The sequence below is a fragment of the Mesorhizobium sp. CNPSo 4670 genome, from assembly GCF_057784235.1.
The window spans coordinates 1-112,835 of the sequence record NZ_JBWJFQ010000011.1 but is presented as its reverse complement, the minus strand read 5'-3'; the positions used below and the strand labels follow the sequence as shown (position 1 = coordinate 112,835).

The following is a 112,835-nucleotide window of genomic DNA, read 5'->3' as shown; positions in this document are numbered from 1 at the left end:
ATGGAGACAGCCATGGAACCGCTCAGCTATCCACAGGATTGCACCGCCTACCTGCTGATCGACCCCTATAGCGACTACCTGGCGGAAGGAAAGGACACCTGCTCGACCCGTTCGGAGCCTTCTTTGCCGATCGCCGTAAGAGGACCGAAGCGGACACGGCAACGGTGGGGCGCTTAGCAGTCAGCCAAGCAGCATAGTATCACTTGACCTCAACTTGGCTTGAGGTTGTAGCGAGGACGTCGGCAGGACTTGAGGGGAAACGACAATGTCCGATGAGGCTCAGACTATTGCTGTGATTGGCGCTGGCCTAGGCGGTGCCGCTGCCGGGGCACTGCTGCAACTGGCGGGATTCGACGTCGAAGTCTATGAGCAGTCCAAGAGCTTCGCCCGTATTGGCGCCGGCATCCACGTGGGCCCGAATATGATGAAGGTTTTTCGTCGATTGGGGCTTGAAGAAAGGTTGGTCGCCATGGGCAGCAGGCCAGCATACTGGTTCAGCCGCGACAGCATCACGGGCGACTATCGTTCGCGCATTCGGCTCGGGGACTTCGCAGTCCGGGAATACGGAGCACCATACCTAACCATGCACCGTGGCGATCTCCACGCCTTAGAGGTTGCCGCGCTTGATCCGGCCAAGTTGCACTTCGGAAAGCGGCTGGTGGCGGTGGAGGACCGGGGAGGAGATGTCGACCTGAGGTTCAATGACGGCACGTCCGCCCAAGCCAACATCGTCATCGGCGCGGACGGCATCAACTCACGTGTCCGCGACGGGATGCTTGGTCCGGAAAAGCCGCACTACACTGGCTGGGTCGGCCACCGCGCAATCATATCAGCCGAGAAGCTAGCGAGGCTTGGATTCGATTTCGAGGACTGCGTCAAATGGTGGGGCCCGGACCGCCACATGATGGTATATTTCACAACCGGAGCCCGTGACGAATACTATTACGTGACCGGCGTTCCTCATCCCGCTTGGGCTATCGAAGGCCCTTTCGCCGATAGCAGTCAAGAAGAGGTGGCTGAGGCCTTTGCCGGGTTTCACCCGATTGTCCAGGCTCTCATAGAATCCACCGACAAAGTGACGAAATGGGCGTTCTTCAACCGCGATCCGCTACCTTTGTGGAGCCACGGTCGTCTCGTTCTGCTGGGCGACGCCTGCCATCCGATGAAGCCTCATATGGCGCAGGGTGCAGGTATGGCGATCGAGGACGCAGCAATGCTGGCCCGATGCCTGACCGAAACTGGGGTAACGGACTACGGGGATGCGTTCGCGCTCTATGAAGCGAATAGGCACGAGAGAGCTTCCCGCGTACAAGCCACCTCGAATGCAAACACGTTTCTGCGTGATCAAGAAGATCCAGGCTGGGTGTATGGCTATGACGTTTTCGCTGCCGATTTGAAGAACGTAGAGATGGTTTGACGTATCAGCCGCGAGGACTGACGTAGGGAGAACATGGCGGCATATGAAGAATGCGCAGACGCCAGCGCGGGAAGATGTCAGTTTATGACGCCAACACGACCTTCAGTGCGATCGCCTGCGACGTCGGCTTTCAGGAAACGGCAAAGCTGGCCTATACGGCCGGGATGAGGCGCTTTGCCGCCAGGCGGCAATTGGGGCCGATTGCGGACTGGCCGCTTTAGGCTGGGATACACGAGAGCGGACATTCAAATCGTCGCGAACATCATCGTGACCTGACCCCAAGCGGAACCTCGTTCGCGCTCGGCCGAAGCGCCAGAAGAATGATGTCGCAGAAGCCAAAGGAGTCTGCGAGGCAGTCACCTCCGAGCGCTATCGCGTATCGGCATCTATTTCCGCGAGTCAATTATCCGAGAAGGTTTACCAGTATTGTCCGAGGATGAGCCGAGGATGACGTCAGGTATGCGTCGACATGCGAGAGATGCATTCGACCTTGCGATGTGAGTAGTATGCTTCCGTAGCTCTCGGACCATCCGTGCGTAGGGAGGATGAGATGCAGATCAGTTTCGGATCATGCAATGGTAATATCACGCGCAGGTCATTGCTCGCGGTTTCCGTTGCCACAGTCGCGACACCGGCTGCGGCGCAGCGCTGCCAGATCGGACCACCATCCCACCAGAAGGGTCCGCTCGTTTTCAGGGACTATGACCAAGTCGAGCTCGACGCGGCGTACAGCCAAGGACATTACGAGCCGCTGCAAGACCGGACAACCAGTCGGATCTTCACGAACAGCGCAGCCGCCCTGGACCGGATTGGCTTGCCACTTCGCGTCGCTTACGGACCAAGCGAAGTCGAGAAGCTCGACATTTTCCGTACCGATCGCCCCAAGGCGCCAATCTTCCTGTTCGTTCACGGGGGCACCTGGCGCGGCGGCTCGGCGAAGGAATGCGTTCAGGCCCGGCACCGCCTCCAGGAAGGCGACGACCTCATCGGCGCTCAACACCACCGGCAGCGAGCGTGGCGAGCGAGCAAAGACGATACGCTCCGGAATCTCGGCATGGCCCAGCGTCACGCCATAGAAGAACCGCAGCGCGCACACCGTCTGGTTCAGCGCTGGCCACGAGATTTCGGTCGAGACCAGATGAACTTGGAAGGCGCGGAGACTGAGCCGGTCCGGCGAACGGCCAAAGTAGCGCGAAAACTTCGCCACGGCATGCACGTAGGATCGCTGCGTGGCCGGCGACAGATTGCGGATCGTCATATCCTCGATCATGCGCCGGCGAAGCGGGCTCAACTCGGCCATTTTATTACTCCTGTTCTCAAGATTGCGCTTCAACAGCCGCAATCCTCTAAAACAGAAGCTTCACCCGCAAACCGACCCGCCAAATGCCGCGTCAGCGGCTTCGTTCAATCCTGAATCCCTTAAATCGCGACACGCTTTAGCCAGGGGCGCAGGGGCGATCATGTCATCCAGGTTGAAACCAAGGATGGGCCGAAGATAGTCAGCGCTCGGGCAATCCCGCCAGCTTCAAGGCTTCGACCACCTGGTCCGCCCATTCCGGCGTGTTCCGGAAGATAGGCAGCGACCGGAATCGCTCGATCGTGAAACTCGGCTGGGCGGCCATGAGCTTTTGCGCGGCCCAGCGGGCGGTCTCCAGGTCGCCGCCCATCGCCGACCAGGCGGCGAGATAGCGATAGGACGTGATAATGTCGGGGTGGGCGGCGATGACCTCACGGGCGATCGCGACGGCCTGGGAAAGGGAGCCCGTCTTGGCCAAGGCGTAGCCCATTCCCAGTCTCACGGCGAACGCGAACGGATCCATTGGGCTCAGCGCCATCGCTCGCTGGAACCGGTCCGGGGCCAGGGCGGCTTCGCCTCTGTAGATTGCGATCCAGCCATGGCGTGCCCATGCCCAAGCATTGTTCGGATCAAGCGTGAGCGCCTTTTCGATGAAGGTGGCGGCGCGCTCCTGGTCACCGCCCATGCTCAATGCCGCGCCGGCGGCGGTCAACGCGGTTGGATCGTCGCCGATCGAGCCTGCTGCCTCGACCGCCGCGACCGCCTTTTCCAGCTCGCTTTCCGGCTGCTCGGCCCACAGAAACACGGCGTTCGAGGCGTGGCACCAGGCCAGAAGCGCATGCGCGCGGCCATAGGCCGGATCGACCGCGATCGCTTTCTTGAGCAGCTCTATTGCCAGATCGTTGGTGTCCTTGCGGCGGCCCCAAATGTTCGGATAGGCGCGCATGACGAAATCATATGCCCTTAGGCTGGTCGGCGGCTTGCGTCTGGCCAGCTCGATCTCGGCGCCGCGGATGGCCGGATGGATGGCGCCCGCCACCTGCGCCGCGATCCTGTCCTGGAACTCGAAAACGTCCTCGGTCGCACCCTCATAGCGCTCGGACCATAGTTGCGCCCGCGTCTCGGCATCGACCAGCTGCACGGAAATGCGCAGCCGATTGCCACCCCGCCGAACGGTGCCTTCGACCACGTAGGCGACGCTGAGTTCCCGGCCGACCTCGCGCACGTCGGCGAAGCGGCCCTTGTAGGTGAAGGCGGACTGGCGCGCGATGACGAAGAAGTTCCGGATGCGGGAAAGCGCGGCGGTGATCTCCTCGACAACGCCGTCGGCAAAATACTCGTCCTCCGCCCCGCCGAGATTGTCGAAAGGCATCACCGCCACCGACGGCTGGTCATGCGGTCTCGCCGGCGTGGCGATAGGGTGAGGCGGCTGGGCGGTGTCGTGCGCCGACGCGGTCTGGCGATTTCCGCCCCGCGTCTGCAGCGACGCCGCCAGTGACAGCGTCTGTGCCTCGGGTTCCACGCCCAGATGCTTCTTCAGCAGCGCGCGGCAGGTCTCGAACTGACGCAAGGCCGCGTTTTCGTGGCCCCTCGCGGCGTGGATGCGCATCAAGGCCCGATGCGCCGGCTCCGCGGTCGGATCCGAGGCAAGCAGCCTGTCTGCCAGTCCTTCGCAAGCCGCTTCAAACGCGGATCCGGATTCGGGCGGCGCGAGGCTCAGGCGTTCCACCAGCTGCAGCCCTTTCTGCCGGTACCTGGCCCGATGAGGGCTGAACCATTCATCCAGACCGTCGGGAATGACTTCGCCCGCAAGGACGTCGCCATGGTAAAGCGCGGCGGCGAACGCGAGGTCCGCCGTCCCACTTTCGGCGAGCTTGCGCTCGAAGAGCCAGATATCCGCTTCGTCCGGGCCGGCCGTCAGCGCGACCGCTTCCTGATCCCCGTCGATGGAAATGGCCGCATTGCCGTCGGCGGGAAACCATCGCCTGATGTCGGCCAGCGCCTGGCGCAGGCTGTTGCGCGACTGCGCATCGCCCCGTCCCGGCCAAAACCCTTCGGCAAGCAGTTCGCGATGGTGGCCCCGGCGGCCCGCCAGAACCAGGGCGGCAAAAAGCAGGGCGGACTTGCGCGTTGCGAAGCGGACGGGCTGACCCTCTGCGGAAGTCACTTCGAGACCGCCAAGCAACCTGATGCGCACGACACCCTCCCAATTTCGAACGAACCGGCAGAATAGCATCTTCGCCGGTCGATTTAACGCGGATTTAACGGCGGTCCGCGGGCCTTTCCTCGACGGTTCACGCCAGTCTGAACAACCGCAAATCACCCCCGTGGCAAGCTCCGGCAATAATCTGGAACGGGAGAGCAAAAATGGCTCACACGGAAACTCACGCGAAGGCCCACGCTTCGAACCCTGGGCCGCTTGGGATGGCGTCGAAAAGCGTGGCGGCAGCGGTTGCTGCCTTCACGTCCTGGCGGAGGGCAGTTGCAGGACGCAGGGCGTTAGCAGAACTGACACCCGATCAGTTGAAGGACATCGGCTGTCCGGAGGTCCCCAGACCTACGTTCTTCGTCGGGGTCGGGGTCGGAGTCATGACGGACCTGATGTCGATGAGATGAGGCGGAACCAGACGCCAAAGGCGCCGCGCGCCGCCGGTAGTCGGAGCAGAATTCAGCAAAAAATCAGCACCGTTCAGGATGAGAGGCAGCTTTGGCGGCCATGCTTTCGGAACAATCGGCGAGCAGTCGGCACTCTGCTGCCGTCGTCAACATTGGAGGTCGATCATGCATGTGAAAGCTTATGCTCCGGTTGCACCCACCACGCTGACGCGAGGGGAAGCACTTAGCATCCTTTCTGCGGGCATTGCCGGCCCCTGCTGCGGCGAGGCCCATGAGATGTTGGCCTGGCTCTACCTGCTGACACCTTGCGAGGCGGGCGCGGAACCGCCCGCCGAACGCCCCCGCCCATGGCTTCGCCTGCGCAGCCTCTTTCAGACTTGCCCTCGCCTATGGCTGCCGCTCCCATGGACGACGTGCAATTAGGCGTGTCGATGGGGCAAGGGTCTGGCGCTACGGATCGGCAGCGCGGTTCTCGAGCTTGACCGGGGTACGCTCCGGCGTGACGGCGAGATCGTGCCGGTCCGGCCAAAAACCCCTAGAGCTGCTTGCCTTCCTGACGCGCAATCCCGGCCGGGTGCTGAGCAAGGATGAGATGGTGTGGCTAATTAAACGGCACCTTCAGATCAGCATAGTGGTTAAAATCTAACGCTTGGTACTGAGCAGTAATTCCGCTCAGGGTCAGATGCGGACGACCTCATTCCCCGAGAAACTCTACGATCTCGGCGAACGCCGAGCTATCCTGCCAGAGGAATAGATGGCCACCTTCGTACATCTGCAACATCGCTCCTTGGATTCTACTTGCCATGCGTTCTTGAGACGACGGTAGAGCGATCCCGTCGTACCGACCGCCGCAGATGAAAACTGGGCACCTAATCCGACCGAGACGCTCCCAAGTATCGTGTTGACGACGTGCCTCAAGCAGGCGCGTCGTTCCGGTCTTGTGACCCGGTTCCTGCCCGAACCGATTATCGCCGAACCTTCTGATAAGTTCCTCGTATTTCTCGGGGTTCGCCTCAGCCCAGCCCGCATCACATCGTGTATCGGAAATCGATACCATGACCCGCGCCCGCTCATCCGGCGGGAGCCGCTGCAGGAGATGGACCGGGTAGGACGACCCTCCTTCTCCGCCAGGTGAAGTGCAACAGAGCGCGAGTCTGGTTATTCGATGTGGATACCTGAGTGCCAGTTCGAGCGCGACCATACCACCGAACGATACGCCAACGACCCGAACGCGCTCCCACCCGACAGCATCCAAAAGGCCCGCCGCGTCGTCCGCAAAATCAGCCATGAGGTAGGGCTTGTCGGGTTTTGACGTACGCCCGAGACCACGTTGGTCATATGCAAGCAGATCAAAGGAGTTCGCTAGTGGCGATTCCAAGAGGTTTGGGCTCCGACGTAGATCACCTCGTGAGCCAGAGATCGCCAGCAAAGGCGCTCCATCGCTGGCTCGTTCGAACCAGAGGTCGATATCGCTGATGCGGCAATAGGGCATAACCTATTTAGCGCAACGCTCGCTTGCTGTCTTCAAGTAAGCTTAGCCGCCAAACTGACTGACATCGGCGGCAACAGACTTACGTCCGCATTAGGGTCAGACGCTGCCGATCACCAACTTCGGCTTCGCGTCGGAAGGCGATATTCCGCGTCGGGTACCAAGCGTCGGATTTTCACCACTAGGAAATTCGCATTAAAGGCCCGATGCAGAACCACATGTCGTTGGCCGGCGATGGCACCGCATGAACAGTAGGGCAAGTCGGCCGCCGTCGAGGCAATGCGGGGCGGACGAAAAGCGGTCGCGAGCGAGATGCGTCGCCTAGGCTAAAATCAGGATCGAACGGATCACCCAAGACGCACGACGGCACTGTCAGCGACGTAGATACTGAGACGGAGCGATTGGCAGGCTTTGAGCGCGCCTCCCTCACGCTGTTCGGCGCGCCATCTAACGTTTGTGCGGGAAATCCCCAAGCTCAATATAAGCGACCTCCTCCGGGGTGGACGCGCGCCCGAGCACAGCATTGCGGTGCGGATGACGCCCAAAGCGAGCGATGACATCGCGGTTCTGATACGCCCGGGTCAAACCGGCTTCCCGAGCCGGGCGCAGATGCATGGGCCCCAGATCGAGCCGCGCCTTGGTCAGCGCAATCATCTGTTCCGCCCGCTCAAGTTGGTCCGGCCCCTCAGCATGTATCAGGGGCAGCGTAAAGAACACCTTCTCCCAAGGATACTCCAGCGCATCGTACTGCCCGTTCTGCAGCCCCTCTTTGGCGATCGCCAGCGCCTGGAGGTCGTATTCGAAGGCCCGACGGGTTCCCGCCCACAATCCGCGAGGAAACTGGTCGAGGACAAGGATAAGCGATAGTCGCCCCTGCGGGGATGCCAGCCATTGATCCAACCCGCCCCGCATCGCCGCCTCAACCAGCGGTTCAAATGGCAGCAGGCTGGCATTGGTGCTGCCGTCAAACCATCGGTCCGAAATCCGTCGGTAACCGTCAAGATCAATCGCGGCAAGTTCGGGCGGGAACCACAAATCATAGACCGGATGCCAACCGTCGGCCATGTTCGAGGCTTCCGTGAAGCCATAACCCTTGTATCCTGATGGCAGGGTCAAGTCGCTACTCCTAGTGGCGGCTCAGTGGCTGAAGCGATAAACCCGCGCCAATTGATTGGGCACGGTCATGAGTTCTTCCGCCCGCTCAAAGCCAGCTTTGCGCCCCATGTCGATCCATGTCGCGGCAGTCTCAGCGTAGTCGGACGCCCAATGATGGCTGTCGAACGCGGCAAACTCCTCATCGGAGATCAAATCCCACTGCGGCCGCATCTGGCGAAAACGCTGCATCCACCCTTCGCGATCCTCGCCTTCCAAACAAGTCGGTTCCCAGATCATGAAGAGACCGTCCAGAGGCAGAAGGGCTTGGACCTGTCGCATAAATGTCCTCTTTTCACCTGCCCGCAAGTGATGGAGCGATTGCCCAATCCAAACTACGTCGATGGGACCAACCCAAGTGTCGATGGCCTCCACGAAGTCCTGACAGCGTAATTCGACAGGACAGCGAAGAGATGCAAGCGCAGCCTTCGCGACCTCAAGCGAGGGTTGCGAAATGTCGATGCCTATGTAGCGCCCAACGGGGGGACCTGCGAGTGCGGCTGCGGAGCGGGGCGCTGTGCCACAAGCGAGATCGGCAAAAACAAAACCCTCTCTCGCTTCATTCAGCAGAACAGTCCGCAACCGCTCGTACACTTCGCGATGCGCCATGTAGTTAGCGCCGACGACTTTCTGATAGGTGGCGAGCCCTTTCGCGAACAACACCTGGTCGGATTTCATCGCCTTGGTTCCTTGCTACGATCTAACAAATCATGGAACGGGGCCGACGTCTAATCACCCATGACTTCGGCCGGTGGACGCCCCATGCTGACATTGTAGCTAATTAAACGGGGCGCCATGATCACCGGCAAAAGGTCCGCTAAGCGCGCCAATAACAGACGGCCTGGGCTTCAAGGTCCCGTGGGTAAAGCCTCACCTGTCGCGAGATGCACTCACACCGCGGGACTAGCGAGCGTGGTGGTGGTCTTCATGGTCGTCGGGATCGACAGCTAGACCAGTGGCCGCAGCGAGAGTTACGAGCTGGCCGTGCGGCTTTCCAGCGCCTTCACCCGCAGTTCTGGCGCGAACGGAAGATGGCTGTGCAGCTCGCGGTGTATCGCGCCGATCCGCCCGGAATGATCCTCAGACACTATAGCCTCCGACTTGCGACGATCAAATCCAGTGTTCTGTCGAAATTGGCCTGTCGTCAATAAGGATGCCTGCTAGCCATAGAAAGTCCGTCAAAAGCCGGCAATTGGCTGGCGGGCCGCTCGTGCTAACATTGTAGCTGATTAAACGGGCCGCTCGGCGCGGCGAAACTGCCCGATAAAGGGGTAAGCGGCTTCGTCCGAAGTTTGATCCGGAATGACGTCAATGGGGCCGGGAGCTGACCGACTGGTTTTAGGTCAAGGTGCCAAGAGGCGGACACTCCGCCTACGACCCCATCTCGGACGTATTCCCTATCTGCAATAGCTCCGAAAGCCGGCGATCAGGTGCATCACCAAAGCGGCCGCGCTGCGTCACAAACGGACGTTGCAGGTCACCAAACTTGACGCTGGGTTGGCCAAAGCCGACACTGAGCAGAGAAAAAACAGGAGCACCTCGGTGGGAGGGCCCGACTACGACTCTGAGATGACGATCAGCTCGCTCCGATCCGAGTTGACAGCGGCGCGCGAAGAAAATCAGGTACGCACCGCGGAGGTCGCCAATCTCCTTGAACAGCAGAATGCGACGAGTGCGATCCTTAGGGTGATCGCCGCATCGCCGACCGACATCGAACCCGTCCTGCAGGTCGTGGCGGAGAGTGCTGCGCGCTTTTGCGACACCTACGACGCCGGCATTTTCCTGGCGCGAGACGGGACACTATTCCCCAAAGCGCACTACGGCCCTATCGCCTTCGACTTTGAACCGATGCCGGTCGCACGCGATTGGGTCTGCGGTCGCGCCGTCGCCGACTGCAAGACTGTGCATGTCAACGACATAGCGGTTGCAGGTGCGGAGTTTCCTGTCAGCCAAACACTTGCCGAAAGGCTTGGCCACCGCACGATGCTCGCAATACCTCTCATGCGTGACACCGAGGCGATCGGCGCGCTCGTCATCAGGCGCATCGAGGTTAAGCCTTTCAGTGAGAAGCAGATCGAGCTGCTCAAGAGTTTCGCCGACCAGGCGGTCATCGCCATCGAGAACGTGCGCCTGTTCGACGAGGTGCAGGCGCGCACGCGCGATCTCGGTGAGGCGCTGGAGCAGCAGACCGCGACCGCCGATGTGCTCAAGGCAATCAGCCGGTCGGCCTTCGATCTCCAACCGGTACTACAGACGCTGGTCGACTCGGCAATACGCCTGGCCGGGGCGGACATGGGCGCAATCACGTTGCGCGTTGGCGATACGTTGCGGTTCATGGCAGGGGGCGGGCAGGCTGCTGAGCTGCATGCATACGAACGAGCCAACCCACATGTCGTGGGACGAGGGACGTTCCAGGGCCGCGCCGCGCTGGAGGGATTGACGATCCACGTGGCGGACGCGCTTGAAGACCCGGAATACGAAAGGCCGGAAGCGGCATTCATGGGCAGTTTCCGCGGAGTACTTTCTGTTCCGCTGAAGCGGGGTCAGGAGACCATCGGCGTATTCGGCTTGGCGCGGCGGGCGATCGGGCTATTTTCACCGCGTCAAGTCGAACTGGTCGAGAGCTTCGCCGACCAGGCGGTGATCGCCATCGAGAATGTCCGCCTGTTCGACGAGGTGCAGGCGCGCAACCGTGAGGTGACGGAAGCGCTGGAACAGCAAACGGCGACGGCCGAAGTGTTGAAGACGATCAGCAGTTCGGCGTTCGATCTCGATTCCGTGCTGCATACGCTTGTGAAGTCCGCGTCCGACCTCTGTCATTCCGGGATGGGCTACATCTATCTGCGCCAGGGCGACGTGCTGCAGCCGACGGTACAGATCGGATGGAGCCAAGAATTCCAGGACCACATGAACAACCTCCCGGTCACGCCGGGCCGGGGCAGCATCGCCGCCCGCGTTGCCCAGAGCGGGTCCGTGGAGCAGATTGCCGACGTTCTCGACGATCCGGAGTATACCAACATCGAAGGCCAGCGGCTCGGCGGCTTCCGCACCCTGCTGGGCGTTCCGCTGATGCGTGACGGCGCCGTGACCGGCGTCTTCGTCCTCGCCCGCTCGTCGGTCTCGCCGTTCAGTACGCGCGAAATCGAACTGGTGCAGACATTTTCGGATCAGGCGGTCATCGCGATCGAGAACGTGCGGCTCTTCGAAGAGGTCGAGTCCCGCAACCGCGACCTAGCAGAGTCGCTGGAACAGCAGATGGCCACCGGCGAGATATTGCGCGCAATCTCCGGATCCCCGACTGATGCGCAGCCGGTCTTCGACACGATCGCCCAGAGCGCCGCCAAGCTCTGCGGGGCGCAATTCTGCTTTGTCGACCGGTTCGATGGAACGCTCCTGCACTTCATGGCCCATTACGGGGTGCCGCCCGAAGCGATCGAGACGATCGATCGCAGCTTCCCAATGGCACCAGGACGTGGCAGCGCTGCAGCGCGGGCGGTGAGCAGCGGCACCGTAGTGCAAATCCCCGACATACAGGCCGATCCGGATTATCAGGCCGATCCGGATCATACGATGGGCGCGCTTGCCGATTTATTGCAATCGCGAAGCACCGTCGCGGTGCCGATGCTCAAGGATGGCGTTCCGATCGGCGTGATCACGGTCGACCGGCTTGAAGCCGGCGATTTTCCCGATCGGCAGGTCGAACTGCTCAAGACCTTCGCCGACCAGGCGGTCATAGCCATCGAGAACGTCCGGCTGTTCGAAGAGGTCGAGTCGCGTGGCCGTGATCTGACCGACGCGCTAGAGAAGCAGACAGCGACCGGCGCAATATTGCAAGTGATCGCCGGGTCTCCTACGGACATTCAGCCTGTGCTGGACGCCGTCGCTGAAAGTGCCGCTCGGCTCTGCGACGCCTATGACGCAACGATCTATCTGCTGCGCTCCGACAGGCTGGCTGTGGGAGCGCATCATGGACCGATTCCGATTGACAGTGCTGGCTTGCCGGTCGCGCGCGACATCGTTACCGGCCGCGCCGTATTGGATCGGGTGCCGGTCCACGTTCACGACTTGACCATCGCTGGAGAGGAGTTTGCAACTGCCCGAATGATGGCTCAACGTCTCGGTTTTCGTGCGATTCTCGCCACTCCGCTGTTGCAGGAAGGAAAAGCAATCGGAGCGCTTATGATCCGGCGCATCGAGGCGCGGCCCTTTAGCGACAGCCAAATTGGCCTTCTCAAAACTTTCGCCAACCAGGCCGTCATCGCGATCGGCAATGTGCGGCTCTTCGAAGAGGTGCAGGCCCGCACCGCCGAACTTGGCGAAGCATTGCAGCAGCAGACCGCGACCGCGGATGTGCTCAAGGTCATAAGCCGCTCCGCGTTCGACCTGCAGAGCGTCCTGCAGACACTTATCGATTCAGCTGTGAGGCTCTGCGGTGCGAAAACGTCTGGCATCTTTATGCGCGACGGCGATGTCTTCCGGCTTGCGGCAGGCTACGACCAAACACCGGAATATCGCGCGTATGAAGAGGCGAATCCAAGTCCGATCAGCCGACAGTCCTGGGTCGGCCGAACAGCACTCGACAAGGCAGTCGTCCATATTCCGGATGTTACCAAGGACACAGAACATGGCCTTCCCGAAGCTCCGCGACTCGGAGGTTATTCGGCTGTGCTCTGTGTACCGCTCATGCGCGAAGGATCGGTAATTGGCGTCTTCGCAATGACGCGACCTGAACCCGGGCCCTTCACCGATAGCCAGATCGAACTTGTCCAGACCTTTGCCGACCAGGCCGTAATTGCGATCGAGAACGTCCGCCTTTTCGAGGAGGTGCAGCAGCGGACACGGGAGGCCACAGAGGCGCTGGAGTACCAGACGGCGACCAGCGATGTGCTTAGCGTTATCAGCCGCTCGCCCACCGATGGGCAGCCAGTGTTTAATATGATCGCGCAAAGCGCCGCCCGTCTATGCGAAGCGCAGTTCTGCTTTGTCTATAGATTTGACGGCGAGCTTCTGCATTTCGTCGCGCATCACGGCATCACCGAAGAAAGCGTTGAGATCGTGCGCAACACCTTTCCCGTGGCACCTACTCGCGGCAGCGCTGCCGAACGGGCAATTCTATATCTTGACGTGGCGCAGATCCCGGACCTCACCTTGGATAGTGAATTCACGCATCGCGCCGCGGCGGCTTTTTCGGGCCTGCGCAGTGCTGTCGCCGTGCCGATGCTGCGTGACGGCCTGCCCATCGGTTGCATAGCAGTCGGGCGTGCTGAGACGGGCTTTCTTGCCGCTAAGCAAGTCGAACTTCTGAAGACCTTCGCCGACCAGGCGGTAATCGCCATCGAGAACGTCCGGCTGTTCGACGAAGTGCAGGCGCGTACCGCCGAACTCAGCGAATCGCTGCAGCAGCAGACGGCGACGGCCGACGTCCTGAAGGCGATCAGCCGCTCGACGTTCGACCTCCGGGCAGTGCTCGACGCTCTGGCCGAATCGGTGACCCGGCTGTGCGAAGCGGACAACGCCTCGATCGTGCGTGAGACGGACGGCAAATTCGTCGAGGCTGCGAGTTACGGCTATCCGGCCGAGCTCGAGGAATATTTCAGCGGCTTTGTGCACGTCCCGGGGCGCGGCACTGGAGTCGGCCGAGTCCTGCTCGACGGCAAGGCCGTCCAGATTCCGGATGTGCTGGCAGACGCCGACTACACGCTGTGGGAAGGACAGCGGCTCGGCGGATACCGCACGCTGCTGTGCGTGCCGCTGCTGCGCGAGGGGGTTCCAATCGGCGTTTTCTCGCTCACCCGCTCGACGGTGCGGCCCTTCGCCGAAAGGCAGATCGAACTCGTCGAAACCTTTGCCGACCAGGCAGTGATCGCCATCGAAAATGTCCGTCTGTTCGACGAGGTACAGGCCCGCACGGCGGAATTGAGCGAGTCGCTGCAGCAGCAGACGGCAACGGCGGATGTTCTGAAGGCGATCAGCCGTTCCACATTCGACCTGCAGACGGTTCTCGACACGCTGGTGGAATCAGCGGCCAAGCTGTGCGACGCGGACACGAGCGTCATCTTCAAACGCGACGGCGATCTCTATCGGTGGTCGGCCGAGTACGGCAATTTGCCTGAAGCCGCGGTTTTCGCCAAAGCCAATCCCTTCGCCGCCAGTCGCGACAGCGTCACCGGAAGGGTGGCCCTCGAAGCTCGCGCCGTCCACGTTTCGGACGTGCTCGCCGACCCGGACTACGGGGCAACGCAGCTTCAGAAGCTCGGCGGCTACCGAACCATTCTATGTGTTCCGATCTTGCGCGAAGGCGCGCCGGTCGGCGTGTTCGCGCTGACGCGGTCACAGGTGCGGGACTTCACGCCGAGGCAGATTGAGCTCGTCGAGACGTTTGCCGACCAGTCCGGCATAGCGATCGAGAACGTCCGGCTGTTCGACGAGGTGCAGGCGCGTACCCGCGAATTGTCACGCTCGCTCGAAGATCTGAGGACCGCGCAGGACCGCCTCGTGCAAACGGAGAAGCTCGCCTCACTCGGCCAGTTGACCGCCGGTATCGCCCACGAGATCAAGAACCCGCTCAACTTCGTCAACAACTTCTCAGCGCTCTCCGGCGAACTCATCGATGATTTGAGCAGTGTGCTGGCCGAAGCGCCTTTGGAGGCATCCGTGCGCGAAGAAGTCGCCGAACTGGCAGGCATGCTCAAGAGCAATCTCGACAAGGTGGTCGAGCACGGCAAGCGGGCCGATTCCATCGTCAGGAACATGCTGCTGCATTCGCGCGCGGGTTCAGGGGAGCATCGTCCGATCGACATCAATGCCGTCGTGGAGGAGAGCCTGAACCTTGCCTATCACGGGGCGCGCGCCGAAAAGCCGGGATTCAACGTCACGCTGACGCGGAATTTCGACCCGCAGGCGGGGGATGTCGATCTCCACCCGCAGGAGATCACGCGGGTGCTTCTCAACCTCATCTCCAACGGCTTTTATGCAACGGCCAAGCGTAGCGCCGCGGCGAATGGCGCGGGCTATGAGCCGACGCTCTCCGCCACCACCAGGAGTCTCGGCGACCGTGTCGAAATCAGGATCCGCGACAACGGCACCGGCATTCCGCCGGAGGTGAAGGAGAAGATGTTCAATCCATTCTTCACGACTAAGCCAGCCGGCGAGGGCACCGGGCTCGGCCTGTCGCTCAGCCACGACATCGTCGTCAAACAGCATGCCGGCACGATCGACGTCGACAGCCAGCCAGGCGAGTTCACCGAGTTCCGGATCGTGCTGCCGCGCGCTGCGGCCTCGCTCGCAAAATCGGGAGGTGAAGTATGAGCCTCCTCATCCTGGTCGTCGACGACGAGCCCGACGTCGAGCCGCTGTTTCGCCAGCAGTTCCGCCGCGACATCCGAGCCAGCCGCTTCACCATGGAGTTCGCGCAATCGGCGGTCGATGCGTTGGAGCAGATCGACCACGCCGAAGGGGTGACACTGATCCTGGTGCTGTCCGACATCAACATGCCCGGCATGAGCGGGCTCGAGCTACTGCCGAAGATCAAGGTGCTGCGGCCCGACGTCCCGGTCATCATGATCACCGCCTATGGCGACGCCGAAACCAAGAGCAAGGCGTTGGAGAACGGTGCCGAAGCGCTGCTGACCAAGCCGATCGACTTTTCGGCGCTCAGGCAACAGATCGAAACCCGGCTGGGAATGGTGGCGTGACGGCGCGCATCCTCGTGGTCGACGACGAGCCCGATCTTGAGGTCTTGATCGTCCAGAAGTTCCGGCGTCAGATCCGCGACGGCGCGGTCATTTTCCTGTTTGCCAGCGATGGTGTGGACGCCCTGTCCGTCATCGACGGCAACAGCGACATCGACATGGTGCTGTGCGACATCAACATGCCCCGTATGGACGGCCTGTCGCTGCTGGAAAAGCTGCAGCAGGCCGAGGGGCAGCAGCTTTCGACGGTCATCGTCTCCGCTTACGGTGACATGGCCAACATCCGCACGGCGATGAACCGCGGCGCCTTCGACTTCATCACTAAACCGATCGACTTTGCCGACCTGGAGACCACCATCGCCAAGACCTTGAAGCATCGCGAGGTGCTACACGAGGCGCATCGGCGGCAAGCGGTCGCGGAGCGCGCGCATGCATCGCTGTCGCGCTACTTCTCGCCCAATCTGGCCGAGCGGCTGGCCGGCGACGCCGAGGGGTTGGCGCTAGCCGGGCAGTGGCGCGAGGTCGCCTCGCTGTTCACCGACATTACCAGCTTCACCACGCTGGTGGAAACGATCGACCCTGCCACGCTAGGCGCGCTCCTCAACGACTATTTGGCCGGCATGACCGACGTCGTGTTCGCGCACGAAGGCACCGTCGCCAAGATCGTCGGCGATGCACTGCATGTGCTGTTCGGCGCGCCTGGCGAGCAGCAGGACCATGCGGCGCGCGCGGTTGCCTGCGCGCTCGAGCTCGACGCGCTGTCGCAATCGTTCCGCGATAGCTGGCGTGACAAGGGCGTCGCGGTCGGTACGACCCGCATCGGCGTCCATGCAGGTCCGGCGCTGGTCGGAAATTTCGGCGGAGGCCGCTTCTTCGACTACACGGCCTATGGCGACACCATCAATATCGCGGCGCGGCTGGAAAGCGCCAACAAGCAGCTGGGCACGCGTATCTGCGTCAGCGGGAGCGCGGCTGCAAGGGTCGACGGCTTCCGCGGACGGCCGGTCGGCGATCTGATGCTGCGCGGCAGGGCCGAGGCGCTGCGCGCGTTCGAGCCCTTGTCGTCAAAGCAGTATGATGATCCTTCGACGGCGAGCTATCTCGAAGCCTTCGGCAGATTGGAGGCCGGCGATGCAAACGCGCTTACGGCTTTCGCCGCGCAGATCGGCAAATGTCCGGACGACCAGCTCGCCAGCTTCCATCTCAAGCGGCTGCTCAACGGCGCCAAGGGAACGCGGATCAGCCTCGACTGATCTTTGCGCCTGTCGCGACCGCGACCGTCAAGCCTCGTCGCTAGCAATGTCTGCTTTCACAAGGTGGCAAAGGTGCCCTCAACGGCCGACAAGAGGCGCAAAGCCGCCCTTCACAGTAAGCGCTGTTCTGACAGCACCTTTCGCGCGTGACCGTGAGGAACGATGTTCGGAGCCTTTGAGGGCTTCGACACATGACGATTTCAGAGCTTACGCTTAAGTCCAACGATGAAGAGCCGGTTCGTCGGCTGGAGATCTTCACCGGCTCCGGTCGGCGGCGGGAATGGCTGCCGGAAGAGAAGGCGCGGATCGTGGCGGAAAGCTACGAGTTCGGCGAGACCGTGAGCGCGGTGGCCCGGCGATATGCCTTGTCCCCGCAGCAGCTGTTCGCGTGGCGTCGGGCTGCTCGTCGGCCGTTGGTGGCATCGCCGGCACCCGAACCGCTCTTTGTTCCGGCGGTGGTGACGGCGGCGCTTCCGGAACCCGCGCCGCCTCGTCCAGCACGGCCGCGCAAGCGCGAAGCAACCGGCGCGACCGGTGTCATCGAGCTTGAGATTGACGGCATCGCCGTGCGGGTCGGCCGGGGAGCCGACGCCAAGACGGTTGCGGCGGTGATCCGTGCGCTGAAGGCAACGTCGTGATCGGGCCGACGGGCGCCGTCAAGGTCATGGTCGGGACGAAGCCGGTGGACTTCCGCAAGGGCGCGGAGAGCTTGGCCGCCCTGGTGCGCGAGACGATGGGCGCCGATCCGTTCAGCGGCGCAGTCTATGTCTTCCGCGCGAAACGGACAGATCGGATCAAGCTGATCTTCTGGGACGGCACCGGGGTCTGCCTCTACGCGAAGCGTCTGGAGGATGGTGAGTTCCGCTGGCCAAAAGTGCAGGATGGTGTGATGCGTTTGACGGCCGCGCAGTTGTCGGCGCTGCTTGAAGGGCTTGATTGGCGGCGGGTTCATGAAGCCCGCCGGACACGCGCTCCGGCGCAGGCGGGTTGATCCGCGACCAAGTGAATCAGCCTGGATTCCGCTGTCGCTTGGCACCGACGAATATGGTCTCATCCGGCCATGGCGATGACGGCGGACCAGCTTCCCGACGATCCGGATGTGCTGAAGGCGATGGTCCTGGCGCGCGATGTCGAGAATGCCCGCCTGACCCAGATCATCAAGGAATTGCAGCGCCACCGCTTCGGCCGCCGCGCCGAGAGCCTGCCCGAAGATCAACTGCTCCTTGGCCTCGAGGAGGCCGAACAGATCGAGGCGACCGGCGAGGAAGAGGCCGAACGTGGCGATCCTGTTACGCGCAGGGAGCGCACCGCAAAGCGGCGGGCGAACCGGGGGGCGCTGCCGCCGCATCTGCCGCGCATCGAGATAGTCGTCGACATCGAGGACCATGCCTGTCCGTGCTGCCGCAACGGACTTCATCGGATCGGCGAAGAGGTCAGCGAGCGGCTCGATATCGTGCCGGCGCAACTGCGCGTGATCGTCGTGCGCCGGCCTAAATATGCGTGTCGTGCCTGCGAGGATGTTGTCGTGCAGGCTCCGGCGCCCGCCCGGCTGATCGAAGGCGGTCTGCCAACCGAGGCGACGGTCGCCCAGGTTCTGGTCTCCAAGTATGCCGATCACCTGCCGCTCTATCGCCAGGCGCAGATCTACGCCCGGCAGGGCATCAATCTGGACCGCTCCACGCTCGCCGACTGGGTCGGCCGCGCGGCCTGGCATCTGCGTCCGGTTCAGGAACGCTACTTGAGAAGCTGAAAGCCTCGCCGAAGCTCTTTGCGACGAGACCACGGCGCCGGTGCTGGATCCCGGCCGCGGCAAGACCAAGACCGGACAGCTCTGGGCTTACGCCCGCGATGACCGGCCCTGGAACGGGAGCGACCCGCCGGGCGTCGCCTATGTCTATGCGCCCGACCGCAAGGCCGAGCGACCGATCGCCCATCTGGCGGGCTTTGGCGGAATCCTGCAGGTCGATGGCTATGGCGGCTATCGGGTGCTCGCCGACAAGAGCGGCGCAATGCTCGCCTTCTGCTGGGCACACGTGCGCCGGCGCTTCTACGAACTTGCCGCGGCCGGCCCAGCGCCGATCGCGAGCGAGGCGCTCCGTCGCATTGCAGATCTCTATCAAGTCGAGGCTGACATCCGCGGCCAGCCGGCAGACGCACGTCTTGCCGTGCGCTAGGAAAGGAGCCGGCCGATCCTAGCTGAGCTCGAGCCGTGGCTGCGCGAAAAGCTCGGCCTGATCAGCCAGAAGACCAAGCTCGCCGAGGCGATCCGCTACACGCTCTCCCGATGGGAAGGACTCTCGCGCTTCCTCGACAACGGCCGCATCGAGCTCGACTCCAATACCGTCGAGCGGTCAATCCGCCCAATCGCCCTCAACCGCAAGAACGCCCTCTTTGCCGGCTCTGACGGCGGTGCCGAGCATTGGGCGGTGATCGCTTCGCTGTCGAAACCTGCAAGCTGAACAACGTCGAGCCGCTCGGTTACCTTGCCGACGTACTCACGAGAATCGTCAACGGCCACCCCAACAACCAAATCGACGATCTCCTGCCCTGGGCCTACATTCACGTCTCTGAACTCAGAGCCGTGGCCTGAGAGCATTACTACCCCAAGTCGACAATCTCTTGCCCCGGACATATGCTGAACATTCGGCCTAAAAACTTTGGCGTGATAATCCCTACTCAAGGATAGCATCAGCGACGGCGAAGTGAGCGATATGATGAAGCGACTTATTGGTTGGATATTAGTGGGACTAGCGCTCATAGGCGCCATGACTTATCTTGCTCTAACGGACTATTATGCAAATGCGCTGCCGCGTTCCGCTCAAGCTGGACAAGGAGCGACGGTTCCAATGAACTATCATGGAACCATTGTTTACCTGACTAATGGGCAAGCCACCCTTCTGTTCCTTCTCCAGACCGGCTGGATAGTCACCGCAGTCATCGGTGGGCTGTTGACGACGACCAAATCGAAGAGGGGCTGATTTGATCAACTCCGAATCGAGAGACCCGCAGCACGGCTGACGCTGTGCTGCAGCGAGATCGTCACCACCGCAAGGTGGGATCCAGACAGCGCTTACCCTTCACATCGTGGCAGACGTAAGTCGGCTTCGGGTCAGGAGCGGCGGACAGCTGGTGGGCGTTCCATGCTGAGAGTGTGTAATATTAAATGTTTTAATGCCACACATTATCCTGACGTTGTGGCTAATTAAACGGCGCCATGATCGAGGGTCAGAAGGCCCGTAAAACGACACCAGCGGTCATCCCTGACGCGGTGATGAAATGACGTGGATGGGGCCAATATCGGCAGTCTCTTCGCAAGCGGATAGTACGAGAAAGCTGGCCTGTCGAATTACCCAGGTTGCACATTCAGAAAGCTGACATCCCCGCTCGAACAGTCCATGTGTACCATGTCGCGCTGAGGATGCAGCACCTCCGCCGTGCCCTTGACGGGATTGGTCTTGCCGATCACTACGGTGAGGACGCCCGCGTCATCGATCGCCAAGCTGAAGGTGATCGCCCTCCCTACAGCTGCTTGCGCGATCAGCTCTGACTTGCCGTCAAATATCATGAAGAATTTCACTGTGTCTGGCTCGTCCGGATAGATCGACGCACGAACACCGTTGCAAAAACAGTCGGCGTTCGTCGGGAGCTTGGAGTCGGTGAACGCAATGTGCGCCACAGGACTCCAGTGGTCACCGAACTGTCCGCTGTGAAACTGGATTCGCCCGGTCAGAGAATGCACCCCAGGTGAAATCGATTGCCGATTTGCGGAATATCGGCCGTTTTCTACGTGGCATCGCCACGTCTCCTGTTCCTGCCCGAACGCAGGCGAGCAAACGGCGGCACCCACAATAACAGCGAAAGTGGCGGTGAGAAAAGCCCTAGTCTTCATGCATCGAAGATCGCATGAATGCCTTTCCCATGCGTTGCACTGACTACGAGAATTGGGCTTTAGCTGGATACGTTTCATTCACGGCGACTCATGCTGACATTGTGGCCAATTAAACGGCGCGTCATGATCGCGGCCCAGAACGGCGGGTAAAGCATCACAAGCTGACCCTCGACCTGTCGCTTGCGAATGGCATCTTCTGGCCAGAAACCGGTCCCCCGGACCTCGCCGTTCACAACCACACACCTGCGTCCTGCATACCGCTTGTTGCGGCTCGCCCAGGAGCATAGCCTGTGGGATTTCAAGGGAAGGGTCAGAGCGTCAAAAAGTCAGGATTTCGGCGATAACGGGCAAGATCGCTCTGCAAACCGAAACGGATCACTTAGCTTATATTCGAGCGATTAAATCAATTTGAAAGGTCGTGTCATGAGGCTTGGGTTTGTTGGCACAGGAACAATTTCGTCAGCTGTCATCGCAGGTTTGATGCAGTCAGACCTCAAGATCGAGCAGATCATTGTCTCTCCCCGCAATTCCGAAACTGCGGCCAAACTCGCCGAACGCTATTCGCGCGTCTCCATTGGACGTGACAACCAGGATGTCGTGGACACATCTCAAGTCGTGTTTTTGGCCGTCAGATCTCAGGTTGCGGAGGCGATCATCAAAGAAATCCGCTTCCGGCCAGAGCAACATATCGTCAGCTTCATCCCGGTGTTTTCCATCGAGACAATTTCCGGATGGATTGGGGTGCAGGCGAAGCTCACGCGAGCGGTGCCACTTCCTTTTGTGGCGCAGGGGATGGGCGCGACGGCATTCTATCCGTCGGACGAAACGATTTCCGCGGTCTTCGCCGAGCTTGGCACCGCTGTTGCCGTCACCGACCTGCAAGAATATGAGGTGCTGACAACCAGCGGTGCTCTCATGGGCACCTATTTTGGCATTCTTGAGAATGCTGAGTTGTGGCTGACCGGGAACGGCGTTCCATCCGCTCAGGCTCACGCATATCTACGGCAATTGTTTGCAGGCCTCGCCCATGCAACATTGTCGTCACCGCATTCCTCCTTTTCGGATCTGAGAACCGAGTTCTCAACAAAGGGCGGTTTGAATGAGCAGCTCTTCGCGGATTTTCAGAAGGCCGGCGGCACAACTGCGCTGACGAACGCGTTGACTGTCGCCCTCGAGCGCATGCAAGGAAGGGTGAAGCGAGAGCAGTGACTTGTCTGTAATCAGGCTGCGGATAGGGTAACCTGGAGCAGACTTTTGCGGCATCTCGGAATTCAGGATTCGCGACAGTTCGCTCCCGATCAATGTGGACGACTGTCGCTTTGTCAGGTTGTGATCCGCAGATGGGTGGTGGGCAACGCATCGACGATCTGAAACGATTCTACTCCGCCATTATCGGCCTCATCGAGGCGATTCCCGTCGCGGGAGCCGGCTGATCGATCCTGCTGATACTGTGGTCAATTAAACGGAGAGCCATCATTGCGGCACAGGAAGGTCCGCTGAGTGCCAAAGCAGTCATTCGCAGCCATCCTCGAACGACCGGAATTGGGCCGGGAGCTGACAGGCAGCTTCCAGGCTGAAGTCATCAGCAAGCGGACGCTCCAGTGGCGACCTCGTTGCGGTCCTAAACAGCACAAACAATCTCTATTGGCCGATGGCTCAAAGCCTAGCAAGGCTGGCATCGTATTGCTCGCCAACAGTGACGATCCGATGTCTTCGTCGAGCGCAAAACGCTCGCCGCGCTGGCCGTTGGACTCATCGATGAAGCTCGATATGTTCGAAGCGGAGCTTCCCGGTCCGCAGCTACGCGAAATTGCGCGCCGACGCCTCGGCCGTCACCTGTTCAAGCGTGAGAGCTACAAAGGCGTGGCGGAGGACTTCGCGCGCCGCCTCGCTACCCGGTCCGTGCCTCCAATGCTCACGCGCCTGCACAAATCCCAGTGCGGCTAACTTGGCGTCAGTGACGCCGAAGGACAAGATTATCGTCCCGATCGCGTCCAATACTCCTGCTTGGTCTATGCCCCACTGGATCGCCTTACCGTCAGCGAACCGCTGACGCGAACGGCCGAACCATTGCTCCTTGCGCTTATGTCGTCGGGAACGGGATCGGCGGCAATGGAGGCGGATTCGACATCCGTCGCGGGCGCAATCCCGTTCGTTCGGTGCCCGAAGCACAAGGATTGGTGTCGAGAGTTTCGAAAAACGGACTGCTTCGATGCGGCATTTCAATTCAAAGTCTGCGACACTGACCTGCCGAAATGTCTGATCGATGTAGCACCGGCCGCCGCGGCGGCCGGGCAATGGTTTTCGCTGGCGCGGAGCTTTCCACCATGCCCACAGGGTCATGTGGTCGGACGATGTCCTTGGCGCAGGTTTGGTTCAGCCGGCGGATAATGGTGGTGACGATCGGCACGTAGATTTCGACCGCCGGGCTGATCAGTCCCGTGCTCGACGTGATCGGCTACAGATCGCTGCGATCCGAAGTACGCCGCAGCGGTTCAAAGATCTCGACCCTTAGCTTGGCGGATTTCACCGCAATTTCCCGCAAGTTTCGTCGCCGCCTCACGATGGCAGGGAGACTTCTGGCTATGGTCGTCCTTGCTGTCACCGAGGACAGCTTTCAAGATGGAGACAAACGCCATGACGACGATCGATCACTTCATCGGAGCCGATTACAGTCGGCGGACTTCCTCCTCCCGGCTCGTCAAGCTCTGTGCCACTGCAAAATCGGTGCTACTGTGGCTGCCACGCTTCTGGAAGGCGCGCAGCGATCTCGCCGGTCTGGCCGCGATGAGCGAATGCGAGCGTCGCGACATCGGCCTTACCGTCTTCGACGTCGAGAACGCGCTCACGCTGCCCGTCGACCGCGACCCCACGAAGGCGCTGGCGCAAATCGTGGATGATCGCCGCCACCGCCGCGAACTTTGATCACGGCGCAGTCGGGCATGCCCGGTCGGGATTGGCGCTGCCGAACGGGCCGACCGCAACGCTCAGAACCGCAGTCCGGCCTTCTGATAGCCATAGACGAAACGCTCGACCCTCACCGGACCGCGTGCGGGCTGGGACGGGGCCTATTGGCCGAACCTGAAGCGCGGATTGTTGGCCATGGAAAGCTGGCCCTCCCGCACTGCCTCTTCCAGCCGGCTTATCTGGGCGAGGCTCGCCGCGAGATCCCGCCGGGATCCGGTTCGGCATGTCGCATCGAGGCGCAGGTCTGTAGAGCCGCTTCGTAGCGGCGTGCGGCATATTGCGCGAGGCCGAGTTCCTAATAGCGCCAGCCTGCCGGATGCGGGGTGAACCGGAACGCCTTTCAGATCGATCGCTTCGGCCGGCTGGCACACGCGGCGGAAAGGACCTGAGTCGTCGCTGGTGGGCCGCCGCAGATCAGTTCGGCAGGCCGGCCTCGCGAAGCGCCGCGACGATGCGCTTCATCGTGTTCGGGCCGAAAAGCGCCGAGTCGCAGACCTTGGCGATGGTCAGTTCGGGATAGCTCTCAAGCAACCTGCCGCATTCGCGCCGCGCCTCATCGCGGCGGCCGGCATGGACCAGAGCCATCACCAGCCAACGCAGCGCCCATGTCGCGTCGGGCTGCTGGCTCAAGCCGCGCCGCGTCAAGGCCACGGCTTTGTCGTAGCGCGAGGCGACGAAATGGGCCGCACCGATACCGACCAGCGCCATGTAGCCCATCGGGTCGAGCGGGCTTAGCCGTTCGAAACGCTCGAACTGCTCGATCGCCGCCTCAGGCCGCTCGCGATAGACATCGAGCCAGGCACTGCGCATACAGACCCAGGCGGAATTGGGATCGAGCGTGCGGGCCCGCTGCAGATGCAGATCGGCGACATCGTAGTCGCGGGCAAAGGAGTGCGCCGCGCCGAGCACGGCAAGCACCATCGGATCGTCGCTGGAGAGAGCTGCCGCCTTCTGCGCAAGGCGCAGGCCCTCGTCCCTGGAAATGGCCGGCGTCTCCGTCCAGTTGTAGACGGCGCGCTGTTCATGGCACCAGGCGAGTAGGGAGAGCGCCAGCGGATAGGTCGGCTCGATCGCGATCGCCCGGTCGAGCAGGGCCGCGGCAACATCGTTCTGCGTCCGGTCGAGCGACCAGACCAGCGGAAAGGCGCGCAGCACATAGTCATAGGCGGCGAGGCTTTCGGGCCGCTTGCGCCCCGAGCGAGCAATCTCGGCCGCAAGGATGGACGGCTGGATGGCACCGACGACGCTTTCGGTGATGCGGTCCTGGAGGTCGAAAATATCCGCCATGGTGCCGTCATAGCGGTTGGCCCAGATCGTCTTGCCGGAGGATGAGTCGATGAGCTGTCCGGTGAGGCGGATGTGATCACCGGCCTTGCGAACGCTGCCGGTCAAGAGGTAGCGCACGTCGAGTTCGCTGCCGGCCCGCTTCACGCTGTCGGCATGACCCTTGTAGGCGAAGCTCGAATTGCGGGCGATGACGAACAGCCATCGCGTGTGCGACAGCGCGGTGATGATCTCGTCGACCATGCCGTCGGCGAAATAATCCTGCGCGGGGTCGCCGCTCAGATTCTCGAAGGGCAGCACGGCTATCGACGGCGTATCCGTGGCGGCACCCTCCGCGGCCTCGGTAGGAGCCGTGCCGCGATCCTCGACACGACGGACGCGTTCCTCGTCGATCACATAGCCCCGCCGCATCACGGTGCGGATCAGGCCATCCGCATCCGGTCCGAGGGCTTTGCGGATATCCTTCATGCATTGGGTGAGAGAATCGTCGGAGACGGCGATGTTGGGCCAGACGACATTGACCAGTTCGTCCTTGCCGATGACGCGGCCGGCATTCTCCAGGAGATAGACGAGCAGCGAAAGCGATTTGGCACGCAGGTCGACGTCGAGCCCACCCTTCTGCAACCTGCCTTTGCGCAGATCGAGCCTGTGGCCGGAAAATTCGAACGTTGTCATGTCGCCCTTCAGGAAGACGTCAAACCACTTCGACCTGCACCCTATAGTTACCGCCTATTTCCACCCTCGCCTTGTATGATCAAAAACATCATGCCCGCGCCATGACATCAAGGCTTGCGCCCGCTGAAGATGGCATGACCGGCGAACAGCCAGACGCAATCGACGTCGACGAAGCCAGCCTGTGAAAACCACGCAAGCTGTTCAGCCAGTGAAGATGGCTTGTCGATCGGCTCGCCGTCGGGGTTGCGGAAGTAGTTCCAGCCGAGGCGATTGAACTCGGCGAAAGCTGCCAGATCGCCATCGATTGCGAGTGCCCGCGCACGCACCGCCTCATCCCATTGCCGTGCGGCGATGCCGAGCCCGCTCTCGCTCGGCGGACGCACGATGTCGGCGACGACAAGGATACCGCCAGGGCGCAGCGCCGCCGCCAGATCGGCAAAAAGCGTCCGTTTCTGGGCGCCGTCGAGATGATGGATAGCAAGCGAGGAGACGATGGCATGCGGAGGCTCGGCAAAGTCGCGCCAGCCGCGATCTTCCAGTTCGAACGCCACCGTGGTCAGCCGGGCGGCGTGGTCGCGGCAGATGTCCTGTGTTTGCGCGCGCATTTCCGCCGAACCTTCGAGCGCCAGCAGACGGCAGGCGGGAAACCGCTCCAGTAGCGCGAGGCTGAGTAGCCCCTCCCCCGGGCACAGCTCGACCAGCAGCCCGCCCTGCTGAGGTGGCGGGATCAGGTCGGCGATAATCTCGATCTGGCGTTCGCGTTCGGGAACGAAATACCGGCCGTAATTCAGAAAGCTGCGGGAATGGTTCTCGTCCCAGTGGTTGATGCGCGCGTCTGCCATGATTTTCCTATTCTCATCCCAATGTCGGCCAATGCCCAGTGCCTGTGACGATGGAGTGTCTCAATCCACCGTGCTTCAATCCCGGCCGACCGTCCTGACCGCGGGCTGAAATTCGACTGAAATTGGCCTGAGAGGGCATCTTCAGACCCTTCTCTGCAACAGGCCCAACCCCGTTTCCAGCAACCGACTTCAGCGCGCCCCATCAGGGCACCTGCATTACCCACTTCGGCCCACTGCGGCCTTCGAGAACTGGCGGCGAATGACCGCTATTGGCGCACCTGTGACCGCCAACGCGGTCGCCAGTAATGTCCGCTTTAAGGCATCGGTACAGCTAACTTTGATGACCGAATTGCGGCGCGAAGCGGACATTCTATCAGGCGGCAGCGTGGCCGGGTTCGTTCTCCCTCTGCGTGGTCTTTCCCAGGAAATGCGCAAGCGCTGACTTCCTGGAAGCCCGATCGAGCGCATAAGACGTGTGGCTGAAGGCTACGCCATCCAGCAGGCCTTGAATGTAACCAGCGATGCTGTCGGCTGCCATGATGAGCGCGGTGTCGATGGTGTGGATGTACCGGCTCGTCACCGTCCCTCGTGAATGACCGACCAAGGCGGCGATCGTCGCCTCGGTGAACCCAAGGTCATTGGCGATGCTGGCGAAGCTGTGCCGCAGGACATGCGGTGTGATGCCGGCCAGCTCCGTCTTCTCAAGTAGCTTGGTCCAGTGCCTGGGGAAGCTCCCGAATGCCGTGTCTTCCTCCCAGCCGGGAAAGACATAGTCGTCCGCACCGCATTCCTCTTCGCGGCGACCCTCGAGGTATTCCAGGACCGGCAGACCGATCGGACGCACTGACGCTCCTTCCTTGCTGTCGGTCAGGCGCAGGCAGCTGCCCTCGATATCGACTTCGCCGCAACGCAGACCGATGACCTCGCTGCGTCGGCATCCCGTTAAGGCGATCACCCGGATCATTTCTGCGGCGGTCTCATATTGCCCGTTGTCGACTGTCTTCCGCAGAACATCACCAAGCGTGCGATACTCCTGCTCGCTGAGACGGCGGGCATTGACCTTGTCCTTCGGCTTGCGAACGCCATGCACGGGATTCTGCTCGATGATGCCGAGTTCGACCGCATAGCTGAGAATGCCGCCGAAGAGACCTATTGTTCGAGCTGCCGTGCCGGCTCCGCCACGGACGATTGCCCGTCCACGCAGCTTGCCCGTCTTCACGTTCGCGCGTGTCTTGCCCGCCATGATGTCCTTCATGGCCTGCGTGATGTCGGACTTGGCCAAATCCCTTACCCGTCGACTGCCGAGCAGCGGAACGATGTGGCGCTCGACGCGCCCGACATCGGTGGAGATCGTCGTGGGTTTCTTTGGCCGCCCCCTTTTCCCGAGCACGAGCCCGTTCTTCAGATCTTCGAGGTAACGGGTGCAGAGTTCCTTGACGGTGATCGCCTCGCGATCGAGCTTGCGCTCCTCGGCGGGGTTGCCGCCCCTTGCGATCTGACCCAGCAGTACCTTCGCCTCGCGCCTGGCTTCCTCCGGGGTCCAAACTCCGTGCAGGCCGATCGTGTAGCGACGCGAGCGGCCGGCAGTGCGGTACTGCAGAACATAGCTGCGCTTGCCCGAAGCGAAGACACGCAAGCCAAAACCGGGTAGCTCGTCGTCCCATATGACATAGTCCGAGGATCTGATATCGGTGGCATCGACGGTTCGTTTGGTCAGCTTCGCCATGCTTGGGTGTCTCCTTGACAGAATCCCCGCGTAAGCAATGCGTAAGCACCGGGGGGAGGGGTTTGAGCCGCTCCGTCGTACCGTCGGCGCTGATCGATTTCAAAGTTGTTTTGTGATTTCAGAGGCATAGCGCGCATTCGGATAGACTCGGATAGTTTCGGCGAAAGCCACTATCCATTCTCCGAAGGCAGAGGTCACAGGTTCGAATCCTGTCGGGTGCGCCAATAAAATCAAATACTTAGCTAGCCAAAATAGATCAGGTGAGGATGTTTGCTCACCAGAAACTCACCAAAACTTGGTGAGCTGTGTCGTGTTTTTGCGTGCTTGGCGCGGTCCTGACCCTCGATAAATCCCACTGAATGCACTCCCAGATGGCCCGAACCACCTGAATTCTAGTGGGTTCTCTCATTTCACACGTTCAAATGCATGTCTCAGGAAGGCAGCCAGAGCTCGGCCCACCCTCCAGGCGGCAAGGCAGGAAGCGACCGCTTTTCGACCCGGCACTTTCGACAGGGTCCGATCCGCTGCGGACATTCCGAGATCAGTCTGAGACGAGGCGTTGCGCCTACGGCGTCGAGCCGTAGCGCTCAAGTAGCCGGATAATCTCTGCCTGCTGCGACTTTGCCTCTGGTGAACCGCTACCGCCACGGCCGGTCTGCCTCGTCGCAAGCATCATTGGCGTCGAACCATTCCCGTTCTTACGCAACGCGTCCGCACCGCCGTCCAGGAGCGCGCCCGTCGCCGCCGCGCACCGAGTTCTGACGGCGCGATGCAAAGGTGTCACGCCGTTCTGGTCGATGGCGTTGGGATCGGCCCCTGACGCGATCAGCCAGGCGACGGTCTCGGATTGGGCGACCGGATTCCACTTGGGCGACCCAGGAATCCCATCGGCCGCGTAATGGATCGGTGTCGCGTCCCGCCGGTTTCTCGCCGCGACGTCTGCCCCAAGGCTGATCAGCTTGCCCACGATCTCAGGCCGATGGGCAGCCGCAGCGACGTGAAGCGCGGTGTCGCCAGCATAGACGTAGTGCTTGATCTCGGTAAAAAAGTTGTCCGCCGCCGCCGCGCGCGTCGCCCCCTCGTTCAGGGTCGCCCGGGCGAGGGCAGGAGAGGCGGTCAGCAAGCCGAGCACGGCTGCGTCGTCAGCCAATGCGATTGCCTTCATCAGGCGCCGGAGTGCTCCATCATCGATCATGGTCTGCCGTAAACCCTTTTGTTCGGGAATTTCACCTACGAAGTGTATGTCCGGCAATGGCAGCTCACCACCCTGAACTGAAGTTTGGAAGGTCCGCTCAGTGGATGTGGATGGGCCGGACATGGTGTCGCAGCGACGTTGGTACATGCCCGGCACTTTGCACCGGATGATACTCTCTCTCTAATGAATTTGGAGGGAGAGACTATGTCATCGACACGCAGTATTGTCGTGAAACTTCCCCATATCAGCCTTCCCGACGCCGATTGGGCGGACTGTTTCGAAATCGATATCAACAACCGGCGTCTGACGGCCATCGAAGGCGCCCGCCTGTCGATGGGCCGCATGCCGGACTGGGTGCGGCGCCTGGTGGCGCTTCGAAACTTTCTCGGACGCTTCGTCGGGCTCAAGGCCGGCACGGAGTCCGCGCTATCGCCCCACCAAGACAAGATCGGCATCTTTCCCCTGCTCTCACAGGGCGAGAGGGAGGTGGTCCTTGGCCTTGACGACTGGCATCTCGATTTTCGCCTGGTGATCGAAGTCGCAGATCTCGGCGAGCACGGCACGCGGCTAAGGGCAACTACCCTTGTCAAGCGCAAGAACCTCTTCGGCCGCTTCTATATCGGGCTGGTAACACCCTTCCATAGGATGATCGTGCCGGTCGTCCTTCGCGGAGCGACCTGACGGCTCACTTCACTGTTGTGACCGCGACTGAGACCCAGAGCGCGTTGCCTGAATCTCCTCAAACGCGACGCGCCTTAGGACACGACCACCACAGCCCGCACGCTCTCCCGTTCCACCAATGGGCACTCCAGCTTAGTGATGGGATAGCGCCCCCGCCCCGGCGCCGCCGGCGCTTCGAGCTGCTCGATCGCCCATTGTCCCATCGCCATGTGCGGCAGGATCGAGGTCGTCAGCGGCGGGAACAAATGCCGGGCGATTTCCTCGTCGTCGTAGCCGACGACGGAAATGTCCTGCGGGATGTGCAGGCCGGCTTCCTTCAGCGCTTCGTAGCAGCCGATCGCGGTGCGGTCGTTCTGGCAGAAGATGGCGGTCGGCCGGTCCTTCAGCGCCAACAGCTTGACGGTCGCGGCATATCCGGCGCTGGCCGACCAGTCGCCCTCGACCACCAGTTCCGGATCGAACGGAATGTCGGCGGTGGCGAGCGCCCGGCGGTAGCCCTTCAGCCGGTCCTGTGCGGCCTGCATCCACGGCTCGCCGGTGATGGTGGCGATGCGGCGGTGGCCGTGGCTGATCAGGTGGCGGGTGGAGCTTTGGCCGCCGGCGATCTCGCTCGGCACCACGGCGGGGAAGGCATAGTCCGCCGTGTAGCAATTGAGCAGGATAACCGGGATTTCGAGGCCGTAGAGATAGTCGGGCGCTGTTATCTCGCGGGTGAAGATGGTCATGTAGATCAGCGCCGAAATGCCCCGCTTGGTCAAGGCGGCGATGGCGCGCGGCTCCATGACGGAATCGCCAAGCGTCTGCGCCACCAGAAGCACGTTGCCGGCGTTCCACGAGGCCTGCCGCGCGCCCTCGATGGCGACCACGGCTTCGGGGCTGGTGGCTAGCTGGTCAACGGCAAAGCCGATCACCCCGTCAAGCCCTTCGAACGAGGCCACCGGCGCCCGCAGGGCGGAGAAGGCCGGCGCGGTATAGCCGAGGGAGCGTGCGGCCTCGATCACCCGTTCGCGGGTCTGCTGCGACAGCTTGATGCCGGGCGAATTGTTGAGCACGAAGGACACCGTCGCCTGCGAGCAGCCGGCGGCCCTGGCGATGTCGGTCATGGTGACGCGGCCCCTGGCGCTCTTCGCCGGCGGCTTGCGCCGTTTCGCCGTGTCGAGGGTTTCCGGATCCGTCGTCTCGCTCATGGCATCCCCAATCCTAGGCCTGTCTAGCGGCAGCCGGTCAGGCCGACAAGATAGCGTGACATTATCGATTTATAGAAATCGCTGCGATCATTTATATCTATAAGTGCTCTCGAGGTCCATCTTTCACGCAGTGCTACCCAAGCCGGAACCCAAAAGCCACAAGGCTTGGCCCCAGGCACAGGTAACGCACCAACTCGCCGGCAGGTGCGCCGCGAAGCCTTAATACTGCCCTGGATACAGCTCGAAAACTAATACTGTTTACTAATACAAAAATGCGCTGTACCGTCAATCCACCGCATCCGGCCCGGTCGGTCCGGGAGCGGCGGGAGTGCGTGAAAACAGCCCGATGGCGAGCGGACACTACCTCCGCAAGCTCTGTCTCGGACAAGTGATATGTCTGACAAATCGGACTATTTACGAACGAAGGATGAGTCTCTAAAGTCCACGATCGCAGCTGGATCGACGCCGTTGTTTCGGCGCCGGGACCCTTTGAGGAGGAGGGCGTTCAAGCTGCAGACGGCAAATTCAGGTGACTAAGATCGGTCAGTCGAACGACTGAGCCAAACGGGAGGTTGAACATGAAATCCTTGATACGAAATGCATCCGTAGCCACAGCGGCGCTGCTCATCGGCCTGACGGCGACGGCCATCGCACGCGCCGACGACAAGCCGACGCTGGCCTTCGTCGTCAACGGCGCTTCCGATTTCTGGAAGGCCGCGGAAGCCGGCGTCAAGAAGGCGCAAGGTGAACTGCCGGACTACAATCTCGAGCTCAAATATCCCGAGCAGTCCTCGGTCGCCATCCAGCAGCGGCTGATGGATGACCTGGTGACGGCTGGCGTCAAGGGCATCATGGTCTCGGCCGTCGATCCCAAGACCTCGACCGACGGGCTGAACAAGATCGCTTCGCAAACCGCGCTGTTCACCACCGACAGCGACGCCCCGCAGACCAAGCGTGTCGCCTATATCGGCTCGTCCAACGTCGATGCCGGCAAGCAGGCGGCCGAGATCGCCAAGAAGGCGATGCCCAATGGCGGCAAGTGCCTCGGCTTCGTCGGCCTGCTCGGCGCCGACAATGCCAAGGAACGCATCCAGGGCATGAAGGACGGCCTCGCCGGCACCAAGATCGAGCTCGTCGACGTGCGTGGCGACGACATCGACCAGGCGCGCGCCAAGAAGAACGTCGAGGACGCGCTGGTCGCCAGCCCCGACGTCACCTGCATGGTCGGCTTCTATTCCTACAACACGCCGCGCATCTATGAAGCGCTGCGCGACGCCGGCAAGCTCGGCTCGATCACCGTCGTCGGCTTCGATGACGATCCGATCACGCTGGGCGGCGTCAAGGAAGGCACCGTTGCCGCCACCGTCGTGCAGCAGCCCTTCGAATGGGCCTATCAGGGCATGAAGCTGATGGCTTCCTATCTCAAGGGCGACAAGTCGGGCATCCCGGAGGGCGGCCTGATCATCATCCCGACCAAGATCATCGGCAAGGACGACGTCGACGCCTATGCCGCCAATCTGAAGGCGATGTCCGGAAACTGAGACAAATCCGTTACGCCGGCTCAGGGTTCGCCTTGAGCCGGCGATCGTATTGACGGGCCGGCGAAGGCCGGTCAGTCTGTAGCCCACCGGCTGCTGTCAGGCGTGATGAATTATTCCGAAACATCCATAACGGCGTCCACCCCGTTCCTCACGCTCGAGAACGTGCGCAAGACCTATCCGGGCGTCGTCGCGCTCGACGGCTTCTCCATGGAGGTCAGGCCGGGCGAGGTCATCGGCCTCGTCGGCGAAAACGGCGCCGGCAAGTCGACCTTGATGAAGATCCTCGGCGGCGTCACCAGGCCCGACACCGGCACCGTCACCGTCGACGGCATCGCGCATGACGGGCTCTCGGTCGAGGCCAGCCTCGGTTCCGGCATCGCCTTCGTCCACCAGGAACTCAACCTGTTCGACAATCTCGACGTTGCTGCCAACATCTTCTTTGGCCGCGAACCGTTGCGCGCCGGCGTATTAAAGCTCGTCGACCGCGCCCGGCTGCGCACCATGGTGGCGCCGCTGCTGAAGCGCGTCGGCGCCAATTTTTCCGCCGACACGCCGGTCGCCGCCCTGTCGCTGGCCCAGCAGCAGATGGTCGAGATCGCCAAGGCGCTGTCGATCAAGGCAAGGCTGGTCATCCTCGACGAGCCGACATCGAGCCTGCCGCTCGCCGAAACCGACAAATTGCTCGACGTCATCAAGGCGTTGAAGGCCGACGGTATCAGCGTCATCTTCATTTCGCACCGCCTGCATGAGGTCGAGCGTGTCGCCGACCGCGTCGTCGTGCTGCGCGACGGGATGCTGGCCGGTACGCTGCAGAAGAGCGCCATCAACCACGACCAGATGGTCAAGCTGATGATCGGCCGCATGCTGAAGGAGCGCGAAAAAGCCTCCGAGGCCGCGCGCGCGCCCGGCGCCGTGGCCCTCTCGGCCAAGGCCGTCCGCACGCCTGCCTATCCCAGCCGGCCTGTCGATCTCGATGTCAGGCGCGGCGAAATCCTCGGCCTTGCCGGGCTTGTCGGCTCCGGCCGCACCGAACTGGCGCGGGTGTTTTTCGGCATCGACGGCAGCCTTGGCGGCGCGCTCGAGCTTGGCGGCAAGCCGCTTGCACTGGGCTCGGCGGCGGATGCCGTCGCCCACGGCATCTTCCTCGTGCCCGAGGACCGCAAGCTGACCGGCATCCTGCTCGACCTGTCGATCGCCCAGAACATCTCGCTGCCCAATCTGCCGGCGCATGCGCGCCGCTCGCTGGTTTCGGCAAGTGCCGAGACCGCCACCGCCGAAAAGCAGAAGAGCAATCTCGGCATCAGAGCGCCGTCGGTGCAGACACGCACCGGCACGCTGTCGGGCGGCAATCAGCAGAAGGTCGTGCTCGGCAAATGGCTGGCCATGAACCCGAAGGTGATGATCCTCGACGAGCCGACGCGCGGCATCGATATCGGCGCCAAGGCGGAAATCTATGGGCTGATGCGGGCGCTGGCCGACGCCGGCGTCGCCGTGCTGATGATCTCCAGCGACATGGAGGAGGTGATCGGCGTGTCCGACCGCATCGCCGTCATGCATGAGGGCCAGATCTCGGGCATTCTCGACAAGGACCAGTTCAGCCAGGAAAACGTGCTGTTGCTGGCGGTGGGCAAGCAGCCGAAATAGTTTTTTGCAGCGGGGTCGCGGGAAGCGCGATCTGCTCAGGCGGCAATGGGGAGAAGACGATGAGTAAGAAAGATCTCGGCCTGCTGATCCTGATCCTGGTCGTCGGAACTGTGGTGGCGATTATCAACCCGCGCTTCCTGTTGCCGATCAATCTCGCCAACACCTCGAACCTGATCGGACTGTTCGGCATCCTGTCGATCGGCCAGGCCTTCGTCATCATCACCGGCGGCATCGAACTGTCGGTCGGGTCGGTGGTCGCGTTGCTGGGAACGCTGTTCATCGACTTCATCGCCGTGCGCGAGCTGGACTGGCCGCTGGCCTTCGTGCTGATCATCGCGCTCGGCGCCATCATCGGCCTGGTGCACGGCTGGCTGATCACGCGGCTCAAGCTGCAGCCCTTCGTCGTCACCCTGTGCGGCCTGCTGATCTATCGCGGCGTCGCCCGCTTCTACACCGCCGACGGCACTGCCGGCTTCGCCTTCGGCCAGAACTTTCCTGACCTGGAATTCCTGACGGCTGGCCGCTCCTGGGGCGTGCCGAACAGCTTCATCGCGCTGATCGTCATCTCCATCGTCATGTGGGTGGTGCTGCACCGCTCGGTGTTCGGCCGCTACCTCTATGCCATCGGCAAGAACGAGGAGGCGGCGAAATACTCCGGCATCCGCACCGGCCGTGTCGTGATGGCCGCCTATGTGATCTGCGGCGTGCTGACGGCGCTGTCGGCGATCTATTTCGCCATGTACACGCGCTCGATCTCGCCGGCCAGCCACGGCCAGTTCTACGAGCTTTATGCCATTGCTGCGGCCGTGCTCGGCGGCTTCTCGCTGCGCGGCGGCGAGGGCTCGCTGATCGGCGTCATCCTCGGCACGGTGCTGCTGCAGGAGCTGCAGAACCTCGTCAATCTGCTCGGCATCCCGTCCTCGCTCAATTTCGCGGTGATGGGTGGCGTCATCCTCATCGGCGTGCTGGTCGACCAGCAATGGGGCGTGTTCCGGGCAAGGCGGCTGATGGTCGACGCCGCTCGCAAGAACGTGGCCGGTGCGGCTGCGGAATAACCGCCAGCCCCGGCACAGCTATGTCGATGAAATGATTGCAGCCGTGCTGTTCTTCTGCGATCCACTGAACACGCACATCGGGGCAAATGCCTGAAATCGATGGCGGATGGATGGCAGGCGATGGGTGTAATTCCTGAACCGTTGACGCTTAGGGCCGGGGCGCTTGAGGTCGACCTCGTGCCGCGAATTGGCGGAAGTATGGGCGGGCTGCGCTGGCGCGGCATCGATCTCATGCGCCGGCTTTCCGATGACGATCGGCAAGCGGGCAACGTGCTTGGCGTCGCCATGTTCCCGATGATGCCCTACGCCAACCGCATCGCTGGAAATGCCTTCGAGTTCGCAGCAAAGCGCTGGCAGGTCCAGCCGAACAATCCACCCGAAACAATCAACGTGCATGGCAGTGGCTGGAAACACGCCTGGACTGTCGCTGAGGCGAGCGACGCCCAGGCAACGCTGTCGTTGGATATCGCGGCCGGCGTCGAACCCTACGCCTACCACGTGACGCAGGTTTTCATGGTGTCGGAGGAAGGCCTCGGCGTGACCTTGACGCTGACCAACACCGGGCCGGTTTCCATGCCGTTCGGTTTTGGCCTGCATCCCTGGTTCGATCGCGACCCGGACGTCACGTTGCAGTTCGAGGCGACGCGATTCTATCTCGAAGAACCGCTGGGCATCGCGGGCGATCCGATCACGCTTGCACCCGAACTCGATTTCGCCGACGGCCGGCCTCTGCCCGCCGGCTGGCGCAACAATGACTATGGCGGTTGGACGGGTGAAGCGACGCTTCGGTTTCCAACGCGCGGCGCAGGCTTGCGCATCAAGGCCGAGCCCGTCTTCAAGCACCTGATGCTGTACGCCGACCCGACGAAACCGTATTTCTGCGTCGAACCGCAGACCAACGCCTCCGGCGCTTTCAACCGGGGCGGATGGAGCGACCCGGACGAGGGCATCATCGTGCTCGCCCCAGGCGAAAGTGCGGCTGGCACGGTGTCGCTGATGCCTTTTGCACTTGGGGCCTGAAGCGACCGCGCGAGCGCTACCGATTGGTCCCGCGTGCGGCGCGGCGAACGCTTTGCAACAGGATGGCGAGGCAGCCCACTAACAAAAGAGCGCCGCCGAGCAGCGGCGGCAGCGCCAGCAGCTTCACCGCCGCCGTGATGACGGCCACCAGGACCAGCGCCAGCAGCGCCAGACTGCCGTCATCGACGAACATGCCGAAGAATTCCTTGGCCGCGAGCCGAATGACGTTCATCGGGCGAGCCCTCCGCCGCTGAGTGTGGGATAGGCAGCGCGCAGCCAGCGCACCATGGCAAACGACGCCAGCGCGACGATGGCGAAGATGGCGACCAAGGCGAGATCGGCGCCTGGCCAGTCGGCGCCGATGCCTTCGCCGGTCCAGAAGATGCCGAAGCTGGTCAGCATCAGCCCGACGACGAATTTCAGCGCATTTTCCGGCACGCGCGCCAGCGGTCGGTGGACCGCCAGGCCGATAAGCATCACCAGAACGAACGCCGCCAGCGCGCCGAGGCTGGCGTAAAGCGTCTGTCCATGTGCGGCGCCGACGGCAATGACGATGAACACCACCTCGACACCCTCGAGCAGCACCGCCTTGAACGACGCCAGCCCGGCGAGGTAGTCGGCGCGGCGGTCGTTGGTCTGCCGGTGCAAGGCGGCGGTTTCCTTGGAGAAGGCCGCCTCCTCGTCATGCAGGGCGATGACGCCGACGCTGCGCAGGATGGCCTTTCGCAGCCAGCGCATGCCGAACAGGATCAGCAGCACCCCGACGACGAACTGCAGCGTGGTGATGGGAACAAGCGCCAGCAGCGGGCCGAACGCCAGCACCAGGGCCGCCAGCAGCGCCAGCGCCAGTGCGGCGCCGGTCAGTGCCGGGCGCCAGCTGCGCGTCACCCCGACAGCGAGCACGATGGTGAAGGCCTCGACGACCTCGACGAAGGACGCCAGGAATGCCGCCGTGATGGTCGAAAGGATGGGTGTCAGAGTCTGCATGGAGATTCTTCTTGGAAGGTCGTTGCCTCGGGATCGCGATCCAGCATCATGATGCGGTCAGCACCATACAGCGCTCCAGTAGCAGCGAAAAAGCAAGTGGAGCGCTATGGCTCTAGATCAAGCCCGATATGTCGGAGAAGGCCATCGCCTTGCGCAGCACCTCGGCGAAACGTTCGCCGGCCGCCTCGCGCGGGCCGCTGTTGTCGATCGAGGTGACATCAGGTCCGGACAAGGTCACATTGGCGCTGCGCGCCAGCCGGGCCAGCACCTCGCCGCGCGACTCGCGCCCGCGCATAGCCAGCCGCTCGGCCAGCACCTCCGGCGAGGTGGTGATCTCGACGATGGCTAGATTCGCATAGCGCTCGCGCAGGACCGGTATGATCGCACGCGACACATTGGCGACGGCGACACGGCCGTTGGCGACCGACCAGTCGACATCGACCGGGATGCCGTAGTGCAAGCCATGCGCCTCCCAGGAGATGGCGAAGGCGCCATCCGCTTCGGCTTCGATGAAGGCAGCGTCGGCCAGCGTGTCGTGATCCTCGCTCGCGGCATCGCTCGGCCTGGTAATGACGCGGCGTACGAACTCCAGCCGGGTCTCGTCGGCAAAGCGGGCGCGGGCGTAGCCGATCACCGTATCCTTGCCGGCGCCGCTCGGGCCGACGACGGCGACGAAGACGCCGTCGCGGATCGGAAACGTCTCCGCGGACAATTCGCGCTCGATCAAGGCCGACACCATCATGCGACCCGGCGTCCCTGCCGCCAGACCGTGCGCACGACCGGAACATGGTCGTCGACACGCACGCGCACCAGATCGGCGCGTCGGCCCTGCTCGATGACGCCGCGGTCGGTCAGGCCAACCGCTTCGGCGGGGTTCTTCGAGACCATGGCGACCGCCTGCGGCAGCGAAATGCCTTCGACGACGTCGCCGAGGAAGAACGCCGACTGGATCAGGCTGAAAGGAATATAGTCGGACGACAAGATGTCGAGCAGCCCATCGCCGGCGAGCGTGCGGGCCGAGACATTGCCCGAATGCGAAGCGCCGCGCATGACGTTGGGCGCACCCATCAAGACGCCGAGCCCGGCCTGTTTCGACGCCCTGGCGGCTTCCTCCGTGGTCGGGAATTCCGCGACGCGCACGCCCTGTTCGATCGCCTCGTCGACATGGCCTGTCGTGGCGTCGTCGTGGCTTGCCAGCACGATGCCGCGTTCGTGGCAGGCGGCGGCGATATGGACACGGTTCGGTCCCGAATTCCTGGCCGATTCCGCCATCCGCTTTTCGCAGAACAGCTTGAAGTCGCGGTCGGTCAGTTTCAGCTTGCGCTGGTAGTAATAGGCATAGGTTTCGAGGTTGACGAACTGGCGCTGGCCGGGCGCATGATCCATCAGCGATGCCAGCTTGACCCGCTCGTCACCGTCGAAATTGGCGAAGGCCTTGAGGCAGTCCGGCGCCGAAACCTCACAGCGCAGATGGATGAAGTGGTCGGCCCGCAGACGATCCTGCTGGACACTGTCCTCGATCGCGTCCGCCAGCTTGCGGATGTCGTCCGATGTCAGGTCGGCGTCCTCGTCCATGCCGACGCGCAAGGCATCGAGCACGGTGGTGATGCCGGCGGTCGCCACTTGCGCGTCATGGGCGAGCACCGCAGCGATCGGGTTCCAGCGCACCTTCGGCCGCGGCGCGTAGTGGCCCTCGAGATGGTCGGTGTGGAGTTCGACCAGCCCGGGAATGATATAGTCGCCGCCCATGTCCTCGCCGGCCATGTTCCCGCCGGTGTGGCCGATGCCGGCATCGATGCCGGCGATAAAGCCGTCGCGCAGCACCAGCGAACCCTCGACGATCTCGTCGGCAAGGACGATGCGCGCGTTGGTAAGAACAGTTTCGGCGGTCATTTCAGGCAGTCCTTGTTTATTCCGGCTCGGTTATTCATGCGGTTTTTCTGGCAGGGCGGCGCCCGAGCGCGTGATGTGAGAGCACCATGAACGGTGCGCCCGGTTCGGTTTCGACAAAAAGCGTCAACGCATCCACCAGCACCGGCTGTTGCAGCACCTCCGCGAACAGGCTGTCGATTGCTGCGCGAAGACGTGGGCTTTCCTGTGGCCCCGCCCGGCCGGACAGCGTCATGTGGAAGCGGAAGGTCTCGAAGACATAGGGATAGCCCCACTGGCACAGATTGCGGAATTCGGCGGGCTTCAGCGAGTCCGGGCTGCGCCGTTCGATCTCCGCCTCGGTCAACGGCGCACGAAACCGGTCGAAACCGAGCACCACGTCATCGGCAAAGCGGTTGAGCGGAGGCAGCGGTCCTTCCGGCACCAGCGCAAAGAAGCTGTCGATCTGGCTGACGACAAGGCGCGGGATCGTCACCACCGGCGTTGCCTCGGCAAAATGGTCGAGTGCCGTGCGCAGCGAGGTCTCCGTCTCGTTGGCAGCCAGCCGGAAGGGGGCTTTCAGCGTCGCGTGAAAACCGTAGCGCCGCGCCGAAGCGGTGTGGAAGGCAACTTCCGCCGCCGACAGATCGGCCACCGTCTCCACCGGCCTTGTCGCGCCACCGAACGGGTCGCGCCCCAGCCAATTGGCGGCGATCCGCGCCAGCGGCTCGTCCTGCCGGGGAGTGAAATAGATGGCGTAGCGCATGAGAAGAAGTCCTCGTCAAAGCGCGCCGCGTTTGAAGAAATGCTGCGACGCGCTTTAAGTCTTGGTTTTTCGCATGTCGTAATCCCAAAACCGCTGCTCACTTTTGGGCGACATGCACTGGCCCCGCTGCCATAGGCGATTTCCATGACGGATTGACGAAGCTTTGAAGGGTTTTCGAAGGCAAATCGACCCGGTGGGTCCTTAGCCGACGATTTTCCCGAGCTGGACCAACAGCTTCACCCGAAACGTATGACCGGTCAGGCTTTCATCAACCATTCGTGCTCGGGCGCGTTGTGGAATTTCCACGTCCGCTTCGGCCCGGCCATCACGTTGAGATAGTAGAGGTCATAGCCATGGCAGGCGGCGCAGGGATGATAGCCCTTGGGCACCAGAACGACATCGCCATCCTCGATCGCCAAGGCTTCATCCAGCGCGCGATGCCCGTTCTTATCGGCGTCGGTGTAGACGCGCTGGAAGGCAAAGCCCTGCGGCGGGTTGAGCCGATGATAATAGGTCTCCTCGAGATAGGATTCGGCCGGCAGATTGTCCTGGTCATGCTTGTGCGGCGGGTAGCTCGACGTGTGGCCGCCGGGCGTGATGACCTCGACCACCAGCAATGAATCGGCCGGCTTGCCCTCCGGCAGGATATTGGTGACATAGCGGGTGTTGGTGCCCTTGCCGCGCACCTCCTGGCCGAGATCCTCCGGTCTGATCACACGCACCGGCAGGCCGCCGCCGAGGCCCGGTGCCGAGCAGACCGCGAGTTCCAGCTCGGTGTCTGCCTTGACCGACCAGTCGGAACCCTCGGGTACATAGACCGACCACGGTTTGCCGTCGAAGGGCGACATGCGCTCGCCGAGCAGCCCGAGGTCCCTGCCGCCGGCCGTCGCTTTGCCCTTGCCGGTGACGAACACCAGGCAGACCTCGCGATCGTCCGTTTTTCCCGACGCGCTCTCGCCGGGATTCAGCCGATGCAGGTCGAAACCGACATAGGTCCAGCCTGCGATCTGCGGCGTCACATGGGCGACGCGGCCATGGCCCTTGTTGGCCTTCACCAGCAGCTTCGACATCCGGTTCACTCCTTCGGTTCGGGCTCGGCCGCTGCCTTGCTCTCGTCGGCCGGCTTGTAGAGATAGAAGAACTGCCACACGCCGTAGCCGGCGAAGCCGAGTGCGATCATGCCCCAGAAAGGCGTGCCGGTGGCGAATTCGATGATCGACCAGATGACGCAGACCGCGACGACGGCGACGCGCCGCCACAAAGGCCGGAAAAACGGGTGCTCGGAATCTTTCATCCGGCCAACCTACAGCAACCCGGCTTCGCCGAGAACCAGCGCGTCAGGTATTGGCAAAGCCGCAGGCATTGGGGAAGCCTTAGGCATTTGGAAAGCCCTGTGTCTCGACCGTATAGCCGGCCGCCGTCATCACCCGCATTAATTCCTTGTGGCCGACCTCAGCCATCTTGAGCGGCGGGTTCTTCTTCGGATCCTGCTCGGCCTCGACCACGAACCAGCCCTCGTAACCATGGTCGGCAAACCGCTGCACGATGGCGCCGAAATCCAGCGAGCCGTCACCCGGCACCGTGAAGGCCCCGAGCGCGACGGCGTCGAGGAAGGATTGCTTGGTGCGGTCGAGCTTGTCGATCACGCCCATGCGCACGTCCTTCACATGCACATGGCTGATCCGCTTGTGATGATTGTCGATGGCGCGCAGGACATCGCCGCCGGCAAAGGCCAGGTGCCCCGCATCGAGCAGCAGCGGAATGCCGGCTCCGGAATAGTTCATGAAGGCATCGAGTTCCGGCTCGGTCTCGACCACCGCCGCCATGTGGTGGTGGTAGGACAGCGGCATGCCTTCTTCGGCGCACCATTCACCGAACTCGGTGAGGCGTTTCGCATAGGCCTTCATCTCGTCGTTCGAGAGCTTCGGCTTGGTGGCGAGCGGCTTCGAGCGGTCGCCCTGGATCGAACGGCCGACCTCGCCATAGACGATGCAAGGCGCGTTCACCGCCTTGAACAGATCGATCATCGGCTGGATGCGATCCTTGTTCTTGCCGATGTCCTCATCGACCAGTGTGCCCGAGAACCAGCCGCCGCACAGCGTCACGTCGGCCGCCTTCAGGATCGGCAGCATGACATCGGGATCATTGGGAAACCGCCGGCCCATCTCCATGCCGGTGAAACCGGCCGAGCGCGACTGGCGCAAACACTCTTCCAGCGACACATCATCGCTGAGTTCCGCAAGATCGTCGTTCCACCACGCAATGGGGGACATGCCCAGTTTGGCTTTCAAGTCGTCACTCCAGTTTTCAGTTCGTGCCCACCCTCCCCGCGAGGAGAAAGGTGGGATTTGCCGGCGTTGGCATCAATCGCCAATGGTCTGCATCTGCCGTTTTTCGTCATAGGCCTTGCGCGCCGCGTTCACCTGGGCACGCGCCGACACCTCCGGCACCGCAACATCCCACCAATGGCCGCCGGCATCGGTCGAAACCAGCGGATCGGTGTCGATGACCAGCACGGTGGTGCGGTTGTTCTTCCCTGCCTTTTCCAGGGCGTTTTCCAGCCCGGCGATCGACGGCACTTTCTCGGCGATCGCCCCCATGCTGGCCGCATGCGCGGCGAAGTCGATATCGGGCAGGATTTCGTGGCGTGAGTCCTTCAGGAGATTGTTGAAGTTGGCGCCGCCGGTCGCCATCTGCAGCCGGTTGATGCAGCCATAACCGCGGTTGTCGAGCAGCACGATGGTCAGCTTGAGACCGAGCATCACCGAGGTGGCGATTTCGGAATTCAGCATCAGATAGGAGCCGTCGCCGATCATGACGACGATCTCCTCGTCCGGCTTCGCCATCTTTGTGCCAAGGCCGCCGGCAATCTCGTAGCCCATGGTCGAGAAGCCGTATTCGGCATGGTAGGAGCCGGGCGCGCCCGCTTGCCATAGCTTGTGCAGTTCGCCGGGCAGGCCGCCGGCGGCATGCAGCAGGGTTACGCCAGAGCCCATCGCGCGCTGCACGGCGCCGATGACCTGCGCGTCGGAAGGATAGGTGGCGTTGGTCGACGCCGTCACCTTGGCCGCCTCAGCCTGCCAGGCCTTCTTGCCGGCGGCGGCATTGTCGGTCCAGCTTGCCGGCGCTTTCCAGCCCCTCAGCGCCGCGCCGAGTTCGGCCAGCCCCTCGGCCGCATCAGCGACAAGCGGCAGCGCCCGGTGCTTGCCGGCATCGAAGGGCTGCACGTTCAAGCCGATGATGGTCTTGCCGGAATTCTTGAACAGCGCCCACGAGCCGGTGGTGAAATCCTGCAACCGCGTGCCGATGGCCAGCACGACATCGGCCTCCTCCGCCAGCCGGTTGGCGGCCGAGGTGCCGGTGACGCCAACCGCCGCCATGTTGAGCGGATGATCGTCCGGCAGGGAGGATTTGCCGCCTTGCGTCTCGCAGACCGGGATGCCGGCGCCCTGCACGAATTTCGCCAGCTCATCCGAGGCCTGCGAATAAAGCACGCCCCCGCCGGCGATCACCAGCGGCTTCTTCGCCCCCTTGAGTGCTGCCACCGCTGCGGCTAGCTCATGGCGGTCCGGCCGCGGGCGGCGCTGGTGCCAGACCCGCTCGGCAAAGAAGCTCTCGGGATAGTCATAGGCCTCGGCCTGCACGTCCTGGCACAGCGACAGGGTCACCGGGCCGCAATCGGCCGGATCGGTCAGCACCTGCATGGCACGGCTGAGCGCCGGGATGATCTGTTCCGGCCGCGTGATGCGGTCGAAATACCGCGACACCGGACGGAAGCAGTCATTGACCGTCGCCGTGCCGTCGGAGAAATCCTCGGCCTGCTGCAGCACCGGATCGGGAATGCGGTTGGCGAAGACATCGCCGGGCAGAAACAGCACCGGCAGCCGGTTGACGTGGGCGAGTGCAGCAGCCGTCACCATGTTGAGCGCGCCGGGGCCGATCGACGAGGTCGCCGCCATGAAGCGGCGGCGGAAATTGGCCTTGGCAAAGGCGATCGCCGCATGCGCCATCGCCTGTTCATTGTGGGCGCGGAAGGTCGGCAGTTCGTCGCGCACCTGATAGAGCGCTTCGCCGATGCCGGCGACGTTGCCATGGCCGAAGATCGCCCAGACACCGCCGAAGATCGGGACTTTGTTGCCGTCGATCTCGGTCATCTGTCTGCTGAGAAGGCGGGTCAGCGCCTGCGCCATTGTCAGGCGGATTGTCTTGCTCATGGTGGTTTCCTCCCCAGTCCTTGGGTCCGCTTGTCCTATGCCGCGCCTTCTTATGCTGCTTTGCGGCCGCGCGCGGCAAGCCACGCTTCGGTCAACTGTTCGAAGCGCGAGGCCATGTCGGCGATCGCCTCGTCATCCGACATCTTGCCGGCCAGCCATTGTTCGGCCGCGTGGACGAAGATGGTGCGGCCGACGGCAAATCCCTTGACGATGGGCGCCTTGGCGGTGGCGGCGAAAGCCGCCTCCAGTTCGTCCTGCGGCGCTTCCAGGCCAAGCAGCACGACGCCCCGGCACCACGGATCGTGCTTGAGGATCACCGCTTCGATCTTTGCCCACGCCGCCGCCGAAGCCTGCGGTTCGAGCTTCCACCAGTCGGGTTTGATGCCGAGCGCATAGAGTTCCTCCAGCGCGCGCGGGATCGTCTTGTCGTCGAGCTTGCCGTGCTTGCCGGCGATGATCTCGACCAGCAATTCCCTGCCGACCTTGCGTGCGGCCTCGAACAGCGCGCGCAGTTTCTGCTGCTGCTCTTCCTTCAAGGCAGCCGGATCGTCGGGGTGATAAAAGCACAGGCACTTGATGCAGTGGTCGACCGGCCATTCGACGAGTTGCGAGCCGATGTCCTGCGAGAACTCGAAACGCAGCGGTCGCGATCCCGGCAATTCGACTGGCCGCCCGAGCCAGGCGAAGGGATGGCGGGCGAATTCGAACATCGCCTCGCGGCCATGCTTCTCGTCGATCAGCATGCCGTAGCCGTCACGGCCGGCAGCGACCTTCGCCGCCGCCTTGACCGCCAGCACCTTGAAATCGCGGATGCGTGCGGGATCGGTACCGACCTTTGCCGCCACATCCTCGAGCTGGATGCGATGGTCGCAGGCGAGCGCCATCAGCGAGGGAACGTCGCGGCGGCGGGTGGTCGCCCAATGGATGTGATTGATCGCCTCGTCCTTGCGCAAGGCAAGATGCTTGCTGCCGTTCTTGAGGAAGAACTGCAGCTCCTCGAAGGTCGGATATTCCGGCGCGCAGAGCAGCCGCGACACGGCGAAGGCGCCGCAGGCATTGGCCCAGGTCGCCGCCGTCGCATGGTCTTCTCCGCCCAGCCAGCCGCGCAGGAAGCCGGACATGAAAGCGTCGCCGGCGCCGAGCACATTATAGATCTCGATCGGAAAGCCCTTGCCGACGACACCGTCCTCCAGATCGTCGCTGATCGGCCCGTCATAGACGATGCAGCCCATGGCGCCTCGCTTCAGAACGATGGTCGCCGAGGACAGCGAGCGGATCGTCTTCAAGGCGCTCAGGCAATCATCGGCACCCGACGCGATCATGATCTCTTCTTCTGTGCCGACGATCAGGTCGCAATCGGGCAGCACTGTCTTCAGCTGGGCCGAGACCCGGTCTGATTTCACGTAACGTTCGAACCCTTCGGCATGGCCGGCCAGACCCCAGAGGTTCGGCCGATAGTCGATGTCGAACACCACCTTGCCGCCCTTGGCCTTGATGATGCGGATTGCCTTGCGCTGCGCGGCATCGCTGTTGGGGCGGGAAAAATGCGTGCCGGTGACGACGATGGATCGCGCCGAGGCGATGAAGGCCTCGTCGATGTCTTCCGGCGCCAGCGCCATGTCGGCGCAGTCGCTGCGGTAGAAGATCATCGGCGACACGCCTTCGTCCTCGACCGACAGCAGCACCAATGCGGTCAGCCGTTCCTTGTCGGTTTTCAGCCCGTCGACGCAGACGCCTTCGCGCGCCAGCTGTTCGCGGATGAAGCGGCCCATCTGCTCGTCGCCGACGCGGGTGAGCAGCGCCGAGCGCAGGCCGAGCCGCGCCGTGCCGACCGAAATGTTGGCCGGGCAGCCACCGACCGACTTGGCGAACGAGGTGATGTCCTCCAGCCGCGAGCCGATCTGCTGGCCATAAAGGTCGACGGAAGCGCGACCGATGGTGATGACGTCGAGCGGCGCCTGTCTCGCGTCCATGGCTTCGCTCATTGGAACCTCCCGTCAGTCTTGTTGTCTTGAGCAACGTATTTTGGGGTACACGCGCGAGCGGCAGCGTGGCGCCAGGAATATGAAATAATAATTCCAATCCATAGTCAATATGGAATGAGCATTCCCTGGCCTAAATTGTCTTTGAGGTGCCTGCTAGGCCTTGCGCCTGCGGCCCGTGCTGCGCCGTTTTTCGCCGACGCCGACGGTCAGCGCCATGGCCAGCGCCATCGTCGCCGACAGCGAGCGGAAGCCGGCGAAATCCGCCTCGGCCACCTCGAACCAGATGCTGGCGAACTGGGCAAGCGGCGAAAACGAGCTGTCGGTGATGGCGACGATCGGCACGCCCTGTTCCGAAATGCTGCGCGCCTCGTCGATGGTGGCCGGCGCGTAAGGCGAGAAGCTGATCGCGATGACGGCATCCGCCGGCGTGGCGAATGCGATCATCTCGGCGTTCAGCCCGGCGGCCGATTCGATCAGTTGATTGCGGATCTTCAGCTTGCCCAGCGCATAGGCGATGTAGGACGCCACCGGATAGGAGCGGCGCTTGGCCAAAACGTAAATGGTTTCCGCCTTCGCCAGCAGGGAAATCGCGTCTTCCAGATGCGCGTCGTCAAGCGTGCGCGAAATGTCGTTGAGCGAGGTGCTGGCGGCGGCGACGAAGCCGTCGAAGATCGCTCGGTGACCGGCGGCGCCCTCGGCCTTGGCACGCAGCGCCTGCAGGCGTTCATCATAGGAGGAATTGCGCTCGCGCAGCCGCTCGCGAAACACCTGCTGCAGGCTGGTGAAACCGTCGAAGCCGAGCTGCTGGGCAAAGCGGATCAACGTCGACGGCTGCACGCCGGCCGAAGCGGCGATGCTGGCGGCGGTGCCGAAGGCGATGTCGTCGGGATTGTCGAGCGCATAGGCGGCGATCTGGGCGATGCGCTTGGGCAGGCTTTCGCGCCGGTCCAGGATGGTGGCGCGCAGCGTCTCGAAGTCGCGAGGTACCCGTTCGTCCATCGTCGCTCTGTCCAGGCTCATCTATGGGTACCCTCTCTGCCCCATCATAGCGAGCCTGCGCAAGAACGCCATAAAAAATGAGGCAGACATTCCATTCCAAGAGAAAATGGACTAATTCATCCATCCAACGCTTCAGGCAGTGGAGAAATGGAAAATGGTCGGCGTCGGTCTCATCGGCACGGGTTTCATGGGCAAGTGTCACGCCATCGCATGGAGTGCCGTCGGCGCCGTCTTTCCCGACGTGCCCAAGCCCCGGCTCATCCATCTCGGCGAGGTCAATGAGGACCTCGCCAGGCGCAAGGCCGGCGAGTTCGGCTTCGCCAAGGCGTCCGGCGACTGGCGCGCCGTCGTCAACGACCCGGATGTCGATATCGTCTCGCTGACCACGCCCAACCAGTTCCATCCGGAGATGGCCATCGCCATCCTCGAGGCCGGCAAGCATCTGTGGTGCGAAAAGCCTATGGCGCCGAGCTTCGCCGAGGCCGAAGCCATGGCGGCGGCGGCGAAGAAGTCGGGCAAGGTCGCCGCCCTCGGCTACAACTACGTCCAGAGCCCGGCCATCCGCCACATCGGCGCGCTGCTCGACGAGAAGGTCATCGGCGAGGTCAACCATCTGCGCATCGAGATGGATGAGGACTTCATGGCCGACCCGGAGGCGCTGTTCTTCTGGAAGCACGAAGCGGCTTCCGGTTATGGCGCGCTCGACGATTTCGCCGTGCATCCGCTGTCGCTGGTCTCCGCCTTGTTCGGCCGCGTCGCCAGCGTCATCTGCGACATGGCCAAGCCCTATGCCGACCGCAAGCTCGCCGCCGGCGGCCGCCGCGCGGTCGAGACCTATGACATCGCCAGCGTGCTGATGCATCTGGAAAACGGCATTGCCGGCACGCTGCTGGTCAACCGCTCGGCCTGGGGCCGCAAGGGCCGCATCGCCATCCAGATCTTCGGCTCGAAGGGATCGATCCTGTTCGACCAGGAGCGGATGAACGAATTCCAGCTCTACCTCACTGCCGATCGCCCGACCGAACAGGGTTATCGCACCATTCTGGTGGCGCCGCACCACAAGCCCTACGACGCCTTCCTGCCGGCGCCCGGCCATGGCCTCGGCTTCAACGATCTCAAGATCATCGAGTGCCACGAACTCTTGACGCGGCTGGCCGGCAAGCCGGCGCGGATCATCGAGTTCGCCGAAGGGCTGGAAATCGAGCGCACCGTGCACGCGATGGCGCGCTCGTTCGAGGAAAAGCGCTGGGTCGATGTGAGATAGTCCGCGTCGTGATGGATCGCCTCAGCCGCTGGCAGCCTGGGCGGCGTTCGTCTCCCATCCGTTCACCCAGACCTGCCGCAGACGATCGCCTTCGCCCTTGAACCGTAGCCCCGTCGCCTGGCAATCCTCGATCCGGTCGCTGCGGAAATTGCGGATCGCCTGACGCAACTCGCACCAGGCGACTATGTTGGCGGTTTCGGCGTAATAGATCAGCGCAATCGGGCGGATGAGGCGCTCGGAGGCGCGGCCGAGCTCGTCGCGATAGGACAGGTCGAGCTTCTCCTCGTCGCGGATGGCGCGGCGCACCAGCGCCAGATCGACCGCACCGACCGAGGGCGCGGCGAATCCCCACGCATGCAACGCATTGGCGTCGAATGTCTGGCGCAAGGGCGGCGGCACCGCGCCGGCGATCTTGGCGCTGACACGCTTGGCCGCCTGCTTAAGCTCGCTGTCACCCGTGCGCTCCAGCAGTGCCAGCGACAGAACGATCGCCTCCATCTCCTCGATCGAAAACATCAGCGGCGGCAGGTCGAAGCCGGGGCGCAGGATGTAGCCGATGCCGCGCCCGCCCTCGATCGGCACGCGCATCGCCTGAAGTGCTGCAATATCGCGATAGACGGAGCGCACCGTCACTTCCAGCTTTTCAGCCATCATGGCAGCCGTCACCGGCTGCCTCGCCAGCCGCACGATCTGAATGATCTCGAACAGCCGTGACGCCTTGCGCATTTCCTCACCCGCTCCGATCACAACTGACACTACATCGTCAGTAGGACTGACCTATACGACTGCCTATCGAATTGAAAATCAACACATTCCTCAGCGGCTTCGCCGGGCGAGGCGACAGGCAACTGACATGGACTATGCGGATAATCTCTGGCTGTTCTTCCTCCTGCTGTTCGGCATCATCATCGTGCCCGGCATGGACATGCTTTTTGTGCTTGCCAATGCGCTGACCGGCGGCGGCAATAGAGGCCTTGCCGCGACCGGCGGCATCATGCTGGGCGGCATGGTGCACACGCTGAACGGCGCTGTCGGCGTCGGCCTGCTGATGCATTTCGTGCCGATCCTCTACAATCCGTTGCTGATTGCCGGCGCCGGCTACATGGCCTTCATCGGCCTGACGCTGATGCGCAGTTCGATCAAGGTCGGCCACGAGGGGCCTGCCGGCAGCCGCTCCGCATGGAAGGCGTTTCGCCAGGGGCTGGTGATCTGCCTGATCAATCCCAAGGCCTACCTCTTCGTCTTTGCGGTCTATCCGCAATTTCTCAAACCCGCCTATGGTCCGATCTGGATACAGGCGGCCGTCATGGGATTCATGACGGTGGCCGTGCAGTTTGCCGTCTATGGCGGGCTTGCCGTCACCGCCGGGCGCAGCCGCAATCTCCTGGTCGCCAATCCCCGGGCGACCGCATTTGCCGGCCGGGCGGCCGGACTGCTCCTGGTTGCGGTGTCGGTACTGACCGCCTGGCAAGGTTTGAAGGCGGCGTGAATTCCCGGCCTCGACCTGGAAACGCCGCCGCCTTATCCCGGCCTGTCAGGCCGCCCCCTGGCGGCTGTCGATCATGGCGCGGCGTGCCGAGCGCCGCCACTCGACCGCGCCGGCAAGGCCGTGCAGCACAGTTTCGGTGGTCGCCCAGTCGATACAGCCGTCGGTGATGCTCTGGCCGTAGACGAGCGGCTTGCCGGGCACCACGTCCTGCCGACCGGCGACGAGATTGCTCTCGATCATGACGCCGATGATGCGCTCGTCACCCGCCGTGACCTGGCCCGCGACATCGGCCGCCACCTTGGGCTGGTTCTCGGGCCTCTTTGAGCTGTTGGCGTGGCTGACATCGATCATCAGCCGAGGTGCGACGCCGATGCGGGCGAGTTCGACCGAGGCCGCCTCGACGCTCGCCGCGTCATAGTTGGGCTGAACGCCGCCACGCAGGATGACGTGGCAGTCTTCATTGCCGGTGGTCGTCGCGATGCCGCTGCGTCCGCCCTTGGTCACCGCCATGAAATGGTGCGGCTGGGCGGCCGATTTCACCGCCTCCGCGGCGATCCGCAGATTGCCGTCGGTGCCGTTCTTGAAGCCGACCGGGCAGGACAGGCCCGATGCCAGCTCGCGGTGGATCTGGCTCTCGGTCGTGCGCGCGCCGATGGCGCCCCAGGCGACGAGGTCGGCAATGTATTGCGGCGTGGTCATGTCGAGGAATTCGGTCGCCGCCGGCAGGCCGAGATTGTTGACGGCGGAGAGCACGTTGCGCGCCATCCGCAGCCCCTTGTCGATGTTGAAGCTGCCGTCGAGGTCGGGATCGTTGATCAGGCCCTTCCAGCCGACCGTCGTGCGCGGCTTCTCGAAATAGACCCGCATCACGATCTCAAGCCGGTCGGACAGGGTCTCGCGCAGCGCCGCCAGACGGCTGGCATAATCGACGGCCGCGACCGGATCGTGGATCGAACAGGGACCGACGATGACGAGCAGTCGATCGTCGGTCCCGTTCAAGATGGCGTGGGTTGCATTGCGTGACGCGGCAACGGTGCGCGTCGCCGTCAGCGTGCGCGGGATCTCCCGCATCACCTGGTCCGGCGTACTCAGTTCCCTGATTTCCTTGACCCGAAGGTCATCTGTGGTGGTCAACACGGCTTTCTGCTCCTGATTGGGAGACCTGCCGGCTGAAACAAAAAAGCCGCCAGGTCTGGCGGCTGTTCGGATCTTGTTGCTGCAATCTTCAGATCGAGCGCAATCCTCCCGCCGCCAGCGAGCTCCTAAAGTACCAATACGTGGCGGTCAGGTTGATCATGAGGCTCATATAGTCGAAGCGGAGGCGCTTGTCACGTCCCCCCTCAATTTGAAATGTGCTCGTGGCCCTGCGGAAACCAGATGCCGCGTCGAAACCAGTTGGCTCCGCCCATATTGGGCACGACGTGATTTTGTTCGAGATCGTTCATGTCCTTGATGATCTCGATGCTGACAATTTTCTCGGCGGACCCGAAGGCAAGCACGAAGAGTTGCAGCGCATCGGCCTCCGACCGGGCGGTGATGCCGACACCGAGATGGCCGCTTAGCGTGATCCAATATGGATGCATCGAACCGAGATTCTACTCACCGATCACCCCGGAAATGTTCTGGTCGTAGTCGACCAGCGACCCGGTCATGACGCCGGCTTGCGGGCTGATCATATAGCTGATCAGCCGGGCGAGTTGCGCCGGCTTGACCAGTTGCCCCATCGGCTGCGCGGCCTCGGCCTTCTCCAGCCAGTCGTCCGGCGCGTCGTGCCATTTCTTCTGCACGATCGCCTCGCCCTCAGTGTCCATCCAGCCGGGCAGCACGGCGTTGCAGCGGATGCGGTTCTTTCGATAGGAGCTGGCGACATTCTTGGTCAGCGTCATCAGCGCGCCTTTGCTGGTCGAATAGGGCGTCAGGAAGGACTGGCCGGCATGCGCCGACATCGACAGCACGTTGACGATCGAACCCGGCGCCTTGCGCTCCAAGAGGTGGGCGACCAGCCCCTGCATGAGGAAGAAGGGTCCACGCACATTGGTGTCGAAGATCTGGTCGAAAAGCTCTTCGCTCGTCTCGACCAGCGAACCGCGTGCCGACGTCGCTGCGGCATTGACCAGGGCGTTGATGGTGCCGAAATGCGAGATTGCGGTCGCGACGGCGCGCTTGCAGTCGGCGACCTTCGAGACGTCGGCGCTGATGAAGATCGCGTCGACGCCCGATTTCTTGAAATGGGCGACGGCCTTGTCGCCCTTCTCCTGCGAGCGGCCGATCAGCGCCAAAGCCTGGCAGCCCTCGTCGGCCAGTGCCTCGGCGACGGCAAAGCCGATACCTTGCGCGCCGCCAGTGACGATGGCGCGCGTTTCACGATTGCGAGCGGCTGATGTGCTCATCGCTGGGCTCCTGTACCTGGTGATCTTACTTTGCCGTGTCGAGACGGACGGTCTCGCCCGATGTGGCCGATTTCAGCGCCGCATCGGCGAGCTTCAGCGCCACGAGCCCGTCGGCGCCGCTTGGCGCCGCCTTCTTGCCTGAGGTCGCCGCTGCGATGAAGGCAGCGATCTCATTGGCATAGGCGTCGAGGTAGCGGGTCATGAAGAAGTCGTGCAGCGGCGGGCGCGTATAGCCCTTCTCGTTGGCCAGTTCGATCGACACCGGACGCTGGTTCTCGGCCGCGATCATGCCTTTCGAGCCATGCACCTCGATGCGCTGGTCATAGCCATAGGTGGCGCGGCGCGAATTGGAGATGACGGCCTGCTTGCCGGAAGCGGTCTCCAGGATGACGCTGACGCTGTCGAAATCGCCGGCGGCGCCGATCTTCTTGTCGACCAGCACCGAGGCGTGCGCGCTGACCGCCACCGGCTCCTCGCCGAGCAGGAAGCGCGCCATGTCGAAATCATGGATGGTCATGTCGCGGAAAATGCCGCCCGAGCGCTTGATGTAGTCGATCGGCGGCGCACCTGGATCGCGCGAGGTGATGGTCACCATCTCGACGGTGCCGATGGCGCCGTCCTCGATCGCCTTGCGCACGGCGGCGAAATGCGGGTCGAAGCGCCTGTTGAAGCCGACCATCAGCGTTGCCTTAGCCTTCTCGACCACGGCCAGGCACTTCTCGACGCGTTTGACGTCGAGGTCGATCGGCTTCTCGCAGAAGATCGCCTTGCCGGCCTTGGCGAAACGCTCGATCAGGTCGGCATGGGTGTCGGTCGGCGTGCAGATGACGACGGCGTCGATGTCCTTGGATTTTTCGATGGCGTCGATGCTGCGCACCTCGGCGCCATAGGCGGTCGCCAGCTCGGTCGCCGCTTTCTCGAATGCGTCGGCAACGGCAACCAGTTTGGCCTGCGGGTTGGAGCCGACGGCGCGGGCGTGGACCTTGCCGATGCGGCCGGCACCGAGGAGGGCGAAGCGGAGTACCATGGAATGTCCTTTGAGGATGGTTCGAAGCAAGGCGCCGGTCATGGGCGCGGGTGATGTTCCGGTCAAGACGACATCGACAGGAAGGCGGTGACCACCGCCCCCTTGCCCGGCCCTAGGCCGCGAGTTCCGCCTCTCCGGTCTTGGCGCCGGTGATGTAGGAGACGATATCGTTTCCGTCGGTGTCCTGCTTGCGCAGGTTGGCGACGATGCGGCCGCGGCGGAAGACGACGATGCGGTCGCAAAGGTCGAACACCTGACGCATGTTGTGGCTGATCAGGATCAGCGGCTCGCCATTGTCCTTCAGCGTGCGGATGATGTTTTCGACCTGCGCGGTCTCCTGCACGCCGAGGGCTGCCGTCGGCTCATCCATGATGATCAGCTTGGAGGCGAAGGTCGCGGTTCGGGCGATCGCCACGCACTGGCGCTGGCCACCCGACATGTGGCGGATCGTATTGGACAGATTGGGGATTTTCACCGCGGTGCGGACCAGTGCGGCCTCGGTCGCCTTGCGCATGTATTTGCGGTCCAGGATCGAGAACGGTCCGAGATTGAACAGCACCTTTTCGCGGCCGAGGAACAGGTTCGACGGCACGTCGAGATCGTCGGCCAGCGCCAGGTTCTGGAACACCGTCTCGATGCCCGCCTCGCGCGCCGCGATCGGTCCGGTGAAGTTCACTTCCTTGCCGTCGAACCAGATCTTGCCGTCGGTGCGTTGCTCGACGGCCGTGATCTGGCGCACGAAAGTCGACTTGCCGGCGCCGTTGTCGCCCATTATGGCGACATGCTCCCCTTTGCGCAGTTCGAAGTTAGCGCCTTCCAGCGCATGCACGCCGCCATAGCGCTTGGTCAGGTTTTCGGTCTTCAGGACGATGTCTGCCATGATCAAGCCCTCATTGCCCTAAGGCGTTGACGCCACTGGTCGAGAACGACTGCGCCGACGATGATCACGCCCTTGACCATCTCCTGGTAGTAGGCGTCGAGGCGCAGGAAGGTGAAGCCGGAGATGATGACGCCGAAGATCAGCGAGCCGATCACCGTGCCGACGATCGAGCCACGGCCGCCCGACAAGGAGACGCCGCCGATGACCGCCATGGCGATCGCGTCGAGTTCGTACATCACGCCCATGCCCGACTGCGCGGTGAGGTTCTTGGAACTCAGCACCACGGCTGCGAGCGCGGCGAGCACGCCGGCGATGACGTAGACGAGGATCTTGTGGTTGGCGATCTTGATGCCGGACATGCGCGCGGCGTCCTCGTTGGAGCCGATCGCGTAACAGTGCTTTCCGTATCGCGTGTAGGTCATGATCAGCTGGAACAGCACCGCCAGCGACAGGAAGATGATGACCGGCATCAGCCCTTTGCCGATTGCCGCGAAGCTGTCGGTAGGAAACGAGATCGGCTGTCCCTTGGACCACCATTTGGCGATGCCGCGCGCCGTCACCATCATGCCGAGCGTGGCGATGAACGGCGGAATGCGCGTGTAGGCAATCAAGGCGCCGTTGACCAGGCCGGCGAACAGCCCGCAGCTGATCGCGACCAGCAGCGGCACGATGACGGGCAGGTCGGTCCAGCCTTGCGCGAGGAACATAGCCTTGGGGTTGGGGTTGCCATTGACGGTCGCCACCTGGGCAAAACTCATGGCGATCATCGCTGTCGCGCCGACGATCGAACCCGAGGACAGGTCGATGCCGCCGGTGATGATCACTTGCGTCACGCCGATGGCGATGATGCCGACGATCGACACCTGCAGGATGATGATCTGCAGGCGTGCCTCGTTGAAGATCCCGCTGACGTCGCTGCGGGTGTTGAACAGGAAGCTGTCGCCGAGAAAGATCCGGCCGATCAGTTCGAAGACGACGACGAGGATGACAAGCGCCAGGAAAACGTTGATTTCGGCAGGCCACGTGCGCTTCTTCGCGTCGTAGCCGACCCCGCCGACGCCATGAGATGTCTGTGCCAAATCTTCTATCCTCCGTCAGCCGCGGTCGCCCCTCGCTGCCTTGCCGGCGCTGAGGGAAGGGGAGCGGCGCTGAAGCGCCGCTCCTTATGCCCGTTGCTCAGTTCTTCTTCAGGAACTTGTCGATGTTCGCCGGCGTCACCAGTTGGAAAGGGACGTAGACCTTGTGTTCGACCTTCTCGCCCTTGGACAGTTTCAATGCCGCGTCCAGTGCGCCCGCGCCCTGGCCGGCCGCGTCCTGGAACACGGTTGCGTCAAGGTCGCCGGCCTGCATCGCGGCCAGCGCGTCCTGGGTGGCGTCGACGCCGCCGACCACGACCGCCTTCATGTCGATGTTGGCGGCCTTCATCGCCTGGATGGCGCCGATGGCGCTTTCGTCATTGTTGGCGATGACGCCATCGAACGGCTTGCCGGTCGACAACCAGTTGGTCATCAGGTTCTGGGCCTCGTCGCGGTTCCAGTTCGACGTCTGCTTGTCGATGATCTTGATGAAGCTGCAATCCGGCGTGGCGATCACCTCTTCAATATCCTTGGTGCGCTGCACGGCGGCCTGGTTGGACAGCTCGCCCATGATCACATAGACATTGGCTTCCTTCTTGCCGGCTTCCTTGAACAGGCGGCAGACTTCCTTGGTCTCGAGCGTGCCGGAATCGGCCTCGTTCGAAGCGACGAAGGCCTGGTTTTCCGGCAGCTTGTCGACATTGACCGGTTCGCGGTTGACGTAGACCAGCGGGATCTTGGCGGCAGCTGCGGCGTCCGACATTGCCTGCGTGGCCGAGGTGTCGACCGGATTGACGATGATCGCGTCGACGCCGGAGGCGGCGAAGTTCTTGATCTGGTCAAGCTGCTTGGCGACGTCGTTCTGCGCGTCCTCGACCTGCAACTCCACACCGCTCATGCCCTTGGCCTGCTCGATCATGCCGTTGCGCAGCACGGTCAGGAAGTTGTCGTCGAACTTGGCCATCGATACGCCGACCTTGGCGGCCATGGCGGATGAACTCATCAGCGCCGCGAAAGCGACGCCCAAAATCAGTTTCTTCATTGTGTTTCTCCTCCACATATTGGTGTCCGGTTGCACCGATCTATCCGGAATCCCCGATCTCCCCGGGGAATCTCTCCCGATGTCATTTCAGTCCCGGGTGACGTTTCCCGTTTGCTGGAACGTCAAACCCTCTGTTTGAAACAGATGTTCCGGAACGAAAGAACCAAAATATATAGCTGGTGAAATATTTATTCCATTTTGCCTCTAGGCGTCAAGGGAGATTTCAAAACCGGATGCGCGATTTTCGGATGACAAGCACCGATCACTTCGTCATCCGGGGACACCGCGACGTCGCTTCACTCCCGCTCGGCCCTGGGATGACGAAGTCTAGGTTTCTCAGCCAATCTTGAAGGTCGACAGCGCTAGATATTTTCCGGCAGATAGATATCGAACGGCAGGAAGGTCTGGCCCGGTGCATTCGCCGCACCCATTTCGATGGCATGTGCCATCAGGTCGACCAGCTCGCGGCAAAGTGCGGCCAGCGGCGTCGAGATCACCATCGTCAGGACACCGTCCGCTAGGGCGGAGCGCGATATGGCTGTGATCTCGTTGCAGATGACCGCGGGCATTTCGGCGGGCTTTGCTTGCCTGAGCGCAGCGACCGCGCCTTCCATGCCGCCGCCGGCGACATAGCAGCCGACGAGATCGGGGTGCTGGCCGAGGAGGTCGAGCAGCGTGTCCTGCGTGATCTGGTTGGCTTCCAAGTTGACCAACGTCTCAAGCAAGGTGAATTCCGGCGCCTGCTCGCGAAAGAAGGAGCGAAAGCCGATCTCGCGCAACTCATGGCCATGGAAGCGATGGCTGCCGACGAACAGCGCGACCTTGCCCGGCCGTTTGGCGGCCTTCGAAATCATCCAGGCGGCGGTGCGGCCGACCTTGCGGTTGTCGAGGCCTACATAGCCTTCGCGAATGCCCGCGGCGAAGTCGGACAGCAGGGAAAACACCGGCAACCCTTTCGCCTTCATCTCCTCGACCGCAACCGTCAGCGTCGGGTGATCCGGCCCGACCAAGGCGACGGCCCTGCATTTGGCCGCCAGCCTGCGCGCGCGTTCGACGATTTCATCGGGGGCCAGAGAGTCCGCGAAGTCGATGATGGCGACACCACGGAAACGCGGCGATCGCGACACGGCCAGTTCAAGCTCGCGGGCGAACTCGCTGTAGAAGACATAATTGCCCTTGAGCAGCAGGAAGCCCAGCCGGTATTCCGGCAATTCATGGCGCATCCGCTGCTTGATCAGGCCGGCAGCGTGATAGCCGATCTCGGTTGCCGCCTCGTAGACGCGGCGTGCCGTGTCCTCGCGCACCGGCAGGCGGCTGTTGAGCACACGGTCCACCGTGGCAACGCTGACACCGGAGATGCGCGCCAGATCGGTGATGGTCGGCCGTTTTGCCATGCTTGCCTCATCGGATTGCCCAGCCCGTCTTACATCATTCTGATAGGAAATGATAGAAACTATCTTTGTGATGTTGAGTCTATCATGCGTTGGCGTTATTTTCAGCATCGAAGCCAATGGATATCGGGCATTCGCCTGGCGAATGTCTTGCCCTGGGAGGCAATCATGTCCACAACGCCGTCCCGGCGTGAATACAGCCTGATCGGCCGCGACGCCAAGCTCGCCGTCGAGACCGGCCTGTCGGCGGCCGAGTGGTATCACACCGACATCCCGCGCAAGCAGATGAAGGAGCTGATGCAACGCTCCGACGGACCGGCGATCCGCGATACCATCATCTGGCTCGCCGCCCTGATCCTCAGCGGCGCCGGCGCCGCCTTGTTCTGGGGCACGTGGTGGTGCGTGCCGTTCTTCTTCATCTACGGCGTGCTCTACGGCTCATCCACCGATTCACGCTGGCATGAATGCGGCCACGGCACTGCCTTCCGCACGCAGTGGATGAATGATGTGATCTATCAGATCGCCTGCTTCATGATCATGCGCAATCCGGTGACCTGGCGCTGGAGCCACACGCGCCACCACACCGACACCATCATCGTCGGCCGCGACCCGGAAATCTCGGTCATGCGGCCACCGGACCTGGTTCGCGTCGTCCTTGCCTTTGTCGGTGTGCTCGATGCCTGGCATGCGATGAGCGACATGCTGCGCAACGCGGCCGGCAACATCAGCGCCGCCGAAAAGACCTTCATTCCCGAGCAGGAGCAGCCAAGGGCGATCCGCTTCGCCCGCATCTGGACGGCGATCTATGCCGCCACCATTGCACTGGCGCTCTATACCGGTTCGCTCCTGCCCCTGATGCTGGTCGGCCTGCCCAGGCTCTACGGCGCCTGGCATCACGTCATGGTCGGGCTGCTGCAGCATGGCGGCCTGGCCGACAACGTCACCGACCACCGCCTCAACAGCCGCACCGTCTACATGAACCCGATCAGCCGATTCATCTACTGGAACATGAACTACCATGTCGAGCATCACATGTTTCCGATGGTGCCGTACCACGCGCTGCCGAAGCTGCATCAGCTGATAAAGCACGATCTGCCGGCGCCGACACGATCGATCCTGGCCGGCTATCGCGAGATGATCCCGGCCTTCCTGCGCCAATTGCGCAACGAAGACTATTTCCTCAAGCGCGAGCTGCCGCCCACCGCCAGGCCATATCGCGAGGAATTCCACAACGATGCCGTCGCGGCGGCGGAGTGATCGTGCGGCTATCCGATTTCCACGGGAGGATTGAATGAGCGATTGGGTCGAGGCCTGTGCCGCCGGTGACATCGATGAAGAGGATGTGATGCGCTTCGATCATGGCGGCCGCACCTTCGCCATCTATCGCAGCCCGGACGATGACTATTTCGCCACCGACGGTCTATGCACCCACGAAAAGGTGCATCTCGCCGATGGCCTGGTGATGGACGACATCATCGAATGCCCCAAGCACAATGGCCGCTTCAACTACAAGACGGGGGACGCCCGCGGCGCGCCGGTCTGCGTCAACCTCAGGACCTATCCGGTCAAGGTCGACGCCGGCAAAGTCCTCATCCAGGTCGGATGACCGCTATGACGCGAGGGATGGTCATCATCGGAGCCGGCGAATGCGGCGGCCGGGCGGCACTGGCGTTGCGCGATCTCGGCTATGACGGGCCGGTGACACTGGTCGGCGACGAACCGCATCTGCCCTACGAACGCCCGCCTCTGTCCAAGGAGGCGATGGTCAGCGAGGCGCCCGAAATCAAGGCGATTGCCAGTGATGAGTTGCTGGCTGAAAAATCGATCCGACATATCCATTCCGTCCAGGCCGTGGCGATCGACCGTGCGGCGCATATGGTGCGTCTGTCGGACGGTTCGGCCCTGCCCTACGAAAAGCTGCTGCTGGCCACTGGTTCGACCCCGCGCAAGCTGCCGATGCCGGGATTGGGTTCGCGCTGCGTCTATCTCCGCACCTTCGCCGATGCGCTGGCCATTCGCGCCCATCTCAGCGCCGGCAAGCGTATCGCCATTGTCGGCGGCGGCTTCATCGGCCTCGAACTCGCCGCCGCGGCCCGCAAGCTGGGCGCTTCGGTCACCGTCATCGAGGCGCAGCCGCGCATCCTGATGCGTGGGGTGCCGGCCGAGATCGCCGAAATCATCCATGCTGCGCATGTTGCCGAGGGTGTGAGCATCTTGTGTGGAGACGGCATCGCGTCCGTCGACGACGACGGCAAAGAGGTTCGCGTGACGCTTGCCGGCGGACGGGAGATATCAGCCGATCTCGCCGTTATCGGCATCGGCGCCGTGCCGGTGACCGGGCTGGCGGCCGAAGCGGGGCTGACCATCGACAACGGCATCGCAGTCGATGCCGAGCTGCGCAGCAGCGATCCCGACATCTTCGCCGCCGGCGATTGCTGCTCGTTTCCACTCGCCGTCTATGGCGGCCGCCGCGTGCGGCTGGAAGCCTGGCGCAACGCCCAGGAACAGGGTGCGCTGGCCGCCAGGAACATGTTGGGCGCCGGCGAGGCGCATGCCACGATGCCGTGGTTCTGGTCGGATCAGTATGGCTTGTCCCTGCAGATCGCCGGGCTTTCCGACGAAGGCCGCAGCGTCGTGCGCCGCGATCTCGGCGACGGCGCCTTTATCCTCTTCCATCTGGACGAAGACGGCAGGCTGGTGGCGGCCAGCGGCATCGGTCCCGGAAATGCGGTCGCCCGCGACATCAGGCTCGCCGAAATGCTGATCAGCAAGAGGGCGATGCCGGCGCCGGAAGCACTTGGCTCGCAGGCCATCAAGCTGAAGTCGTTGCTGGCGGCGTAGAGAAAGCTTAGGTGCAGGACGTCGGTTCCGGCTCAAAAGCCTGAAACGGCACCTTAGAAAAGCGCCTTCAGCTCCGCCAGCTTGTCGTTGACCAGCCAGCCGTAATAATTCTCCTCGGGCAGCTTTTCAGGCTCGCCGGCGGCGCGGCGCCTGTCGTTCTCCGCCTTCAGCGCTTCGGCGCGCTGCTCCGGATTGCCGACATTGTAGAGCGTGGCGGTGAGCCCCGGATTTCCCGAAATGTCGAAGCCGGCAATGTTCTTGTAGGCGTCGATCGATTTCCGGATCGTCGCCGCGACGTAAGGCAGCGTCAGGTCCGGATCCATTATGGTCTTGTAGACCGAGTTGGGATCGGCGACGTCGAGCTTCGGCAAGCCCGAAACCTTGTGCACGAGATCGCTCATCTGCAAGGCCGTCAGCGGGTTGAGTTGGCCGAGGCCGAAGGTCTGGCCGGCGTAGTAGGGCTGGAAGAAGGTGGCGCCGAAACGGTCGTCCGGGAAGCTCTCGCCACCGACGCTTTTGCCGCGAAACGAATGGTTCCACACCTGCTCGCGGCATTCCCACAGATCATAGCTGTCTAAAACCCCGGCGCACTTCTTGAATTCCGGCCGCTGCACGAAATCGGTGATGTCCTCGCCGTCATAGGCGAAGGTCAGCTTGCTGGAGAGATAGGAAATCGCCTTGACGTAGTAGGTCTGCAGCCGGTCGTAGGCGTCGACATTGTAGGTGTGCTCGCCGACGATGGCGCCGACGATGTGCAGGGGATTAATGCCGTAGGCCGCGGCGGCCTTCTTGATCTTGCCGCGCAGGTCGGCGTCGTTCTGCAGCAAGGCGTAGACCTTGCGGTACTTCGCCTGGAAGGTGGTGTTGGTGGCCTGCGTGCGCCGGCTCGAAGCGCCGGGAATATCGGGCTGCTCGGCGTTGCGGTTTCCCGGCGGCACCAGTGTCGCCGCATCGGCGGCGAACAGCGTCGCCGCCAGCGTCAAGCCGAGAATGACCAGGATCAGTTTTTTCATGCGCCGCCGCCTGCAGATATTGCCGCGCAAACTAGGTAGTGCTCTTGGTCGAGTCGAGAGCGCCCCATCCGCCGGCAAGACGAAAGGTGACCAGATGGTGCCATCTGGTCACACATGATTCTGTTTGCCGGACTGTGTTGCGTCACTTTGAAGAAGCCGGCGCCGGAGTGACCCGGCGCCGTCCTTTAAAGGATGAATCGCGACAAATCTGTGTTTCTGGAGAGGTCGCCGACATGCTTTTCCACATAGGCGGCGTCGATGGTGACCGCAGTGCCGTTGCGGTCGGGCGCGTCATAGGAGATCTCGTCCAGCACCCGTTCCATCACCGTCTGCAGCCGCCTTGCGCCGATATTCTCGACGCTGGCATTGAGGTCGACGGCGATGCCGGCCAGCGAATCGATGGCGTCATCGGTGAAGGTCAGGTCGACGCCCTCGGTCTTCATCAGCGCGATATACTGCTTGATCAGGCTGGCTTCGGTCTCGGTCAGGATGCGGACGAAATCGTCCTTCTCCAGCGCCCGCAGTTCGACGCGGATCGGCAAACGGCCCTGCAATTCCGGCAACAGGTCCGACGGCTTCGAGACATGGAATGCCCCGGAGGCGATGAACAGGATGTGGTCGGTCTTCAACGGTCCATATTTGGTCGCCACCGTGGTGCCTTCGATCAGCGGCAGCAGGTCGCGCTGCACCCCTTCACGGGAAACGCCGGCACCCATGCCGCCTTCACGCGACGCGATCTTGTCGATCTCGTCGAGGAAGACGATGCCGTCATTCTCCGTCGCATCCAGCGCCCGGCGCACCACCTCCTCCTGGTCGAGCAACTTGTCGGACTCGTCGCCGACCAGCAGCGCGTAGGACTCCTTGACCGTCGTCTTGCGCGTCTTGGTCTTCTTGCCGCCCATCGCCTTCGACAGCATGTCGTTGATGTTCAACACGCCGATATTGGCGCCCGGCATGCCGGGAATCTCGAAGCCGGGCATGCCGCCACTGCCGGTGTCGGCCACTTCGATCTCGATCTCCTTGTCGTCGAGTTCGCCGTCGCGCAGCTTCTTGCGGAAGCTATCGCGGGTCGCCGGGCTCGCGGTCTTGCCGACCAGCGCCTCCAGCACGCGTTCCTCGGCGTTGATGTGGGCGCGTGCCTTGACGTCCTCGCGCATCTTCTCGCGCACCAGGCCGATGGCGATCTCGACCAGGTCGCGGATGATCTGCTCGACATCACGGCCGACATAGCCGACTTCGGTGAACTTGGTTGCCTCGACCTTGACGAAAGGCGCCCCGGCAAGGCGCGCAAGGCGGCGTGAAATCTCGGTCTTGCCGACGCCCGTCGGCCCGATCATCAGGATGTTCTTCGGCATCACCTCTTCGCGCATCTGGCCTTCCAGCTGCTGGCGGCGCCAGCGGTTGCGCAGGGCGATGGCCACGGCGCGCTTGGCGTCCTTCTGGCCGATGATGAAGCGGTCGAGTTCCGAAACGATTTCGCGGGGGGAGAATGTGCTCATATCACTAAATTCCACTTTGCCACTGCTTGATGGCCTCGAACGGATGCAGCAGCATGATCACGTTGAGTGTTAGATTGTCCCGGATGAGATAGCCGGTACCGAGTTCGAAGATGATGGCGAGGCTGACGATCACCCATATAGGTAGCCTTCGCGCCATCACAAATCCCAGCACCATGGCCAGTGTGTCGGACACCGAATTGATGATGCTGTCGCCGTAATAGTTGAGCGAGATCGTGCCGGCGCGGTAGCGCTCGATGATGAACGGGCTGTTTTCCAGCAACTCCCAGCCGCCTTCGATGAGAACCGCGAATGCCAGCCTCAAGCCGATCGGCGAACGCGGAAACAGGAACCGTGCCAGCGCATAGAACAGGAAGCCGTGGATGATGTGCGAGAACGTGTACCAGTCCGAAATGTGCTGGGAGTTCTCGGAACTGTTCACCACGCCGTGCCAGAGCTTGACGTAACCGCAGGTGCAGATCGGCGGATGACCCATGCCGTAAAGGGCCCCGGCCTGGAAGATGAGCAGGGCCAGCACTAGCAGCAGCCCCATTCGCCAGCTGTCTTCATAGGCCGAGTAGCTGTTGTCGTCGCCCGATGCGTTCATGCCCTATTGCCTCTCTTCCACGTCACCCGTCTCGACCATCACAAAGCCCGTCACGCCTTCAGCGGCGGTAGCCGGCGGATCACGGCCGCAGGCAAGGTGGGTTTGACGACAATCCGCCGGATACGCTGCCAGCCAGCCCCGAACAGAATAATCAGCGCGCCGACAACGACCAGGATCAATGCAAAAGGCGGGACGCCCGTCGAATCGGAGGCGGAATTCACCAGATAATAGATGCCCAGCGAGCCGAAGTAAGCCAACGTAGGAACCAGAAGCGAACGGCGGTCTATGGCGAGCGCGACATAGAGGAAGCCAAGGATCAGGATCGTCAGCATAATGGTTGCATTGGCGTCCGGTGCGATATGTCCGAATAGGACGTTCTGGCCGGTTGCCATGATAAAAAGCGGATGCACCAGCATGGGCGCCGAGACGACATGCAGCCAAAAAGCGCAATCGGACCAGATCTTGCGTCGATCCCTATCGTAAATGTCAAAAGCCACACCGGTTGCGAACACGATCAGGCCGCAGATCAGCGGCAAGTGCCGCGCGGAGCAATTCGGGAACATCCTCAAGGCGCGGCGGTGCGATCGCGCCCGTTGTCACACTGTCATACAGGATTATCGCCGTTTGCAGGAAGGCAAGCAGTGTGAAGGCGATGGCGATAGCCCCGGCAATGATGGGGACACGAAAGCGCCAGAAATAGATCGCCGCCGCGATTATTCCTCCGCCCAGGAACAGATAACCGGCCCGGGACGCCGTCTGGCGCAACGCCAATAGCTGCCAGATAGTCTCCGGCTTGCGTATGCCGAAGCTGACCTCCACTTGTAGCGCCAGAGCGACCAGAGTGGCGGCCATGAAAATCAGGGCAAGGACGGACGACGATAATTTCATCCGGTGCTGACGCGTGACAATTTCGGCGAGCCCCCAGGCGAAAACCGCGAGGATGCCAGCGATCCAGGATGTCTGGCCTGGAAGCAAGGTGGTGAGGACAAAGAAGAAGCCGGCGCTGAGCAGGACGGTTCCCACGGTGACGAACAGATCGTTGCCGCCGCCGACCAGCCGCAGGTTTTCCTCGTCACCATCGTCATCGGCGCGCCTGCCCTCGGGGGTGAGAGCGACCGCGCGTTCCATGACCTCCAGCTGATCCCGCGTGATTTGCGAGATCAGACCTGCTGCGACTGCCTTGTCGAGTGTTTCAGCGCTGATCAACCGGCCTCCTGTGGTGCTTCGCGCGCCATCATCAGGGCTGGCCCGTATTCCGTTGTCCGGGTGTCAAAGGCGGCAAAGCCGGCTTTCTCATAAGCGCGGATCGCTGGTGCATTGTTCGGATGCGGGTCGATGATGACGCGCGGCACGCCTTCCTCGAACAGCTGGTCGACGAATTGCCGCACGATCGCCGAGCCGTGGCCGAGGCCGATCAGCTCCGGCCGGCCGATCGACAGGTCGATGCCGAGCGTGCCGAACGGCTGGTCGGCATAGGGGTGGTCGTCTTCCAGATGCGGATCGTAGCTCTGCAGGTAGGCGATCGGCTTGCCGTCGAGTTCGACGATCAGCGGCTCGACGGAAATGCTGTCGATATGGTCGCGAATCTCGGCGATTTCCGTCTCGGGGTCGTCCCACCACTTGGCGACATGCGGTTCGGCGAGCCAGCCGGCGATCATCGGCAGGTCTCTTTCCGTCACCGGCCGAAAATCGTAGAGCGAGCCCGATTCATCCTGATGAGATCGGGATGAGGCTCTATCTTCTTGTTTGGCCAAGATCTTCTCCGAAAACCGGTTTCCACTTTTCGGGATCACGGCCGGCTTGCTCAGGCGGCATCCAGCGTCTCAAGCGGCATCCAGCGTTTCGACAACAAAATTGTTGTTGGTGTAGACGCAGATGTCGGACGCGATCTGCATCGCCTTGCGGGCGATCTCCTCGGCGTCCTTGTCGGTGTCCATCAGCGCGCGTGCGGCAGCCAGCGCGTAATTTCCGCCGGAGCCGATGGCCATGACGCCATGTTCGGGTTCGAGCACGTCGCCGGTGCCGGTCAGCGCCAGCGAGATCGATTTGTCGGCGACCAGCATCATTGCCTCCAGCCGGCGCAGGTAGCGGTCGGTGCGCCAGTCCTTGGCGAGCTCGACGCAGGCGCGCGTCAACTGGTCGGGATACTGTTCGAGCTTGGCTTCCAGCCGCTCCAGCAGCGTGAAGGCGTCGGCGGTGGCGCCGGCGAAACCGGCAATCACATTGCCGCCCTTGCCGATGCGGCGCACTTTCTTGGCGTTGCCCTTCATGATGGTCTGGCCAAGGCTGACCTGGCCGTCGCCGGCGATCACCACCTTGTTGCCCTTGCGCACCGTCACGATGGTCGTGGCGTGCATGGTCAGTTCATTTGACATTTCCTGGCTCCGATTCGCGCCATCCCAAAAGGCGATTGGCGCGGTACGAGTGAGTTGATCGGCCATATGTATGCACAGGCCCGGTTATTGCAAACGGCTCGATAGCGACCAGGATGGCAACTGGCAATCGCCGGATCATGCTGCTAGAAGGCTTTCGTTTTCAAGCCGGTGAAGGCTTGGAACGCGTGAAACCCTGGGACAAGGACAAGTCATGTCGCCCCGTTCCGCCGAAGCAAGCCGCAAGACCAAGGAAACCGATATTGCTGTATCGGTTCATGTCGACGGCTCGGGCAAGTCAGACATTTCGACGGGCGTCGGTTTCTTCGACCATATGCTGGATCAGCTGTCGCGCCATTCCCTGATCGACATGACGGTCAGGGCCAAGGGCGATCTGCATATCGACGACCACCACACCGTAGAAGACACCGGCATCGCGCTCGGCCAGGCGCTGGCCAAGGCACTCGGCGAACGGCGCGGCATCATGCGCTATGCCTCGATCGACCTTGCCATGGACGAGACGCTGACGCGCGCGGCGATCGACGTGTCCGGCCGGCCGTTCCTGGTCTGGAACGTTTCCTTCTCGTCGCCGAAGATCGGCACGTTCGACACCGAACTGGTGCGTGAATTCTTCCAGGCGCTGGCGCAGAATGCCGGCATCACGCTGCACGTCACCAACCAATATGGCGCCAACAACCACCACATCGCCGAGACCTGCTTCAAGGCGGTGGCGCGTGCGCTGCGCACTGCGCTCGAACGCGACCCGCGCCAGCCGGACGCGGTTCCCTCCACCAAGGGATCGTTGAAGGGATAAGGTCATGGCCATCTATGTCGTGATGGAACCGCCCGGCCGCAGCGAGAAGGTCGACGCAACGACCTTTGTCCGCGATGGCTTCACCTGGCTCGGCTTCCTGGTGCCCCCGCTCTGGTTCGCGTGGCATAGGCTGTGGATCGAAGCCGCACTCGCCTTCGTCGTCGCGGGCCTGCTTTCATTGCTTGGCCAAAAGCTGGGCCTTGGGCTGACCGGTTCGTTGCTGTCGCTGCTGGTTTCGCTCTATGTCGGGTTGGAGGGGCAGGGGCTGCGCATCGCAGCACTTCGCCGCCGCGGCTGGCACGAATGGGGCGTGGTCGAGGCCGGTCGGCTCGACGATGCCGACGGGCGCTACGCGTTGGAAGCGGAAGCATTTTCCGATCAAGCCGTACCGCCGCCGCGCATGGTCCCGGATGCCGCCTTGGCGCGCCCGGCGCAGCCGGGCATGGCGCTGGGGCTGACCCACATTCCGGGAAGACCCTGAGATGCGGGTTGCGATCATCGATTACGGCTCGGGCAATCTGCGCTCGGCCACCAAAGCCTTCGAGCGCGCCGCGCGTGAAGCCGGCATATCGGCTGAAATCGACCTGACCGCCGACGCCGAACGGGTCCGCACCGCCGACCGCATCGTCCTGCCCGGCGTCGGCGCCTATGCCGACTGCGCGGCCGGCTTGCGCGGCGTCGCAGGCATGTGGGAAGCGGTCGAGGAAGTCGCGGTTCGGAAGGGCCGGCCTTTCTTGGGCATCTGCGTCGGCATGCAGCTGATGTCCGAGCGCGGCCTGGAAAAGACCGTGACGCACGGCTTTGGTTGGATCGCCGGCGACGTCAAGGAGATTATGCCGGCCGATCCGGCGCTGAAGATCCCGCAGATCGGCTGGAACACGATTGAACTCAAGCGTCAACACCCGCTGTTTGCGGGCATTCCGACCGGAACCGGCGGACTGCATGCGTATTTCGTGCATTCCTACCATCTCGACGCGCAGAAGTCCGACGAGGTTCTGGCGGTCACCGACTACGGCGGCCCGGTGACGGCCACCGTCGCCCGCGACAATCTCGTCGGCACGCAGTTCCACCCCGAAAAGAGCCAGGCGCTGGGCCTGGCGCTGATCACCAATTTCCTGCGCTGGAGGCCCTGAAGGATCATGAGCAAGAAGGGCTATTGGATGGTGATGATCGATGTCCGCGATCCCGAAGTGTACAAGCAGTACATCGAGGCGAATGCGGTCGCCTTTGCGAAATACGGCGCGAAATTCCCGGTGCGGGCCGGTCGCTACGAGAACCCGGAAGGACCGACCGGCAACCGCCATGTGCTGGTCGAGTTCGAATCCTACGACAAGGCGGTCGAATGCTATCATTCGCCGGAATATCAGCACGCCTCGAAGTTCCGGCTTGCCGCTTCGACCGGCCATTTCGTCATCGTTGAAGGCGCCTGAAAATTGATCCTGTTTCCAGCCATCGATCTCAAGGACGGCCAGTGCGTGCGCCTGAAACACGGCGACATGGCGACCGCGACCATCTACAACGATGACCCGGCCGCCCAGGCAAAAGCCTTCGAGCAGCAGGGCTTCGAATGGCTGCATGTCGTCGACCTCAATGGCGCCTTCAAGGGCCAGAGCGTCAACAGCGCGGCGGTCGGTGCCATCCTCAAGGCTACGAAGAACCCGGTCCAGCTCGGCGGCGGCATCCGCACGCTGGAGCAGATCGAAGATTGGCTCGACCGCGGGCTCGCCCGTGTCATCCTCGGCACGGTGGCGGTGCGCGACCCAGATCTGGTCAAGCAGGCCTGCAAGGCGTTCCCGGGCAAGGTGGCCGTCGGCATCGACGCCAAGGGCGGCAAGGTGGCGGTCGAGGGCTGGGCCGAGGCGTCGAGCCTCGGTGTCATCGAACTGGCGAAGAAATTCGAGGGTGCCGGCGTCGCCGCCATCATCTACACCGACATCGACCGCGACGGCGTGCTCACCGGCATCAATTGGGACGCCACCATCGACCTCGCCGACGCCGTGTCCATTCCCGTCATTGCGTCCGGCGGCCTCGCCTCGATCGCCGACATCGTGCGTATGACCATGCCCGATGCCGAAAAACTCGAAGGCGCGATCTCCGGCCGGGCGCTCTATGACGGCCGCATCGATCCGGCCGAGGCGCTGGCGATCCTGCAAGGCAGGCCGGCGGTGGAGATGCGGCGGTGAAGATCTCCATCATCCTGGCCTCCTACGACAGCGGCCACTATCATGGCGGCATGGGCCAGGGTCCCGACGCGTTGATATCAGGCGGGCTCGTCGAAGCCCTGACCATGGCCGGTCATGACATTGAGGTCGAAGACATAGGCAGGGTCGGAGACGCCCAGGAGCGCGAGATCACCACCGGCTTTGCCGTCTGTAATGCGGTCGCAGCCGAGGTTCGTTTTGCTCGCGACCGCGGCCGCTTTCCCATCGTTCTCTCAGGAAATTGCCTGACCAGCGCCGGCGCGGTCGCCGGCGAAGGTGCCGATGCGATTGTCTGGGCCGACCAGCATGGCGATCTCAACACGCCCGAGACATCCGTCTATGGCTTTCTCGACGGTATGGCGCTCGCGACCGTGCTCGGCCTGTGCTGGCGTCCGATGACGGCGGCCATTCCCGGCTTCCAGCCGATCGATCCGTCGCGTTGCGTGCTCGTCAACGCACGCGATCTCGATCCGGCTGAAAAACAGCTTCTCGAGACATTGCCGATCCTTCGAACGGAATGTCCTGGAGTGGCCCAGGCGACCGAAAGACTGAAGGCCGCCGGCGCCAAACGCATTCACATGCATCTCGATCTGGACGTGCACGATCCGGAGGAACTGCAGGCCAACCGCTATGTCAGTTCGGGCGGGCCGAACCCGGAACAATTGCGCGGCGCGGCTTGCACCATGGCGCTTGCGGTGCCGGTCGTCGGCATCACTGTTTCCGCCTACGATCCGGCCTTCGACGCCCAGGGCGATGTTCCACCGCTGGTCGGCCAGCTGCTTAACGATCTCATTGCCGCGATAGAGGGAAGGTGATGCTGAAAGCCCGTGTCATCCCTTGCCTCGACGTCAAGAACGGCCGTGTCGTCAAGGGCGTCAACTTCGTCGATCTCATCGACGCCGGCGATCCGGTCGAGGCGGCCAAGGCCTATGACGCGGCCGGCGCCGACGAGCTCTGCTTCCTCGACATCACGGCGTCATCGGACAATCGCGAGACCATCTTCGACGTCGTTGCCCGCACCGCCGAACAGTGCTTCATGCCGCTGACCGTCGGCGGCGGCGTACGCCAGGTCGCCGACATCAGGAAGCTGCTGCTAGCCGGCGCCGACAAGGTGTCGATCAACACGGCGGCGGTGAAGAACCCGGATTTCGTCGCCGAGGCCGCCGACAAGTTCGGCAACCAGTGCATCGTCGTCGCGATCGACGCCAAGAAGGTGTCCGGCGCCGGCGAAGCCGACCGCTGGGAGATCTTCACCCATGGCGGACGCGAGAAGACCGGCATCGATGCGGTCGAATTCGCTCGGCTGATGGTCGATCGCGGCGCCGGCGAAATCCTGCTGACCTCGATGGACCGTGACGGCACCAAGGCCGGCTACGACATCGCGCTGACCCGCGCGATTGCAGACGCGGTGCGCGCGCCGGTCATCGCTTCCGGCGGCGTTGGCACGCTCGATCACATGGTCGAAGGCATTCGCGACGGCCATGCCGGCGCGGTGCTGGCAGCCTCCATCTTCCATTTCGGCACCTACACGATAGGGCAGGCCAAGGCGCATATGGCCGAGGCCGGGCTGCCGATGCGGCTGGACTCCACGAACAATCGGACCTAAAGCATGAGCCCGAAAAGTGAGAACCGGTTTTCAGAAAAGATCATGCTTAAACAAGCAGATAGATAACGCCCATGACCGAGTTTTCGCTCTCCGATCTGGAAAAAATCGTCAGGGAACGTGCCCGTTCCGGTGACCCGGAGTCTTGGACGGCAAAGCTGTTTGCGCGCGGCATCGACAAGGCGGCGCAGAAGCTCGGCGAAGAGGCGATCGAGACAGTGATTGCCGCCGTCAAGGGCGACAAACAGGCTCTCGTTTCGGAAAGTGCGGATCTTATATATCATTGGCTCGTCGTTCTCGGCATCTCAGGGGTTCCGTTGAGCGACGTGCTCAGGGAACTCGAAGGCCGCACGGGTCGTTCGGGCATTGCCGAGAAGGCGTCACGGCCCAAGGGCTGACCGTGAGGGAGGGCAGGTATCTCGATGGATCAGCTCGCGCCGACCGAGAAATATTCTCCCTTTCGTTTCTTCTCCGCCGAGCAATGGTCGCAATTCCGCGCCGACACGCCGCTGACGCTGAGCGAGGATGAATTCCGCCGCCTGCGCTCGCTCAACGACCCGGTCGACCTCGAAGAGGTCAAACGCATCTACCTCTCGCTGTCGCGGCTTCTGTCGGCGCATGTCGAGGCCAGCCAATTGCTGTTCAGGCAACGCCAGGCCTTCTTCAATGCGGTCGACGTGGAAAAAACGCCGTTCATCGTCGGCATTGCCGGCTCCGTCGCGGTCGGCAAATCGACCACCGCGCGCGTGTTGAAGGAGCTGCTGGCGCGCTGGCCGTCGAGCCCCAAGGTCGATCTCATCACCACCGACGGCTTCCTGCTGCCCAACGAGGTGCTGCGCCGCGAAAACCTGATGGAGCGCAAGGGTTTTCCCGACAGCTACGATGTCGGCGCTCTGCTGCGCTTCCTATCGGGCATCAAGTCGGCGCAGCGCAATGTCCGGGCGCCCGTCTATTCGCACCTGACTTATGACGTCATTCCCGGCGAGTTCGTCACCATCGACCGCCCCGACATCCTGATCTTCGAAGGCATCAATGTCCTGCAGCCCGGCAAGCTGCCGCAGGACGGCAAGATCGTGCCCTTCCTGTCGGATTTCTTTGACTTCGCCATCTATATCGATGCCGACGAGAAGCTGATCCATCAATGGTACACCGCCCGTTTCATGCGGCTGCGCGAGACCGCCTTCCGCAATCCCGATTCCTTCTTTCACCGCTATTCGCAGCTCTCGGAGGATTCGGCCCGCGCCATTGCCGAAGGCCTGTGGACAAACATCAATCTGAAGAATTTGCGCGAGAACATCCTGCCGACGCGGGCTCGCGCCGACCTCATCCTGCGCAAGGGCGCCGATCACCTGATCGAGGAAGTGGCGCTCAGGAAGCTGTGACGAGGGCCGCCAAGGGCGTCTCGAGCAATTCCAGGAAAAGTGTGAAGCGGTTTCCGTCCGGGATTGCGTCAGAACAAAGCTCAATCAGCCTTCTTCCGAGACTTCATTCGTCGCGGCGGGGATTGGTTTCGTGACCCGCCGCAGCGTCAGATTGATGCGCCCGCCATTTTTCAGCAGCGCCGAGGTCGAGGGGTAGATGCGGTCGACGCCGTGAAAGCTGAGGCGTCCTTCGCCGCCGAGCACCACGACGTCGCCGCTTTTCAGCCTGAACGACTTCGTGCCGCCCTCACGCGTCGTCTGGCCGACCCTGAACAAGCAATCGTCGCCCAGCGAAACGGAAACTACCGGTGCCGAAAAATCGGCCTCGTCGCGGTCCTGATGCAGGCCCATTTTTGCATCCGGCGTGTAGAAATTGACCAGGCAGGCTTCCGGCGGGTGCCGATAGCCCGACACCTGCTGCCACAGCTCGAGCAGCGCGTCCGGGATTGGCGGCCATGGCAATCCGGTCACCGGATGCGTCGGCTGGTAGCGGTAGCCATGCTCCTTGTCGGTGACCCAGCCGACCGGACCGCAATTGGTCATGCGCACGCTCATCTCCTTGCCGGTGCGCGGCATCGCCGGAACGAACAGCGGCGCCTGCTGCACGATGCCTCTCACCGCCTCGACCAACGCTTCCTGCACGGTGCGAGACAGATAGGCCGGCATGTGGCGGACGCCTTTTGGCAGGACGAGCATGGCTGTTCAATCACATTGGTCGTGTGAAAACATGATGCCATGACGGGTCACCGGCAGCGACCCGAAAACCGCATCTGCAGACGCTTCCGATGGCTCAGTCGTCGCCGACCCGGCCGCGCAGTTTCTTGATCGTGCCGCGTCCAGCCTTGCTCTTCAGCCGCCGCTCCACCGCGCCCTTCGACGGCCGCGTCTTCTTGCGCGGCGGCGGTGGCGGCTCGGCGGCCTTGGCGACCAGCGCCGTTAGCCTTGCCCGTGCGTCCGCCCGGTTCTGTTCCTGCGTGCGGAAGCGGCTTGCCTCGATGACGATGACGCCGTCCTTGGTGGCACGCTGGCCGGCAAGCTTGATCGTCCGCTCGCGTACGCGCTCCGAAAGGCCCGTTGCGTTGGCTGCGTCGAAGCGCAGCTGCACCGCCGTCGCCACCTTGTTGACGTTCTGGCCGCCCGGACCGGACGAGCGGATGAAGTCCTCGTGCAGGTCGCCCGGATGGATTACCGCATCGTCGGCAATGATGATGTCGTCGTCGCTCGCCATGCCGCAGTCATGGCGCGGCGGATCGAAAAAGAAAAGGCCCGATCGAAACCGGGCCTTTCAACGACAGACTGAGTTCAGCCCAATGGCGTGATTACTCCGCCGCTTCCTGCATGCGCGGCGCGGCACCCAGCACCACCGCGTCGACATGGCTTTCGAATTTCTCGAAGTTGACGGCGAACATGCCGACCAGCCTTGCCGCCTGCCGGTCGTAACCGGCCTTGTCGGCCCAGGTCGACCGCGGGTCGAGAATGGCGCTGTCGACGCCGCGAACCGCCACCGGCACCTCGAAACCGAAATGAGGGTCGGTGCGGAACTCGGCCGTCTTCAATGAGCCGTCGAGTGCCGCCGCAAGCAATGCCCGCGTTGCCTTGATCGGCATCCGCTTGCCGGTGCCGTAGGCGCCGCCGGTCCAGCCGGTGTTGACCAGCCAGCAGTCGGCATCATGGCGGGCGATCAGTTCGCGCAGCAAATTGCCGTATTCCGAGGGATGGCGCGGCATGAACGGCGCGCCGAAGCAGGTCGAAAACGTCACTTCGGGTTCGGTCACGCCCTTTTCGGTCCCGGCCACCTTGGCGGTGTAGCCGGACAGGAAATGGTACATCGCCTGCGCCGGGGTCAGCCGGGCGATCGGCGGCATCACGCCAAAGGCATCGGCGGTCAGCATGATGATGTTCTTCGGATGATTGGCGCGTCCCGTCTTGCTGGCATTGGGGATGAAATCCAGCGGATAGGCGCAGCGTGTGTTTTCGGTGAGCCTTCCATCGTTGAAATCCGGCACGCCGTCGGCGTCGAGCACGACATTTTCCAGCACCGTGCCGAAGCGTTGCGTGGTGGCAAAGATTTCCGGCTCGGCCTCCGCCGACAGCTTGATCGTCTTGGCGTAGCAGCCGCCTTCGAAGTTGAAGATGCCGTGCGGTCCCCAGCCATGTTCGTCGTCGCCGATCAGCGTGCGCGACGGATCGGCTGACAGCGTCGTCTTGCCGGTGCCCGACAGGCCGAAGAAGACGGCGGCGTCGCCGCTCGCACCCTCGTTGGCCGAGCAATGCATCGGCATCACGCCTTTCGCCGGCAACAGATAGTTGAGCATGGTGAACACCGACTTCTTCATCTCGCCGGCATAGGAGGTGCCGCCGATCAGCACGATCTTGCGCGTCAGGTCGACAGCGATCACCGTTTCGGTCCGGCTGCCGTGGCGGGCGGGATCGGCACGGAACGACGGCAGGTCGATGATGGTCATCTCGGGCACGAAATGCTCGAGCTCGGCGGCATCCGGGCGGATGAGCAGATTGCGGATGAACAGCGAGTGCCAGGCAAGTTCGGTAACCACCCTGGCCGGCAGCTTCAGCCCTGCGTCAGCGCCGCCGACCAGATCCTGCACATAGAGATCCTTGTCGACGGCATGCGCGCGGAAATCGGCAAGCAGAAGGTCGAACTGGGCCGGCGAGATCGCCTTGTTGTTGTCCCACCAGATATGCGGCTCGGTGGCACCGTCGCGTACGACGAACTTGTCCTTGGGCGAGCGGCCGGTGTGCTGGCCGGTCTCGGCAACCAATGCGCCATGTGCGGTGAGCCGGGCTTCGCTGCGCCGGATCGATTCCTCGTAAAGGGCTGCCGCGCCGAAATTATAGCGCACCACGCCGGTGGTCTTCAGGCCGATATGATCGATCGCACAGGCAGAATTGCGTTTTCCGACTTCCGACATCAAGTGTCCCTCTTCGTTTTCCGCGTCTTTGCCGGCGTATATTCGGCATGCCCACAAGCAGGCTGAGATCGTCAGAACCAGAAAAGCCAAATGATATCAAATCATTAATCGATTTAAAAATTTTGAAAGTTGTTTAAATCGTTTATATGTGCAAAAAGTTTGGTGGTTGCCCAAAGGATTGGCGGTGTTCGTTCGTCCAATCCATATCGAGGTAGGATTGTGGCCGCCGGCATGCCGCGCGTGACAGCGGACAAGGCCTATGCCACATTTTGTACCTAATTTGTCCTGCAAAAGCCCCTTCTCTACGAAAGAAGGGACAGCTCATGAGGGAGCCGCTTGAAATGGCAACAATCGCGCTTGTCGATGACGACCGCAACATTCTGACGTCGGTGTCGATCGCCCTCGAATCCGAGGGGTATCGTGTCGAGACCTACACGGATGGTGCGTCTGCGCTGGAAGGGCTGGCGGCACGCCCGCCGAACCTTGCCATCCTCGACATCAAGATGCCGCGCATGGATGGCATGGAACTGCTGCGCCGGATGCGCCAGAAGTCCGACCTTCCGGTGATTTTCCTGACCTCGAAGGACGACGAGATCGACGAATTGTTCGGCCTCAAGATGGGCGCCGACGATTTCATCCGCAAACCGTTCTCGCAGCGTCTGCTGGTCGAGCGGGTGCGCGCCGTGCTGCGCCGGGCCAGTGCCCGCGAGGCTGCGGCAAAGACGCCCAGCCAGCAGGCCCGCTCGCTCGAACGCGGCCAGCTGGTCATGGATCAGGAGCGCCACACCTGCACCTGGAAGGGCGAGCCGGTGACGTTGACCGTCACCGAGTTCCTGATCCTGCACTCGCTGGCGCAGCGTCCCGGTGTCGTAAAAAGCCGTGATGCGCTGATGGATTCGGCCTATGATGAACAGGTCTATGTCGACGACCGCACCATCGACAGCCACATCAAGCGGCTGCGCAAGAAGTTCAAGGCCGTCGACGACGACTTCGAGATGATCGAAACCCTCTACGGAGTCGGATACCGGTTCCGCGAAGCGTAAGCTGATGAATGTCGCCCAAAAGTGGGCCCGGTTTTGGGACAACGACATGCATCAAGGCAAAGACTAGGCGGGAGCTGCTATTCGATGGCAGTGGAAGCACAGCAGCGAACAAGACCGGCGGGCGCTGCCAGGCGGCCGTCGCGTATCATGCCGTCATTCCTCTCGAAAATCACGGTGCCGATGCGCCGCTTCCTCGGCCATCATATCTTTTCCAGCCTGACGCGCCGCATCCTCTTCCTCAACCTCGCCGGCCTCGCCGTCCTGGTCACCGGCATCCTCTATCTCAACACCTTTCGTGACGGGCTGATCGACGCCCGCGTCGAGAGCCTGATGACCCAGGGCGAGATCATCGCCGGTGCCATCGCCGCGTCGGCGACGGTCGAGACGGATTCGATCAGCATCGACCCGGAAAAGCTGCTCGAGCTGCAGGCCGGCGAAAGCCTTGGGCCGGGCTCGGACCAGCTCGACAATCTCGACTTCCCGATCAATCCGGAGCGTGTCGCGCCGGTGCTGCGAAGGCTGATCTCGCCGACCCGCACGCGCGCCCGCATCTATGACCGCGATGCCAATCTGCTGCTCGATTCGCGCCATCTCTATTCGCGCGGCCAGATCCTGCGCTACGACCTGCCGCCGGTCGAAGAGGAAGAGCCCGATCTGGTCGAGCGCATCCAGAAATTCGTCTTCGATTTCTTCCGCAACACCGAGCTGCCGGTCTATCATGAGCAGCCGGGCGGCAATGGCGCGGCTTTCCCGGAAGTGGTCAAGGCGCTCACCGGCAGCCCGTCGACCATCGTGCGCGTCTCGGAACAAGGCGAGCAGATTGTTTCGGTGGCGGTGCCGATCCAGCGCTTCCGCGCCGTCCTCGGCGTGCTGATGCTGTCGACCGAAGGCGGTGACATCGACAAGATCGTCGCCGCCGAGCGCAAGGCGATCCTGCGCGTCTTCGGCATCGCGGCGCTTGTCACCGCTATCCTGTCGATGCTGCTTGCCTCCACCATCGCCAATCCGCTGCGCCGGCTGTCGGCGGCGGCCGTGCGGGTGCGGCGCGGCGTCAAGAGCCGCGAGGAAATTCCGGACTTTTCCGACCGCCAGGATGAGATCGGCAATCTGTCGATCGCCATACGCGACATGACCAACGCGCTCTACGCCCGCATCGAGGCAATCGAAAGTTTTGCGGCTGATGTGTCACACGAATTGAAGAATCCGCTGACCTCGCTGCGCAGCGCGGTGGAAACCTTGCCGCTGGCCAAGAACGACAATTCGCGCAGCCGGCTGATGGACATTATCCAGCACGATGTCAGGCGGCTGGACCGGCTAATCACCGATATTTCCGACGCCTCCCGTCTCGATGCCGAACTGGCACGTGAAGATGCAGGCACGGTCGACCTGAAGAAGTTCATCACCGATCTCGTTGCCGTCTCGCGTGAAGCCACGCGCAACAAGAAGGCCGTCGAGATCGAGTTCAAGGTCGCCAAGCTGCCGCAGGGCGTCAAAGGCTATGTGGTCGTCGGTCATGATCTGCGCATCGGCCAGGTCATCACCAACCTGATCGAGAACGCCCGCTCCTTCGTTCCCGAGGACCATGGCCACATCAGCCTGTCGCTGGCGCGCGCCGGCAAGTTCAACATCGTCACCGTCGACGACAATGGTCCCGGCATCCGCGCCGACAACATCGACCGCATCTTCGAACGCTTCTACACCGACCGGCCCGCAGGCGAGGCGTTCGGCCAGAATTCGGGTCTAGGCCTGTCGATATCCAGGCAGATCGTCGAGGCCCATGGCGGCACCTTGACCGCCGAGAACATCCCCGGCACCAAGCCCGGCGAAATCAAGGGCGCGCGCTTCGTCGTGACACTGCCGGCAGAAGCATGATCCCGGATAAGATCGTGCCTGATCCAGTTGCGCAGCCTGAAAACATTCACGGAACCGCGATCCTGATCGGTGAGCGCGGTGTCCTTATCACCGGGCCGTCTGGCGCCGGCAAGACGACGCTGGCGCTGACACTGCTGGACCATTGCCGCGCGCGCGGGCTGTTCTCGCGGCTGATCGGCGACGACAGGCTGCTTGCCGCGGCCCGCGCCGGGCGGCTGGTCTGTCGCGTGCCGGCGACCATTGCCGGTCTCGCCGAGGTGCCTGGATTCATGCCCCGCCCGCTGCCGTTCGAGCCGGGCGGAGTGATCGACCTGCATGTGAGGCTGGTGCCAAAGGCAGAGATGGCCCGTTTCCAGGAGGAAATCAGTGAGCCGGTCGCAGGCTGCCCGGTGCCGCGTATCGACCTTGCCGAGCGCAACGCCGCCACAGCCTTGCCCGCCGTGATGGCGCGGCTGTCGATCGCGCCTTTTCTATGATCCGCTCCGGATTTTTTGTTGCAATGCGTCAAAATGGCATGGGCCGGCGCAATTTGGGGCTTGTCAACCGGCCTCGCGTCGACAAGATAGCGCTCCCGCCGCCTGGAATGGCTGGCGAGCATAATATGCGCCTGTGAAGCGGCGATGACGGGAGCCACCAAAGAATGATCGGACTCGTGCTTGTAACGCACGGTCAACTGGCCGCCGAGTTCCGACATGCCGTGGAACATGTCGTCGGGCCACAAGACAATTTCGAAACCGTGGCGATCGGCGCCGATGACGATATGGAGCAGCGTCGCCGCGACATCGTCGACGCCGTCGCCCGTGTCGACACCGGGACGGGCGTCATCGTGCTGACCGACATGTTCGGCGGCACGCCCTCCAACCTTGCCATTTCGGTGATGGAGTCCGGCCGCACCGAGGTGATCGCCGGCATGAACCTGCCGATGCTGATCAAGCTCTCCTCGATCCGCAAGGGCGACAACATGGCGGCCGCACTTGACGAGGCGCAGGCCGCCGGCCGCAAATACATCAACGTCGCCAGCCAGCTTTTGAGCAGCAAATGAACGCGCTGTCCCCGGAAGAAGATCAGATCGTCCGGGACTTTCCCATCATCAACCAGCGTGGCCTGCACGCGCGCGCCTCGGCAAAATTCGTCCAGCTAGCGAGCGGCTTCGACGCCTCGGTGCATGTCGAGAAGGACGGCGTCAAGGTCGGCGGCACCTCGATCATGGGCCTGATGATGCTGGCGGCAAGCCCGGGCTACTCGATCCGTGTCACCGCCAGCGGGCCGCAGGCGCTGCAGGTCATCGACGCGCTGGAGCAACTGGTGGCGTCCCGTTTCGGCGAGGAAAGCTGATCCTCTACATCGCCAAAGCATGTCCGATGGACATGCAGGGATAAAGATTTCTTTATATCCCATTGTCGTCCAAGCCCCGATCTGCTAGTCAGACCGGCAATTCGCGCCCTTCGACGCGCCGACCGGCGTGGGCGCATCCGCAACCAATTCGCAGCAAGAACAATTCGCATCGGAGCACTGCCATGACGGGTAGCAAGGACTATGTGGTCGCCGACATCTCGCTTGCCGGCTGGGGCCGCAAGGAAATCGAGATCGCCGAAACCGAAATGCCGGGCCTGATGGCCAGCCGCGAGGAATTCGGCGACAAGAAGCCGCTGAAGGGCGCGCGCATCACCGGTTCGCTGCACATGACCATCCAGACGGCGGTGCTGATCGAGACGCTGAAGGCGCTCGGCGCCGATATTCGCTGGGCTTCCTGCAACATTTTCTCGACCCAGGATCATGCGGCCGCGGCCATTGCCGAGGCGGGTATTCCGGTGTTCGCCGTCAAGGGCGAGTCGCTCGAGGAATATTGGGACTACACCGACAAGATCTTCCAGTGGGCCGACGGCGGCACCTCCAACATGATCCTCGATGATGGCGGCGACGCCACCATGTACATCCTGATCGGCGCCCGCGCCGAGGCCGGCGAGGACGTGCTGTCCAACCCGCAGAGCGAGGAAGAGGAGTATTTCTACGCCCAGGTCAAGAAGCGCCTGAAGGCGTCGCCCGGCTTCTTCACCAAGCAGAAGGCGGCGATCCGCGGTGTCACCGAAGAGACGACCACCGGCGTCAACCGGCTTTACCAGCTGCAGAAGAAGGGTCTGCTGCCCTTCCCCGCCATCAACGTCAACGACTCGGTCACCAAGTCGAAATTCGACAACAAATATGGCTGCAAGGAATCGCTGGTCGACGGCATCCGCCGCGGCACCGACACCATGATGGCCGGCAAGGTCGCGGTCGTCTGCGGCTACGGCGACGTCGGCAAGGGCTCGTCGGCCTCGCTCAAGGGCGCCGGCGCCCGCGTCAAGGTCACCGAGGTCGACCCGATCTGCGCCCTGCAGGCGGCGATGGATGGTTTTGAAGTCGTCACGCTGGAAGATGCGGCACCCACCGCTGACATCGTCATCACCACCACCGGCAACAAGGACGTCGTCACCCTCGACCACATGCGCTCGATGAAGGACATGGTGATCGTCGGCAACATCGGTCACTTCGACAACGAGATCCAGGTCGCCGCGTTGCGCAACCTGAAATGGACCAACGTCAAGCCGCAGGTCGACATGATCACCTTCCCGGACGGCAAGCGGATGATCCTGCTTTCGGAAGGCCGGTTGCTCAATCTCGGCAACGCCACTGGTCACCCGAGCTTCGTCATGTCGGCCTCCTTCACCAACCAGGTGCTGGCCCAGATCGAGCTCTACACCAAGCCCGGCCAGTATGCGAACCAGGTCTATGTCCTGCCCAAGCATCTCGATGAAAAGGTCGCGCGCCTGCATCTCGACAAGCTTGGCGCCCGCCTGACCGAATTGTCCGGCGAGCAAGCTGCCTATATCGGCGTGACTCAGCAGGGACCGTTCAAGCCGGAACACTACCGCTATTAACCAAAGCTAAAATTGCTACCAGATATTGATGCCGGGCGATTGACTTTTCGCCCGGCTTTATTTTTGCGCGTCGCCAGCCTTCACGGCGATTCGGCGAGGGTTTATTGTCAGGTGATTCGCGACGCTTCCGGCCCGAGAGGGGGATCAAGAGAGGCGCGCATCAGGGCGGTCTTGCATTCAGGCGGCGGAGAGGACCAAGACATGCCGGGGCAACACCCGCACAGAGCGGGACGGGCCGTTTCCGGCGGCCAAGACGATTCGGGGGTTACTGGCTCCGCCTTGCAAGGCGGAAGCCTTTCATGGCGTGCTCGCGCGGCACTGTTCCTTGCCACATCCGCGTTTGCCTGCCCCTTGGCCAATGCGGTTGCGCATGCGGAAGCCGCCGGCGTGACCACGGCCGGGATGTCGATCAGCGCGGTCGAGGTCATGCAGCTTGCGGTGTTTGTCGGCGTGACGGGCGCGGCACTTCTGTCGGCCATCGTTCTCATCCGCGAAAGAGCCCGCACCTCGGCGGACAATGTCGAACTCAGGAGCCGCCTCGCCGACATCAACGCGGCCCTGCGCCGCTCGGAAGCGCTGCTCAATCTGCGCGACCAGCGCTTGGTCGTCTGGGCCGCGGAAAACAAGAAGCCCGAACTCATCGGCACATTGCCTGTGGAAAGCGGTGCTCCCGAGGACCGGGCCGCTTTCCTTGCTTTCGGCCGCTGGCTGATGCCGCGTTCGGCGGCGGCGCTCGAACACGCCATCGCGGGATTGCGCGAAAAGGCCAAACACTTCGACCTCGTCATCGAATCGCAGGCCGGCGCACCGCTCGAAGTGCATGGCCGCAAGAGCGCCGCCCACGTGCTGGTGCGTTTCGTCTCGCTCTCGGAGACGCAGCGCAGCCAGGCCAGGCTGAAGATCGAGAACCAGCGGCTGGCGGCCGACCATGACACGATGATCGGCCTGCTCGACGCGCTGAACATGCCGGCATGGCTTCGCAGCGAGGATGGGCGGCTGAAGTGGGTCAACCGGGCCTATGCCGATGCGGTCGAAGCCGAAAGTGCCGAAGCCGCGGTTCGCGAGGCAAAGGAGTTCCTCGGCGGCCAGGCACGCGATGCGATTGCCGCCCAGCACAAGACGCATCCGGTCTTCGAGCAGTCGCTTTCCACCGTGATCGAAGGCGACCGCCGTATGTTCGCGGTCACCGACTTTGCCGGTGCGGATGGCTCGGCCGGCCTTGCCTGCGACACCAGCGCCATCGAGACCGTTCGTAGCGAGTACGAACGGACCGTCAGGAGCCACGCCGACACACTCGATCAGCTCAACACGGCGGTCGCTATTTTCGACACCGACGAGAAGTTGCGGTTCTTTAACCAGGCTTTCCAGAAGCTGTGGGGGCTCGACAGCGGCTTCCTGCACAGCGCTCCCGACAATGCCCTGCTGCTCGACCGGCTGCGCAGCTCGGGCAAGATCGCCGAGCAGCCGGAATGGCGCCGCTGGAAGGAAGGCCTGCTCGGCGCTTACCGCGCCGTCGAATCGCAGGAACATTGGTGGCATCTGCCGGACGGCAAGACCATCCGCGTCGTCGCCAACCCGCAGCCCAAGGGCGGCGTGACCTGGGTGTTCGAGAACCTGACCGAGAAGATGGATCTCGAAAGCCGCTACCAGACAGCGGTGCGGGTGCAGGGCGAGACGCTCGACAATCTTGCCGAAGGCGTGGCGGTGTTCGGTCCCGATGGCAGGCTTCGACTGTCGAACCCTGCCTTTGCCAAGCTCTGGGGCTTGAGCGGCGACGCGGCAAAACCCAATGTGCACGTATCCACGATCCGCGACCTTTGCGACCGGCAGGCGGCGGACAGTCCCTGGCCGGGCTTCGTTGCCGCCATCACCGGCTTCGATGACGAGCGCCGCGACCGCCACGGTCAGACCGAACTCAACAATGGCAATGTGCTGAGCTACGCCATGATCCCGCTGCCCAACGGGCAAGTGATGATGACCTTCGTCGACGTCACCGACAGCGTCAACGTCGAGCGGGCCCTGAAGGACAAGAACGAGGCGCTGCAGAAATCCGACCAGCTCAAGAACGAATTCGTCCAGCACGTCTCCTATGAATTGCGCTCGCCGTTGACCAACATCATCGGCTTCACCGAACTTCTGTCGCTGCCGGCGACCGGTCCGCTGACGCAGAAGCAGCGCGAATATGTCGAGCATGTCGGCTCGTCCTCCTCGGTCCTGCTCACCATCGTCAACGACATCCTCGACCTGGCGACGGTCGACGCCGGCATCATGCAGCTCGACATTTCAGAGGTGCATGTCGATCGCACCATCGCGGCCGCGGCCGAACTGGTGGCCGACAGGCTGGAAGAGCATTCGATCAGGCTCGAGGTCAACGCCGCCGCGGCGCCAAAGACGTTCCACGGCGACGAGATCCGCGTGCGCCAGATCCTCTACAATCTGCTCAGCAACGCCGCCAACTATGCGCCGGAGGCCAGCACCATCCGGCTCACCTGCCGCCATCTGGCGGACGGGGTGGAATTCTCGGTTCATGACGACGGCCCCGGCATGCCGCCGGATTTGCTCGATTCGGTGTTCCGCCGTTTTGAGCCGCGTGCCAATGGCGGCCGCCGGCGCGGTGCCGGTCTCGGCCTGTCGATCGTCAAGAGCTTTGTCGAGCTGCATGGCGGCAGCGTTCGCATTGAAACCGGCAAGGACAAGGGCACGACCGTCATCTGCACCTTTCCCGACATGCCGGGCATCCGCGCCGCGGCCGAGTAGCGCGCTCGATGACGGGATTGGTGCTGGAGCGTTTACTCGCCGACGAGACACAGACAGCGTTGCTGGGCGAGGATCTGGCGATGTCATTGCGCCCAGGCGATGTCCTGGCCCTCAAGGGCGACCTCGGCGCCGGCAAGTCCACCTTGGCGCGGGCATTGATCAGGACTTTGGCCGACGATGCTGGTCTCGAGGTTCCAAGTCCGACCTTCACGCTGGTGCAGAGCTACGACACCCGCATCCCTGTCCATCATTTCGATCTCTACCGCCTGTCCTCGGCGCCTGAGATTGACGAACTTGGTTTCGACGAAGCCCTGGCGCAAGGCGCAGCTCTGGTCGAATGGCCCGAACGAGCCGAAGGCTACCTGCCGAAAACCTCGGTTCTGATCGAACTCGTTCAGCATGGCGAGGGACGGCTAGCCCGGCTGTCGGGCGAGGGCGCCGCCTTCGACCGCGTGGCGCGATCGCTGGCCATGCGCGACTTTCTCCAAACTGCCGGCTGGGGCGACGCAAGGCGCCGCCATTTCATCGGCGATGCCTCGGCCCGCTCCTACGAGATTGTCTCGCTTTCCGGCCAAAAGCCGCAGGTCTTGATGAACTCGCCGCGGCTGGTGCTCGGGCCGCCGGTCCGCGACGGCAAGCCCTATGCCGAGATCGCTCACACCGCGCAGTCGGTCTCCGCCTTCGTCGCCATCGACCGGGCTTTGAAGGCGGGTGGGGTCAGCGTTCCGGAAATCCATGCCGAGGACCAGAATCAGGGGTTCCTGCTGCTTGAGCATCTTGGTTCGGAAGGATTTCTCAACGGCGATGGCCAACCGGTGGCCGCGCGCTACTCGGCGGCGGCCGAACTGCTGGCCATGATGCATGGCAGGAGTTGGCCGCAGCGCCTGGCAACGGGGCAAGGCGGCTTCCACGACGTGCCGCCTTTCGACCGCGACGCCATGATGATCGAAGCCGATCTGCTGGTCGACTGGTACGTGCCGGCGATATCGGGCGGCCCGGCAAGCGATACCCTGCGTGCCGGTTACCACAAGCAATGGAACGCGCACCTCGACCGGCTGCAAGGCCGCGAAACCACGCTGATGCTGCGGGATTTCCATTCGCCCAACATCATCTGGCGCGGCGATCGAGCCAAGCATGATCGGCTCGGCATCGTCGATTTCCAGGACGCACTGATCGGTCCGTGTGCCTATGACGTTGCCTCGCTCGCCATGGACGCGCGTGTTACGATGTCGCCCGAGATCGAGAGAGAGACGCTCGACGCTTATGTCGCGGCGCGCCACGCAGCCGGCGCCTTCGACGAAGAAGGCTTCCTGGAATCCTACGCGATCATGGCGGCGCAGCGAAACTCCAAGATCCTAGGCATCTTCGTCCGCCTCGAAAAGCGCGACGGCAAGCCATATTATCTGAAGCACCTGCCGCGCATTCGCGATTATCTGCGCCGGGCGCTGTCTCATCCGGGGCTGGCCAGCCTGCGGGAGTTCTACAACGCCAACGGCTTGCTGGAGGAGCGGGCACTGTGACAGCAAGACCGGACACTGCCATCGTGCTCGCCGCCGGGCTTGGCAAGCGCATGCGGCCGATCACCGACACCATTCCCAAGCCGCTGGTCAAGATCGCCGGCAAGACCTTGCTCGACTGGGGGCTCGACAGCCTGGCCGCCGCCGGTGTCGGCAAGGCCGTCGTCAACGTCCATTATCTTCCCGAACAGATCATTGCCCATGTCGCGGCGCGCCGCAGGCCAAAAATCATCATCTCCGATGAGAGCGAAAAGCTGCTCGATTCCGCCGGCGGCATCGTCAAGGCGCTGCCCGAGCTGGGCGGAAAACCCTTCTACATCCTCAACGCTGACACCTTCTGGATCGACCAGGGTCCTCTCAATCTCGGCCGTCTTGCCCTTGCATGGGACGCGGCGAAAATGGATATTCTGCTGATGCTGGCGGATCTCCATCAGGCGACCGGACACTGCGGCAGCACCGATTTCCTGGTGGCGCCGGATGGCGGCTTGCGGCGATCAAAAGGCGATCCGGCCGGCCTGATCTATGCCGGAGCGGCGATCGTCCATCCGCGCCTGTTCGAGGATGCGCAGCCCGGGCCGCGCTCGCTCAACGCATATTTCGACACCGCCATTGCTGCCGGCCGGCTGTTCGGCATGCCGATGCAGGGTCATTGGATCACCGTCGGCACGCCCGATGCCATTCCGCTCGCGGAAGCGGCGGTGGCCGGCGCGCTAGCCACCGCATCGGCCCAAAAATCGGATTCGATTTTTGGAAAGCACGATGCGTAGATACAAAGAGTTAGATCATCTTTTGTGCGCCCAAGTGGGCGCACAACGATCTAATGTGAAATGAGCGGCTCAAGCCGCGTTTTCTCAATTCCCTCCGGAGCGCCGTTCCTGCCGACGCTTGCCGAGGCGCTGCTTGCCGGGCGCCTTGTTCCGGGGTTCCGGTTTGTCGGCGACCCGCTGGCTTTGGCCGACGTCACCATCTATGTGCCGACGCGGCGCGCGGCGCGCGCCTTGCGGGGTGTTTTCGTCGACAGCCTGGCGGCACGCGGCGGCGGTGGGTCGGCGATCCTGCCGGTCATCCGTCCGCTCGGCGAGTTCGATGAGGATGAGGCTGCATTCGAAACCGAGGCATCCGCCGCCATCGACCTCGCGCCGCCGATTTCGGCAAGCGAACGCCTGTTGCTGCTGGCGCCGCTGGTCCGCGCCTGGAAACGCCGGCTGCCGGCGCATGTCGCGGCGCTCTTCGCCGAGGAGATCGTCATCCCTGCCTCTACCGCCGACGCGATCTGGCTGTCGCGCGATCTCGCCCGGCTGATGGACGAAATCGAGACGGAAGGCACGGATTGGGCCAAGCTCACCGGCCTGGTGACCGGTAACCTTGCCGGATGGTGGCAAGTGACGCTTGAATTTCTCGGCATCGTCACCGATGCGTGGCCGAAATTCCTTGAAGAACATGATCGCTCCAACCCGGCCGCACATCGCAGCGCGCTGATCCGCGCTGAAGCCGCACGGCTGCAGCGCAATCCGCCAGCCGGGCCGGTCATCGCTGCGGGCTCGACCGGCTCGATACCGGCCACGGCCGAGTTGCTTGCCGCGATTGCCCGCTTACCCGGCGGCGCCATCGTGCTGCCCGGTCTCGACCGGACGCTAGACGAAGCGTCGTTCCAGGCAATCGCCGCACCCGGCGCGCGTCCGGCCGTGCTCGGCCACCCGCAATACGGTCTCGCCAGGCTGATCGGCAAGATCGGTGTGCTGCGCGGCGATGTCGAAGAGATCGGCACAGCCGAGCCGCGGCTTGCGCTCCGCGCCGCCCTGGTCGGCGAAGCGCTGCGGCCGGCCGAAACCACCGAATTGTGGGCCGAGACGCGCAACGGCTTTTCTGCGCCCGACATTGCCGGGGCCTTTGCCGGTGTGACGCTGCTCGAAGCCGCCAGCGAACGCGATGAAGCCGTCGCGATCGCCGTCGCGCTCAAGCGCGCTATCGAAGAGCCCGGCCAACGCGCGGCTCTCGTGACCGGCGACCGCGCGCTGGCGCGGCGCGTCTCGGTCGAGCTCCTGCGGTTCGGCGTCGTTGCCGACGATTCCGGTGGCACGCCGCTCGCCAACACCCCGGCCGCCAGCCTGCTCGGGCTGGCGCTCGAGGCGGTGTTCCGGCCAGGCGATCCCATTGGCTTGCTGTCACTGCTCAAGCATCCGCTGCTTGGGCTTGGCCTCGAACGGGCCGATATGCGCCACGCGGCGGAACTCGTCGAACTGGTGGCGCTGCGCGGCGGCACCGGCCGCCCCGACATCGTTTCGCTACCGGAACCGTTCGAAACCCGTCTCACCGGCCTTGGCGGCGGCAGCCGGCAGCCCTTCTGGTTTTCCCGTCTCACCCTGCGCTCCATCGAAGCCGCGAAGAATTTGCTCGAACGTCTCACACAGGCGCTGGCGCCGCTCGCGGCGTTTCGCGGCCAGGCGGACGCCGACCTTGCAGCGCTGGTCGGAGCCAGCGTCGTGGCGCTCGAAAATCTCGGCCGCACCGCCGATGGCGGCCTTGGCGCGCTCTATGCGGGTGACGCCGGCGAGAAGCTTGCCGAATTGCTGCGCGGGCTGGTCGCCGCGTCTGCACCGCTGTCCTTCGCCGCGGACGAGTGGCCCGACGTGATGGCGGCGCTGATCGCGCCTGAAACGGTCAAGCCGGCACAGGGAACCGACAGGAACATCGCCATCTGGGGCGCGCTGGAAGCGCGCTTGCAGGATGTCGACACGCTGGTCATCGGCGGGCTCAACGAGGGCGTGTGGCCGCGCAAGCCCGAGAGCGACCGCTTCATGTCGCGGCTGATGAAGACCGGCATCGATCTCGAACCGCCCGAACGGCGCATCGGCCTCGCCGCGCATGATTTCCAGATGGCCATGGGTGCGAAGACGGTGGTGCTGGCCCGCTCGGCGCGTGCCGGCGACGCGCCTGCCGTGCCGTCGCGCTGGCTGCAGCGCCTGCTCACTTTCATCGGTAACGACCAGGCCGCTGAACTACGCCGGCGGGGCGACGAATTGCTCGCCTGGGCACGCGCGCTCGATACCGGCCCAAGGCAGGATTTCGCAACGCGGCCGCAGCCGAAGCCGCCTTTGTCGGTGCGTCCGAGCCATTTCTCGGTCACCGAGATCGAGACCCTGCGGCGTGATCCGTACGCCGTCTATGCACGAAAAATCCTCGGCCTGATGCCGCTCGATCCGGTCATCCGCGATCCCGGTGCGGCCGAGCGCGGCACGCTGTTTCACGCCATCCTGCATGTGTTCTCGGCGCGCGTTGCCGATCCGCGCGCAGCCGACGCGCTCGCCGGCCTCATCGCTGCCGGCCGCGCCTGCTTTGCCGAAGCCGCACTTCCGGCCGATGTCGAGGCGGTGTGGTGGCCGCGTTTCGAAAAACTCGCCGCCAACATCATCGAGTGGGAGCGCACGCGCGCCGGCGCGGTGATGCGGCGGCATGCCGAAGAGCGTGCCGGCAAGACCGTCGTCGGCCAGTCCGGCGTGACGCTGTCCGGCTATGCCGACCGCGTCGACCTGCTGGCCGGTGGCATGGCCGATATATTGGACTACAAGACAGGCTCGTCGCCGTCCAAGGCGCAGGCGCACACGCTGCTCGCACCGCAACTGGCACTGGAGGGCGCGCTGCTCAGGCGCGGCGCCTTCAAGGATCTGGGCGCCCGCGAACCCTCGCAACTGGCGTTCGTGCGGCTGAAGCCGAATGGCGAGGTGTTCGAGGAATCGATCCTTGAACACAATCGCCAGCCGCGCACCGCCACCGATCTTGCCGAAGAGGCCTGGGCGCGGCTGGAAAAGCTGTTGATCCACTATGCCGACCCGGCGACCGGCTATCTGTCGCGCGCGCTGCCGTTTCGCGAAGGCGAGACCGATGGCGACTACGACCACCTTGCCCGCGTGCTCGAATGGTCCGCCGGCGGCGATGCCGGCGACGAGGGAGGGGAGGCATGAAGAAGGCCTATCCCATTCCCAGCGACACCGCGACCAGCCAGGCTCGCGCCGCCGACCCCCAGAATTCCGCCTGGGTGTCGGCCAATGCCGGCTCCGGCAAGACCCATGTGCTAGCCCAGCGCGTCATCCGGCTGCTGCTGGGCGGCACCGATCCGTCAAAGATCCTGTGCCTGACCTATACACGCGCCGCCGCCGCCAACATGTCGAACCGGGTCTTTTCTACGCTGTCGGAGTGGACGGCACTCGCCGACGCGGAGCTTGCGGCAAGGATCGAAATGCTGGAAGGCCGCCGGCCCGATCTTGAGACCATGCGCCGGGCGCGGCGCCTGTTCGCCGAGGCGCTGGAAACGCCCGGCGGGCTGAAGATCCAGACCATCCACGCCTTTTGCGAATCGGTGCTTCACCAGTTCCCGCTGGAGGCCAACATCCCGGCCCATTTCGAGATGCTCGATCCACCGATGGAGGCATCGCTGTTCGCCACCGCGCGCCGCGACATGATTTCCGGGACGACCGCCGGCGACATGGACCTGGCCGAGGCCTTTGCCGCCATTCTCGATCGTGGCGGCGAAGCCGGGCTCGACGCCTTGCTGGGCGAGATCGTGCGCAAGCGCGACGGCCTGCGCAATTTCATCGACGCCGTCGGGCGCGACGGGACGCGTTTCCAGGCGCTGTTCGATGAATTCCATTTCCGCCCGGGCCAGACCGCCGAAGGCATAGCGGCATCGGTCTGGCCGTTGACGGGTTTCCTGCCCGACTATTTTGCCGGCTTCGCCCAGGCCGCAGATGCCACCGATGCCAGGACGGTGCTGAACAACATCCTGCCCTATGCGCGTCAGGCTTTCGCCGAAAGCGACCCGGTTCGCCGTCTGCAACTGCTGGCGAGGGCCTTTCTCAAGACCGATGGCGACGCCTATGATCCGGCCAAGGCATTCAAGAAGACCCTGGTCGACCGGCTGCCGGATCTGGTGGAACGCTATCTCTCGACGGCCAATGTCATCGTCGAAACGGTCGACAGGCTGGCGCTGTTCAGGATGCTGGAAGGCACGCGTGCTGCGCTGACCATAGCCGACTGGCTGATCGCCCGTTACGAAGTGCTGAAGCGCAGCCGCGGCTTTCTCGACTTCAACGACCTGATCACCCGCACGGTCAATCTGCTGGCGCGGCCCGACGCTGGCCCGTGGGTGCAGTACAAGCTCGACCAGGGCATCGACCACATCCTGCTCGACGAGGCGCAGGACACCAGCCCGGATCAATGGGAGGTGGTGAAGCGGCTGGCGGAAGAGTTCTTTGCCGGCTTCGGCGCCCGCGACAGGGTGCATCGCACGATCTTTGCCGTCGGTGACGAAAAGCAGTCGATCTATTCCTTTCAGGGCGCCGCCCCGGATTCGTTCGCCGACAGCCGGCTGTTGTTTGCGGGACGGGTGCGTGATGCCGAGGCGTCCTTCGCCGACCTCAAGCTGACCTGGTCGTTCCGCTCGACCGACGACGTTCTGACGGCGGTCGACCGCGTCTTTGCCGATCCCATCGTGCGGCGCGGCATCAGCCATGATCCCGATCCGCTGCGCCACCAGGCGATCCGCACCGATGCGCCGGGCTATGTCGAAGTCTGGCCGTCGGTCGGTGCCGACGTCGTCGACGAGCCCGACGACTGGACGCAAGCGATCGACCATGCCCATGCGCCGGCGGTGCGCGTTGCCGAGAACGTCGCCGCGACCATCGCCGGCTGGATCGGCGCCGGCGAGATCATCGAAGGCCGTGGCAAGCGGCTGCGGCCGGGCGACGTGCTGGTGCTGGTGCGCAAGCGCGACCGCTTCGTCCATGCGCTGACCCGGGCGCTCAAGCGCCGCGACATTCCAGTTGCCGGCGCCGACCGGCTGAGCTTGCCCGGACACATCGCGGTCAAGGACCTGATCGCGCTCGGCCATCTGCTCATCCAGCCGCAGGACGATCTGTCGCTCGCAGCCGTCCTGCGCAGCCCGATCTTCGACCTGCCGGAAGAGAGGCTTTTTGCGCTTGCTGCGGAGAGGCCGGCTGGCCTGTCGCTGATCACGTCGCTCCGCGCCCATGCCGGTGAAAGCGAGGTATTGGCGGCGATCGTCGCCCAGCTCGACGTCTGGACGAACGAGGCCGCCTTCAAGCCGGTGTTCGAATTCTATGCAGGCCTGCTGGCGCGCGACGGCGTGCGCAAGAGGTTGATCGCGCGGCTCGGGCCCGAGGCCGGCGACATTCTCGACGAGTTCCTGAGCTTTTGCCTCACCGATGAGCGAACCGGCCTGCCCGGGCTGGAAGCTTTCCTGTCGACGCTGGAGAATGCCGGCCCCGAGATCAAGCGCGAGATGGACCAGACGCGCGACGAGGTTCGCGTCATGACCGTGCACGCGGCCAAGGGCCTGGAAGCGCCGGTCGTGTTCCTGGTCGACGGCGGTTCGGCGCCGTTCAGCGACCAGCATCTGCCGCGCCTGATGCCCTTCGACGGTTCGGGCTGGGACGGCAAGGGCTATCTCTGGCGCTCGGCCAGCGACGTCGCCAATGGGTTTTCCAAGGCTGCGGCGGTGCGGGCACGGGAACTCGCCGACGACGAATACCGCCGGCTGCTTTATGTCGGCATGACCCGCGCAGAGGATCGGCTGATCGTCTGCGGCTACCACGGCAAGCGGGTGCCGAACACCGGCACCTGGCACTCGATCGTCAGCCGCGCGTTGATCGGTGCGCCTGAGAGCGTGGAGCGCCCGCATCCTGCCGGCGGCGATCCGGTGCATCGTTTTCACGTCACCAAGCTGCCGCCCATCGCATTGGTTTCCAGCGAGCAGGCGCTGCAAGCGCACAGTTTCGAGCCATTGCCGGCGACCCTGTTCCGGCCCTTGCCGCCTTTCGAGGATTTGCCGCGTCCGCTGTCGCCATCCGGTGCCTCGGCGCTCATCGACGAAGGCAAGGAAGCGGTGGTCGACAAGGCTTCGCCGGTGCTCGATGCCGATGCCGAGCCAGGCTTTGCCGTGCTGCGCGGGCTCGCTTTGCACAAATTGCTGCAAATGTTGCCGGGCATTGCCGAGGGCGAACGCGAGGGCGCGGCGCAACGCTACCTCTCCCGCATCGGAGGGCAATGGTCTGCCGGCGAGCGCGAAAACGCCCTGGCCTCAGTCACCAGCATTCTCGCCGATCCCGGCTTCGGTCCGCTGTTTGCGCCATCGTCGCGCGCCGAGGTCGCGATCATGGGCAGCCTGGAGGTCAAGGGCAAAAGGCGTTCGATTTCGGGCAAGATCGACCGGCTGGCGGTGACGCCGGACGCGGTCTCTATCGTCGACTACAAGACCAACCGGCCGGCACCCGCCTCCCTGGTCGAGGTCCCGCAGGCTTACGTCCTGCAACTCGCGCTCTATCGCGCCCTGCTGCAGCCGCTTTATTCCGGACGCGCGGTGAAGGCGGCCTTGCTGTTCACCGAAGCGCCGCGGCTGATCGAACTGCCGGCCAGTGCCATGGATGACGCCCTTGCTCGACTCACAGGAGCGTGACACAACACCTGCTTGAAGAAGGGCGCGATCACCACCACATTTGGTGCGACAAAAACTTTCGAAAGGATTTTCCGCATGACCACCGTCAAGGTCGACAAGAGCAATTTCCAGGCCGATGTACTTAACGCCAACGTACCGGTCGTCGTCGATTTCTGGGCGGAATGGTGCGGTCCGTGCAAGATGATCGCTCCGGCGCTCGAAGACATCGCCACCGAACTCGGCGCCAAGGTGAAGATCGCCAAGCTGAACATCGACGAGAATCCCGAGCTCGCCGCGCAGTTCGGCGTGCGCTCGATCCCGACGCTGATGATCTTCAAGGGCGGCGAAGTGGCCGACATGAAGGTTGGCGCCGCACCCAAGACCGCGCTGTCGCACTGGATCAATGGCAGCCTCGCCTGATCCGTCCCAAATTCCTGACATCAAGCCCGGCCTCGCGCCGGGCTTTTTGTTGGCGTCATCGGTGGGTGGTTCTGGCCCTCACGCCTGCGCACTCCATGTCTTCTGTTGTCACGAGAAGCAAGGAGAACGCCCATGACCGGATCCGCCAAGGCCACCGTCTTCATCGACAATGAGCGCGTCATCGTCACCGAATACCGCTTTGCGCCCGGCGACAACACCGGCTGGCACCGCCACGGCCACGACTATGTCGTCGTGCCGCTGATGGACGGCAAGGTGAAGCTGTTGACCAAGGACGGCGAATCCTTCGCCGAGATGAAGAAGGGCGCGCCCTATTTCCGCAAGGAGGGCGTCGAACACGACGTCATCAACGCCAATGAGGGCGAATACGCCTTTATCGAGATCGAATTGAAGTAACCGCGAAGGCCATCGGGAGGCAGGCGCCATTACCAGTCGGCGATACGATCGCCTCCGGCGAATTGCGCACTTTTTTCGGTATACTCGAACAGCTCTATCTTCACGCCGTTGGGGTCGCGAATCCAGGCCTGGTAGGTGTCATCGCAGGCGAGCTTCTTTGCCGTGACGTCGATGCCCTTCGACCTGATATGGGCGATCGCTGCATCGATGTTTTCCACTTCAAGGCAGAAGTGGTTGATCTGGTTCAGGTCGCTATAGCTGGCCCCGTCCTTCTGGAACACCTCGACGTGGCTGCGACCGCCGCAATCGAGGTAGAACCCGAAAATCTTGCCGTCGCGCAGGAAATTGAACTGTGTGTCCAGGCCGAGGACATCGCGATAGAAGCTTCGCGTCGCCTCCAGATCATGGGCAAAGATGCAGACGTGAGCGAGCTGCTTGACCTTGATCATGACTGCTCCTTGCGCCGAAAGCCAACCTCAGGTCGGGGGCGTGCCGTTTTCCGCGAGCACCGCACCGGCCAGATAAAGCGAACCGCCGATCAGGATGCGCGGCGGCGGACCGTCCCAGGTGTCGCGCAGCAGCATCAGCGCGCTGGCGACGGAACTCACCGGTTCGGCCGTCAGGCCGGCTTCCGTCGCGCGGATCGCCAGTTCGTCGTTCGGCACGCCGGCGTCGCTCAGGCTCACCGGCACCGTGTAGACATGCCGGGCGAGGCCCTTGAAGGCGCGGAAATATCCGCTCTGGTCCTTGGTGTTGATCATGCCCGAGATGAGGAAGAGCGGCCGCGGGTTCTTCTCTTCCTGCTCGGCCAGCGCTTCGGCGACCACCACGCCGGCGCCCGGATTGTGGCCGCCGTCGAGCCAGATGTCGGCGCCCTTCGGCGCCAGCTCCGCCAGCCGGCCCTGCGCCAGCTTCTGCATGCGGCCGGGCCAGGCGACGCTGGTCATCGCCTTCTCGGCGGCGCGATGGCTGATCTCGAATCCGGCCGCCTTGACCGCCGCGATCGCCGCCGCCGCATTGGCGAACTGGTGGCGCCCGGGCAGCCGTGGCGGCGGCAGGTCCATCAAGCCGTCTTCGTCTTGGTAGACCATGCGGCCGTTCTCCTCGAAGGCGAGGAAATCCTGGCCGTAGACGAAGGTCGGACATTCAAGCCGCTCGGCGGTCTCGATCAGCACCTGCAGCGCCGTCTCGCTTTCCTGCGCGCCGATGACCACCGGGCAGCCGCGCTTGATGATGCCTGCCTTTTCGGCGGCGATCAGTTCGACACGGTCTCCGAGATAGGCCTCGTGGTCGAGCGACACCGGCATGACGACTGAAACCGCCGGTTCCTTGATGACATTGGTGGCGTCGAAACGGCCGCCAAGCCCGACCTCGATGATGGCGGCATCGGCCTGGTGTTCGGAAAACAGCAGGAAGGTGACAGCGGTGAGGATCTCGAAGACGGTGATATGCTCGCCTTCGTTGGCCCTGGCGACCCGGGCGATGGCATCGGCGAACACCCTGTCGTCAACCAGCCTGCCGCCGCCATCGGCGGCCAGCCGGTAACGCTCGTGCCAGTTCACCAGATGCGGCGATGTGTGGACATGGACGCGGTAGTCCGCCGCCTCAAGCAGTGCGCGTGAAAACGCGGCGCACGAGCCTTTGCCGTTGGTGCCGGCGATATGGATGACCGGCGGCAGCCGTTCCTGCGGGTCGTCGAGCCGCTCCAGCAACCGTGAAATGCGGTCGAGCGAAAGGTCGAAGCCTTTCGGGTGAAGCGCCATCAGGGCTTCGATTTCGCGGTCGGCGGCAAGCGTTTTCATGGCACAATCCTGGCCCATGGCCCGGGAACCAGAATCGGTTTCACAATGGCCATGGCAATCAAAAAGCTACAGCGCGCCACGGACATGGCGCAATCGCGGTTCGCGGCGAAGAAAGTCGCGTCAAGCCTGTGGCCGTGCCTCGGCCGGAATTGTTGCAGGCGGCAGGATTTCCGGCTCGAGCGGCTTTTGCTCCTCCGGCATCTTGAGCAGCATCTTCAGCAGCCGTGCGATGGTCTGGCGCATCTCCAGGCGCGACACCACCATGTCGACCATGCCGTGTTCCATGAGATATTCGGAGCGCTGGAACCCGTCGGGCAGCTTTTCCCGGATGGTCTGTTCGATGACACGCGGCCCGGCAAAGCCAATCAGCGCGCCCGGCTCGGCGATGTGCACGTCGCCCAGCATGGCGTAGGAGGCAGTGACTCCGCCGGTGGTTGGATTGGTCAAGACGACGATGTAGGGCAGGCCGGCTTCCTTCAGCCGGTCGACACCAACCGTGGTGCGCGGCAACTGCATCAGCGACAGGATGCCTTCCTGCATGCGTGCGCCGCCGGAGGCGGCGAACAGGATCAGCGGCCGCTTGCGCTGCAAGGCGACTTCGAACCCGTGCACGATCGCGTCACCCGCGGCCATGCCGAGAGAGCCGCCCATGAAGGCGAAGTCCTGCACGGTCACCACCACCGGCAGGCCTTCGACGGTCCCCAGCGCGTTGATGATGGCGTCTTCCAAGCCGGTCTTGGCCTTGGCGTCCTTCAGCCGGTCGACATAGCGCTTCTCGTCGCGGAACTTCAGCGGATCCTGCATGACCTTGGGGTTGTCCAGGGTCTCGTACTTGCCGTTGTCGAAGAAGAACTTCAGCCGTTCTTTGGCTGAAATCTTCATGTGGTGGCCCGAGGACGGAATGACGAACTGGTTGGATTCCAGATCCTTGTGGAACACCATCTCGCCGGTCTCCGGATCCTTGATCCAGAGATTCTCGGGCATGTCGGTGCGCCGGCCGAGCATCGAATTGATCTTCGGGCGAACGTAATTGGTGATCCAGTTCATCGCTTCGGCTCCTGTCCTGACGAAGAGTCCCGGTTTTGGGATAACGGCATGCACAAAACCTGAGGTAGGAAAACTATTCGGCGGCAGCAAGGCGGGCCGAGCGCACGCCTTGCGCAAGGCCGCTGACCAGTGTGGCGACGGCTTCGGCCGGGTCGGCGGTCTTTTCGCCCTTCGGTCCCAGCACATTGGCCACCGCATTGACGATCGCGGTGCCGACGACGACGCCATCGGCATTGGCGCCGATCACGCGGGCCTGCTCGGCGGTCTTGACGCCGAAGCCGACGCAGACCGGCAGGTCGGTATGACCCTTGATGCGTTTCACCGCCGCCGCCACCTTGCCTGTGTCGGCCAGCGCCGAACCGGTGATGCCGGTCATCGACACATAGTAGACAAAGCCCGACGTGTTCTGCAGCACCTTGGGCAGGCGTTTGTCGTCGGTGGTCGGCGTTGCCAGCCGGATGAAGTTGATGCCGGCCTTGAGCGCCGGAATGCACAATTCCTCGTCCATTTCCGGCGGCAGGTCGACGACGATCAGCCCATCGATGCCGCTGGCGATCGCGTCCTTGAGGAAGCGGTCGACGCCATAGATGTAGATCGGATTGTAATAGCCCATCAGCACGATCGGCGTCTCATTGTCGCCGGTGCGGAATTCCGAGGCCATCTTTAGCGTCTTGACCAGCGTCTGGCCGCCTTTCAGCGCCCTCAGGCCCGCCGCCTGGATCGCCGGGCCGTCGGCCATCGGATCGGAGAATGGCATGCCGAGTTCAACGATGTCGGCGCCTGCTCCAGGCAGCGCCTTCATGATTGACAGCGACGTGTCATAGTCGGGGTCGCCGCCCATGAAATAGGTGACGAGGGCCGGGCGGCCTTCGGTCTTCAGCTTGGCCATGCGGCGGTCGATGCGGGTGGTCATGATCAGATCTCCATGCCCAGCATGCTGGCAACCGTGTGCACGTCCTTGTCGCCACGGCCGGACAGGTTGACGATGACGATCTGGTCCTTGTCCATGGCCGGCACGATCTTCACCGCGTGCGCAATGGCGTGCGCCGATTCCAGAGCCGGGATGATGCCCTCGACACGTGTCGTCAGCTTGAAGGCCTCCAGCGCCTCGTCGTCGAGGATCGGCACATATTCGACGCGGCCGGAATCGCGCAGCCAGGAATGCTCCGGGCCGACGCCGGGATAATCGAGACCGGCAGAGATCGAATGGCCGTCCATGATCTGGCCGTCGGAATTCTGTAGGAGATAGGTGCGGTTGCCGTGCAGCACGCCAGGCGCGCCGGCGCTCATCGAGGCGCAGTGCTCGATGCCGTCGAGACCACGGCCGCCGGCCTCGATGCCGATGATGCGAACATCCTTGTCGTCGAGGAAGGGATGGAACAGGCCGATGGCATTGGAGCCGCCGCCGACACAGGCGATGATGGTGTCCGGCAGCCGGCCTTCCTGTTCGAGGATCTGCGCGCGCGCCTCGGTGCCGATCACCGACTGGAAGTCGCGCACCAACTCCGGATAGGGATGCGGCCCGGCGGCGGTGCCGATCAGGTAATAGGTGTCCTCGACATTGGTCACCCAGTCACGCAACGCCTCGTTCATGGCGTCCTTCAGCGTGCCGTGGCCGGCGGTCACCGGCCGCACTTCGGCGCCGAGCAGCTTCATGCGGAAGACGTTCGGGCTTTGGCGGGCGACGTCGGTCGCGCCCATATAGACGACGCAGGGAAAGCCGAAGCGGGCCGCGACGGTGGCAGACGCCACGCCATGCTGGCCGGCGCCCGTCTCGGCGATGATGCGCTTCTTGCCCATGCGCTTGGCCAGCAGGATCTGGCCGAGGCAGTTGTTGATCTTGTGCGAGCCGGTGTGGTTCAGGTCCTCGCGCTTGAAATAGACTTTTGCACCACCGAGATGCCTGGTCAGCCCTTCCGCGAAATAGAGCTTCGACGGCCGCCCGGCATAGTGGGTCGAAAGGTCGGTGAGTTCAGCCTTGAAATCCGGATCGTTCTTGACCTCGTTCCAGTGCCGCTCGAGGTCGAGGATCAGCGGCATCAGTGTTTCGGCAACGAAACGACCGCCAAAAATGCCGAACATACCCTGTTCGTCGGGTCCGGTGCGGAAGGAATTGGGCGTCGCCGGCTTGTCCATCGCCGATCTCCTGGTCTCGATGTGGGGGCATGTCCTTGCCGGAAAACCGGTTCCCACTTTTCCGGGACATGCTCTGGTTTGAGCCGGTCAGGCGGCGCGGTTGTCGCGCGCTGCCCTGACGGCCCGGAAAAACTGTTCGATCAGCGCCGGATCCTTGACGCCCGGCGCGCTTTCCACGCCTGAGGAAATGTCTATTCCGGGCGGGTTGGCAAGCCGAAGGGCATCGCCGACATTGGCGGCGTTGAGCCCACCGGAAAGCATGTAATCGACGCCGGCGTCAAGGCCGGTGAGGATGCGCCAGTCGTAGGCCACACCGTTGCCGCCCGGCAGCTCGGAGCCCTTGGGTGGCTTGGCGTCGAACAAGAAGTGGTCGGCAACGCCGATAAACGGCTTTATGCGCTCGAGGTCGGTGGCCTCGCTGACCGACAGCGCCTTCATCACCGGCAAGCCGTAACGGGCTTTCACCTCGGCCACACGCTCCGGCGTTTCCGAGCCGTGCAGCTGCAGCATGTCGGGCTGCATCGTTGCCACGATCTCATCCAGGAAGGCGTCGCTGGCATCAACGGTGACGGCCACCGCTTTTGCCTTGCCGCGCGCCGCCTCGCGCAAACGGCCAGCCTCGGCCGGCTCGACATAGCGCGGGCTTTTGGCGAAGAAGATAAACCCGACGTGGCTGGCGCCGCCGGCCAGCGCCGCGGCCATTGCCACGTCGGTCTTCAAGCCGCAAATCTTGATGTCGAGCGCCATGGCGCGGGGATTGGCATGAAAAGCGCCAAGAGTCGAGAAAAAGCATGCTGTTTGCCGGCAAGGCCAAAGGCGCTACCTATTGAAGGACAGGGACACAAGGCGGGAGCAAGACCATGGCTGACAGAACCGTTGCCGAACTCAGGCAGAAGATCGCGCAGGCGCGCGAGGTCATCGCCCATCTGATGGACAAGGCGGCCTTCAACGGCGCCGAAGCCCATCGCGCGCTGGATTATTTCGGCGGGGATCAATTCGACGGCAACTTCCTGCCGTGGCCGCATCATGGCGATGAGGGACTGCGACCGGAGGAGCTCAACGCGGCGAATGACGATTGAGCGCAATGCCGAGGTCAGATGTCAGTGAAGGGTCTCTCCTTGCAGTGCGCGGCGCAACCCATACACAGCTTCTGATGGAAAGTCGTGGCGCCATTTTTCCTTGTACCCTTCCAGCCCATCGGTATTGAGAACCTGACTCGCTGCTGCCAAAACCGCCTCAGCGAACTCCTGCAATGGACATACCGCCTCAAGTCTTACAGTGCCTGCTTCATCCGGCTCTTCTGACCAGGTTTCCCCAAACTCCAGTATGCGAACCCTGATCGTGTCGCCTTGTGGCTCAAGGACAAAGCGGCATTCTCCCGGCTCGTCGTAGAAGTGAGCAACTGAATAGTTCGCACCGTCGACGATAGCGCGTGTAGCCTCGATCAACTCGAGCAAGGCATCGCCCAAATAGGATGCTTCAACGCTGGCCGCGCTGCCGTCGATAGCTACATCGCAGTCGGCCCAGCCTGCGTCAGCCACCCGATAGTCGATCTTAACGGCCATGCCCTACTCGAACGCAATCGCTTGCAGCGCGCCGCCATTGCGCTTCAGCCATGCCTTGCAGCGCTCTGTGTCCGGGCAAAGCTGTTCGCACAGTTTCCAGAATTTCGGGCCGTGGTTCATCTCCTTGAGATGCGCCACTTCATGCGCGACGAGGTAGTTTATGACAGGCGACGGCGCCATCATGATGCGCCAGGAAAACGACAGATTGCCGTCGGAGGTGCAGGAGCCCCAGCGGCTCGACGTGTCCTTGAAGCGGATCGCCTTGGCGCGCTTGCCCAGCGCCAGCGTGTGTTTGCCCACCAGCTTCTCGATCTCGCGCTTGGCCTCGCGCTTGAGGAAATCGGCGATGCGGCGCGGCAGGTGCACGCGGTCGCCATGCACGATCAACAACGGACCGCGCTCGTCGCTGGATATGGTCACCGTGCCGCGCTTCGAAGGCTCATGGACGATGCGGTGCGGCACGCCGCGTACGGGGATCTTGATGCCCGGCCGCACCTGCGGCCGGGCCGGTACCTTGGCCAGCCGCTGCTCCAACCAGTCCTGGTGACGGTCGAGGAACTTCTCCACCTCGCCGCGGCGCAGGCCTGGCGGCACCGTGATGCGCAGGCCCTTACCGCCCGAATCGATGCGCAGCGTCAGCCGCCTTGCGCGGTCGTTCTCGACGATCTTGAGCGGCAAGGTACGGCCGGCGACGCAATATTCGCGCTCCACGACGGGCGTGGCCTTGGGCTTTGTCAGATTGCGGAAGAATCCGAGGGTCATGGCGGGACGATACGCGATTCGAGAAAAACGAATAGAACAAAAAAGAAACGGCGCCGCTCGCGCGACGCCGTCATCATACCTTGGCCTGTCGCCGGGCCTCAGTCGTCAAGCAGGTTCGAGCCCTTGCCACGCTTGGGGGTGGTCGTCCCGGTGCTCGGGTCGGTCTTCGTCGGAGCCGTCGACTTGTTGCGCTTGGCCATGAAGCGGTCGAACTCGTCCTGGTCCTTGGCACGGCGCAATTCGCGGGCATAGTCGTCGAACTCGGTCAGCATCTCGTCGAGCTTGCGGCGTTCCTCGGCAAGGCGCTCCAGTTCCTTTTCGCGCCAGTCGTCGAAAGCGACGTTGCCGGTGCGGGCGGAGCCGTGACCCCAGCGCGCCGCCTTGTCGGAACCGCGGCGGCAGCCGGCGAAGATGCCGTCGGTGGCGCGGTTGACGTCACGCTTGAAACCATCGAGGCGGTCGCCCCAGATGATGTAGGCAAGCATGGCGAAGCCGAGTGGCCAGAACACCATGAAACCGATCACCATCAACGCGATGGTTGCCGGCGTCCAGGCCGGACGGATCAATGCAGATGTGTTCATTTTCTCCCATTCCTTCGGTTGGAGACAGCCAAGATCCGGCTGCGTGGAATCGAAATGGGAAGGAGAAAACGGCGATTCAAGACAATATCGGCCAAAACCGGACAAGCGCCTGAAATGATTATCGCTTTTTGAGCGTATCGAAGAAAAGCACGACCAGGAATGAGGAACAGTGGCAATGCCGCCGGCGGTGCCATGGTTTGATGCATCGGCGGGGAACCTATTCCTTTCAAAAATCCAGTGGCGCGTTGTCGACGACCTCCTTCATGACGAAGAACGTCCTCGTCTGGCGAACGCCGGGCAATGCGATCAACTGATCCCCGTGGATCCGGTTGAAGTCCGCCATGTCGCCGACCCTGATCTTCAGAAAATAGTCGAAGTCGCCTGCCACCAGATGGCAATCAAGAATGAACTTCAGTTTCGCGACTGCCTTCTCGAATTCCGCGAAACTTTCCGGGGTCGAGCGGTCGAGGACGACGCCAACCATCACCAGCGCGCCTCTGTCGACCTTCTGCGGTGTCACCACTGCCCTGACATGGCTGATGTAGCCTTCATCGAACAAGCGTTGCGTGCGGCGGTGGCACGTCGCCGGGCTGACAGCAACCGACAGCGCCAGCTCCGCATTGGTCAGCCGCCCATTGTCCTGGAGCAGGCGCAGCTTTTTGAGGTCGATCCGGTCGAGTGATGCTTTCATGGAAGATTCTTCCGTTATTGGGGCAAGTCATCGAAGCAATATAGCATTTTGGCGCCGGAAAGTTGGATTTCCGGCATTTTCCACTCGCTCTTAGAGAGCACCTTTCAGGAGAAAACTGATAGTGTTTCCAGCATCAAAATCACAATCGGAGGAGGATCTCTCATGTTGGAGAAGTTCGAACGGTATCCGCTCACATTTGGACCGACCCATATCGAGAAACTGGATCGGCTCAGCGCTCATCTCGGCGGCAAGGTCGATCTCTACGCCAAGCGGGAAGATTGCAATTCCGGCCTCGCCTTCGGCGGCAACAAGCTGCGCAAGCTCGAATACATCATCCCGGACGCGATCGCCTCAAACGCCGACACGCTGGTTTCGATCGGCGGCGTACAGTCCAACCATACGCGCATGGTGGCAGCCGTCGCAGCGAAGATCGGCATGAAATGCCGCCTCGTGCAGGAAAGCTGGGTGCCCCACGAGGACGCCGTCTATGATCGCGTCGGCAACATCCTTTTGAGCCGGATCATGGGCGCCGATGTCCAGATGGTCGATGAGGGTTTCGACATCGGAATCAGGGAAAGCTGGGAACAGGCGATCGCCGATGTGAAAGCCAAGGGTGGCAAACCTTATCCAATTCCGGCCGGGGCTTCGGTGCATAAATATGGCGGCCTGGGCTACGTCGGCTTCGCCGAAGAGGTGCGCGCGCAGGAGAAGGAACTCGGCCTTGCCTTCGACTACATCGTCGTCTGTACCGTCACCGGCTCGACCCATGCCGGCATGGTGGTCGGCTTCGCCAAGGATGGTCGCGAGCGCAAGGTGATCGGCATCGACGCATCGGGCACCCCGACGCAGACCAAGGCGCAAGTGCTGGACATCGTGCGGACCACGGCGACGCTGGTCGAACTCGGCAAGGAACTCAGTGAAGACGATGTGATCCTCATCGAGGATTATGCCTACCCGGTCTACGGCGTGCCCTCGCAGGAGACGAAGGAAGCGATCCGTCTCTGCGCGCGCCTTGAAGGCATGATCACCGATCCTGTCTACGAGGGAAAATCCATGCAGGGCATGATCGACCTCGTTAGGAAGGGCTATTTCCCAGAAGGGTCGAAGGTGCTTTACGCCCACCTTGGCGGCGCTCCAGCCATCAACGGCTATGCTTATACGTTTCGCAATGGCTGAATGCCCGCAGGGCGTAGCAGCTGACCTCTGACGACTATCCCGTCCGCCGCAGCATATTGCGGTGGGCCACAAAGCGGTCGAACTCGTCCTGATCCTTGGTGCGGTCGCCGGCGTCCAGGGACAGCCAGTTCCAACTGCGTGGAAATGGCGATTCAGGACAATGTCCGCCAAATCCGGACAAGCGGCTGAAACGATTGCCGCATTTTGAGTTCTTCGAGGAAAAGCACGATCACCCCGGCGACCAGGCCCCAGAATGCCGCACCGACGCCGAACAGCGTCAAACCCGAAGCGGTAACGGCAAAGGTGACGGTGGCGGCCATACGGTGACCTTCGTCCTTGAGCGCGATCGACAAGGCGTTGGCAAGCGGCGCCATCAGCGCGAGACCCGCCACCAGTACGATCAGGCTCTGCGGCAGGACGGCGAAGATCGCCACCAGCGAAGCACCGAAGATGGCAAAGACAAGATAAGCGAACGCATAGAACGGGCCGGTCTTCCAGCGCTCGGCGGGGTCGGGGTGGACGTCCGGCCCGGTGCAGATGGCCGCCGAAATCGCCGCCAAATTGGTGGTCGATCCGCCAAACGGTGCCGACAGTAGCGAAAACAGGCCGGTGACGCCAATCAGCGGACCGGGCTCGGGGTGATAGCCGGCGGCGCGCAGCACGGCGAGGCCGGACAGGTTTTGGGAAGCCATGGTGACAAGATAGAGCGGCAGCGCCAGGCCGATGATCGCCGCGGCACTGAACTGTGGTGCGATCAGCGTCAGCGTCGACAGTTCCGGCGTCGGCAAGCCACCGACGCGGCCGGTCAGGAAAGCGGCGAGGCCGCCGCCGACCAGCACCACCAGCACCGACACCGACGGATTGAACAGGCGAATGACGAAGAAGGCGGCGATCAACGGCAGAATCAGCCAGGGATCGGCGGGGATGGCCTTGACCGCGTTGATGGCGAAGCTGACGAGGATGCCGGCCAGCATGCCCGATGCCACCGACGGCGGGATCCTGGCGATCAGCCGCGTCAGCGGTCCAAACAGGCCGGTGGCGATCAAGAGGATGCCGGTGACGATGAAGGCGCCGACCGCTTCGCCCATCGAGAAGCTGCTCGACGCGGCGATCAGCGCCAGGCCCGGTGTCGACCAGGCGGTGATGACCGGCATCTTCGTGCGCCAGGACAGCCACAGGCATTCGATTGCCATCGCCAGGCAGATCGCCGTCACCCAGCTCGCGGTCTCGATCTGCGTCGCGCCGACCGCCTTGGCGGCGGCGATGACGATGGCCAGCGTGCCGCCGAAGCCGACGATTGCAGCGACAAAAGCGGATATCGGAACGGAGATGCGCATCAGTTTCCCCTCTGCGCCATGGCGTCGACGGCCCGCACCAACATGTCGAGATCCTGGGGACGCGACAGGCGGTGGTCGCCCTCGGGGATCAGCGACAGGGTCACGTCGTCGGCCGGCAGCCGGCTGACCAGCTTCAGCGCGTGGCTTGCCGGCACGTCCGCATCGGCCAGCCCCTGCAATATGTGCACCGGGCAATGCGTGTCGATCGGGCCTGTCATCACCAGGTTGTTGCGTCCATCCTCGATCAGCGCGCTTGTGTAGATGTAAGGCTCGGCGGAATAGTTGGACGGCTCCTCGAAGAAGCCTTTTTCGGCGAGCGCGCGTTTCTGCGCCTTGGTCAGCGCCGGCTCGACCAGCTCAGCGGTGAAGTCCGGCGCCGGCGCCAGCAGCACCAGGCCGGCGACATTGCTGTCGCCCGCCTTGCGCAATTCCTGCACCATGCGCAGCGCAATCCAGGCGCCCATCGAGGAGCCGACCAGGATCTGCTTGCCCTGGGTGAAATGCCGGAACACGGCGAGGCTCTGCGAAAGCCATTTCGAAATGGTGCCGTCCGCAAAAGCGCCACCGGATTCGCCATGACCGGAATAGTCGTGGCGCAGGAAGGCGCGGCCTTCTCTTGCCGTCCAGTCCGACAGCGTCTGCGCCTTCGTGCCCAGCATGTCGGACTTGTAGCCGCCGAGCCAGACGATACCGGGCCCGGCACCTGTCGTATGGCGCACCGCGATGCTCGATCCGTCGACATCCAGAAAGACAGGAGGCGTGTCGGTCATGGTTTCTTCCTCACGCCCGTCTTTTGGCGCACGGCGTCTTGTGGCACAGCCAGTGGCGTGGCGAAAAGTGCTCGCGATGTTTCTTTGTTTGGTTCAGGGCAGTGATCAGGGTGATTTCCTGTCAATGCTGTGCTATTGACTTCGCCCGCGCGCTTACCACATTGGCGCGTCCACGCATCAATATCCGCAAACCCTGAACGAAACGGCCAAGGAGACCACGACCATTCGCAGACCTTTCAAAGCAGCGGCGCCGACCAAGGATGGCCCGCGCTCCAACCGTGACATTCGGGTTCCCCGGGTCCAGCTTATCGACGCCGAAGGCCAGAACCGCGGCGATGTTTCAATCAACGACGCATTGCTGCTCGCCGAAGAGGCTGGGCTCGATCTCGTCGAGATATCGCCCAATGCGGTGCCCCCCGTCGTAAAAATCCTCGATCTCGGCAAGTTGAAATACGCCAACCAGAAGAAGGCGGCCGAGGCGCGCAAGAACCAGAAGGTCATCGAGATCAAGGAGATCAAGATGCGCCCCAACATCGACAGCCATGACTACGAGACCAAGATGAAGGCGGTTCGCCGCTTCTTCGAGGAAGGCGACAAGGTCAAGCTGACTTTGCGTTTCCGTGGCCGCGAGATGGCGCATATGGAACTCGGCATGCAGCTTTTGAACAAGGTTCGCGAGGAAGTGGCGACCATTGCCAAGGTCGAAGCGGAACCGAAGCTCGAAGGCCGCCAGATGATGATGGTGCTGGCGCCGCGCTAGGGTGCAGTGAGATTGAGGTCAGGCCGAGCCGAAAATGGTGGGGTGCACAGGAAGCTGCCGTTTGCAGGCCGGCATCACCTGAACGTCAACACACCGAGATCACGATGACGTCAGGCCTGGTCATCGCGCTCTAAATCCGCCTGAATTGTAGTACAGGGCGTCCCGGCGATCGGCGGGACGCCTGCTTCTTGGCCACAGCTGCGATCGCCGGCTCTGTTTTCATGCATGTCGTCCTCCCACCGGGGCCACTTTTGGGCGAATGCATTAGGCTTCACGACGATCGGATTCCTCCCTTGGACAAAGAACTCAAATACGGGCTGGGTAACTACCAGCAAACGCGCAGGATAGTGCTGGCCGTTCTCGTGGTCGTGCTGTTCGCCGCACTGCTGTTTGGCCAATCGACCTTCCCGCCCGATACGGCCATGCATGAGACGATCGAGATGTTCGGCGTGCTGCTGATTTTTCTAGGCATCGTCGGTCGCCTGTGGTCGACGCTCTACATAGGCGGGCGCAAATCTTCCGAAGTTGTGACGGGCGGGCCCTACTCGATCACCCGCAATCCGCTCTATGTGTTCTCGACCCTGGCCGCGGCCGGCGTCGGCGCGCAGATCGGCTCGTTCTCCAGCATCATTCTTTTCGCTGTTTTGTGTGCGGGCGCCTTCCACATCGTCATCCTGCGCGAAGAGAAATTCCTCAAGGAAGCGCTCGGCGCACCCTATCAGGCCTATCTGGCGCGGGTGCCGCGCTTCTTTCCGAACCTTTCCCTTTACCAGGAGGGCGATACGGGCAGCTTCAAGCCGCGCCTGCTGTTGACCACGCTGCTCGACGGCCTGGTGTTCCTGATGGCGCTGCCGGCCTTCGAACTGATCGACGGCGCCCAGCAGTCGGGAATGCTGCCGGTCTGGTTCACGCTTCCCTGATCGAGGGCTGCGCGTCGCGTCCCGACGTTCCTGCAACGAGCGGCGCAGTGGGTGTTGCACAGCCGCCTGCTTTGACGTATAGGACCGCGTTCCAAAAAACCGCCCGGCAGGGCATGCCGTGGCGGTTTCATTTGCTTTTCGGGCTTTGGTCGGCCTGAAGCGAACAAAACAAGAGGTGCTGCGTGCCAGAGGCACGAATAGCGACCTCATAGAAACGGAGTAGCAAAATGCCCAAGATGAAGACCAAGTCCGCCGCCAAAAAGCGGTTCAAGATCACAGGTACGGGTAAAGTCCTGTCGGCTGCGGCCGGCAAGCGTCACGGCATGATCAAGCGTTCCAACAAGTTCATTCGAAATGCCCGCGGCACGATGGTTCTGGCTGAACCGGATGGCAAGAAGGTCATCAAGAATTTTCTGCCGAACGGCCTCTAAGGCATTCGGTCCGGACACGCATTTGTTTTACGCAATTCCGAACGGAAAACCGCTAGGCACTTTTCCTGGAATTGCTTTTAAGGAGATCATGACATGGCACGCGTAAAGAGAGGCGTCACCTCGCACGCCAAGCACAAGAAGGTCCTGAAAGCCGCCAAAGGCTTCTACGGCCGCCGCAAGAACACCATCCGCATCGCCAAGCAGGCGGTGGAAAAGTCGCTGCAGTACGCTTACCGCGACCGCAAGAACCGCAAGCGCTCGTTCCGCGCCCTGTGGATCCAGCGCATCAACGCCGCGACGCACGAGCACGGCCTGACCTATGGCCGCTTCATCGACGGCCTCAACAAGGCCGGCATCGAGATCGATCGCAAGATCCTGTCGGACATGGCCATCCATGAGCCGCAGGCTTTCGCCGCACTCGTGGCCAAGGCCAAGGTTGCGCTCGAATATCTGAAGAACACCACGCCGAACGCTTTTGAAAGCGCTGTCGCCTAAGCCAGCGCTTCCCAAGCATTCGCAATTCTGATTTTGGGGAACCCGCGCTGGCACGGCTGGCGCGGGTTTTTCTTATGCCTTTTATCGGGTCTGGAACATGAGTGACATGGAAACTCTCGAAAATTCCCTGATGGCTGACATCGCATCGGCCGCTGACGAGGCCTCGATCGAGGCGGTGCGCGTTTCGGCGCTAGGCAAGAAGGGCTCGGTTTCCGAGATGCTGAAGACGCTTGGCGCGATGAGCGCCGAGGAGCGCCAACTGAAGGGTCCGGCCATCAACGGCCTCAAGAACCGCGTCACCGATGCGCTCTCGCTGCGTCGGGCCGAGCTGAAGGATGTGGCGATCACCGCCCGCCTGGCCGCCGAAAAGGTCGACGTGACGCTGCCGGTGCGGCAGTCGCCGGCCGAGCGCGGCCGCATCCACCCGATCAGCCAGGTCATCGACGAGATCGCAGCGATCTTCGGCGACCTCGGCTTTTCGATCGCCGAAGGCCCAGACATCGAGACCGACCATTACAATTTCACCGCGCTGAATTTCCCGGAAGGTCATCCGGCGCGCGAGATGCACGACACCTTCTTCTTCCAGCCGGACGAGAAGGGCGAGCGCAAACTTTTGCGCACCCACACCTCGCCGGTGCAGATCCGCACCATGGAGACGAAGAAGCCGCCGATCCGTATCGTCATTCCGGGCAAGACCTACCGGCAGGATTCGGACGCCACCCACTCGCCGATGTTCCATCAGGTCGAGGGGCTGGTGATCGACAAGACGGCCAATGTCGCCAACATGAAGTGGGTGCTGGAAGAATTCTGCAAAGCCTTCTTCGAGGTGCCCTCAGTCAAGATGCGCTTCCGGCCGTCCTTCTTCCCGTTCACCGAACCCAGCCTCGAGGTCGATATCCAGTGCGACCGTTCGCGGCCCGGCGAGGTGCGCTTCGGCGAAGGCTCCGACTGGATGGAGATCCTTGGCTGCGGCATGGTGCACCCCAATGTGCTGCGCCATGGCGGGCTCGATCCGGACGAATACCAGGGTTTTGCCTGGGGCATGGGCATCGACCGCATCGCCATGCTGAAATACGGCATGCCGGACCTGCGCGCCTTCTTCGATGCCGACGTGCGCTGGCTGTCGCATTACGGGTTCCGGCCGCTCGACATGCCGACGCTGTTCGGAGGCTTGAGCGCATGACAGTCGCCCACACGGGCGGCTGCCGCTGCGGCGCCGTGCGGTTCGAGGCCTTGGCCGAACCGCACCACGTCAGCTATTGCCATTGTGGCGATTGCCGGCGGGCGAGCGGCGCGCCGGTATCGGCCTTTGTCGGCTTCCCGGTCGATCAGGTGGCGTTCACCGGCAAGGCGCTGAAGATGTACGAGAACGGGCCGGTGACGCGCTCTTTCTGCGGCGTCTGCGGTTCGCCGATCGCCTATGTCGACGAGCGGCTGGAGGACGTCATCTATTTCACGCTCGGCGCCATGGACACGCCGGCCGATTTCCCGCCGACGCTGCATGCCTATGTCAGCGAGCAGCTTCCCTTCCTGCATATATCAGACGATCTGCCGAGACATCTGAAAACAAGCGTCAAAAGACCAGACGGAACAGTCCCATGAAATTCACCCTCTCCTGGCTCAAGGACCACCTAGAGACCGACGCCACCCTCGACGAGATCGTCGAGCGGCTGACCTCGATCGGCCTCGAAGTCGAGCATGTCGACGACAAGTCGAGCCTGAAACCGTTCGTCATCGCCAAGGTACTGACGGCGGTGCAGCATCCCGATGCCGACCGGCTGCGCGTGCTCACCGTCGATACCGGCGACGGCAAGCCGCCCGTGCAGGTCGTCTGCGGCGCGCCGAACGCCCGCGCGGGCCTGATCGGCGCCTTTGCCGCGCCCGGCGCCTATGTGCCCGGCATCGACGTGACGCTGACGGTCGGCAAGATCAGGGGCGTGGAAAGCCATGGCATGATGTGTTCGGAGCGCGAGCTGCAGCTTTCCGACGAGCACAACGGCATCATCGATCTGCCCGAGGATGCGCCTGTCGGCACCAGCTTTGCCGCCTATGCGCATCTCGACGATCCGGTCATCGAGATCAACCTGACGCCGAACCGGCCGGACGCGACCAGCGTCTACGGCATCGCCCGGGATCTGGCGGCGAGCGGGCTTGGTACGTTGAAGAGCACTGCGATCGAAGCGATCCCGGGCAAGGGCGAGACGCCGGTCAAGGTGACAATCGAAGCGCCTGAACTCTGCCCCGGTTTTGCGCTGCGGCTGGTGCGCGGCGTCAAGAACGGCCCATCGCCGAAATGGCTGCAGCAGCGGTTGATCGCCATCGGGCTGAGGCCGATCAGCGCGCTGGTCGACATCACCAACTATGTCACCTTCGATCGCGGCCGGCCGCTGCATGTGTTCGACGCCAGGAAGGTTGCCGGCAATCTGACCGTGCGGCGAGCGCGCGATGGCGAAAAGGTACAGGCGCTCGACGGCCGCGAGTACACGCTGACCCCGGAGATGTGCGTCATCGCAGACGAGGACGGCGTCGAGTCGATCGCCGGCATCATGGGCGGCGAGCATTCGGGTTGCGACGAGAACACATCAGACGTGCTCATCGAATCGGCCCTTTGGGATCCGATCACCACCGCCCGCACCGGCCGCACGCTCGGCATCATCACCGACGCGCGCTACCGCTTCGAGCGCGGCGTCGACCCTGAATTCATGGTGCCCGGCGTCGTGCTGGCGACCAGGCTGGTGCTCGATTTCTGCGGCGGCACGCCGACCGAGATCGAAGTGACCGGCTATGCCGGCTACCAACCCAAGATCGTTTCCTTCCCGCTGTCGGAAGTGAAGCGGCTGACCGGCATCGAGGTGCCAAGGGCGGAAAGCCTCGATATCCTGTCGCGCCTCGGCTTCGAGCCGCAGGGCTCGGGCGATGTTGTCAACGTCGCGGTGCCGTCCTGGCGCCCCGATGTCGATGGCAAGGCCGACCTGGTCGAAGAGGTGATGCGCATCCACGGCGTCGACAACATCGTGCCGCAGCCGCTCGGTGCGCATGACGCGGTCAATGCAAAAATCCTCACCGCGCTGCAGGTCCGTACCCGCACGGCCAAGCGCGCGCTCGCCGTGCGCGGCATGATGGAGGCCGTCACCTGGTCGTTCATTCCGGCCAGGCACGCCGAACTGTTCGGCGGCGGCCAGACGGCGCTGAAGCTTGCGAACCCGATCGCCGCCGACATGTCCGACATGCGGCCGTCGCTGCTGCCGGGGCTGATTGCTGCCGCCCAGCGCAACGCCGACAGGGGCATTGGCGACGTCGCCCTGTTCGAAGTGTCGGGCACCTATGAAGGCGACGGCGCCGACCAGCAGCGGCGCGTGGCCGCCGGCGTGCGGCGCGGCACCGCCAAGCTCGACGGTTCCGGCCGCAATTGGGCCGGCAATGCAGGCGCGGTCGGCGTGTTCGATGCCAAGGCCGATGCGATCGCCGCACTCGAAGCCTGTGGCGCACCGGTCGACCGCCTGCAGGTCGAGGCCGGCGGTCCGGCCTGGTATCATCCCGGCCGTTCCGGCACCATCAAGCTCGGCCCGAAAACCGTGCTCGGCACATTCGGCGAGTTCCATCCGAAGACGCTGGAAGGGCTCGATGTCTCCGGGCCGCTCTGCGGCTTCGAAGTGTTCGTCGACGCCGTGCCCGAGCCGAAGGCCAAGCCGACGAAAACCAAGCCGAAGCTCGAGCTGTCCGCCTTCCAGGCGGTCAAGCGCGATTTTGCTTTCGTCGTCGACAGGACGATCGAGGCAGGCACGCTGGTCCGCGCCGCCCTCGCCGCCGACAAGAAGCTGATCACTGCCGTTTCGGTCTTCGATATTTTCGAGGGCGCCTCGCTTGGCGAAGGCAAGAAGTCGATCGCCATCGAGGTGTCGATCCAGCCGGTCGAGAAGACGCTGACCGACGAGGACTTTGAGGCCCTGGCCAAACGCATCATCGAGAATGTCGGCAAGCAGACGGGTGGCGTGCTCAGGACTTGAGGGATTGCGGGCCAGTAGCGAATCGCCCTCCAAAGGGCGATGGACCATTTGCGCTATTCCGGGCTCCCGTCTGAAGCACAACGTGCCGCGTTTCTCGATATTGTGTCGAGAGATGCGTTGCTGAGTGACGCTCTGGGTCGGGCGCGGCGTCTTGCCTTGCCCGACTGGCTGCTGGTCTCCGGCGCTCTCTACAACACCGTCTGGAACGAGCTGACCGGCAAGTCATCGGGTTATGGCACCAGGGATGTCGACCTGTTCTATTTCGATGAGAGCGACCTCTCCTATGAGGCGGAGGATGGCGTGATCGCTGCTGCCGCTCCGGTCTTCGCCGGGCTGCCGCTGCCGGTCGAAATTCGCAATCAGGCCCGTGTTCATCTCTGGTATCCCCTGAAGTTCGGGCAGCCGTGCCCGCGCTACACGAGTTCCAGCGACTCGGTCCGCCACTTCGCCTCGAAGACCCACGCAGTTGGCGTTCGCTTCGACGCGGATGGGCAGCTCGACCTTGTGGCGCCGTTTGGCCTCGACGACATCTTCTCGTTTCGCATCACGCCGAACCGGGTGATGGACAACCAGAAGACGCATGAGGCCAAGGGCGCGCGGGCGAAGGCCTACTGGCCGGAGATTGATGTCGTGCCGTGGTAGGCATGCAGAAGAATTAGAAATCGC

The 112,835-nt window shown here is 62.9% G+C and carries 107 protein-coding genes and 1 pseudogene; 54 read left to right on the top strand and 54 right to left on the bottom strand.

Going from position 1 to position 112,835, the window contains the following annotated elements:
• The first annotated feature begins 265 nt into the window (after positions 1-265).
• Positions 266-1,417, top strand: coding sequence for an FAD-dependent monooxygenase (locus tag AC0ZT5_RS19390; RefSeq protein WP_488497727.1), 1,152 nt, complete (start codon positions 266-268; stop codon positions 1,415-1,417).
• Between the two features lie 74 nt (positions 1,418-1,491).
• Positions 1,492-1,638 (top strand): hypothetical protein, encoded by a 147-nt coding sequence (locus AC0ZT5_RS19385; protein WP_488497726.1) that lies wholly within the window; start codon positions 1,492-1,494, stop codon positions 1,636-1,638.
• 374 nt (positions 1,639-2,012) lie between these two features.
• Here AC0ZT5_RS19385 and AC0ZT5_RS19380 read toward each other — a convergent pair whose 3' ends face one another.
• Both AC0ZT5_RS19380 and AC0ZT5_RS19375 read right to left on the bottom strand, forming a co-directional pair.
• A complete protein-coding gene (locus AC0ZT5_RS19380; protein WP_488497725.1) occupies positions 2,013-2,717 on the bottom strand; it encodes a phage integrase N-terminal SAM-like domain-containing protein in 705 nt (234 codons plus the stop codon).
• Positions 2,718-2,916: 199 nt separating this feature from the next.
• On the bottom strand, positions 2,917-4,911 hold the full coding sequence (locus tag AC0ZT5_RS19375; RefSeq protein WP_488497724.1) for a BTAD domain-containing putative transcriptional regulator: 1,995 nt from the start codon (positions 4,909-4,911) through the stop codon (positions 2,917-2,919).
• A 170-nt stretch (positions 4,912-5,081) separates the two neighbouring features.
• Here AC0ZT5_RS19375 and AC0ZT5_RS19370 point away from each other — a divergent pair, with 170 nt between their 5' ends.
• A complete protein-coding gene (locus AC0ZT5_RS19370) occupies positions 5,082-5,330 on the top strand; it encodes a DUF1127 domain-containing protein (protein WP_488497723.1) in 249 nt (82 codons plus the stop codon).
• A 694-nt stretch (positions 5,331-6,024) separates the two neighbouring features.
• On the opposite strand, the gene AC0ZT5_RS19365 is transcribed toward AC0ZT5_RS19370, so the two are convergent.
• The 3 genes from AC0ZT5_RS19365 to AC0ZT5_RS19355 form a co-directional block, all read right to left on the bottom strand.
• The gene (locus AC0ZT5_RS19365) at positions 6,025-6,822 is read right to left on the bottom strand and encodes an alpha/beta fold hydrolase (RefSeq protein WP_488497722.1); all 798 of its coding nucleotides are present in this window, start codon (positions 6,820-6,822) and stop codon (positions 6,025-6,027) included.
• A 444-nt stretch (positions 6,823-7,266) separates the two neighbouring features.
• Complete coding sequence (locus AC0ZT5_RS19360; RefSeq protein WP_488497721.1) at positions 7,267-7,935, bottom strand: DUF924 family protein; 669 nt, start codon at positions 7,933-7,935, stop codon at positions 7,267-7,269.
• Between the two features lie 21 nt (positions 7,936-7,956).
• A complete protein-coding gene (locus tag AC0ZT5_RS19355) occupies positions 7,957-8,649 on the bottom strand; it encodes a class I SAM-dependent methyltransferase (protein WP_488497720.1) in 693 nt (230 codons plus the stop codon).
• Positions 8,650-9,468: 819 nt separating this feature from the next.
• Here AC0ZT5_RS19355 and AC0ZT5_RS19350 point away from each other — a divergent pair.
• From AC0ZT5_RS19350 to AC0ZT5_RS19320, 7 genes and pseudogenes are all read left to right on the top strand, one after another.
• Positions 9,469-15,279 carry a GAF domain-containing protein gene (locus AC0ZT5_RS19350; RefSeq protein WP_488497719.1) on the top strand — a complete coding sequence of 1,937 codons (5,811 nt, stop codon included), beginning with the start codon at positions 9,469-9,471 and terminating at the stop codon, positions 15,277-15,279.
• Complete coding sequence (locus AC0ZT5_RS19345; protein WP_095081778.1) at positions 15,276-15,665, top strand: response regulator; 390 nt, start codon at positions 15,276-15,278, stop codon at positions 15,663-15,665. Before AC0ZT5_RS19350 ends, AC0ZT5_RS19345 begins: the two co-directional genes overlap by 4 nt.
• Positions 15,662-16,915: an adenylate/guanylate cyclase domain-containing protein gene (locus AC0ZT5_RS19340; protein ID WP_488497718.1), complete on the top strand. Its 1,254-nt coding sequence runs from the start codon at positions 15,662-15,664 to the stop codon at positions 16,913-16,915. The genes AC0ZT5_RS19345 and AC0ZT5_RS19340 overlap by 4 nt, the downstream gene beginning before the upstream one ends.
• Positions 16,916-17,106: 191 nt before the next feature.
• Positions 17,107-17,553, top strand: coding sequence for an IS66-like element accessory protein TnpA (gene tnpA, locus AC0ZT5_RS19335; protein ID WP_488497717.1), 447 nt, complete (start codon positions 17,107-17,109; stop codon positions 17,551-17,553).
• Positions 17,550-17,906, top strand: coding sequence for an IS66 family insertion sequence element accessory protein TnpB (tnpB, locus tag AC0ZT5_RS19330; protein ID WP_488497716.1), 357 nt, complete (start codon positions 17,550-17,552; stop codon positions 17,904-17,906). The genes tnpA and tnpB overlap by 4 nt, the downstream gene beginning before the upstream one ends.
• Positions 17,907-17,975: 69 nt before the next feature.
• Positions 17,976-19,505, top strand: a pseudogene (gene tnpC / locus AC0ZT5_RS19325) (IS66 family transposase).
• Positions 19,506-19,626: 121 nt separating this feature from the next.
• Positions 19,627-19,893, top strand: a complete 267-nt coding sequence (locus AC0ZT5_RS19320; RefSeq protein WP_006199995.1) for a hypothetical protein — start codon at positions 19,627-19,629, stop codon at positions 19,891-19,893.
• A 368-nt stretch (positions 19,894-20,261) separates the two neighbouring features.
• Here the strand turns inward: AC0ZT5_RS19320 and AC0ZT5_RS19315 are convergent, their stop codons facing one another.
• Complete coding sequence (locus AC0ZT5_RS19315) at positions 20,262-20,882, bottom strand: hypothetical protein (protein WP_488497715.1); 621 nt, start codon at positions 20,880-20,882, stop codon at positions 20,262-20,264.
• Between the two features lie 345 nt (positions 20,883-21,227).
• Here AC0ZT5_RS19315 and AC0ZT5_RS19310 point away from each other — a divergent pair, with 345 nt between their 5' ends.
• Complete coding sequence (locus tag AC0ZT5_RS19310) at positions 21,228-22,013, top strand: pyrroline-5-carboxylate reductase (protein ID WP_488497714.1); 786 nt, start codon at positions 21,228-21,230, stop codon at positions 22,011-22,013.
• 591 nt (positions 22,014-22,604) lie between these two features.
• On the opposite strand, the gene AC0ZT5_RS19305 is transcribed toward AC0ZT5_RS19310, so the two are convergent.
• The gene (locus AC0ZT5_RS19305) at positions 22,605-23,147 is read right to left on the bottom strand and encodes a GNAT family N-acetyltransferase (RefSeq protein WP_488497713.1); all 543 of its coding nucleotides are present in this window, start codon (positions 23,145-23,147) and stop codon (positions 22,605-22,607) included.
• A gap of 294 nt (positions 23,148-23,441) precedes the next feature.
• Between AC0ZT5_RS19305 and AC0ZT5_RS19300 the strand changes: the two genes are divergently transcribed.
• A complete protein-coding gene (locus tag AC0ZT5_RS19300) occupies positions 23,442-23,729 on the top strand; it encodes a hypothetical protein (protein ID WP_488497712.1) in 288 nt (95 codons plus the stop codon).
• A gap of 456 nt (positions 23,730-24,185) precedes the next feature.
• Here AC0ZT5_RS19300 and AC0ZT5_RS19295 read toward each other — a convergent pair whose 3' ends face one another.
• From AC0ZT5_RS19295 to AC0ZT5_RS19280, 4 genes are all read right to left on the bottom strand, one after another.
• Positions 24,186-25,730 carry a winged helix-turn-helix domain-containing tetratricopeptide repeat protein gene (locus tag AC0ZT5_RS19295; RefSeq protein ID WP_488497711.1) on the bottom strand — a complete coding sequence of 515 codons (1,545 nt, stop codon included), beginning with the start codon at positions 25,728-25,730 and terminating at the stop codon, positions 24,186-24,188.
• 107 nt (positions 25,731-25,837) lie between these two features.
• Positions 25,838-26,572: a class I SAM-dependent methyltransferase gene (locus AC0ZT5_RS19290; protein WP_488497710.1), complete on the bottom strand. Its 735-nt coding sequence runs from the start codon at positions 26,570-26,572 to the stop codon at positions 25,838-25,840.
• 373 nt (positions 26,573-26,945) lie between these two features.
• On the bottom strand, positions 26,946-28,298 hold the full coding sequence (locus tag AC0ZT5_RS19285) for a tyrosine-type recombinase/integrase (RefSeq protein WP_488497709.1): 1,353 nt from the start codon (positions 28,296-28,298) through the stop codon (positions 26,946-26,948).
• A 565-nt stretch (positions 28,299-28,863) separates the two neighbouring features.
• Entirely contained in the window at positions 28,864-29,550 is a 687-nt protein-coding gene (locus AC0ZT5_RS19280) for an ankyrin repeat domain-containing protein (protein ID WP_488497708.1), read from the bottom strand.
• A 147-nt stretch (positions 29,551-29,697) separates the two neighbouring features.
• Here AC0ZT5_RS19280 and AC0ZT5_RS19275 point away from each other — a divergent pair, with 147 nt between their 5' ends.
• A complete protein-coding gene (locus AC0ZT5_RS19275; RefSeq protein ID WP_488497707.1) occupies positions 29,698-30,174 on the top strand; it encodes a DUF2867 domain-containing protein in 477 nt (158 codons plus the stop codon).
• 74 nt (positions 30,175-30,248) lie between these two features.
• On the opposite strand, the gene AC0ZT5_RS19270 is transcribed toward AC0ZT5_RS19275, so the two are convergent.
• Complete coding sequence (locus AC0ZT5_RS19270) at positions 30,249-31,361, bottom strand: LacI family DNA-binding transcriptional regulator (protein ID WP_488497706.1); 1,113 nt, start codon at positions 31,359-31,361, stop codon at positions 30,249-30,251.
• A gap of 578 nt (positions 31,362-31,939) precedes the next feature.
• Between AC0ZT5_RS19270 and AC0ZT5_RS19265 the strand changes: the two genes are divergently transcribed.
• The 4 genes from AC0ZT5_RS19265 (at position 31,940) to AC0ZT5_RS19250 (ending at position 36,621) form a co-directional block, all read left to right on the top strand.
• Positions 31,940-32,902: a sugar-binding protein gene (locus tag AC0ZT5_RS19265; RefSeq protein WP_095083299.1), complete on the top strand. Its 963-nt coding sequence runs from the start codon at positions 31,940-31,942 to the stop codon at positions 32,900-32,902.
• Between the two features lie 105 nt (positions 32,903-33,007).
• Complete coding sequence (locus tag AC0ZT5_RS19260; RefSeq protein ID WP_488497705.1) at positions 33,008-34,546, top strand: sugar ABC transporter ATP-binding protein; 1,539 nt, start codon at positions 33,008-33,010, stop codon at positions 34,544-34,546.
• A gap of 59 nt (positions 34,547-34,605) precedes the next feature.
• Positions 34,606-35,601, top strand: coding sequence for an ABC transporter permease (locus AC0ZT5_RS19255; RefSeq protein WP_095083296.1), 996 nt, complete (start codon positions 34,606-34,608; stop codon positions 35,599-35,601).
• 120 nt (positions 35,602-35,721) lie between these two features.
• The gene (locus AC0ZT5_RS19250; protein WP_488497704.1) at positions 35,722-36,621 is read left to right on the top strand and encodes an aldose 1-epimerase; all 900 of its coding nucleotides are present in this window, start codon (positions 35,722-35,724) and stop codon (positions 36,619-36,621) included.
• Positions 36,622-36,637: 16 nt separating this feature from the next.
• On the opposite strand, the gene AC0ZT5_RS19245 is transcribed toward AC0ZT5_RS19250, so the two are convergent.
• The 11 genes from AC0ZT5_RS19245 to AC0ZT5_RS19195 all read right to left on the bottom strand — a co-directional run bounded on the left by AC0ZT5_RS19245 (position 36,638) and on the right by AC0ZT5_RS19195 (position 47,441).
• The gene (locus AC0ZT5_RS19245) at positions 36,638-36,853 is read right to left on the bottom strand and encodes a hypothetical protein (RefSeq protein ID WP_488497703.1); all 216 of its coding nucleotides are present in this window, start codon (positions 36,851-36,853) and stop codon (positions 36,638-36,640) included.
• Positions 36,850-37,608, bottom strand: coding sequence for a COG4280 domain-containing protein (locus tag AC0ZT5_RS19240; protein ID WP_488497702.1), 759 nt, complete (start codon positions 37,606-37,608; stop codon positions 36,850-36,852). Before AC0ZT5_RS19240 ends, AC0ZT5_RS19245 begins: the two co-directional genes overlap by 4 nt.
• 112 nt (positions 37,609-37,720) lie before the next feature.
• Positions 37,721-38,350 carry a phosphonate metabolism protein/1,5-bisphosphokinase (PRPP-forming) PhnN gene (gene phnN / locus AC0ZT5_RS19235; protein WP_488497701.1) on the bottom strand — a complete coding sequence of 210 codons (630 nt, stop codon included), beginning with the start codon at positions 38,348-38,350 and terminating at the stop codon, positions 37,721-37,723.
• Positions 38,347-39,501 (bottom strand): alpha-D-ribose 1-methylphosphonate 5-triphosphate diphosphatase, encoded by a 1,155-nt coding sequence (locus AC0ZT5_RS19230; RefSeq protein WP_488497700.1) that lies wholly within the window; start codon positions 39,499-39,501, stop codon positions 38,347-38,349. The genes phnN and AC0ZT5_RS19230 overlap by 4 nt, the downstream gene beginning before the upstream one ends.
• A 34-nt stretch (positions 39,502-39,535) precedes the next feature.
• The gene (locus tag AC0ZT5_RS19225) at positions 39,536-40,243 is read right to left on the bottom strand and encodes a DUF1045 domain-containing protein (RefSeq protein WP_488497699.1); all 708 of its coding nucleotides are present in this window, start codon (positions 40,241-40,243) and stop codon (positions 39,536-39,538) included.
• Between the two features lie 257 nt (positions 40,244-40,500).
• Positions 40,501-41,313 carry a 5-deoxy-glucuronate isomerase gene (gene iolB / locus AC0ZT5_RS19220; protein ID WP_488497698.1) on the bottom strand — a complete coding sequence of 271 codons (813 nt, stop codon included), beginning with the start codon at positions 41,311-41,313 and terminating at the stop codon, positions 40,501-40,503.
• A gap of 5 nt (positions 41,314-41,318) precedes the next feature.
• Complete coding sequence (locus AC0ZT5_RS19215; RefSeq protein WP_488497697.1) at positions 41,319-41,537, bottom strand: DUF3329 domain-containing protein; 219 nt, start codon at positions 41,535-41,537, stop codon at positions 41,319-41,321.
• Positions 41,538-41,616: 79 nt separating this feature from the next.
• Positions 41,617-42,534, bottom strand: coding sequence for a myo-inosose-2 dehydratase (gene iolE / locus AC0ZT5_RS19210; RefSeq protein ID WP_488497696.1), 918 nt, complete (start codon positions 42,532-42,534; stop codon positions 41,617-41,619).
• Positions 42,535-42,606: 72 nt separating this feature from the next.
• Positions 42,607-44,457, bottom strand: coding sequence for a 3D-(3,5/4)-trihydroxycyclohexane-1,2-dione acylhydrolase (decyclizing) (iolD, locus tag AC0ZT5_RS19205; protein ID WP_488497695.1), 1,851 nt, complete (start codon positions 44,455-44,457; stop codon positions 42,607-42,609).
• Positions 44,458-44,507: 50 nt separating this feature from the next.
• Complete coding sequence (locus tag AC0ZT5_RS19200; protein ID WP_488497694.1) at positions 44,508-46,442, bottom strand: bifunctional 5-dehydro-2-deoxygluconokinase/5-dehydro-2-deoxyphosphogluconate aldolase; 1,935 nt, start codon at positions 46,440-46,442, stop codon at positions 44,508-44,510.
• A gap of 153 nt (positions 46,443-46,595) precedes the next feature.
• Positions 46,596-47,441 carry a MurR/RpiR family transcriptional regulator gene (locus AC0ZT5_RS19195; protein ID WP_488497804.1) on the bottom strand — a complete coding sequence of 282 codons (846 nt, stop codon included), beginning with the start codon at positions 47,439-47,441 and terminating at the stop codon, positions 46,596-46,598.
• A gap of 154 nt (positions 47,442-47,595) precedes the next feature.
• Here AC0ZT5_RS19195 and AC0ZT5_RS19190 point away from each other — a divergent pair, with 154 nt between their 5' ends.
• Positions 47,596-48,705 carry a Gfo/Idh/MocA family protein gene (locus AC0ZT5_RS19190; RefSeq protein WP_488497693.1) on the top strand — a complete coding sequence of 370 codons (1,110 nt, stop codon included), beginning with the start codon at positions 47,596-47,598 and terminating at the stop codon, positions 48,703-48,705.
• 21 nt (positions 48,706-48,726) lie between these two features.
• Here AC0ZT5_RS19190 and AC0ZT5_RS19185 read toward each other — a convergent pair whose 3' ends face one another.
• Positions 48,727-49,431 carry a helix-turn-helix transcriptional regulator gene (locus tag AC0ZT5_RS19185; RefSeq protein ID WP_488497692.1) on the bottom strand — a complete coding sequence of 235 codons (705 nt, stop codon included), beginning with the start codon at positions 49,429-49,431 and terminating at the stop codon, positions 48,727-48,729.
• A gap of 127 nt (positions 49,432-49,558) precedes the next feature.
• On the opposite strand from AC0ZT5_RS19185, the gene AC0ZT5_RS19180 reads away from it, so the two are divergent.
• Positions 49,559-50,194, top strand: coding sequence for a LysE family translocator (locus tag AC0ZT5_RS19180; protein WP_488497691.1), 636 nt, complete (start codon positions 49,559-49,561; stop codon positions 50,192-50,194).
• Between the two features lie 45 nt (positions 50,195-50,239).
• Here AC0ZT5_RS19180 and AC0ZT5_RS19175 read toward each other — a convergent pair whose 3' ends face one another.
• From AC0ZT5_RS19175 to AC0ZT5_RS19140, 8 genes are all read right to left on the bottom strand, one after another.
• Positions 50,240-51,331, bottom strand: coding sequence for a 3-deoxy-7-phosphoheptulonate synthase (locus AC0ZT5_RS19175; RefSeq protein ID WP_488497690.1), 1,092 nt, complete (start codon positions 51,329-51,331; stop codon positions 50,240-50,242).
• 203 nt (positions 51,332-51,534) lie between these two features.
• Complete coding sequence (locus AC0ZT5_RS19170; protein ID WP_477281332.1) at positions 51,535-51,777, bottom strand: hypothetical protein; 243 nt, start codon at positions 51,775-51,777, stop codon at positions 51,535-51,537.
• A gap of 12 nt (positions 51,778-51,789) precedes the next feature.
• Entirely contained in the window at positions 51,790-52,584 is a 795-nt protein-coding gene (locus tag AC0ZT5_RS19165) for an SDR family oxidoreductase (protein WP_488497689.1), read from the bottom strand.
• A gap of 25 nt (positions 52,585-52,609) precedes the next feature.
• Complete coding sequence (gene iolG, locus AC0ZT5_RS19160; RefSeq protein ID WP_488497688.1) at positions 52,610-53,611, bottom strand: inositol 2-dehydrogenase; 1,002 nt, start codon at positions 53,609-53,611, stop codon at positions 52,610-52,612.
• Positions 53,612-53,723: 112 nt separating this feature from the next.
• Positions 53,724-54,491 (bottom strand): ATP-binding cassette domain-containing protein, encoded by a 768-nt coding sequence (locus tag AC0ZT5_RS19155; protein WP_095083257.1) that lies wholly within the window; start codon positions 54,489-54,491, stop codon positions 53,724-53,726.
• A 2-nt stretch (positions 54,492-54,493) separates the two neighbouring features.
• Positions 54,494-55,570, bottom strand: coding sequence for an ABC transporter permease (locus AC0ZT5_RS19150; protein WP_488497687.1), 1,077 nt, complete (start codon positions 55,568-55,570; stop codon positions 54,494-54,496).
• A gap of 97 nt (positions 55,571-55,667) precedes the next feature.
• Positions 55,668-56,609 (bottom strand): sugar ABC transporter substrate-binding protein, encoded by a 942-nt coding sequence (locus tag AC0ZT5_RS19145; protein ID WP_184873061.1) that lies wholly within the window; start codon positions 56,607-56,609, stop codon positions 55,668-55,670.
• 362 nt (positions 56,610-56,971) lie between these two features.
• Complete coding sequence (locus tag AC0ZT5_RS19140) at positions 56,972-58,003, bottom strand: LacI family DNA-binding transcriptional regulator (protein WP_488497686.1); 1,032 nt, start codon at positions 58,001-58,003, stop codon at positions 56,972-56,974.
• A gap of 165 nt (positions 58,004-58,168) precedes the next feature.
• Between AC0ZT5_RS19140 and AC0ZT5_RS19135 the strand changes: the two genes are divergently transcribed.
• Genes AC0ZT5_RS19135 through AC0ZT5_RS19125 form a run of 3 tightly spaced genes read left to right on the top strand, consistent with a single transcriptional unit; the run spans position 58,169 to position 60,841 of the window.
• Positions 58,169-59,257, top strand: coding sequence for a fatty acid desaturase family protein (locus tag AC0ZT5_RS19135; RefSeq protein WP_488497685.1), 1,089 nt, complete (start codon positions 58,169-58,171; stop codon positions 59,255-59,257).
• A gap of 34 nt (positions 59,258-59,291) precedes the next feature.
• Entirely contained in the window at positions 59,292-59,606 is a 315-nt protein-coding gene (locus AC0ZT5_RS19130) for a MocE family 2Fe-2S type ferredoxin (protein WP_477281349.1), read from the top strand.
• On the top strand, positions 59,603-60,841 hold the full coding sequence (locus tag AC0ZT5_RS19125; protein WP_488497684.1) for an NAD(P)/FAD-dependent oxidoreductase: 1,239 nt from the start codon (positions 59,603-59,605) through the stop codon (positions 60,839-60,841). Before AC0ZT5_RS19130 ends, AC0ZT5_RS19125 begins: the two co-directional genes overlap by 4 nt.
• Positions 60,842-60,894: 53 nt before the next feature.
• Here the strand turns inward: AC0ZT5_RS19125 and AC0ZT5_RS19120 are convergent, their stop codons facing one another.
• The 7 genes from AC0ZT5_RS19120 to hslV all read right to left on the bottom strand — a co-directional run bounded on the left by AC0ZT5_RS19120 (position 60,895) and on the right by hslV (position 66,332).
• Positions 60,895-61,854: a DUF1402 family protein gene (locus AC0ZT5_RS19120; RefSeq protein WP_488497683.1), complete on the bottom strand. Its 960-nt coding sequence runs from the start codon at positions 61,852-61,854 to the stop codon at positions 60,895-60,897.
• Between the two features lie 185 nt (positions 61,855-62,039).
• On the bottom strand, positions 62,040-63,353 hold the full coding sequence (gene hslU / locus AC0ZT5_RS19115) for an ATP-dependent protease ATPase subunit HslU (protein WP_477281355.1): 1,314 nt from the start codon (positions 63,351-63,353) through the stop codon (positions 62,040-62,042).
• Between the two features lie 4 nt (positions 63,354-63,357).
• On the bottom strand, positions 63,358-63,957 hold the full coding sequence (locus tag AC0ZT5_RS19110) for a DUF2585 domain-containing protein (protein WP_095083238.1): 600 nt from the start codon (positions 63,955-63,957) through the stop codon (positions 63,358-63,360).
• A 50-nt stretch (positions 63,958-64,007) separates the two neighbouring features.
• On the bottom strand, positions 64,008-64,493 hold the full coding sequence (locus tag AC0ZT5_RS19105) for a hypothetical protein (RefSeq protein ID WP_488497682.1): 486 nt from the start codon (positions 64,491-64,493) through the stop codon (positions 64,008-64,010).
• Complete coding sequence (locus tag AC0ZT5_RS19100) at positions 64,444-65,163, bottom strand: hypothetical protein (protein ID WP_488497681.1); 720 nt, start codon at positions 65,161-65,163, stop codon at positions 64,444-64,446. The genes AC0ZT5_RS19105 and AC0ZT5_RS19100 overlap by 50 nt, the downstream gene beginning before the upstream one ends.
• Positions 65,160-65,711 (bottom strand): GNAT family N-acetyltransferase, encoded by a 552-nt coding sequence (locus AC0ZT5_RS19095; protein ID WP_488497680.1) that lies wholly within the window; start codon positions 65,709-65,711, stop codon positions 65,160-65,162. The genes AC0ZT5_RS19100 and AC0ZT5_RS19095 overlap by 4 nt, the downstream gene beginning before the upstream one ends.
• Positions 65,712-65,780: 69 nt before the next feature.
• A complete protein-coding gene (hslV, locus tag AC0ZT5_RS19090) occupies positions 65,781-66,332 on the bottom strand; it encodes an ATP-dependent protease subunit HslV (RefSeq protein WP_184873070.1) in 552 nt (183 codons plus the stop codon).
• A gap of 211 nt (positions 66,333-66,543) precedes the next feature.
• Between hslV and hisB the strand changes: the two genes are divergently transcribed.
• The 9 genes from hisB to coaA all read left to right on the top strand — a co-directional run bounded on the left by hisB (position 66,544) and on the right by coaA (position 72,329).
• Complete coding sequence (gene hisB / locus AC0ZT5_RS19085; RefSeq protein ID WP_488497679.1) at positions 66,544-67,143, top strand: imidazoleglycerol-phosphate dehydratase HisB; 600 nt, start codon at positions 66,544-66,546, stop codon at positions 67,141-67,143.
• Between the two features lie 4 nt (positions 67,144-67,147).
• The gene (locus AC0ZT5_RS19080; protein WP_488497678.1) at positions 67,148-67,624 is read left to right on the top strand and encodes a DUF2628 domain-containing protein; all 477 of its coding nucleotides are present in this window, start codon (positions 67,148-67,150) and stop codon (positions 67,622-67,624) included.
• Between the two features lies 1 nt (position 67,625).
• Positions 67,626-68,276 carry an imidazole glycerol phosphate synthase subunit HisH gene (gene hisH / locus AC0ZT5_RS19075; protein WP_488497677.1) on the top strand — a complete coding sequence of 217 codons (651 nt, stop codon included), beginning with the start codon at positions 67,626-67,628 and terminating at the stop codon, positions 68,274-68,276.
• A 6-nt stretch (positions 68,277-68,282) separates the two neighbouring features.
• Positions 68,283-68,573 carry a DUF1330 domain-containing protein gene (locus AC0ZT5_RS19070; RefSeq protein ID WP_488497676.1) on the top strand — a complete coding sequence of 97 codons (291 nt, stop codon included), beginning with the start codon at positions 68,283-68,285 and terminating at the stop codon, positions 68,571-68,573.
• Positions 68,574-68,576: 3 nt separating this feature from the next.
• Positions 68,577-69,326, top strand: a complete 750-nt coding sequence (gene hisA / locus AC0ZT5_RS19065) for a 1-(5-phosphoribosyl)-5-[(5-phosphoribosylamino)methylideneamino]imidazole-4-carboxamide isomerase (protein ID WP_488497675.1) — start codon at positions 68,577-68,579, stop codon at positions 69,324-69,326.
• Positions 69,323-70,159 (top strand): arginase family protein, encoded by an 837-nt coding sequence (locus tag AC0ZT5_RS19060; protein ID WP_488497674.1) that lies wholly within the window; start codon positions 69,323-69,325, stop codon positions 70,157-70,159. Before hisA ends, AC0ZT5_RS19060 begins: the two co-directional genes overlap by 4 nt.
• Positions 70,156-70,950 carry an imidazole glycerol phosphate synthase subunit HisF gene (gene hisF, locus AC0ZT5_RS19055; RefSeq protein WP_488497673.1) on the top strand — a complete coding sequence of 265 codons (795 nt, stop codon included), beginning with the start codon at positions 70,156-70,158 and terminating at the stop codon, positions 70,948-70,950. The genes AC0ZT5_RS19060 and hisF overlap by 4 nt, the downstream gene beginning before the upstream one ends.
• Before the next feature lie 71 nt (positions 70,951-71,021).
• A complete protein-coding gene (locus tag AC0ZT5_RS19050; protein ID WP_477281373.1) occupies positions 71,022-71,345 on the top strand; it encodes a phosphoribosyl-ATP diphosphatase in 324 nt (107 codons plus the stop codon).
• 24 nt (positions 71,346-71,369) lie between these two features.
• Positions 71,370-72,329 carry a type I pantothenate kinase gene (gene coaA, locus AC0ZT5_RS19045; protein WP_488497672.1) on the top strand — a complete coding sequence of 320 codons (960 nt, stop codon included), beginning with the start codon at positions 71,370-71,372 and terminating at the stop codon, positions 72,327-72,329.
• Between the two features lie 84 nt (positions 72,330-72,413).
• On the opposite strand, the gene AC0ZT5_RS19040 is transcribed toward coaA, so the two are convergent.
• The 3 genes from AC0ZT5_RS19040 to AC0ZT5_RS19030 all read right to left on the bottom strand — a co-directional run bounded on the left by AC0ZT5_RS19040 (position 72,414) and on the right by AC0ZT5_RS19030 (position 75,298).
• A complete protein-coding gene (locus AC0ZT5_RS19040) occupies positions 72,414-73,064 on the bottom strand; it encodes an alpha-ketoglutarate-dependent dioxygenase AlkB family protein (RefSeq protein ID WP_488497671.1) in 651 nt (216 codons plus the stop codon).
• A 94-nt stretch (positions 73,065-73,158) separates the two neighbouring features.
• On the bottom strand, positions 73,159-73,596 hold the full coding sequence (arfB, locus tag AC0ZT5_RS19035; RefSeq protein WP_184873081.1) for an alternative ribosome rescue aminoacyl-tRNA hydrolase ArfB: 438 nt from the start codon (positions 73,594-73,596) through the stop codon (positions 73,159-73,161).
• Positions 73,597-73,687: 91 nt separating this feature from the next.
• Entirely contained in the window at positions 73,688-75,298 is a 1,611-nt protein-coding gene (locus tag AC0ZT5_RS19030; RefSeq protein ID WP_488497670.1) for a phosphoenolpyruvate carboxykinase, read from the bottom strand.
• Between the two features lie 341 nt (positions 75,299-75,639).
• Here AC0ZT5_RS19030 and AC0ZT5_RS19025 point away from each other — a divergent pair, with 341 nt between their 5' ends.
• The 13 genes from AC0ZT5_RS19025 (at position 75,640) to AC0ZT5_RS18965 (ending at position 93,689) form a co-directional block, all read left to right on the top strand.
• Positions 75,640-76,341 (top strand): response regulator transcription factor, encoded by a 702-nt coding sequence (locus tag AC0ZT5_RS19025; protein ID WP_013528337.1) that lies wholly within the window; start codon positions 75,640-75,642, stop codon positions 76,339-76,341.
• A gap of 84 nt (positions 76,342-76,425) precedes the next feature.
• Complete coding sequence (locus tag AC0ZT5_RS19020) at positions 76,426-78,213, top strand: stimulus-sensing domain-containing protein (RefSeq protein WP_488497669.1); 1,788 nt, start codon at positions 76,426-76,428, stop codon at positions 78,211-78,213.
• A gap of 14 nt (positions 78,214-78,227) precedes the next feature.
• A complete protein-coding gene (locus tag AC0ZT5_RS19015) occupies positions 78,228-78,689 on the top strand; it encodes an HPr kinase/phosphorylase (RefSeq protein ID WP_111545059.1) in 462 nt (153 codons plus the stop codon).
• A gap of 164 nt (positions 78,690-78,853) precedes the next feature.
• Complete coding sequence (locus AC0ZT5_RS19010) at positions 78,854-79,255, top strand: PTS sugar transporter subunit IIA (protein ID WP_056589309.1); 402 nt, start codon at positions 78,854-78,856, stop codon at positions 79,253-79,255.
• Entirely contained in the window at positions 79,252-79,548 is a 297-nt protein-coding gene (locus tag AC0ZT5_RS19005) for an HPr family phosphocarrier protein (RefSeq protein ID WP_095083198.1), read from the top strand. The genes AC0ZT5_RS19010 and AC0ZT5_RS19005 overlap by 4 nt, the downstream gene beginning before the upstream one ends.
• A gap of 182 nt (positions 79,549-79,730) precedes the next feature.
• Positions 79,731-81,131: an adenosylhomocysteinase gene (gene ahcY / locus AC0ZT5_RS19000; RefSeq protein WP_095083195.1), complete on the top strand. Its 1,401-nt coding sequence runs from the start codon at positions 79,731-79,733 to the stop codon at positions 81,129-81,131.
• Between the two features lie 201 nt (positions 81,132-81,332).
• A complete protein-coding gene (locus tag AC0ZT5_RS18995) occupies positions 81,333-83,888 on the top strand; it encodes a sensor histidine kinase (protein WP_488497668.1) in 2,556 nt (851 codons plus the stop codon).
• Between the two features lie 8 nt (positions 83,889-83,896).
• Complete coding sequence (tsaE, locus tag AC0ZT5_RS18990) at positions 83,897-85,408, top strand: tRNA (adenosine(37)-N6)-threonylcarbamoyltransferase complex ATPase subunit type 1 TsaE (protein ID WP_488497667.1); 1,512 nt, start codon at positions 83,897-83,899, stop codon at positions 85,406-85,408.
• Complete coding sequence (locus AC0ZT5_RS18985) at positions 85,405-86,172, top strand: nucleotidyltransferase family protein (protein ID WP_488497666.1); 768 nt, start codon at positions 85,405-85,407, stop codon at positions 86,170-86,172. Before tsaE ends, AC0ZT5_RS18985 begins: the two co-directional genes overlap by 4 nt.
• A 60-nt stretch (positions 86,173-86,232) precedes the next feature.
• A complete protein-coding gene (addB, locus tag AC0ZT5_RS18980) occupies positions 86,233-89,367 on the top strand; it encodes a double-strand break repair protein AddB (protein WP_488497665.1) in 3,135 nt (1,044 codons plus the stop codon).
• The gene (gene addA / locus AC0ZT5_RS18975) at positions 89,364-92,876 is read left to right on the top strand and encodes a double-strand break repair helicase AddA (RefSeq protein ID WP_488497664.1); all 3,513 of its coding nucleotides are present in this window, start codon (positions 89,364-89,366) and stop codon (positions 92,874-92,876) included. Before addB ends, addA begins: the two co-directional genes overlap by 4 nt.
• Positions 92,877-92,951: 75 nt before the next feature.
• A complete protein-coding gene (gene trxA / locus AC0ZT5_RS18970) occupies positions 92,952-93,275 on the top strand; it encodes a thioredoxin (protein ID WP_013891648.1) in 324 nt (107 codons plus the stop codon).
• 132 nt (positions 93,276-93,407) lie between these two features.
• Positions 93,408-93,689, top strand: a complete 282-nt coding sequence (locus tag AC0ZT5_RS18965; RefSeq protein WP_095083181.1) for a cupin domain-containing protein — start codon at positions 93,408-93,410, stop codon at positions 93,687-93,689.
• A gap of 29 nt (positions 93,690-93,718) precedes the next feature.
• On the opposite strand, the gene AC0ZT5_RS18960 is transcribed toward AC0ZT5_RS18965, so the two are convergent.
• From AC0ZT5_RS18960 to AC0ZT5_RS18935, 6 genes are all read right to left on the bottom strand, one after another.
• The gene (locus tag AC0ZT5_RS18960; protein ID WP_488497663.1) at positions 93,719-94,138 is read right to left on the bottom strand and encodes a VOC family protein; all 420 of its coding nucleotides are present in this window, start codon (positions 94,136-94,138) and stop codon (positions 93,719-93,721) included.
• 27 nt (positions 94,139-94,165) lie between these two features.
• Positions 94,166-95,491, bottom strand: coding sequence for a bifunctional folylpolyglutamate synthase/dihydrofolate synthase (locus AC0ZT5_RS18955; RefSeq protein WP_488497662.1), 1,326 nt, complete (start codon positions 95,489-95,491; stop codon positions 94,166-94,168).
• A gap of 120 nt (positions 95,492-95,611) precedes the next feature.
• Positions 95,612-96,538: an acetyl-CoA carboxylase, carboxyltransferase subunit beta gene (accD, locus tag AC0ZT5_RS18950; RefSeq protein ID WP_488497661.1), complete on the bottom strand. Its 927-nt coding sequence runs from the start codon at positions 96,536-96,538 to the stop codon at positions 95,612-95,614.
• 73 nt (positions 96,539-96,611) lie between these two features.
• Positions 96,612-97,451, bottom strand: a complete 840-nt coding sequence (gene trpA, locus AC0ZT5_RS18945) for a tryptophan synthase subunit alpha (protein ID WP_488497660.1) — start codon at positions 97,449-97,451, stop codon at positions 96,612-96,614.
• Between the two features lie 2 nt (positions 97,452-97,453).
• Positions 97,454-98,674 carry a tryptophan synthase subunit beta gene (gene trpB, locus AC0ZT5_RS18940; RefSeq protein ID WP_095083173.1) on the bottom strand — a complete coding sequence of 407 codons (1,221 nt, stop codon included), beginning with the start codon at positions 98,672-98,674 and terminating at the stop codon, positions 97,454-97,456.
• Between the two features lie 87 nt (positions 98,675-98,761).
• The gene (locus AC0ZT5_RS18935; protein ID WP_488497659.1) at positions 98,762-99,421 is read right to left on the bottom strand and encodes a phosphoribosylanthranilate isomerase; all 660 of its coding nucleotides are present in this window, start codon (positions 99,419-99,421) and stop codon (positions 98,762-98,764) included.
• Between the two features lie 113 nt (positions 99,422-99,534).
• Between AC0ZT5_RS18935 and AC0ZT5_RS18930 the strand changes: the two genes are divergently transcribed.
• Complete coding sequence (locus AC0ZT5_RS18930) at positions 99,535-99,753, top strand: hypothetical protein (RefSeq protein ID WP_477225100.1); 219 nt, start codon at positions 99,535-99,537, stop codon at positions 99,751-99,753.
• A gap of 21 nt (positions 99,754-99,774) precedes the next feature.
• Here AC0ZT5_RS18930 and AC0ZT5_RS18925 read toward each other — a convergent pair whose 3' ends face one another.
• The 4 genes from AC0ZT5_RS18925 to AC0ZT5_RS18910 all read right to left on the bottom strand — a co-directional run bounded on the left by AC0ZT5_RS18925 (position 99,775) and on the right by AC0ZT5_RS18910 (position 102,273).
• A complete protein-coding gene (locus tag AC0ZT5_RS18925; protein ID WP_488497658.1) occupies positions 99,775-100,239 on the bottom strand; it encodes a hypothetical protein in 465 nt (154 codons plus the stop codon).
• A 3-nt stretch (positions 100,240-100,242) separates the two neighbouring features.
• Positions 100,243-101,001 carry a M48 family metallopeptidase gene (locus AC0ZT5_RS18920; RefSeq protein WP_095083165.1) on the bottom strand — a complete coding sequence of 253 codons (759 nt, stop codon included), beginning with the start codon at positions 100,999-101,001 and terminating at the stop codon, positions 100,243-100,245.
• A gap of 98 nt (positions 101,002-101,099) precedes the next feature.
• Positions 101,100-101,582 carry a DUF2852 domain-containing protein gene (locus AC0ZT5_RS18915; protein ID WP_488497657.1) on the bottom strand — a complete coding sequence of 161 codons (483 nt, stop codon included), beginning with the start codon at positions 101,580-101,582 and terminating at the stop codon, positions 101,100-101,102.
• A 226-nt stretch (positions 101,583-101,808) separates the two neighbouring features.
• Positions 101,809-102,273 carry an Lrp/AsnC ligand binding domain-containing protein gene (locus tag AC0ZT5_RS18910; protein ID WP_488497656.1) on the bottom strand — a complete coding sequence of 155 codons (465 nt, stop codon included), beginning with the start codon at positions 102,271-102,273 and terminating at the stop codon, positions 101,809-101,811.
• 162 nt (positions 102,274-102,435) lie between these two features.
• On the opposite strand from AC0ZT5_RS18910, the gene AC0ZT5_RS18905 reads away from it, so the two are divergent.
• Complete coding sequence (locus AC0ZT5_RS18905; RefSeq protein WP_488497655.1) at positions 102,436-103,449, top strand: 1-aminocyclopropane-1-carboxylate deaminase; 1,014 nt, start codon at positions 102,436-102,438, stop codon at positions 103,447-103,449.
• Between the two features lie 152 nt (positions 103,450-103,601).
• Here AC0ZT5_RS18905 and AC0ZT5_RS18900 read toward each other — a convergent pair whose 3' ends face one another.
• Both AC0ZT5_RS18900 and AC0ZT5_RS18895 read right to left on the bottom strand, forming a co-directional pair.
• Complete coding sequence (locus AC0ZT5_RS18900) at positions 103,602-104,786, bottom strand: benzoate/H(+) symporter BenE family transporter (RefSeq protein ID WP_488497654.1); 1,185 nt, start codon at positions 104,784-104,786, stop codon at positions 103,602-103,604.
• Entirely contained in the window at positions 104,786-105,556 is a 771-nt protein-coding gene (locus AC0ZT5_RS18895) for an alpha/beta hydrolase (protein WP_488497653.1), read from the bottom strand. Before AC0ZT5_RS18895 ends, AC0ZT5_RS18900 begins: the two co-directional genes overlap by 1 nt.
• Positions 105,557-105,779: 223 nt before the next feature.
• Here AC0ZT5_RS18895 and infC point away from each other — a divergent pair, with 223 nt between their 5' ends.
• The 8 genes from infC (at position 105,780) to AC0ZT5_RS18855 (ending at position 112,811) form a co-directional block, all read left to right on the top strand.
• Complete coding sequence (infC, locus tag AC0ZT5_RS18890) at positions 105,780-106,316, top strand: translation initiation factor IF-3 (RefSeq protein ID WP_010912915.1); 537 nt, start codon at positions 105,780-105,782, stop codon at positions 106,314-106,316.
• Positions 106,317-106,609: 293 nt separating this feature from the next.
• Positions 106,610-107,236, top strand: a complete 627-nt coding sequence (locus AC0ZT5_RS18885) for a methyltransferase family protein (RefSeq protein ID WP_488497652.1) — start codon at positions 106,610-106,612, stop codon at positions 107,234-107,236.
• Between the two features lie 227 nt (positions 107,237-107,463).
• On the top strand, positions 107,464-107,667 hold the full coding sequence (rpmI, locus tag AC0ZT5_RS18880) for a 50S ribosomal protein L35 (protein WP_006201248.1): 204 nt from the start codon (positions 107,464-107,466) through the stop codon (positions 107,665-107,667).
• Between the two features lie 93 nt (positions 107,668-107,760).
• The gene (gene rplT / locus AC0ZT5_RS18875) at positions 107,761-108,162 is read left to right on the top strand and encodes a 50S ribosomal protein L20 (protein ID WP_006201247.1); all 402 of its coding nucleotides are present in this window, start codon (positions 107,761-107,763) and stop codon (positions 108,160-108,162) included.
• Positions 108,163-108,259: 97 nt separating this feature from the next.
• On the top strand, positions 108,260-109,345 hold the full coding sequence (gene pheS, locus AC0ZT5_RS18870) for a phenylalanine--tRNA ligase subunit alpha (RefSeq protein WP_488497651.1): 1,086 nt from the start codon (positions 108,260-108,262) through the stop codon (positions 109,343-109,345).
• Entirely contained in the window at positions 109,342-109,764 is a 423-nt protein-coding gene (locus AC0ZT5_RS18865; RefSeq protein ID WP_488497650.1) for a GFA family protein, read from the top strand. The genes pheS and AC0ZT5_RS18865 overlap by 4 nt, the downstream gene beginning before the upstream one ends.
• The gene (pheT, locus tag AC0ZT5_RS18860; protein ID WP_488497649.1) at positions 109,761-112,169 is read left to right on the top strand and encodes a phenylalanine--tRNA ligase subunit beta; all 2,409 of its coding nucleotides are present in this window, start codon (positions 109,761-109,763) and stop codon (positions 112,167-112,169) included. Before AC0ZT5_RS18865 ends, pheT begins: the two co-directional genes overlap by 4 nt.
• A 39-nt stretch (positions 112,170-112,208) precedes the next feature.
• Complete coding sequence (locus AC0ZT5_RS18855; RefSeq protein WP_488497648.1) at positions 112,209-112,811, top strand: nucleotidyltransferase family protein; 603 nt, start codon at positions 112,209-112,211, stop codon at positions 112,809-112,811.
• Positions 112,812-112,835: the final 24 nt, after the last annotated feature.

What these genes read in the sequence shown, in the direction of transcription:
- AC0ZT5_RS19390 (WP_488497727.1), top strand. Translation starts at nt 266, where the DNA reads ATGTCCGATGAGGCTCAGACTATTGCTGTGATTGGCGCTGGCCTAGGC.
- AC0ZT5_RS19385 (WP_488497726.1), top strand. Translation starts at nt 1,492, where the DNA reads ATGTCAGTTTATGACGCCAACACGACCTTCAGTGCGATCGCCTGCGAC.
- AC0ZT5_RS19380 (WP_488497725.1), bottom strand. Translation starts at nt 2,717, where the DNA reads ATGGCCGAGTTGAGCCCGCTTCGCCGGCGCATGATCGAGGATATGACG.
- AC0ZT5_RS19370 (WP_488497723.1), top strand. Translation starts at nt 5,082, where the DNA reads ATGGCTCACACGGAAACTCACGCGAAGGCCCACGCTTCGAACCCTGGG.
- AC0ZT5_RS19365 (WP_488497722.1), bottom strand. Translation starts at nt 6,822, where the DNA reads ATGCCCTATTGCCGCATCAGCGATATCGACCTCTGGTTCGAACGAGCC.
- AC0ZT5_RS19355 (WP_488497720.1), bottom strand. Translation starts at nt 8,649, where the DNA reads ATGAAATCCGACCAGGTGTTGTTCGCGAAAGGGCTCGCCACCTATCAG.
- AC0ZT5_RS19345 (WP_095081778.1), top strand. Translation starts at nt 15,276, where the DNA reads ATGAGCCTCCTCATCCTGGTCGTCGACGACGAGCCCGACGTCGAGCCG.
- tnpA (WP_488497717.1), top strand. Translation starts at nt 17,107, where the DNA reads ATGACGATTTCAGAGCTTACGCTTAAGTCCAACGATGAAGAGCCGGTT.
- AC0ZT5_RS19320 (WP_006199995.1), top strand. Translation starts at nt 19,627, where the DNA reads ATGATGAAGCGACTTATTGGTTGGATATTAGTGGGACTAGCGCTCATA.
- AC0ZT5_RS19315 (WP_488497715.1), bottom strand. Translation starts at nt 20,882, where the DNA reads ATGAAACGTATCCAGCTAAAGCCCAATTCTCGTAGTCAGTGCAACGCA.
- AC0ZT5_RS19310 (WP_488497714.1), top strand. Translation starts at nt 21,228, where the DNA reads ATGAGGCTTGGGTTTGTTGGCACAGGAACAATTTCGTCAGCTGTCATC.
- AC0ZT5_RS19305 (WP_488497713.1), bottom strand. Translation starts at nt 23,147, where the DNA reads ATGACCCTGTGGGCATGGTGGAAAGCTCCGCGCCAGCGAAAACCATTG.
- AC0ZT5_RS19300 (WP_488497712.1), top strand. Translation starts at nt 23,442, where the DNA reads ATGACGACGATCGATCACTTCATCGGAGCCGATTACAGTCGGCGGACT.
- AC0ZT5_RS19295 (WP_488497711.1), bottom strand. Translation starts at nt 25,730, where the DNA reads ATGACAACGTTCGAATTTTCCGGCCACAGGCTCGATCTGCGCAAAGGC.
- AC0ZT5_RS19290 (WP_488497710.1), bottom strand. Translation starts at nt 26,572, where the DNA reads ATGGCAGACGCGCGCATCAACCACTGGGACGAGAACCATTCCCGCAGC.
- AC0ZT5_RS19285 (WP_488497709.1), bottom strand. Translation starts at nt 28,298, where the DNA reads ATGGCGAAGCTGACCAAACGAACCGTCGATGCCACCGATATCAGATCC.
- AC0ZT5_RS19275 (WP_488497707.1), top strand. Translation starts at nt 29,698, where the DNA reads ATGTCATCGACACGCAGTATTGTCGTGAAACTTCCCCATATCAGCCTT.
- AC0ZT5_RS19270 (WP_488497706.1), bottom strand. Translation starts at nt 31,361, where the DNA reads ATGAGCGAGACGACGGATCCGGAAACCCTCGACACGGCGAAACGGCGC.
- AC0ZT5_RS19265 (WP_095083299.1), top strand. Translation starts at nt 31,940, where the DNA reads ATGAAATCCTTGATACGAAATGCATCCGTAGCCACAGCGGCGCTGCTC.
- AC0ZT5_RS19260 (WP_488497705.1), top strand. Translation starts at nt 33,008, where the DNA reads ATGAATTATTCCGAAACATCCATAACGGCGTCCACCCCGTTCCTCACG.
- AC0ZT5_RS19255 (WP_095083296.1), top strand. Translation starts at nt 34,606, where the DNA reads ATGAGTAAGAAAGATCTCGGCCTGCTGATCCTGATCCTGGTCGTCGGA.
- AC0ZT5_RS19250 (WP_488497704.1), top strand. Translation starts at nt 35,722, where the DNA reads ATGGGTGTAATTCCTGAACCGTTGACGCTTAGGGCCGGGGCGCTTGAG.
- AC0ZT5_RS19245 (WP_488497703.1), bottom strand. Translation starts at nt 36,853, where the DNA reads ATGAACGTCATTCGGCTCGCGGCCAAGGAATTCTTCGGCATGTTCGTC.
- AC0ZT5_RS19240 (WP_488497702.1), bottom strand. Translation starts at nt 37,608, where the DNA reads ATGCAGACTCTGACACCCATCCTTTCGACCATCACGGCGGCATTCCTG.
- phnN (WP_488497701.1), bottom strand. Translation starts at nt 38,350, where the DNA reads ATGATGGTGTCGGCCTTGATCGAGCGCGAATTGTCCGCGGAGACGTTT.
- AC0ZT5_RS19230 (WP_488497700.1), bottom strand. Translation starts at nt 39,501, where the DNA reads ATGACCGCCGAAACTGTTCTTACCAACGCGCGCATCGTCCTTGCCGAC.
- AC0ZT5_RS19225 (WP_488497699.1), bottom strand. Translation starts at nt 40,243, where the DNA reads ATGCGCTACGCCATCTATTTCACTCCCCGGCAGGACGAGCCGCTGGCG.
- iolB (WP_488497698.1), bottom strand. Translation starts at nt 41,313, where the DNA reads ATGTCGAAGCTGCTGGTGAAGGCCAACAAGGGCCATGGCCGCGTCGCC.
- AC0ZT5_RS19215 (WP_488497697.1), bottom strand. Translation starts at nt 41,537, where the DNA reads ATGAAAGATTCCGAGCACCCGTTTTTCCGGCCTTTGTGGCGGCGCGTC.
- iolD (WP_488497695.1), bottom strand. Translation starts at nt 44,457, where the DNA reads ATGAGCAAGACAATCCGCCTGACAATGGCGCAGGCGCTGACCCGCCTT.
- AC0ZT5_RS19200 (WP_488497694.1), bottom strand. Translation starts at nt 46,442, where the DNA reads ATGAGCGAAGCCATGGACGCGAGACAGGCGCCGCTCGACGTCATCACC.
- AC0ZT5_RS19195 (WP_488497804.1), bottom strand. Translation starts at nt 47,441, where the DNA reads ATGGACGAACGGGTACCTCGCGACTTCGAGACGCTGCGCGCCACCATC.
- AC0ZT5_RS19190 (WP_488497693.1), top strand. Translation starts at nt 47,596, where the DNA reads ATGGTCGGCGTCGGTCTCATCGGCACGGGTTTCATGGGCAAGTGTCAC.
- AC0ZT5_RS19185 (WP_488497692.1), bottom strand. Translation starts at nt 49,431, where the DNA reads ATGCGCAAGGCGTCACGGCTGTTCGAGATCATTCAGATCGTGCGGCTG.
- AC0ZT5_RS19180 (WP_488497691.1), top strand. Translation starts at nt 49,559, where the DNA reads ATGGACTATGCGGATAATCTCTGGCTGTTCTTCCTCCTGCTGTTCGGC.
- AC0ZT5_RS19170 (WP_477281332.1), bottom strand. Translation starts at nt 51,777, where the DNA reads ATGCATCCATATTGGATCACGCTAAGCGGCCATCTCGGTGTCGGCATC.
- AC0ZT5_RS19165 (WP_488497689.1), bottom strand. Translation starts at nt 52,584, where the DNA reads ATGAGCACATCAGCCGCTCGCAATCGTGAAACGCGCGCCATCGTCACT.
- iolG (WP_488497688.1), bottom strand. Translation starts at nt 53,611, where the DNA reads ATGGTACTCCGCTTCGCCCTCCTCGGTGCCGGCCGCATCGGCAAGGTC.
- AC0ZT5_RS19155 (WP_095083257.1), bottom strand. Translation starts at nt 54,491, where the DNA reads ATGGCAGACATCGTCCTGAAGACCGAAAACCTGACCAAGCGCTATGGC.
- AC0ZT5_RS19145 (WP_184873061.1), bottom strand. Translation starts at nt 56,609, where the DNA reads ATGAAGAAACTGATTTTGGGCGTCGCTTTCGCGGCGCTGATGAGTTCA.
- AC0ZT5_RS19140 (WP_488497686.1), bottom strand. Translation starts at nt 58,003, where the DNA reads ATGGCAAAACGGCCGACCATCACCGATCTGGCGCGCATCTCCGGTGTC.
- AC0ZT5_RS19135 (WP_488497685.1), top strand. Translation starts at nt 58,169, where the DNA reads ATGTCCACAACGCCGTCCCGGCGTGAATACAGCCTGATCGGCCGCGAC.
- AC0ZT5_RS19130 (WP_477281349.1), top strand. Translation starts at nt 59,292, where the DNA reads ATGAGCGATTGGGTCGAGGCCTGTGCCGCCGGTGACATCGATGAAGAG.
- AC0ZT5_RS19125 (WP_488497684.1), top strand. Translation starts at nt 59,603, where the DNA reads ATGACCGCTATGACGCGAGGGATGGTCATCATCGGAGCCGGCGAATGC.
- AC0ZT5_RS19120 (WP_488497683.1), bottom strand. Translation starts at nt 61,854, where the DNA reads ATGAAAAAACTGATCCTGGTCATTCTCGGCTTGACGCTGGCGGCGACG.
- hslU (WP_477281355.1), bottom strand. Translation starts at nt 63,353, where the DNA reads ATGAGCACATTCTCCCCCCGCGAAATCGTTTCGGAACTCGACCGCTTC.
- AC0ZT5_RS19110 (WP_095083238.1), bottom strand. Translation starts at nt 63,957, where the DNA reads ATGAACGCATCGGGCGACGACAACAGCTACTCGGCCTATGAAGACAGC.
- hslV (WP_184873070.1), bottom strand. Translation starts at nt 66,332, where the DNA reads ATGTCAAATGAACTGACCATGCACGCCACGACCATCGTGACGGTGCGC.
- hisB (WP_488497679.1), top strand. Translation starts at nt 66,544, where the DNA reads ATGTCGCCCCGTTCCGCCGAAGCAAGCCGCAAGACCAAGGAAACCGAT.
- AC0ZT5_RS19080 (WP_488497678.1), top strand. Translation starts at nt 67,148, where the DNA reads ATGGCCATCTATGTCGTGATGGAACCGCCCGGCCGCAGCGAGAAGGTC.
- hisH (WP_488497677.1), top strand. Translation starts at nt 67,626, where the DNA reads ATGCGGGTTGCGATCATCGATTACGGCTCGGGCAATCTGCGCTCGGCC.
- AC0ZT5_RS19070 (WP_488497676.1), top strand. Translation starts at nt 68,283, where the DNA reads ATGAGCAAGAAGGGCTATTGGATGGTGATGATCGATGTCCGCGATCCC.
- AC0ZT5_RS19050 (WP_477281373.1), top strand. Translation starts at nt 71,022, where the DNA reads ATGACCGAGTTTTCGCTCTCCGATCTGGAAAAAATCGTCAGGGAACGT.
- coaA (WP_488497672.1), top strand. Translation starts at nt 71,370, where the DNA reads ATGGATCAGCTCGCGCCGACCGAGAAATATTCTCCCTTTCGTTTCTTC.
- AC0ZT5_RS19040 (WP_488497671.1), bottom strand. Translation starts at nt 73,064, where the DNA reads ATGCTCGTCCTGCCAAAAGGCGTCCGCCACATGCCGGCCTATCTGTCT.
- arfB (WP_184873081.1), bottom strand. Translation starts at nt 73,596, where the DNA reads ATGGCGAGCGACGACGACATCATCATTGCCGACGATGCGGTAATCCAT.
- AC0ZT5_RS19030 (WP_488497670.1), bottom strand. Translation starts at nt 75,298, where the DNA reads ATGTCGGAAGTCGGAAAACGCAATTCTGCCTGTGCGATCGATCATATC.
- AC0ZT5_RS19025 (WP_013528337.1), top strand. Translation starts at nt 75,640, where the DNA reads ATGGCAACAATCGCGCTTGTCGATGACGACCGCAACATTCTGACGTCG.
- AC0ZT5_RS19020 (WP_488497669.1), top strand. Translation starts at nt 76,426, where the DNA reads ATGGCAGTGGAAGCACAGCAGCGAACAAGACCGGCGGGCGCTGCCAGG.
- AC0ZT5_RS19010 (WP_056589309.1), top strand. Translation starts at nt 78,854, where the DNA reads ATGATCGGACTCGTGCTTGTAACGCACGGTCAACTGGCCGCCGAGTTC.
- AC0ZT5_RS19005 (WP_095083198.1), top strand. Translation starts at nt 79,252, where the DNA reads ATGAACGCGCTGTCCCCGGAAGAAGATCAGATCGTCCGGGACTTTCCC.
- ahcY (WP_095083195.1), top strand. Translation starts at nt 79,731, where the DNA reads ATGACGGGTAGCAAGGACTATGTGGTCGCCGACATCTCGCTTGCCGGC.
- AC0ZT5_RS18995 (WP_488497668.1), top strand. Translation starts at nt 81,333, where the DNA reads ATGCCGGGGCAACACCCGCACAGAGCGGGACGGGCCGTTTCCGGCGGC.
- tsaE (WP_488497667.1), top strand. Translation starts at nt 83,897, where the DNA reads ATGACGGGATTGGTGCTGGAGCGTTTACTCGCCGACGAGACACAGACA.
- addB (WP_488497665.1), top strand. Translation starts at nt 86,233, where the DNA reads ATGAGCGGCTCAAGCCGCGTTTTCTCAATTCCCTCCGGAGCGCCGTTC.
- addA (WP_488497664.1), top strand. Translation starts at nt 89,364, where the DNA reads ATGAAGAAGGCCTATCCCATTCCCAGCGACACCGCGACCAGCCAGGCT.
- trxA (WP_013891648.1), top strand. Translation starts at nt 92,952, where the DNA reads ATGACCACCGTCAAGGTCGACAAGAGCAATTTCCAGGCCGATGTACTT.
- AC0ZT5_RS18965 (WP_095083181.1), top strand. Translation starts at nt 93,408, where the DNA reads ATGACCGGATCCGCCAAGGCCACCGTCTTCATCGACAATGAGCGCGTC.
- AC0ZT5_RS18960 (WP_488497663.1), bottom strand. Translation starts at nt 94,138, where the DNA reads ATGATCAAGGTCAAGCAGCTCGCTCACGTCTGCATCTTTGCCCATGAT.
- AC0ZT5_RS18955 (WP_488497662.1), bottom strand. Translation starts at nt 95,491, where the DNA reads ATGAAAACGCTTGCCGCCGACCGCGAAATCGAAGCCCTGATGGCGCTT.
- accD (WP_488497661.1), bottom strand. Translation starts at nt 96,538, where the DNA reads ATGAACTGGATCACCAATTACGTTCGCCCGAAGATCAATTCGATGCTC.
- trpA (WP_488497660.1), bottom strand. Translation starts at nt 97,451, where the DNA reads ATGACCACCCGCATCGACCGCCGCATGGCCAAGCTGAAGACCGAAGGC.
- trpB (WP_095083173.1), bottom strand. Translation starts at nt 98,674, where the DNA reads ATGGACAAGCCGGCGACGCCCAATTCCTTCCGCACCGGACCCGACGAA.
- AC0ZT5_RS18935 (WP_488497659.1), bottom strand. Translation starts at nt 99,421, where the DNA reads ATGGCGCTCGACATCAAGATTTGCGGCTTGAAGACCGACGTGGCAATG.
- AC0ZT5_RS18930 (WP_477225100.1), top strand. Translation starts at nt 99,535, where the DNA reads ATGGCTGACAGAACCGTTGCCGAACTCAGGCAGAAGATCGCGCAGGCG.
- AC0ZT5_RS18925 (WP_488497658.1), bottom strand. Translation starts at nt 100,239, where the DNA reads ATGGCCGTTAAGATCGACTATCGGGTGGCTGACGCAGGCTGGGCCGAC.
- AC0ZT5_RS18920 (WP_095083165.1), bottom strand. Translation starts at nt 101,001, where the DNA reads ATGACCCTCGGATTCTTCCGCAATCTGACAAAGCCCAAGGCCACGCCC.
- AC0ZT5_RS18915 (WP_488497657.1), bottom strand. Translation starts at nt 101,582, where the DNA reads ATGAACACATCTGCATTGATCCGTCCGGCCTGGACGCCGGCAACCATC.
- AC0ZT5_RS18910 (WP_488497656.1), bottom strand. Translation starts at nt 102,273, where the DNA reads ATGAAAGCATCACTCGACCGGATCGACCTCAAAAAGCTGCGCCTGCTC.
- AC0ZT5_RS18905 (WP_488497655.1), top strand. Translation starts at nt 102,436, where the DNA reads ATGTTGGAGAAGTTCGAACGGTATCCGCTCACATTTGGACCGACCCAT.
- AC0ZT5_RS18900 (WP_488497654.1), bottom strand. Translation starts at nt 104,786, where the DNA reads ATGCGCATCTCCGTTCCGATATCCGCTTTTGTCGCTGCAATCGTCGGC.
- AC0ZT5_RS18895 (WP_488497653.1), bottom strand. Translation starts at nt 105,556, where the DNA reads ATGACCGACACGCCTCCTGTCTTTCTGGATGTCGACGGATCGAGCATC.
- rpmI (WP_006201248.1), top strand. Translation starts at nt 107,464, where the DNA reads ATGCCCAAGATGAAGACCAAGTCCGCCGCCAAAAAGCGGTTCAAGATC.
- rplT (WP_006201247.1), top strand. Translation starts at nt 107,761, where the DNA reads ATGGCACGCGTAAAGAGAGGCGTCACCTCGCACGCCAAGCACAAGAAG.
- pheS (WP_488497651.1), top strand. Translation starts at nt 108,260, where the DNA reads ATGAGTGACATGGAAACTCTCGAAAATTCCCTGATGGCTGACATCGCA.
- AC0ZT5_RS18865 (WP_488497650.1), top strand. Translation starts at nt 109,342, where the DNA reads ATGACAGTCGCCCACACGGGCGGCTGCCGCTGCGGCGCCGTGCGGTTC.
- pheT (WP_488497649.1), top strand. Translation starts at nt 109,761, where the DNA reads ATGAAATTCACCCTCTCCTGGCTCAAGGACCACCTAGAGACCGACGCC.
- AC0ZT5_RS18855 (WP_488497648.1), top strand. Translation starts at nt 112,209, where the DNA reads ATGGACCATTTGCGCTATTCCGGGCTCCCGTCTGAAGCACAACGTGCC.